We start from the raw sequence: 115,343 nt of genomic DNA on the forward strand, positions 1-115,343 counted from the left end.
GAAATCGCCGAAGACAGAGGCTTCGGTAATAAAGCCTTCCTGCACGTTAAGCCGAACATCGAAGGTGCCGGCCGTTAACCGTTTGACCTGCCGCACATTGAATGCCGGCGAGCGTCCATAATTCCAATCCCAGCTGCGGTAGCGTTCGTCTGCGAGCTGCTGCACGGCGGCGAGATCCGCATCGGTCAGCTTGTACTCCGGAATTTCGGTGCTGCTGCCGAAGATGGACGCCAACAGGAACTGGCGGAATTGCTCCATCGTAAGCGGCTCCCGCAGAAATTCCGTAATGTTCGCGACACGGCTGCGGACGGACTTGGTCGCTTTGGACTCGAACTTGGCCGGGTTGACGTTTAGCGCCGAAACGATGGAATCGACTTCGGAGTTGAATAGCAGCGTACCGTGGCTGAACATCCGCCCTTTGGAGGCGAACTGCGCGTTGCCGGAGATTTTGCGCTCACCGACCTGCAAATCATTTCGTCCGCTCAGTTCCGCTTCAACACCAAGCTTACGAAGCGCTTCAACGACAGGCTCGGTAAACTTGCGGAAATTATGAAAGGAGCGTCCATCATCCGAAGTGATAAAGCTGAAATTGAGATTGCCGAGATCATGGTAGACCGCGCCGCCGCCGGATAAACGACGCACGACATGAATGCCATGCTCCTCCACATAAGAGCCGTTTACCTCTTCGGCGGTGTTTTGATTTTTGCCGATGATAATGGATGGTTCATTAATATAGAAGAGAAGATAATCGTCTCCGTCGCTGCCAAGGTTACGAAGCGCGTACTCTTCTAGTGCAAGATTCCACGAGGGATCATTGTTGTTGCCGTTATCGATAAATCGCATCGTATGTCCTCCAAGTTAGTTCGTCGTTCCCCACGCGGCTTTGCGAATTTCTGAAGGTGTGCTGCCTGTTTGTTCCTTCACGAGCCGCGAGAGATGAAACGCAGTCTTGAATCCGCATCTTGCCGCTATTTCTCCCATGGAAAGACCGGATTGAGAGAGCAATTCGGTTGCCTTGAGCACGCGGTATTGCCACAGATAGCGGATCGGTGTCAGGTGGTGATGAACGTGAAACAGACGGACCAGGTGCTCCGGCGATACGCCGGCAGCGCCGGCCAGATCAGGAAGCGAAATCTCCTCCGTATAGTGCTGCTGAATATAGGTTAATGCTGCAATGATGCTGGGATGGAGCTCCTGCTGCTGCTTGGTTTGCGCAATTCTGGCTGTAAACAGCCGAAAGGCGGAATATCCCAGACTTATCATGAGCTCGTCCTGCTTTAAATAATCATTTTGCAAAGAAAGCAGCATATCGGTCACCGAATTGAGCGCTTCCGGAATTGGCATGCTAAAGGGAAGACTGTCCAAATAATGGAGTTCAGCATCCGTAAGAGCCGAAACGGATAAGGTAACCCAGCGGTGCCAAGACTCTTGCGATTCGGCAAAAGCAAAATATTCGTGATGCTGCGGTTTCAGCAAAACGACTTGTCCGGCTTTGACAGAATAGCGAGTATCATCAATGGTCAGATCGAGCTCACCGGTATGAAGCAGTACAAGCTGTATATCTTGCTGCACCCGAGGTCCATACGTACCTTTTGGCGGGTAGACGATGGTGCCGGCGTAGGCGGAAGTGATTTTGTCGTAAGGGAGTCCTGAACTCATGCCAATCGTTCCTCCTTCCTTATATTATAGCGCTCGAATTGCAAAACAGGAACATGGCGCCGCTCAAAAAAAGAACAGCCCGGCGTGGCCGCCAAGCTGTCTGCATGAATCTAATAAACTCTTCTCGCGCCCGCGAAACGAGGCCCCCAATAGGTGTTCTCCAGCTGCTGCACGTAGATTCCCTTTGAGGATAATGCCGAAATGAACGAACCGTTGCCCATATAGAAGCCGACATGATCGACTTCCCCTGTCGATGGACTATTATGGAAGAAAACAAGATCTCCCGGCTGCAGCATCGACTTGTTTACCGCGAAGCCTTGGCTGAACAAGTTCGAGGAGGTTGTTCGCGATTGCGAAACGCCGAATTTCGTGAACATATAATAGATAAAACCGGAGCAGTCAAAGCCGCTTGCCGGACTCGTACCACCCCATGTATAAGGAATGCCGAGGTAGGAGGACGTATCTGCGATGAGCTTTTGCTTCAGGATCGCATGACTAACCGCTTCGAGCGTCAATGGGCCGGTTATGCCGTCTGCGCTAAGTCCATATTTACTTTGAAAGGCGACGACAGCATCTCGAGTAACGGTGCCATAATAGCCGGTTGCCTTAGGATAGTTGAAATAGCCAAGCTTCTTCAAATCAGTTTGCAACGCCGTAACAACGCTGCCGGAAGCACCGATCGAATAAGTGACAGCGCTTGCATGAGTTTCTCTGACAAAAGTCGTCGCTTGCACGGCGCCTGACAGAAGCATAAAGCTAATGGCCGCCAGTATGGTTTTCTTTCTCATGATTGTCCTCCATCTCTGTTTATGTATAGACCACCACTTCAGCATACCAGCATCTCATGCGAGGGATAACCTGTGTTTTGCTGGAAAAACAGAAAAAGCCCGGCATCGACAGCCGGGCTTTTCTCGCATTAATAGAGCGGAAACTTCTTCTGCAAATCGCTGCGTGAAGTCGTCGCATCCTCGCGGATATAGTGGCATACATAAGAACGGCGCCAGCGGTCGGTGCTCCGATTGCGAGTGGAGGAATGAATAAGCAGCTCGTGGAAGAAAAGGATATCGCCTTTCTCCATGATGACCGGGACCTGCTGCTTGAGATCAATCCCTTCCGTTTCATCCGTCCACGGCTCATGCTCGTCAAGATTCTTAACGGCGCCATGCGGCAGAAGGCCAAGGCGATGCGACTTCGGAATGACCCAGAGACAGCCATTCTCCTCGTCCACGCTCTCTTCCATAGCGATCCAAGCCGCGATCATCGTCATCGGATCGTTCTTAATGTAATAGAAATCCTGATGTGCCGCTTGTCCCGGGGAACCCGGCTCTTTGTAGAAAAACATGCTTTGCACGCAAACGGCTTCACGGCCCATTAGCTGGGCGAGCGTTCCGCGCACGATGGGCAGCTTCATCATTTGACGGGCGAATCCGTCATGCAGGTGCGGATTGAACAAGCGGACCGAATATTTCTTGCTCTCTTCGCAAGCGGCCCACTCCGGCATCGGCTTCTCGTCGCGCAAATCATAGATATGTCCGTTAAAGGCATCGATCAGGTCGGCTGAGCAGCCATTCTTAATCAGCAAGAAGCCCTCATCGTTAAATTGATCGATTTGGGCTTGTGTAATTGGCGTTGTTAAGCGTGGGATTACTTTGTTCATCGCTCTCATCCTCTCGCATCGGTTAGCTCAAGCTTACTGCGAAGACGAGTCGACGACAATGGCTGACATTATCACAAATATATCTGGAATTGATATTAGATGTGGTAATCGACGACGACAACACTTTCAAGCAGACCGTCCAACGATTTCACGAACGCTTGATGAACAGGATGCGGGCCGTAAGCGCGAAGGGCATCTTGGTTCTCGAAGGTTACGCGAAGTCCTAGGGAATAACCGTGGATATTGCCGGTTTCTTCCGTAATGTTTTGGCCGGCAGTGAGATCAACGATACCCGGAATAGCGCCTTTGAATGCGAGCAGGCTGCTTACCAGCTCTTGTTCCTTCTCGGGTGTGACGGTGGCGTTCATTTTGAAAATAACGATATGCTCAAACATGGGATTCGCTCCTTTAATAGTTGAATGTATGCAGGTGTTTCGTCGGTGATTGTCCAATACAAAATTATAACAGAATCGTTCGCGATAATGGAGAGCGGCAGTCGAATGTTCGAGTCCAAAATAAAAGGGCACCGGCAGCCCGGCACCCTTGCTTGTTAACCCATCATCATTTTGCTGCCGGACGCTGCGGCATCTTCTTCTTCGAAGGCTTTCGCATCGGTCATCCACGGCGTTACGCCGAGCAGCATTTTGCGCATATTCGATGTTGCACCGGCCTTGAGCTCTTCGGAAGGCTCGTAACCCGGCCATGTGCGCAGGCAGGATTGGGCGTAGTTATAGATGAGTGAGCGGCGAGTCACATCTGAGAAATTGTTCAGCGCCGAGTGATACGTGTAGCCGTTGAAGATAACCGCCGTACCGGCTTTGACGTTCATTCTGACATGGCCCGGCAAATCCTCTTGCTTCTCCACTTTAGGCAAATCCTCATCCTTCATGTGGATGCTGCCGGGCAAGAACGCAAGGCAGCCGCCGTCGTAAGGCACATCGGAGAGGAAGTAGAACACCTTCACCATGAATGGGGCTTGCTTATCGCCAAAGAAGATCCTCGTAGTCGTGTCACGGTGCCAGTTGGTATGCGAGATTTTGCCCGGTGGTTTGAGTAGAGCGTCGTTATCGATCATAACGAATTGATTGCCGATCATATCTCGCAAAATGTTCATCATTCGTTTATGCTCCAAAAGCCCGGCGAAGGTCTCGCCATACTCAATAATGCCGCAAATCTGCTTCACATGGTTCAGCTGGCCGGTAGCCGGGTTGACGCGATTATTGACTTCGAATTCATGAAAGGCCCGATCCATGTCTTCGTTAATGGAATCGACCTCTTGGCTGCTCAGAAAATCCTCAATCACTAGAAAACCGTCACGTTCCCACATCAATTGCTGTTCACTCGTTAATCCGTATAGGCTCATTCTTAGACCCTCCTAGTCAGTAAACGCTTTAATTAACTTTAGTTTACGACATAGAGAGATGCGATTGAAGCTAGCGAATTGCCGAATACACTCAATAAATTGCTGTTTGCAAGAATGGGGCTGACGCGATTAGAGGCGACGTAAGCTTCGGCGGAAATCCCGCGGTGAATCATGCTGCACTTTCAGAAAAGCATGCAGAAAGGCGTTATAGCTCGCAAATCCGCTTTGCACGCTGACCTCGCCGATCGAGAGCGATGTGCTGATGAGCAAACGCTTCGCATGGTGCACCTTCTTGAGCAGGACGTATTCCTTCGGCGTGACGCCGTATTGCTTCTTAAATTGACGGATAAAATGATATAGGCTGAGATTGGCGATTTGGGCCAGCTGCGAGACGTCTTCGACCTCCAGATAGTTCGCATCCATGAATGCCCGCGCTCGCTGCAGCGGCTCCGGTTCGGAGCCGTGGTTTGTCAGCCAAGAACCTCCTAAGTCGCGCTGCTTTCGGAAAATCTCCATAAGCAGCTGATAGATATGCGCAGACAGAGGCATTTCATAAGCCGGATGCTGCTCTCTCATCAGTTCTACAATCTGTTCGAGCAGAGTGTGGATTTCATTGACAGCCGGGAGATTTTGCACGATGGAGTAGGAAGGTTCGCCGAACAGCTTCGGCCAGAAATGCTCCATGTCGATGCTGTCGAACACCAAATAGTACATTTCGAACGCATTCTTCGCTTCCGTTTTATAGGCATGAGGCAGCCGCATGTCATGCACGACACAGTCGCCTTCCACGATCTCGATCCACTGGTTCGCATGCTTGAAGGCGCCTTTGCCTTTCGTAATGAACAGAATTTCATAGGCCGGATAATAGTCGCGTGTATAGAGAAAATCCGATCGGGGCGCATCATAACCACCGATTAAACCAAAGAACAAGTGGCTCCGCGCAAACTCGCTTGGGGTGCCGACAATTTCGAACGAATTCATAATGCCACCGTTCCTTTCGGACGAGCCTTTGATAGGTTGCTTTCATTATAGCTCGATCATGTGGAATGCTGCATGCTAAACTGGAAGGGGGTTGATAGAAATGGAGAAACAGGAAGCAGCCGCACTCGCGGCATGGATCGAGCGATCCAGTGCCCAGCCGGTCGGCGCCTATGATGTAACGCGAATCAGCACGGACGGATTGCCGCTTTCGAACTTTCATCAATGGTCCAATGGCAAACCGATGGTGAATGCGTATCATATTGCGCGTACAATCGGCGGCGCGTTATATGTGTTGTTTATCGATTGGCATCGGAATGACAACTATTATGTGGTCATATATGCAGGGGACAAATCGACGACGCATGCCGAGATTCAGAAGCTTGTTTATGATCGTGAAGAGAAACCGTCTTATCTGCGCTGGACGTACAATCCGATGAAACGGGATGGCGGCAACGCCATTCGCAAAGCGTATTTCAAGCAGCAATGGGGCGAGCTCACCGCAACAATTCCGGTTCTGGGAACGCTGCGGGAGAACGAGGCGGATGTTTTCTACGATGCGCTCTTTGATTTGGTGGAGAGGCGGCTTCGAGCGGACAGGGCACCTGAACTTTTTGACGAAATATAGAACTGTTTATGAATTTGCCTGTAATGGAATAGGAATTCAGGGCAATAAACGGTATAATACCGATTAGGGATTTATTCTTACCGGCGTTCTTATGGTCGCCAGCACCCAATAAACAGCGAATAAGGAGTATGAAGATGTCAAAAACATTGATTTTCGGACACAAAAACCCGGACACCGACACAATCTGTTCGGCAATTGCTTACGCAGACTTGAAAACAAAGCTTGGCCAAGAGGTTGAAGCGGTTCGTCTTGGTGAAGTGAACGGCGAAACGCAATACGCGCTGAATCAATTTAAAGCGGCTGCGCCACGTTTGGTGGAAACCGTTTCGAACGAAACAAGCAACGTTATTCTTGTTGACCACAATGAGCGTCAGCAAAGCGCTAGCGACATCGATAAAGTGCGCGTCCTTGAAGTTATCGATCACCACCGTATCGCTAATTTCGAGACTGCTCATCCGCTCTACTACCGCTGCGAGCCTGTAGGCTGCACGGCGACCATCCTTAATAAAATGTACAAAGAAAACGGCATCGCGATTGAAAGCAACATTGCAGGTCTGATGCTTTCGGCAATCATCTCCGATTCCTTGCTGTTCAAGTCGCCGACTTGCACGCCGGAGGACGTTGCAGCCGCTCGCGAGCTGGCAGCAATCGCAGGCGTAACGCCTGAGACTTACGGCCTTGAAATGCTTAAAGCCGGCGCTGATCTCAGCGACAAAACAATCGCGCAATTGATTTCGCTTGATGCGAAAGAATTCTCGATGGGCAGCTACAAAGTGGAAATCGCGCAAGTAAACGCGGTTGACGTTAACGATGTTCTTTCCCGCCAAGCAGAAGTTGAAGCGGCATTGAACACCATCATCGCTGACAAAGGTCTTGATCTGTTCGTATTCGTCGTCACTGACATCTTGAACAACGATTCCGTTGCGCTGGCACTTGGTAAACAAGCGGCAGCAGTTGAGCAAGCCTACAGCGTGAAGCTTGACGACAACAAAGCGGTTCTGAAGGGCGTAGTTTCCCGTAAATCGCAAATCGTTCCTGTTCTGACTGAAACACTTAGCAACCTGTAGGATATAGATGAACTAGGACATTGGAAAGAGGCTGATGAGTAATCATCGGCCTCTTTCTTTGTTTGTCTCTGGTAGCTGAGAGTCACCAAATCGAACTCTCAGCGTCCAAACTAACCTCATATCTCCCGTCCCGGCAGCTGAGAGTCGCGAAATGGAACTCTCAGGGCCAAAACCAACCGATAGAGAAGCTGAGAGTCGCCAAATGGAACTCTCAGCGTCCAAACTAACCTCATATCTCCCGTCCCGGCAGCTGAGAGTCGCCAAATGGAACTCTCAGCGCCAAAACCAACCGATAAAGAAGCTGAGAGTACGAAAATCGAACTCTCAGCGTCCAAACTAACCCCATCTCTCCCGTCCCGGCAGCTGAGAGTCGCGAAATGGAACTCTCTGCATCGGCCTCTTTCTTGCTCTAACGAATCGTACAGGGCTTATTTTCCTCAAAATACCACTGAAAATATTCTAACGAATCGTAGCGGTCTTATTTAGCGGTTTATTTGTATTTAAGAGCCGATTTACTACAAATAAGGTCTCTACGATTCGTTAGAATCTCATTAGACCACAAACCGGCCCAATAAGGTCACTACGATTCGTTAGAATTTCGGACACCTCAAATTCAGTCAATAACGCCACAACAAGAGGCAGTTCAGGATGCTTGCATCCCAGACTGCCTTTCTAGTTTCACATCCTATTCCTTAGTGCTCATCCCGATGCTGATGATCTTGTACCCTTCAACCGGCACGGTAGCAGAGCCATCAGTCCCTAAGTCGTCGGCTGCATTCGTGTCTTCGAGCACCGTGCTCTCGTAGAGTCGGCCATGTGACTGTGAGCTGACCGTCAGCTCAGCCGGTTCACCGGAGAGGTTATACCAGCGAGCAATCAGATCGCCGCGCTCTTCGTTGATCTTCACGCTGGAGAGGGCGAGGCCCGATCCCGCAGCGCTCCAATCGAGCAGGCTTTGCCGTGCAGGCAGCTGCCCTTCGTGTACGCCTGTTTGGCTGGCCTGCATCGGCACCTGGAAACCATAAGCTTGCTGATAAGCCGCGAACCGCGAATCTCCGCCTCCGTGAGGGAGGATCATCCATTCCGCATGATTGGAGCCAAGGCACTGCGCATCCGGCGTTAGGAATACACCCCAATCACCGAGCTCGCCGGTTGATCGCAAGATCGTCACCGCAATCGTTCCGCTTTCGTCACGCAGCACTTCATATTCGTTGAGACCTTTATTGGCAATGGTCAAACCGCGCCCGTTCTCATGCACATCGACAAAAGCGCTCTGATGCTGGCAGTTGCTCGGATTAACCCATTCCTCAGCCGGGATCGTAGCTCGTTCAGCGACTTCAAAGATGGAATCGGCGTAGTGTTTCGCCGCTGTAACGCCGGAGGGGAACAGGACGCGCAGACGCTGATCCTTCGCAGGATTATCGAAGGCAGCGTGGACGCGAACGCCTTCCTCGGAACGGCTGAGACTAACGCGTGTCACAATGGTGATCGGCACTCGCTTAGCAGAACGCTGTGCTTTCCGGTCAAGGAAATTTACCATTGTGGCGATTTCCTGCTCCAGACGCTCATCTGCTTGCTCCGGAATATCGAACGTATGTGTTATTTCATACGTTGCCCGGTATGATGTATCTTCGACAAGCTCTACCTGTGCCGCAAGTCCTCTGGTTGTAATGGCCGTATCGCCAACCGGCTGTTTGAAAATATATTCGTTGCCGATATCGCCGACATTCTCGTAAACGCCTAGCCCTGCATAGGTCTCGCCGTTTCGTTTGTCCGTAATCGTCAGGCTGCCGTCACCGGCGATCGTAACGTGGAGGTAGGCATTCTCCATCGTGTTTTCCTCACCGACCAACGACGATGGCTGCACCAAGGCCGCCGATTGTGTCGCCGGAATCCATGCGAAGCTGGAATATCCCATCGCAGGCAGAGCTTCGGTCTCGAACGTTACCGTAATGACGCGGGCAAAATACGGTTGTCTAAACTTATCATCCGGCAAATCATAGCCGAATCTTACGCCATGGTCCGCGCTTGTGAAATCCAGCTTCTCACCCAGATGGTTCACGAGATAGCCCTCAGCTGTTGTATGCGCTGAGACATATTTCGAATTATTCGCCGGGCTTTCGTTTGGCTTGAAGTAGCGGCGGCCGAGCTCCAGCTCTACTGTTACGACACCACTCTGCGCATATCCGCTCGTGCTATATACGACGAATGGTGCGCTGTCCGAGCTAATCGAAGCGAAGCTCGCTGTATCGATTTGTGCGCTCAAATGAGCCAAGCTATCTGCAATAACGGCAGCCGCAACGCCTTTGCTCTTCTCGAAACGTGTTTTCATTTCATGGTACACTTCATCCACGCTGCAGCCGCAAATGCTGTCATGCGGGTGATTTTGCATCAAGGTCTTCCATGCATAATTAAGCAGACCGTGTGGATATTGGCGGCCGTTCACATGGGCAAAAGCAGCCAAAGGCTCGGCGATCTTCTCCAGCATGGTCTGATTCTCTTGGTTGAGCTGCTTAATATAGATACGCGATGAAGCTGTATTGACGAGGGAGTACCAGCCGTCAGTACGTTGACCGCGAAGCTCGCCCCTGATGGTGCTTAACGACTCAGGCAAAGTAGACTGCACGGCTGCAACGTAATCATCGTAATTCGAGTGAATGAATTCATAGTCCGGGTACAGCTCGCGCGCCGTCCGCAGTGCAGCGGATAAATTCGCCTGAGCGGGCTGGTGATCGCAGCCGTTCATAAGAAGCAGATGCGGCGTTGAAGCATACTTCGACGCATTAGCGATGGCATTGTCCCAGAACTTGCGCGCCGCAGCCGGCTCCTCAGGGATCTCCATTCCGTTGTTGTACCAATTAGCGAACAAGATGCCGAGCACCCGCGAGCCATCCGGTGATTCCCAGTGCAGCTCCGAGAATGGCGATTCGAGGTCCAAAGCTTCCGACACGCTATTATTGAAGCCGGTAGCTTTCACGCCGCGGCCGAATACAGCTGTGGTGATACCGGCTTGCTGTAGAATTTGAGCAGCCTGCCCCATGTTGCCGAAGGAGTCGGGGAAGTAGCCGAGTTTAGAAACTGGGCCATACGCTTTAGCGTCACGATGTCCGATCTGCATGTTGCGAATATTGGCTTCGCTGCTGGTCAGAAACTCATCCTGCAGAATGTACCAAGGGCCGGCAGAGAGCTTCCCTTCTTGGACAAGCGCAATGAGCTTCTCGCGTTTCTCGGGATACACTTGCAAATAATCCTCGAGCACGATCGTCTGACCGTCGAGGTAGAAGCTGCGAAACTCCGGATCTTGATCCATAATTTCGAGCAAGCCATCCATCGTTTGAATGAGCTTGGCATGATGTGCCTCGTAAGGCATATACCACTCACGATCCCAGTGGGTGTGCGAAATGACATGTATAATTGCTTTTGGCGTCGACATAAAGAGGGCAGACCTCATTTCAATGGAATATTAAAATATACTTTAATCATAAAGCGATCCCTAATTATTGTAAATCCGTATTTATTAAAATATATATAAAAAAATCCCATGACCGCTCAAGCGTCATGGGAGGCAGGTTTACCGGTCGATTGCCGTACAATCAGCTTCGTACCAAGCACGAGCTTGGAGCGGCTGCGTTCTTGTGCCGGAGCTACGACGAGCTTCGCCGCATCGCGGCCGATACTGTAGAAATCCTGCTCCACAGTTGTGAGAGGCACCTCTAGATGCTCGGTGAAGGAATGGTTGTCGAAGCCGGTAACAGACAGCTGCTCCGGCACCGCAATTCCTCGCTGGAGCGCAGCCTTGAGCAGCCCTGTCGCCATATAATCATTCACGGCTACAGCGGCTGTAGGCGTTGGCGTAATGGCAAGCAGATGGTCGAGCAGCACATCATACGAATTGCCGGCAGCGTTGTTTACCTTTAGCTCCTCCAGGTTAATTAACCATTCGGGCCGAGGCGGAATGCCTGCTTCAATGAGTGCGTTGCAATATCCTTTGTAACGGTCGCTGACGGATACCGCTTCTTTCCACGATTGGCATACGAAGGCAAGCCGTGTATGACCAAGCTGGAGGAGATGCGAAGCAAGGCTGTAGCCTGCTTCAATATTGTTCGACACAACGAGCGGCGCATCCAGCCCTTCGATGTTCCGATCAATAAGTGTAAATGGAATGCCCTCGATGGCAAGATGGCTGAAGACGTCGATGTTCTTGTAACTGGATACCGGATAAACGATGATGCCGCTGACGCGATCTTTGGCCAGCTTCTGAATGATACTCCGCTCGACGGCGTCATCATATTTGGAATTGTGGAATGTGACGTATAGTCCTTGCGCAGCGCACTCTTCCTCTACGCCGCGGAAGATCTCATATCCGATCGTTTCGCTAAACGGCATCACGAGGGAAATGACGGGGATGGACAGTGTTGAAGCTTGGGGTGTCGAGCCTGCCGCGTCTCCTAAGTCGGTTAGATGGCCAGCCATCAGTTGCGGCGTTCTATCCGTTACGAAGGTCCCTTTTTTCTTAATTCGCTTAATCAAACCATCGGTTTCCAGCTGCCTCATCGCATGGGTAACGGTAATGGCGCTCACGCCGAACTGCTCCGCGATTTCCGGTCCTGTCGGCAGCTTATCGCCTGCGCGCAATTCCTCCGATACAATCCGGTCCGTATAGTAGTCGATTAAGATTTGATAGCGGGGTCTATGATCTTTCACGCTGATCCTCCAAACCGATCCGTCTCATTAATATATATTTTATTAGTATAATGCAAGTTGGAGGGCCTGTACAATAGAGGTCATATGTAGCACAAGGTACGCACGAAGGGATTGGAAGCCCATTCCAATTTAGGGGTGATGTGTTATGCTTGCTGGGTATGGGGAAAAATGTTCCATAGAGGTTGAAGAACACAATTCTGGAGGGCAATGATGGACGGCAAACCTTACGTAATTGCAATTGCCGCTGTATCCGGTGGCGGGAAGACGACGCTGACCGAGCAGCTGCTTGAACGTTTAACGCATGCACAGGCTTTATATTTTGACGATTATGACTTTGAGGATAGCCCGCAGGACATTTGTGATTGGGTAGAACGAGGAGCCGATTATAATGAATGGAATCTGACTTCGTTAAGGAACGATATTGAGCTCTATTTGCAGGATGCTGAGCTGGAGTATCTTGTGCTCGATTATCCGTTTGCCTATTTGAACAATGACATTCGTGAATTCATTGATCTGACGGTATTTATAGATACACCTCTAGATGTTGCGGCTGCCCGAAGAATATTGCGCGATTATGCTTATCGGTCTATGGATGATTTGCGGCATGAGTTAACGAACTATTTAACCCGCGGCAGGGATGCCTACTTGGAGATGCTGCGAAGCGTCAAACCAAATTCCGACGTCGTCATCGACGGTACGCAGCAAACATCAGAGATGGTGGATCACATTCTACATGCCCTGCAATAAAAGATGGCTGCGCAGAGATGCGCAGCCATTGCTATTTGAATAATACCTTTTGTTAGGCTTCGTCCACGATCAGCTTGCCGACCATATCGCGATGGCCTGAACCGCACATCACGGAGCAGTGGAATTCGAAGGTGCCTGCATTCGCGGCATCGAATTCGCCGTCGCCGTTTCCTTGAATGTCTACATTGTAATCAGCAATTGTAAAGCCGTGACCGCCGTCGTCGCTGTGAAGAGTGATTTTGACATGATCGCCTTTCTTCACATGAATCTCCTTCTGATCATACTCGAAATCTTTGGCCTCAAGTTTAATCTCTACTGTCGATCCGCTGCCTGAATCCGCGGTTGTCGTGTTCGTGGATGCCTCGTTCGTACTCGTGTCAGCATTTGCCCCATTTGTGTTTGTGCTGGCGCTGGTGCTGTTATTGCTGTTGTTGTTCCCGCAGGCGCTGGCTAGTGCTGCGACGAGTAGTAATGACGCTGCAAGTATTGCGAATTTGGCTTTCATGTTTCTATCACTCCTCTACCATTTTGGAATCATTACCCATCGTAGCATAGAAAGATTAAAGGAATATGAAAGGAATCGTATTAGTTTCATTGAGATGTAAGACAGCTTAACAAGAACTACATATCCAGATTACATCCTGTTAACCTAGTCTTTGTAAAATCTAGTAGAAAAGATTACTAGGAGGTAGGAAAATGGTTTCGCAAAAGAAAATCGCATTAAAAAGCACACTTGCTGCAACAGCGGCAGCAGCGCTTGTTGTGACAAGCATCTTGGCTACACCGTCGACTGATAAAGCGGAGGCGGCTTCCTCGCAAACGAAAAATGTCATTCTATTCGTCGGAGACGGAATGGGTACAGCACAGCGCAACGCGATCCGGCTGGCTACTGTCGGTGAGAAGGGCAGCCTGGCGATGGATGCTATGCCGTTCTTGGGACTTATTCATACAAGCTCTACAGTACCCGTAACAGATTCAGCAGCATCTGCTACCGCTTATGCAAGCGGAGTAAAAACGTACAATGGCGCTATCGGAATGGATGCCGATAAGAAGTCGGTCAAAACGATTATGGAATATGCAAAGGATGCAGGTAAATCGACGGGTGTTGTTACAACGAGCCAAGTAACAGATGCTACCGGTGCTGCATTCGGTGCCCATGTTGAAGACCGCGCCAAGCAAAGCGATATCGCGCTGCAATATTTGACGAAGAGCAAGCTTGACGTCATCCTCGGCGGCGGCGAAGATTTCTGGTATCCGGCAGGCGAGCCGGGTAAATTCAAGGACGAGCCGGCAGAAGATCCGTCGGAGAAGAGCAAAGGCACGCAAGGCAATCTCGTGAATAAAGCGAAGCAATTGGGCTACAGCTTTGTTTCGAACAAAACGGATATGCAGAAAGCCAAAGGCGGCAAGCTTCTCGGTCTGTTCGCCAACGAAGAAATGTTCCAACAGCGTGCAGAGGGCGAAGGGGATATCTACAACCCGGTCGTATCGCTTCCGGACATGACGAAGAAGGCAATCGATACGCTGTCTGCCAACAAAAAAGGGTTCTTCCTGATGGTTGAAGAGGAAGGCACGGATGAGTTCGCTCACCAAAACAATGCAAAAATGACGATCAAAGCCGGTCAACAGCTGGATCGTTCCGTACAAATCGCGAAGGATTTTGCTAAGAAAAATCCGGATACGCTCGTACTCGTGCTTGCTGACCATGAAACTGGCGGCTTCTCCATCGAAGAAGTGGATGCTAAAGACGAGACAGGTGATGGCATTTCCAAAGAAGACGGTCCTTTCGCCATCGCGAACTCCAAGCTTAACTTTGTTGTAGACTGGACGACTTCCGGTCATACGGCAGTAGATGTTCCGGTTACGGCAACAGGCAAAAACTCGCAGCTGTTCACTGGCAGCTTCGAGAACACGGAAGTATTCAATAAATTGATGCAGGCATTGGGCTTTAAAGCTGGAAGATAAGCGGATTGTTAGGGGAAAGAAGCTGGCTGCGGGAATCGCGGCTAGCTTCTTTTGTTTGGATTGACAGGCATGTTCAGGGTGATTCAGAATGGGAGTGTATCCTATAAATGAACAGTCCTGGGAGGTAGGAAGCTAGTGCCTAAAATAACGGACTTTGTTTTGACCTCAGACATGATTGAACAATTTTATCGTGAAGGTTACTTTTATGCTCCGGGATTCCTTTCGGCTCATGCGGTGGACGCCATCAATGCCGAGAATGTTGAGTTCGCCAATCAGCAAGGGGATGGCAAGTGGAGGAGTCAAGCCATTATCGATCTGGATAAAGAGAAGGACAGGTTTCCGCACACGACTGATTTTCTGACGGACCCGGACATCGTGAGCATTTTTGAAACCCTACTCGGCGACAAAGTGCGGATTTGGATGGGCATGTACGCCGTCGTAGCACCGCATGGCAGCGGGCTGGAGTGGCATCAAGATAATCAATATACCCATATCCTAGGGCATATGCTGAACGGGTTTATTGCGCTTGATCCGATCACGCAGGATAATGCGGGCTTGTGGCTTGCCCCCAGGTCGCATAGGCTGGGGCGACAGCCGAACTTGAATGCGGAGGGCGGCCATAAACGGGCGGCTGACCCGGAGAACGGCATCCCATGCAAGCCGATGGCGCCGGGGGATGCGGTGTTCTTTCATCGCGAAACGCTGCATCACAGCAAGCAAAATCATACGGATAAACCGCGACGCGCTTATGCTTTCCAAGTGGCGTCTGCGAATTGCCGGTATGCGGAAACCGGCAAGCTGCTCGAGGATCGATTGGTATTGTCCGACTATCGCCGCCGTCAATAGCGGGGGATAAATGAAAGCCGTCTCAACAGGTTGCTTGGCGCAACGGTTGAGGCGGCTTTTTTGGTGCGGGTGCAGCGTTTGGGTAGAATTGGTTTGATGGATGAGCCTTATCGCGGTATCACGATCGATCGGCTTGCTTTTAGCAAAGCATCCATGGATAGGAGCGCAGCGAAGTAGATCAACAGCGCGCAGATGATGGAACCGACGGAACTCCAGAGGAGCGGCAACCCTTGGACGACGGTTAGATAGTCAAAGGACCAGCGACCGCAAATTCCCATCAGCAGCATACAGATGCCAACTTTTAGGTAAGGTTGAATATTCATGTAGATGCCGATTGAGCCCGATATCGAGAAGAAGTTTAGCAGGGTTTGCATGACGATTCCGATTCCGATGCCGAAGGTGACGCCGACAATGCCGAATTGGCTGCCAAACACGAATATCGCGATCGCTTTGAACGCGGTGGACACGACGTAGTTCCAAAGCGTAGCATTGGCGCGACCGAGTCCGAGCAGAATCGCATGCAGAGGAGCGTCGAAGTAATGGAGGAAAAACATCGGCGCTAAAATTTTGAGCAGCAATCCCGCATCAGGTGCGCCATACACAAGCTTCGTCAGCGGAGTTGCCCACTCGAACAAGATGACGGTAGCGGGTGCACCGATCAGCAGTCCTAAATTCAGCGCTTGATTCATCCGTTCATGCATAAGGCGATCATTTTTATTCGCAGCCGCTTCCCCAATCGCCGGTATGAGCGCGGTGGACAAGGATTGCGTAATAAAGCTTGGCATGTAGAGCAGCGGGAAGGCGTAACCGGCCAACATCCCGAACTGCTTCGTGGCTAGTACTGTACTTATGCCGGCAAGCGCGAGGCTGGTTGCAATGAGCAAAGGCTGGAATGCACTATATATCGATTGCACTACGCCTTGCCCGGTTGTCGGCAGGCCGATTTGCAGCAGCTCTGAGAGCGTTTTTCTGCCGTGCTTGAGATGGCCGGTCCACGTCTCGCCCGGCAGTTTGGCTTCGCCGCGCAGCTTATAACTAATGACGAGGAATGAGAGGCTGAATGCTTCGCTTATGACTGAGGCGGCCATCGCGCCTGCAGCAGCGTAGGCTACTCCATAGGGCAGCAGCAAATGTACCATTGCGAGCACGCAAGCAATCTGTACCGAATACTCGAGCACATCCGAAGCGGCGATGACCTTCATGCGCTGAATGCCGCGAAAATAGCCCTTCAGCACAGCAGACACGGCAACAATCGGCGCGATCGGCGTAATGGCGAGCATCGCATAATAGGCGCGCTGGTCACTCAGCAGAATGGATGCGATCCAGTGGGAGCCGAGCAGGGAAAGGGTCGTCAGCGCTAAGCTTAAGAAGCCGGTTACAGCCAGTGAAACATGCAGGATTCGCCTGACCTTCACTTTCTCATCTCGCGCATAGGCTTCTGCAACCAGCTTCGATATCGCAACAGGTAAGCCGAGCTCTGTGATCGTAATGACAAGAGGCACGAGAGGGTGTGCCATCATTAATAAGCCAATTCCTTCCGCTCCCAGTGCGCGAGCGACATACATGCCGCTGATAAAGCCAAGAATTCGGTTGATGAAAGCAGCGACAGATAAGGTCATCGTCCCTCTCATGAACGATTCCTTCTTTTGTGCCATGTTTCGTTCCTCCTGATCCTCGAATACTTAAATGTATTCATCATTCGGAAAAGCATGCGAACGAGCTGGTGGCTGTACTACTTTTCGGAACAATCGCGAACGCGAAAAGAAGCTGGCCGCGGTTATCGCGGCTAGCTTCATTTGCTTATTATTCTGGTTCTAGTCTGTCAGCTTGCGTTTTAGCTGCCAGCCATCGGCAGGGGCATCCGTGATGTACTGCTGCAGGCGGCCATCAGGGTTCTCAATGACCACCAACAGCCCTTCTGATACCGGCAGTATGTTGTGAATTTCACCACCCGGCACAAGCTGCTGGGCAACCGGCTCTAGGATAGGAATGAGCATATTCTCCAGCCAGATTCGTTCCTGATACCAACGAGGCACGGGAATCGAAGCGGGATAACCATTTACCGGTGCATGGAGGGCAAGGGCGAATTGCGGTTGTTCAAGCGGCAGCTCCGTACCCGCTCCGATTGCGGCAACGAATCGAAGGCATAGCTCAATCGTGTGCAGCACTTCGTCAACCTGCACACTGCCATTGGCATAACGAATCTCTACCGTTCCGATATCGAACCAAGAGGCTACATTGATGCCGCAGCGGTGAGACTGCGGACGGCCAGAGTTGTGTACGGCATGGGCGGATGGATCTACCGCGAATCGCTCACGCATAGCTGTCGTTACCGGAGGGCAGAAGAGCAAGCGATGCTCGCTCGTTTGCAGCAAGGCCTTCAGCGTTTCCTGATAGGTTAGTGCCGCATCAAGGAGTGGGAGCACCATTTGTTCTCCCCATGCTTCGATACCGACATGCACATGAAGTCCGCAGCTCCAATTGGCCGTAGCCCCCTGTGCTTGAAGCCGGCTCAGCATGATGCGAATCTGATCCCGCTCCTCCCACAGCATTGGAGGGGGCTTCAGCTCACTGCCGGACTCGATGCCGGTTTCATCTAATTGATGCTCATCCAACGACATTACCCATCCGGGCAGCAGCGCAAGCTCTGCAGGTTTACCGCCTATAAACTCTATTTCAACGCCGAACTTAAGTTGTTTCCAATCTACTGTTTTGGGCCACATTGCGATCTTCCTCTCGTTTGTATGATGAGTCTTACTTGCTCATACTTCCAAAAGGGAAGAGGTGGACCTCGGGCTTACCGGGGGATTTTCAGTTTAGGCATCGCGAGCTCGCCTCCTGATGAATTTGGATATCGCTACAGTATTCGCGCTGGCGGCGATCCATTCCTTTTACCTAGAAGAGCGTACACCGGGGCTGTCCCGAATCGTGTAATTGTCCAAGCTAGTTGGCGCATTCCACATAGATTAATAGATGAGAGGAGCTTATCCATCTCGATGTCAGGCTATTATTTTCTATGGAATAGGAGTGAATGCGATGGCGGATTGCAATCAAAATCCAGTCGGTGAATGCTCAGAGGCGGAAGGTCGTGATACAACCGCGAACGGGATGGCTTCCCACGCTGAAGGGTATCAAACAACCGCAAACGGCGATGCTTCACATTCGGAAGGAAGCGGGACGACGGCAGGGGGAGGAGCTTCCCATGCGGAAGGCTATCAGACGCAAACGGTGGCGGATACAGCCCATGCGGAAGGAACGGCTACTTTTGCGAGCGGAGTAGCCTCCCACGCGGAAGGGAGTTCATCTATTGCCAATGGTGCAGCTTCCCATGCAGAAGGTTATCTGAGTGTATCCAATGGACTTGCTTCGCATGCGGAGGGTATTTCATCCGTATCCAACGGTTCTGCATCCTATGCCGGAGGCAGGCAAACTACTTCTAATGGAGATGCATCCCATACGGAAGGCTTTCAAACGACAGCCAACGCGGATACCTCGCATGCGGAGGGCTATCAATCCACAACCAATGGAGATGCATCCCATGCGGAAGGCTATCAGACCTTAACGGCTGCGGCTGCAGCTCATGCAGAAGGGTCTCAGACCATAGCCGGAGGCGGTGCAGCTCACGCGGAGGGCAGCAATACGCAGGCGCTTGCTTTGAATTCGCATGCGGAAGGGGAAGGAAATACGGCAAGCGGCCGGGCTTCCCACGTGGAAGGCGGAGGCGTGGATCTACTCGGCAATCCTTCGCCTAACCAAGCAATGGGCTCGTCGTCTCACGCTGAAGGGATCGGAACGGAGGCAAGTGGAGCCGGCTCCCATGCCGAAGGCGGAACGGTAGATGTTACGATAGCTCCCGGCCCTCGTGCGACAGCTGCCTTTGCCCATGCGGAGGGACAAACCACTGTCGCCAGCGGAACGGCCGCTCATTCGGAGGGTTTCCAAACTACCGCAAGCGGACCCAGTGCGCATGCGGAAGGTGCCAATACGAATGCCGGAGGGAGTTTCTCCCATGCAGAAGGCATAGGAACAAATGCGAGCGGAGTTTATGCGCATGCCGAAGGCGCGGATTCTATAGCCAGCGGTCAGGCTTCTCATGCCGAGGGAGAGAGTAACACAGCAAGCGGAAGAGCTTCCCATGCAGAAGGCGGCGCCGTGGATTCACTCGGTAATTTTGCTCCAAATGTTGCTTCGGGTGACAGCTCTCATGCAGAAGGCGTAGGTACGATGGCGACGGGATTCGCTGCCCATGCGGAAGGCGGAACGAATGATTTTACCGTTGCGCCTGGGCCAAGGGCCATGGCTGCTTTTTCACACGCAGAGGGTCAAACGACCATGGCCAGCGGAACGGCCGCGCATGCAGAAGGTTTTCAAACGACTTCGAGCGGTCCCGGCACACATGCGGAAGGGGCAAATACCAGTGCGAGCGGGCCGTTCTCTCACGCAGAAGGAATCGGTACCAGCGCGAATGGTCCTTATTCTCATGCAGAAGGAGCCGATACGCTTGCAGGTGGGCAAGCTTCACACGCGGAAGGCTCCTCTACGAAAACGTTCGCTGCGATATCCCATGCAGAAGGTTTAAATACGGTTGTCGATATGTCTCATGTTGGCGCTCACATTATGGGGCAGAATGGGACTACTAGATTTCCGTTTTCTTGGCACTTGGCTAATGGACTCGTGGTGGGGCCAACCTTGAACTCGGCCGTTATTGAAGGACTGACCGGCAATTTGTACCTTGATGGCACAGTCAGCTCACCGAACGCTGCCGATTATGCCGAGATGTTCGAAACGGCAGATGGGCTTGGTATCGATGTTGGATATTTTGTCACGCTTGATGATCAGGACTGTGATAAAATCCGCCGAGCAACGGCCTCAGATAGTTACATCCTCGGCGTTGTCAGCTCTCGTCCTGCCGTCCTAGCGGATTCCAGCGATTTGCGCTGGCACAAGCTGTTCGTTACGGACGAATGGGACCGCATCCAGTACCATGAGGTGGATGTGCCCGAAATGCTTGATAGTGCGGGCAACGTACTGAGACCTGCCGGTATCAAGACAGAGCCTATGCTAAACCCGGATTGGAACGAGGCGTTTGACTATGTGCCGCGTTCGCAGCGTCCGGAGTGGGTGGCTGTCGGCGTGGTCGGCAAGCTGCTCGTTCGGGATGATGGCACTTGTGTGCCAGGGGGCTACTGCATGCCTAATGATGAAGGGATAGCAACTTCAGCTGCTGCGGGTTATCGCGTCATGAAGCGGACTGGGCCGAATCAGGTGCGGATATTTGTGAAGTAAGGTTAAGGAGCTGCAGCTTGTAGAAAGTCCTGCTACTTGAATTGTGGCAGGGCTTTTTGTCGTTATGAGCCATGGCGAACCCAGCTTGCGGGGCGCTGAGAGTCGGGAAATCGAACTCCCAGCAACGCAAATCGCCAAAAAGAGAGCTGAGAGTTCGGAAACTGAACTCTCAGCTCTGAGAACATAACTAAACAGGCGTTACAGCGCTCTGAGAGTAGGCAAACCCACCTAAAGTGGCACCATACCGCCCATAAATCTCGCCGTAAGCGGCTATTCCGCTAACAGCGACCAAACTAATCGATGTTCACCAACATAAGCGACTATTCTGCTTACAGTTCCGCAAATCCACCAAAGGTGGCACCATACCGCCCATAAATCTCGCCGTAAGCGGCTATTCCGCTAACAGCGACCAAACTAATCGATGTTCACCAACATAAGCGACTATTCCGCTTACAGTTCCGCAAATCCACCAAAGGTGGCACCATACCGCCCATAAATCTCGCCGTAAGCGGCTATTCCGCTAACAGCGACCAAACTAACCGATGTTCACCAACATAAGCGGCTATTTCGCTTACAGTTCCGCAAACCTACCAAAGGTGGCGACATACCGCCCATAAATCTCGCCGTAAGCGGCTATTCCGCTTACAGCGACCAAACTAACCGATGTTCACCGTCTTAAGCGGCTATTTCGCTTACAGTTCCGCAAACCCACCAAAGGTGGCGCTATACCGCCCAGCTATCTCGCCAAAAGCGCCTATCCCACTCTTAGCCCCCTCCTCGGAAACTCCTCCAACACAAAAAAAAAGCCCGATAAGATCCGGCAGCGCAATTGCGTGCGCGCCGGTTCTCTCGGGCTCATTCACTTAAGGCAAATTCACGCCGCGCGAAGCGACGTACAGGCGATACCAGTCTTCGCGCGAGAGGCGAAGGGTGGCAGCGTCTTTGCAGGCGCGGATGCGCTGCGGGTTGATGGTGCCGATGACCGGTTGGATGCCGGATGGGTGCGTCATCAGCCAAGCAAGGACGATCGATTCTTTGGTCGTGTTATGCTTCTCGGCAAGCTGAGCCACGAGCGCGGCAGTTTGCACTACGCTTTCGCTTTGGCCTTCCAAGGAGCCGCCGGAGTAGCGGCCTTGCGCAAGCGGTCCCCACGATTGCAGCTGAATGTTCTCCAGGCGGCAATGCTCCATGGTGCCTTCCGGGAACACATTGTTGCGCCAAGCTTCTTGGTTCACGCTGACGGCGGTGTCGCAGAAGCCGATTTTGTGCAGGCTCATTTCGAGCTGGTTTACGATGAACGGCTCGTCGCTGTAAGCTTGCAGCAGACGAATTTGGCCGTGACTCATGTTGGACACGCCGAAGTGGCGAACTTTGCCGGATGCTTTCAGCGCATGGATCGCACTAGCTACATCTTCCGGCTCTACAAGCGGATCAGGGCGGTGCAGCAGCAGAATATCGAGATATTCCGTGCCCAAGCGCTCCAAGATACCATCCACACTGTCCAAAATATAATCCGCCGAGAAATCAAAACGATGCGGATTGCTCTCATCGCCGAAGCGAATGCCGCACTTGGATTGAATGATGATCTCCTCGCGAAGCATCGGGCGTTCCTTCAGCAGCTGCGAGAAAACGCGCTCCGCTTTGCCGGAGGTATAAATATCGGCATGGTCGAACATGTTGATACCAATCTCAAGTGCCGCATCGAGCGCTTCGTTGCCTTCGCGGTAATGCTCGGCGGTAATCGGGCTGTTGGCGTTCCAGTCGCCTCCAAGTCTCATGCATCCGAGAACGAGCTGGCTGGCGTTTATATTACGGCGTTGTAGCGGAATAAGTTTCTGTGTCATAGGTTCCTCCAAAATTTCATATGGAATGGTCAAGCTCCTGTTTCATTATGATGCAGCTACATGCAAAATAAAAGTAGTGAAAATATTGATACGTAATGATACAAGGTATATATAGTAATCAAAAGTATAGCGGTAATCTCGATAGATCTGCACCTAACATCCATAAGAATAGCCATACGCGCGCGCGGCGCAACTTGGTATAGTACCAGTAACGCGAGAAGGAGAGACTGTTCCGATGGCCCATATGACGAACCCGCTCACACGGATGAACGTGAGACAGCAAATTATTTTACTTTTTATTATCATGGTCAGTCCGATTCTACTGCTGCAGTGGTATGGGAACACGAGGGCGGAGCTTATTCTGAAACGCCATGTGACCAATGCCTATGTGGAGCTCAACAAACAAAACATGGCCCTCTTGAGCCGCGATATCGATACCGTCAATAAAATCACCACGACGATCATTCAAAATCCGCTCACCCAGCAGCTCGTCCCGGCACCGGGGGAGACCGTGTTCGAACGGGTACAGGAGTATTCGAAGCTCGATAAGCTTATCGCCGGCTACTCGATCAGCGTGAATGGCGGCGAAGCGGTCTATTACAGCCTCTATGTTTACGACCCGGAGGACTACTACTATTTTGCACCCAAAATCCCCATGACGCAGACAGGGGTGTATTTCTTCTCCGATCGCGACAAGCCGGAATGGTTTGACGAGGCCGTGAAGAAGAAAGGCGAAGGCTATATGAAGCTGATTCGCAACAACATCGGCTTCTCCACGCAGACAACGTTGGCTTACGTGCGTTCCGTGAACAACATCTCAAACGGACACGGCGTTATCGGCGTATTGGTCGCAACAAAGATGGATAAGAAGATTGGAGAGTCGTTTCAGAGTGTGACGCTGCCCGACGGCGAGATCTATTTTACCGATTCCGCGAATCGGGTGCTGACGGCGACCACGCCGGGCATGATTGGCACGACCTTGCAGCTTCCGCCTGAAGCGGCGGGAATCAAACTCGATGAAGCGGATGGCATGAGCAACATCATCACGCCGGAATTTATCTACGTCATTAACGACAATCATCTGCTGCAGCAGAAGCTGGTTTATAAGATCCCTGTCAATTCCCTGCTCCAGCAGCAAAATGAACTCAAACGCGTCATCCAGCTCATTTCAATCGTGTACACCATCTTCGGCATCATCGTCATCCTATATTTCTGGCGCTCGCTTATGACACCGCTTCAGCGACTGGCGTATTTCGTCCGCTCCTACGAGCCGGGCAGGCGGGTGCCGGAGACACCGGGCAAAGGGCGTAAAGACGAAGTGGGCGTACTCATCTCTTCCTTATATGACATGGCGCGGCGGCTGAATGTGCTGATTCATTACAAGTACCAGATGGAAATCAAGGAGAAGGAGTCACAGCTCCAGCTGTTATATCAACAGATCAATCCGCATCTCCTGTACAACACGCTTGAGAGTATTTATTGGAAAAGCACGCTGGAAGGCAATTCCGAATCCGCGGAAATGATCAAGGAGCTGTCCAAGCTGATGAAGATCAGCTTAAGCCGCGGTCGGGAGCTCATCTCGCTCGAAGACGAGATGGAGCATGCCAAGGCGTACATCAAGCTGCAGCAGAAGCGCTATGAATATACCTTTAACGTCATCTGGAACATTCCGGATGAGCTGCTGCACAACCTGATTCCGAAAATCACCTTGCAGCCGCTAATCGAGAATTCCATCATTCACGGCGTCCGCAACATGGGCGAAGACGGCGAAATTATTATAACGGGCGCGCTTCTGGAACCTGACAAAATCATTATCCGCGTCGAGGATAACGGCTACAAGAAGGTCGATTTCGAAGCCATTCACAGGCTGCTGAACGAAGAGAAGGGCGATCCGGCCATCGGATACGGCATCCGGAACTTGGATCAGCGCATTCGGCTTCATTTTGGCAAAAGCTTCGGGATTAGTTATGAGGAGCGGGAAGAACGGGGAACGCGCGTTGTCATTATACTGCCGCGCAGCCATGACGAAAGCGGCGAAGCGGCCGCGGGTCCGACGATATAAGCAAGAGCAAGGAGGGAATCGCACGAGATGTATTCCATATTGGTTGTAGACGACGAACCGTTAATTTGTAAAGGACTGAGCAGTCTGCTCATGTCATCAGGTCTGGCCATATCCCAGCTGTACGTCGCGCATAACGGCTACGAAGCGATGGATTATTTGAGGCTGGAAGACATTGATTTGCTCGTGACCGATATTCAGATGGGCGAAATGAACGGCATCGAACTGATGCATCAAGCCAAAATGATCAAGCCCTGGGTGCAGACGATCATCATCTCCGCCCATGAGACGTTCCAATATGCACAGCTGGCCATTCGGCTAGGTGCGAAGGATTACCTCATTAAACCGCTGAACAGCGACCAGTTCCTCGATTCGGTGCGCAACGTGCTGCTCAACACGAACAAAACAAGCCCATCGCAGGATGAGCTGCTGGCAGGCTTTCGCGAGCAGTTCCACATGGAGCAGCCTTCGCCCCAAAGAATGGCGCTGCTGAACAAACTGCTCACCGATACGACGGAGTCCGAGGCGCTCGCAACCGCAGTGCTGTTGAAGTACGAACATGCCACCGTTCTCACGGGGCCGTATTTCTCCGTGCTGCGCGTGAAGCTAAGCCGCTCCTCGGAGCTGCTGCAATATGCGGCGCTCAATATTGCGATGGAGCTGCTCGATCAAGCATGGAATCCGGTCGCCTTCTATTCGCCGGAGGATGAGGTCAGCATCATTATTCAGTGGGACGATAAGCGGTTCGAGGATAGCGGCACATCGCGGATCAACCAGCTTGACATGCTGGGCCGCAGTTTGCAGTTCAACATTACGAAGTATCTTGGCATGAGCTGCGTCATCGGCATCAGCCAAGTGCTAAGAGGCCTTCAATTCTTAAACGAGCTCGGTGAACAGGCGGAGAAGGCGATCAGGTGGAACCGCGACCAGAAGGAGCTGAGCGTCTTCTATTATGGCGACTTCAACTGGAGCCGTTATGACGCGAAGCAGGATCCGACGGTTGAGGAGCTGGATGCGCAGAACAACATCATCGTCGAGAAAGCGAAGAACTATATCGATGAACACTACGCCCAGAAGGGGCTTACGTTACATGAGGTGGCGCAGAAGAACCATGTCAGCCCGAATTACCTCAGCTATCTGTTCAAGAAGAACACCGGCCATAATTTATGGGAATATGTCATCAAGCTGCGCATGGAAGAGAGCCGGAAGCTGATCCTCACGACGGATCTTCGCAGGTACGAGATTGCGGAGCGAGTGGGCTATGAATCGCCGGAGCATTTCAGTAAAATTTTCAAAAAATATTTCGGCGTAAGCCCAACGGAGCTGAAGAAGTAATATCGCCTATAATCCCCATAGAACTGCACATGTTCAGCCATCACCCGCTTCTCTAGAATAAAAGTAGGCAAGTAGAAACGGCGTGCTTCCAAGCGAAGCAGCCGTTTCTTCAAGGCTACAACATGAAAGAGGGGACCATATGGGAACGTCCGCGCGGTTTAAAAAACATATTTGGGGTTATTTGTTCGTCGTACCGGCAGCTGTCATCTTCATTCTGTTCTTATGGATGCCGATCGTGAAAGGATTTGTGTACAGCTTCTATCAGGTCGATTTCGTCAAAGGCAATACGTTTGTCGGCTTCGATAATTTCCGGACCGTGCTGCATGATCAAGATGTATGGACAGCGGTGAAGAACACGCTGTATTATATGATGCTCTGCCTATTGATCGGCTTCTGGGTACCGATCGTGTTCTCGATTGCGATTTCAGAGCTGAAGCGGTTCCAGGGTTTCGTGCGCGTTGCGGCGTATTTGCCGAACGTCATCCCGGTCGTGGTTTTGTACGGGCTATGGCGCTGGATGTACGATCCTGTAGGTCCGATCAACGCGACCATTACGCAAGCCGGCTTTGAGCCGATTTCCTTCATGACCGATACGAAATGGTCGATGATTTCACTCGTCTTTATGGAAACGTGGCAGCAATTCGGTGCTGCGATGCTGATTTATCTTGCAGCGGTGCTGAGTATTCCGCGTGATCTGTACGAGGCGGCAGAGATTGACGGCGCCGGCGTATGGAACCGAATTCGGCATATTACGCTGCCTTTTATTCGCAACCTGGTTGTACTCCTGCTTATTTTGCAGCTTATCGCCACCTCTCAAGGCTTCCAGTCGCAGTTCGCTATGCTTGACGGCGGACCGAACAATGCCACGCTGACCTATGCGCTGCTCATCGTCAAATACGCCTTTACGAGGCTTGATTACGGTGCGGCATCCGCGCTTGGTGTGCTCATGTTCCTCGTGCTCGGCGGACTTGCCGTCCTTCAGCACCGACTTTCCAGCAGAGAGGTGAACTAAGATGAAGAGCTATGACCGCGGTATACTATCCCGTTATGATTTGCAGAAAACATCCAATAAGCTGGTTTATGGCCTCATGCTGCTCGTCATCGCAGCGATGGTCTGCTCGATGCTTTATCCGATATTAGTTACGCTGCTGAACAGCTTTAAATCCAATGTGGAGGTCAACTCGTTCCCGCCGCATTTTATTCCTCAGACCTGGCAGGCGGATACGTACTCCAAAGGGTGGAACTATATTAAGCTGCCGCTCTTCTTCCGGAATACGATGATTATTTTTGGCGGCAATATGTTTGTTACGGTTCTTGTGCTCGGCTTGGCTTCCTTTAGCTTGTCGCGGCTCAATATCCCGTACAATCGGGCGATTAACTTCTTCTTCCTGGCGGCACTGTTCATCCCGCCAACGACGTACATCATCCCAAACTTCGTCAACCTGAAGGATTTGGGACTGCTTAATACGTTCCAAGCGTTCTGGCTGCCGGCCGGAGCGAACGCCTTCTTCCTGCTGCTGCTCAAGAACTTCTTCGATGGCATCAGCCATGAGCTGTTCGAAGCGGGCCGCATCGACGGGGCATCGGATTTCAGATTGTTCGTATCGATTGCGATTCCGCTGTCGGTGCCGATCTTCTCGACACTTGCGATCTTCGTCTTCTCCACGGCATGGAACGACTGGTTCTGGCCATCGCTCGTGATGCATACCGACCAGAAACGCCCGCTCGCTACGGCGATCTATAATTACGTCATTAACGTGCGCAGGCTGGATACGAACGTGAAATTTGCGATGCTGACCATGGTCATGCTGCCGCCGATTGCCGTGTTCCTGATTTTCCAACGGTTTATCATTCGCGGGCTGCATATGGGCGGCGTCAAAGGATAGAAAGGATTACATCGTAATCGTAGACCTGCACATGATCGACATAGGAATACACATTCTGCTTTCTCGGCGCCTCTATTATGATGAGCGTGTAAGGTAAATAAACGTGAGAAGGGGATATAATATGCGTAAGATGCGTAAGGTTTCATTCATTCTGGCGAGCATGTTTCTAATGACAGGCGTCCTGTCGGCATGCGGAAGCTCGAACGACAACAACACCAGCGAGAACAGCGGAAAGACGAACAATGCGGCCTCATCGAATACCAGCACGAATACGGCGGCTAACTCGGGCGATAACACAGCTGCGGAAGAAACACCTGCTGCTAAAGTAACGATCAGCATCTACTATCCAACACCGGATTTGGTGGAGAAGAGAGCGCTTGAAGACGACAAAATCAAACGTTTCACAGAGAAATATCCAAACGTTGAGATCGTGAAGAGCGAATGGCAGTACAACCCGAACGAAATCGGGATCAAAATGGGTGCGAACGAAGCGCCTACACTGTTCAATACTTACGCTACAGAAGGTAAATTCCTTGCCGAGCGCGGCTGGGCAGCAGATATCACAGAGCTGTTCAACAACTATGAGTTCAAAGATCAAATGAACCCGATTCTGCAAAATCAATTCATTATCGGCGACAAAGTGTACGGTATTGCGCAGCAAGGTTATGTAACCGGCACAGTCGTGAATAAGAAAATGCTGACGGACAAAGGCGTTGCTGTTCCATCCTTCGACTGGACTTGGGACGACATGCTGAATACGGCGAAAGCGGTTGCCGAGCCGAAGAAAGGGATTTCCGGTATCGCTCCAATGGGTAAAGGTAATGAAGCAGGCTGGAACTGGACCAACTTCCTGTTCGAAGCAGGCGGTGAAATTCAAACGGTTGACGGCGGCAAAGTAACGGCAGCCTTCAACTCCGAAGCAGGTCTTAAAGCGCTTGAGTTCTACCACAAGCTTGCATGGGAAGCCAGCGCAATTCCGAAGGACTTCGCACTTGGCTGGGGCGATGCGGTAGGTGCATTCGCACAAGGCAGAACAGCTATGGTTATTGCGGGTCCGGACGGTCCGGTTGACCAAGGCTTGAACCAAGGCGGCATGAAGCCGGAAGACATCCTCGTGTACCCGATGCCTGCAGCGGAAAAAGGCGGCAAGCACACAGGCGTACTCGGCGGCGACTTCCTTGTTATCAACCCGAATGCTTCCAAAGAAGAGCAAGAAATGGCGTTCAACTACGCAACCTTCGACTACTTCTCCGATAAAGGCTTGGAGTCCGTGGAAGAAAGCATCAAACAACGTAAAACCGACAACAAATTCTTCATTCCGCCGGTTATCCAGTACTACAACGATAACTCCGAATACGGTCAGAAGGTAAAAGCGGTTTACGACAAATACGACAACGTGTACCAATACAGCCCGGAAATCATGAGCTTGCTTGACGGTAAACCGGAAGCACAGTTCAACACGCAAGATTACTACGCGGCAATGACCAATGTCGTGCAAGAAATCTTCTCGAAGAAAGATGTCGACATGAAAGCAGAGCTGGATGCAGCAGCGAAAAACATGCAAGAAAAGTTCTACAACACAATCAAGGTTGAATAGGTCCCGTTCTATGGCGGCCTGGAAACCGGAATCTCGAACAAGAATCTTCCTCGCAGCAGCGCTACTTATGGTAGCGCTGCTGTCCCTTATCTCCCTCCGACAAGATCTGTTTACCTCGCAACCGGTAAGCTTCAAGGAAACCGGCAGCCTGCTCGTGCTTGCCAATGACAGCTATGAAATCGGTTTTCAGCGGGACGCCGGCGGAATCGCCTATATCAAGGACCGAAGCACAGGCAGCAAGGTGATGCAAGGCAACCGTAAAGGAGCGCTGTGGTGGGCATTTCTGAAAGATAATTCTTCCATTAACAGTCTAGGTGCTGCAAAATTTGACTACGAGTGGAAGAGTGGACATTCGGAGCTGCTGCTGCATTATGGCGGCAAGCTTGCAGTGGATGTGACCGCGAGCTTCGATAAGAGCAATCGCATCCAGCTTCAAGCCGAGGTAAAGAACGGCACGAATAACACGCTGCAGTCGTTTCGGTTTCCTTACGAGCTGAAATTCGAGGCGGATTCCGTGGTTGACGGACTGCTTCCGATGCTGCCGGGCGTGAAGCTGAAGCCTTCTTTCTTCACGGATAACAATGCCTATGAAGGGCAATATCCCGGTGTGATGTTCGCTTCCTATACAGCGCTGCGCACAGCAGGCGGCAATGTGGCACTGTATGATTTGAACTCGAATGCCAAGCCCGTCGTGACGACAGAACTTGGATTCAAGAATCAAGCGGACGATGCAGGCAAGAGCGCATTCGTGCATCAATATAACGTGTGGACGGAATCGGGAGCGAGCTGGCAAAGTCCAACGGTAGTGCTTGAAATCGGCGGAGATTATACCGACTCCATTGCGAGCTATCGGACGCTAAACGGGATTGGCCAGTATCAGTCGCTAGGTAGTAAACTCGGCAATGCGAAGGCGCACACCGCTGAACTTCCGCTCTTGAAGCTGGATATTTCGGCCTTGGGCAAAGAAAAGTGGAGCACGCTGACGAGCAGCTATGTGGATCAATTGCCTTACAACGGAATGCTTCATCTTGTTGGCTTCCAGAGTGGCGGCCATGATGAGAACTATCCGGATTTCTTGCCTGCCGATCCGAAGTGGGGCGACGAGGATGCGCTTGAAGCTTTCATTACAGATGCGAAGGCGAAAGGCAATCAGGTTGTGCCGTATACGAACTTTTCTTGGTGGGGCGTACATTCTCCTACACTAGCGGGACTGCCGGAAGGTGTGAAGCTGGAAGACATCGTGGTGGAGCAGCAAAATGGCACCTTGCTTAAGGAAGACTACGGCGAGCATAGCGGCTATGTGATGAATCTCAATCATCCCTTCGTGACGAAGCGGATTGCAGTAGAACATCAGAAGCTGATCGATGCCGGCGTGGATGGTATTTTCGAAGATCAATGGGGAATTCGCAACGCACCGTTCGCAGCAGGCGAGCAGCAGCCTGAGGATACGGATGCTTGGTCCGCTTATTTTGAAGGAGTTCAGCATTATTTTGCCTCCTCCAAGCATCGGATGTATACCGAAGACGGCATTGATGTACTCGCCGATAACAGCATCGGATTCATGGGAACGAACTACTTGTGGGATATGCTTGGGTACAGGAAGAATACCGCTTCTTATACCGACTATTATCCGCTTGCCAGCATGCTGCTGCGCGATAAGGTGCTGCTCTATCAGCATGATCTTGCTGCGGAGACGATGACGGACAATAAGGATATGCTTCGCTGGAATGCGGCGATGGGTTACAACTTAAGCGGCGATTTATATACCGGTACGACGAATCCATGGATCAGTCTGATCGGTGTATTCCAGAAGTACGTGCTTGCCGATTATGCCGATGCTCTTGTACAGCGTTATGATGCGGTGGATGCGACTACGACGAGGACGGATTTCGGGACTCATATTGTGACGGCGAACTGGGATACCCAGAAGCCTTATGCGATGGATGAACAGACGACGCTCACAGCAGGCGGATTCGATATTGCTTCGGTATCCGGAGAAGTACGGGCAGGAAGCTATGCGAGATATAACGGATACGAGCTTGATCCGGGTGAGCATTATTTGGCCGAGGTTCGCGGCGACAAGGAAATTCGTGTCTATCAGCCCATCGGTTCCGACACAACGCTGCGGATCAGGCCGATGAAAGGCTGGAAACATGCCCATGCCGCAGCTTATGAGGCAGACGGCAAGAAGATCGCCGATTTGCCCGTTTCTGAATCAGGCGAGTGGCTGATGGTAGACTATATTGCCAACATGGGCGGCAAAATGACGGCCTATGTATCGTTTACTCCTTCAGATGATGTAAGCCCGATAAAGGATTCGCCGTTCAAGAAGGTAAGGGTACTGGAGAATCTGGCTCAGGGGCATGAGCTTCAGACGAGTACGAACACGAACGCGGAACTGATCGCGAAGCTGGCCGGAGACGGCGATCCATTCACGTATTGGGAGAGTGTCTCGAATAAGTTCCCGCAATCGCTGTCCGTTGATCTCGGCGAGAAGAAACAAGTTAAGCGAATTGTATTGAAACTGCCGCCGCTTGACGCATGGTCAGCACGCGATCAGACGATTGCCGTGCAAGGCAGTGAAGACGGCGAGCACTTTACTGAAATCAAAGCGCTAAGCACGTACACCTTCGATCCGTCGAATGCGAATACGGTTGAAATTGCGATGGAAGCAGCGAACATTCGTTATGTTAGGCTCATCGTAGAGGGCAACACAGGCTGGCCGGCGGCCCAAATTTCCGAATTTGAAGTGTATGGACCGTGATTTCGTCAGATATCGTCACAAAAACGCATGCTTTTACAGATGCGTTTCTTCTTTTTCCTGTTATAATAAGAGATAAGACGGATGACGGGTGGCAAAGGAGAATTGCCGTGAATGAAGCGCAATTAGTGATGTTATCGAGGCAAGGCGATGAAACGGCCTTTAACAAATTGGTCGAGCTCTACAAGGATAAACTATCCCGTATGGCACATCGAATACTTCGCAGCAAGACGGATACCGAGGATGTCGTTCAGGAAACGTTTCTGAAGGTGTATTTGAACCTGAACCGCTTTGATGAGAATAAACGATTCTCGACGTGGATTTTCCATATTGGGAAGAACATTTGCTTGGATCTTCTTCGCCGCCGCAAAACCCCTCCCCTGCCTCTGGACCAGCCTGTCTTAGCCCAGTCCGATCAAGCGCTCTCGCTCCATGATGTCATTCCGCATGCCTCGCTCTCTCCGGAAGGCGAAGTGATCGAACGCGAGCTTTCGTCGAAGATGGCGGAGCTGATCGATAAGCTGCCTGATAAATATAGAAGTGTTGTCTATCAGCGTTATGTACTGGAGATGTCGATGGAGGATATCGGCCTGGCGAACAATATACCGGTTAATACAGTGAAGTCGCGCATCCACCGCGGGAAAGATTTTATGAAGAAACGCTGGGGCAAGACGTTACTCATCTATTCTCTGCTGTTGTTTAGCTTCTTCTAAACGATAAAGCGTGTTTGAATGGAACGACTCATTCACACGCTTTTTTTTGTGCCGTTTAGCCCGTTTCGGTGTGATCTTGAGCGATTTGTATAGGTAGTTTCCAGTTCTGGGATACTATGGGGTGGTTTGAGCCTGAATTACGTAATATTTACATATCGGATTGCCGTATTTATGGATAGCCAATTCTGGTACATAGCGGTATAATATCCATACAGATTGCGCGAAAATTGTCGATTTATGATGGGGTTTGAGCAATTTAGAGAGAGACTACACATAAGACTAGGAGAGAAACAGATGAAAAAAGGGATTCTGCTTGCTGTAGTACTTATTTTAATGTCTTCATTGTTCGTCGCATGCGGTAAGAAAGAGAACAACACGGCCGATAACTCGACTAACGCGAGCAACTCGGGCAATGCAAGTGAACAAGCTCCTACTAAGAAAGTCGCACTTGTTCTTCCAGAGAAAATCGGCGTTAACGCCTTCTTCGTACAAATGGACGAGGGCTTCAAGAAAGCAGGCAAAGAGTTTAATGTTGAAGTAAAAACGATCGAATCGACTGACCCTGCCGCATTCGAGCAGAACCTTCGTTCGACCGTTGCCGAGAACTACGATATGATCATTACCGCTACTTTCCAAGCGGAAGATGCACTGAAGAAAGTGGCTGCCGAGAATCCGGATAAGCCATTCGCAATCATCGATACCGTAGTAGACCTTCCGAATGTACGCAGCGTTGTATTCCGTGAGTATGAAGCATCGTACCTCTTGGGCGCAGCTGCAGGTCTTTCCACGAAAACAAATAAAGTCGGCATGGTCGTTGCAATCGACGCGCCGCTTCTGAAGAAATATACAGAAGGCTTTGCTCAAGGCTTGAAATACACGAACCCTAATGCAGAAATGCTTGTAAACTACGTAGGCGGATTTACAGATCCGGCGAAAGCGAAAGAGCTTGCCTTGCTTCAATTCTCCAAAGGCGCTGACTTCATCGCAGGCGCATCGGCTGTAGGCGACCTTGGCGTGTTCGAAGCCGCGAAAGAGAAAGGCTTCTACACTTCCGGCCAAGACATCGACAACACTGGCGTTGACCCAGAGCACGTTGTCCTTGCTCAGCTGAAAGGGACTGACACAGTTGCATATGAAACGGTTAAATCTTTTGCAGAAGGTAACTTTGCTTACGGCGCAGTTGATTACGGCTTGAAAGAAGATGGCGTTGGTCTTACTTACGTAACAAGAGACAGCCAATCTCCTCTGAATCCGTTTATCGGACAAGCAACCGTCGATAAAGTGAAAGCAATCAAAGATGATATCGTATCCGGCAAACTGGTTGTTAAGAACCCGCTGAACCCATAATGTTACCCTGCCGGCTGTATGAACATACAGCCGGTTTCTTCCTATTTAGACGGTATGAGAGGAGAAGAACGGCCGAATGTTGCTTAGCATGGAGAATATAACGAAGGCTTACGGTCCTGTTAAAGCCAATACCGAGATCCATTTTACGCTGAACAAAGGTGAAATTCATGCGTTAGTCGGCGAGAATGGCGCTGGCAAAACAACGCTTATGCGCATTCTGTACGGCATGGAGAAGCCGACCAGCGGCTCTATTAGGATTAACGGCGTCGAGCAATCTTTCACTACACCTTCGGATGCCATTCGCAGCGGAATCGGCATGGTGCATCAGCATTTCATGCTGTTTCCCTCCTTCACGGTAGCCGAGAATATCGTTATCGGCCGAGAGCCGAGCTCAGGTATCGGCTTTAACCGAAAGGGTGCGATTGCAGAGGTAGAAGAGCTGTCACGTTTGTATGGGATGCCTGTTGACCCGCGCAAGAAAACTTCGGCTTGTTCGCTTGGCGTGCAGCAGCGCGTTGAAATCTTGAAGGTGCTTCATCAAGGTGCGGACATTATTATTCTGGATGAACCGACAGGCGTACTGACGCCGCTTGAAGTGAAGGAACTTCTTATCTCGATTAAGCGTCTCGCTGCGCAAGGGAAAAGCTTCATTATCATCAGCCACAAGCTGCAAGAGATCATGGATGTTGCGGACCGGATTACGGTGCTTCGCGATGGACGAGTGACCGGCGTGGTGGATGCCAAGCATACCAGTGTTGATCAAATCTCAAGGCTGATGGTGGGCCGCGATTTGATGGAAATGACGCGTACAGCACCTGATCTAGGCGCGGCAGTACTTGAAGTGAAGTCGCTTACGGTGAATGGCGATAAAGGGAAGCCGCTAGTGAACGATGTCAACCTATCGGTCAGAGCCGGGGAAATCGTCGGCATTGCCGGGATTTCCGGCAATGGACAATCGGAGCTGATTGGCGCGATCGCGGGTCTTGTCGATATCGGCAGCGGCCAAGTGATGCTTGCAGGCAAGGAGATTACTGGAGCTCCGGTTCGGAAGATTCGGGAGCTTGGGCTTGCGCATATTCCAGAGGACCGCTATCAATGGGGAGCCGCTAAGGATGCTACCGTTGTAGAGAACGGCGTAATGGGACATGCCCGCAGAGAGCAGCGTTACGGCATTCTGCGTGGACGGAGCATTCGTTCCATGGTAGAAGGCTGGATTAAACAATTTGAGATCAAGACCGGTTCGCCGGATACGAAAGCGCAGTTTCTCTCCGGTGGTAATCTGCAGAAGCTGATCGTAGCCAGAGAGCTGGCACAAGGGACACCGTTTCTTATTGCGGCTGAGCCAACGCGCGGCGTCGATGTCGGGGCGATGGAGATCATCCATGGCGAGCTGATCAAGAAACGGAATGAGAAAGGCGCTATTCTGCTCGTTTCTTCGGAGCTGACGGAGATTTTGAAGCTGTCTGATCGTATCCTGGTCATGAATGAAGGCCGGATCGTGGGCGAGCTGCGTGCAGAAGAAGCGACTGAAGAATTGATTAGTTTATTGATGGCAGGAGGTAAGCAGGCTTGAAAAGTAAACTCACCCAATTTGCAGGCTCGCTCTTCCAGCCGGTTATTGCTGTCATACTTGGCTTGCTGATTGGTGCAATTGCCATCTCACTGGTTGGTGGATCCATTATGGAAACCTACACCGAGATGTGGAAGGGTGCATTCGGCAGCTTCTACTTTGTCACGAATACGCTGTCCCGAGCAACGCCGATTATTCTAGTCGGACTAGGCGCGACGCTTGCCTTCCGAGCGGGATTCTTTAATCTCGGCGCAGAAGGACAAATGATCCTTGGCGGGCTGAGCGCGGCATTGACCGCCCTTTACGTTCCGGGTCCCGGTTGGTACAAGCTCATACTGGCACTGGTTGCCGGTATTCTGGCAGGCGGAGTTTGGTCTGCTTTTGCCGGTTGGATGGATGCGAAATTCCGCATGAATTTGCTTATTACGACGCTGCTGCTCAACTACATTGCTTCCTTGTTTGCCGGTTATTTGGTTGCTTATCCGCTGAAGGATACGTCCGGTTCGGCGGCAATGTCGCAAACGAAGATGATCGATCAGAGCGTCTGGCTTCCTAAATTGTTTCATGGCATGAGTCTTCATGCCGGTTTTATTATTGCGATTGTAGGCGCAGTGCTGCTGTATCTGTACATGAAATACACGGTGAGCGGCTATGAAACACGCATGCTTGGCAACAATCCGCTGTTCGCCGCTTACGGCGGCGTGCAGCGCGGCAAGCTGATGCTGTATAGCATGATCGCAAGCGGCGGTTTTGCGGGTTTGGCCGGCGCAGTAGAAGTACTCGGCACGCAGTACCGCTATTTGGATGGCTCGCTGTCCACGCCGGGTTATGCTTGGTCGGGGATTATGGCGACATTGCTCGCAGGTTCGCATCCGCTTGGCACGGCATTCGCTTCCTTGTTGCTGGCTGCCTTGCAAACCGGCGGCATGGGCGTAGAGCGTAATACGGAGGTGCCGCTTGAGATTGCGAGCGTCATTCAGGCTACGCTGATCCTTTTCGTCTCGGCAAAATTAAGCTACGGCTTCTTAAAACGCAGGAAAGCGAGGGCTCAAGGTGGAACAATTACTTGATGCTTCACTGTTTAACTCTGCCCTACGAATGGTGACACCCATTCTGCTTGCCGCACTCGGCGGCGCGATTTGTTCGCGCGTCGGACTGTTTAATGTAGGCTTGGAAGGGCTTGTACTGTTCGGCGCTTTCTTCGCAATCGTCGGCAATTACCTCATGGGCAATGTGTGGCTGGCTGTCGCGTTTGCGGTCGTTTGCGTCATGCTGTTCTCGATGATCTTTGCTTATCTGAGCATCCAGCTTAAGGCGAACGTTATCATAGTCGGGATATCGCTTAACTTCTTGGCGCTCGGCTTAACCTCGTTTAGTCTGCGAGCGATCTTCAATGTTAAAGGCGCGTACTACGATAAGAACATGCAAGGGTTGCCGGGATGGGATATCCCTCTGATCAAGGATATTCCGTGGCTCGGCGAGGTTCTATCCGGGCATTCGCCGCTTGTGTATGCCGCATTCCTGCTCGTCTTCGTGTTTCAATATTTCTTGTTCCGAACCGTGTCCGGCTTCCGGCTGCTGGCTGTCGGCGAGAATCCGGTTGCCGCGCGCAGCATCGGTATCAAGTCCAAACGCATTCAATACGGTGCTGTACTGATCTGCGGCGTATTATGCGGATTGGCCGGCGCGCAGCTGTCGCTTGGACAAGTGACGATGTTCACGGAAAATATGACCGCAGGCCGGGGGTTTATCGCCCTCGTTGCGACGATGCTCGGCCAATCGAATCCGATTGGCGTTGGCGCATCCAGCCTATTGTTCGGATTCATGGATGCGATTAGTATTCGGCTGCAGGGATTGGCGCTGCCGACCCATTTTACAATGATGCTGCCTTATGTGGTGACGCTTGTGATGATGTTCTTCTTCAAGGATAAGAGCTATCTTGCGGAAGCGCGCAAAGCGAACGAAAGCTCCCGTTAATGAAATTGAAATTGAATTGAATTGCTCAAGCTCAAGGAGGTAATCGAGGTGAACAATAAAGCAGAACGCTTGAAGAAAGCGAAGCCGATCACGCAAGTAGTTGTGGATCCTTCGCTAGCGCATCGTCTGCCGCCGGGCCAAGCTTTAACAGAACGCTTCCCGATTCTGCATGAAGGGGAAGTGCCGAATTATTCGCTGCCGGACTGGAGGCTTCGCATCTTCGGCGAAGTGGAGAAGGAAATGGAATTCTCGCTGGAGCAGCTGCAAGCGATGAAACAATCCGAGGTGCTGTGCGATATTCACTGCGTGACGCGCTGGTCGAAGTTCGATACGACATGGGATGGCATTCTGTTCAAAGACCTGCTGCCTTTGCTCGGCGTGAAACCGGAAGCGCGCTATGTCATGATCCATGCGGATAATGACTATGAGACGAACCTGCCGATCGAAGATATGCTCAATGATAATGTGCTGCTCGCCTTCTTGTTTGACGGTGAGCCGCTGACGCCTAAGCACGGTTACCCGCTCCGCCTTGTTGTTCCTCATTTGTACTTCTGGAAGAGTGCGAAGTGGATCACGGGGATTGAGTTTATGAAAGAAGATCGTCCAGGCTTTTGGGAGCGTAACGGCTTCCATAACGTGGCTGATCCCTTCCGTGAGGAGCGGTTCTCCGGGGAAGATTTAGGTCTCCCGGAAGATTTGTGGAAAGATGTGGACTTCGACTAATGACACTTATGCCTATCCTGCAAATACACAGCGAGGATGCGGCGGATTACGCGATCGTATGCGGCGATCCGAAGCGCGCCGAGCTGATTTCGAAGAAGCTGGACAATGCCAGAGAGCTGGCGTTCAGCCGCGAATATCGGACGTTCACCGGTGAAATCGAAGGTGTACGTATCTTGGTTACCAGCCATGGCGTCGGCTCAGCCGGAGCAGCGGTCTGCTTCGAGGAGCTGATCCGCGCAGGCGTGAAGACGCTGATCCGCGTGGGCACGGCCGGTTCGTATTCGGCTGACCATCCTGCGGGCAGCCTCATCGTCAGTACCGCTGCGGTGCGTGCAGAGGGACTGACTCGCCAGCTCGTGCCGGACGGTTTCCCGGCCGTCGGCGACAGCGATGTCGTCGGCGCTCTGTACGCCGCGGCGCAGGAGAGCGAAGGCATTGTGAAGAAAGGCATCACCGTTTCACTGGATGCGTTCTTCACCGGGGTGGAAGAGATTCCGCACCGCAAGTATAAACAAGCGGGCGCACTCGCCGTGGAGATGGAGATCGCGGCGCTGTATGTCGTCGCGACCCTTCGCGGTGCGCGTGCCGGCGCGATCGTCGCACTGGACGGCTACGCCGACAGCGACCTTGCCGAAGTGTACGACCCGCACACGAACGTGGTATCGGACGCCGTCGAGCGTGAGATCGCTTCGGCGCTGCGCGCTGTTGTGATGCTGGCGGGAGAAGCACGATAGCAGAAGGAAAGCCGTCTCAAAAGTTGCTTTGCGACTTTTGGGACGGCTTTTTTGTTGCGCTCAGAGGGGGAGGACCGATCATCCAGCAGGCATTTTTATTCGTGCATGGAGGGGATGACCGGTACCCCAGTAGTTTTTTTGATGCATGTATGTGGAGTTGAGAACCGATCTCCCAGTAGATTTTTTGAGCAGGTGTGGAGTGAAGTTGAGCACCGATCCCCAGTAGGCTTTTTCTACGCGAGTTTGGAGGTTGAGTTTGACTCTAACGAACCACAGAGGTCTTATATTAGCCAAATGACTCGTTTTAAAAATCTAACGAACCCTACAGGTCTTATTTGAGCTCTAATCGCGCTTTTTTGCTTCAATTCCACCAAATAAGGCCTCCACAGTTCGTTAGAATTTAAAAGGGGCTATTTCCCCCTAAATAAGGCCCCCACGGTTCGTTAGAATTTTACAGTGGCCATTTTTGCGTAAATGTGGCCTTCAGCGTCCATTAGTGATTAGTGTGGAAACACGGCATCAGATTTCAGGTACTGCGTGCAAAGGCTGGTTAGTTGGTTGGCTAAGCTCGTCAAAGGTTGGTTAGCTAAGCTCGTCAAAGGTTGGTTAGCATGAGCTCGTCTGAGGTTGGTTAGCGTCAAAAGTTGGTTAGCGTGAGCTCGTTGAAGGTTAGTTTAGCATGAGTTTATCAAAGGTTGGTTTGCATGAATTTTGCATTGAGTTCGTCTGAGGTTGGTCAGCATGAAATCGCCTAAGATGAGTTAGCATCAGTTCATCAAAGGTGTGTGCCAGCAAGGTCAGGCAGGGCAGAAATGAATGTTTGTCCGCTTCTGCCCCTCTCTGGTATATTGAGTGAGGTGGTGCATCAAGATGTGAAGCAGAAGGAGCGTTCAGCGCATATATGAATCCCATTAGGCGGTTCTCACAACTATTCTCCGCATTTAGCGATATGCCGATGGAGCGCAAGCTGCTGCTTGTTTTCCTGGTGCTGATTACTTTGCCGCTTACGTTTATTGGGGCGGTTTCCTTCCGCAATTATTCCGATTCGATTGAGCAGAACACCATCGCCTATTCCACTACGATGCTGGGCAATATGATGGACCGCGTGGATGATTATATCGACGATATGAGCCGGATATCTTCCATTCCCGCGTATCAGGATGATATTAAGCAAAACCTGATCAAGTCGGGCAAATACCACGAACAGCGCGCGCAATATTCTTCGGATGAGAACAGCGGCACGCCGCCGATGGATTTTGATTTGCTGCTGGCGATTCAGCGCGGCATTGAAGGGAATATTTCGTTTATCAATACGATCAAGCGCGGCGCTACGTCGGTCTATATTTTCGATCAATATGGAAACGGTTACTATTCGACGAAGTCCGGCGGCATCCGCATGAACATTAAGGAAAGCTACCAGTACTGGATGGAGCGCGCAGCGGATTCCAAAGGGGAAGCGCTGCTGATCAGCACGCAGAAATATACGAGTAATTTGAAAAGCACCCGCTATGCGTTTACCGTGGTCCGCAAGATCATCGACAAATCCTTGCATGATATCGGCTTAATCGCGGTGGATGCCAACATCAACGTAATCGAGGACCAAATCGTCAAATTCGATGGGGTTACGCACGGCAAATCGTTCATATTCGATGCGCTCGGCAATGTGATTTACGATAGCGATAAGAAGCTGCTGGCCACGAACATTAGCGACATGCCGATGGTGAAGATGGCGCAAGGAGATAAGGGTAGTTTCTATTTGGAAGAAAATGGTGAGCGGCACCTCTATATCTTCACCACTTCCCCGCATACGGATTGGAAAGTGATTACGTCCATCCCGGCGAAGGAGCTGACGCGCAACACGGCGGTCATTCGCAATGTGACGTGGATTCTCACCTTCTTAACGATTGGCATCGCGCTGCTTATCTCGATCTTCTTCTCATTCGCGCTGACGAAGCCGCTGCGGAAGATGATGAAGCTGATGAGGAAGGTGCAGGAGGGCGACTTCAGCGTGCAATTCCAAGTCAAACACCGCGATGAAATCGGACAGCTTGGCCATCAATTCAACCGGATGATTCTGCGTATTGACGATCTCATTCGAGACATCTACTTGATGGAAACGAAGAAGAAGGAAGCGGAGCTGCATGCGCTGCAAAGCCAAATCAATCCGCATTTCATGTATAACACGCTAGAGTCGATTCGGATGGCTGCAGAGCTTAATGATGATACGGATGCAGCGGATATGCTGGCGATTCTCGGGAAGCTGCTGCGTTACAGCATAAGTGATCTCAATGAAGAAGTCATTCTTGGCAGTGAGATTAACCATATCCGGTACTATGTGGACATTTTGAATTACCGTTACCCAGGCCGTTTCGAGCTGCGGGTGAATGCGCCTGACGAGCTGCTGAACTACTCGCTGATTAAGCTGGTGCTTCAGCCGATTGTTGAGAATGCGATCTATCACGGCATGGACGATAACAAACCGAAGATGGTCATTGAGGCGTCAGCATGGAAGACGGAGCAAGCTGTCTTCGTTCAGCTTACCGACGACGGAATCGGGATGGACGAGCAGACGCTGGAGCGTTTGAACGGTACTTTAAACGGAGTGCTGACGCATGAGGGCGGATATTCGGATTCGCATCGAACCGGAATTGGACTGCGGAATGTGAATGAACGGATCAAATTGCATTATGGCGCAAACTACGGCATTCAGGTCACGAGTCAGCCCGGCATGGGGACACAAGTGATGCTGCAGCTGCCGATCGTGGGAGGAGAAATGGAATGAAGATGCCGGTTCTAACAGCCAAGCGTATTCTATACACTTTGGCAGCTGCTGCGCTCTGCAGCTCTATGCTGACAAGCTGCGCATCCCATCAAACCGCAGACAATACCCCGCCGCCTTCGCCGAGCCAGAATGAGGAGAGCAGTGTGGACCAGAAGCAAATTACAGTACTGACGAATCGGATTGACCTAGTGGAGAATGGCGTCTTCCAGAAGTACGCGGACAAATTCGAAGCGAAGCATCCCGGTGCACATGTCGAGTTCGAAGGTCTGACCAATTATGCGAGCGACATTATCGTCAGACTGTCGACGCGGAGCTTGGGCGATGTGCTGCTGCTGCCGAACAACCTGCCAAATGAGGATTTGATTAATTACTTTGAGCCGCTGAATGACAGTCTCTTCGAGCATACGCGGTTTGCCGATTTCAAATCCTATCGCGGTGAACGGTACGGAATTGCGACCGGTGCATCAACGGACGGTATTGTGTACAATAAAACGGCTTTTCTGAGAGCCGGCATTACGAAGGTGCCTGCGACACTAGAGGAGTTCTATGCGGCATGCGCCAAGCTGAAGCGTGTGGGTATCGTACCGATCTATTTGAACTATGGCGCGCAGTGGCCAATGTCGTCCTGGGGTGAGAATTTAGTCAGCTACATGACAGGGAATGCGAATTACTTGAACCAGATGACGGCGTCCGATCAGCCGTTCACCAAGGATAATCCATGGGGGCAGACGATTACGATTGTCAAAACACTAATCAATAAAGGCTACGTCGAGAAGGACCTGTTTACGAACAGCTGGGAGATGTCCAAAGGCGAGGTGGCCAAAGGAAATGCGGGCATGTATTTCCTGGGCAATTGGGTCATCAATCAAGTGATCGCAGCAGGCGGGAGTTCCGAAGATCTTGGTTTCTTCCCATTCCCGTATGATAATACGACGAAGCGGTATGCGCCGCTCAGCCCGGATTGGTTTCTGGGGGTCAGCAAATTCAGCGAAAATAAAGAGCTTGCCGAAGCGTGGGTGAACTTCTTCGTGAAGGAGTCTGGGTATGTCGACGACTCCGGGTTCCTGCCGGTGGATACGACAAAGACGTCCCAGCTGCCGCAAGTCCAGCAGTTTCTAACCTTTGATCCAACCTTCGTCGAGAGGCAGCCGCCGAGCGATGATTTCTTGAATATTTCGGCAAAGGCGCAGATGGCGTTCTGGTCCGGTGATTACATTCAGGAGTGGATCGCAGCGCCGGATTTGAAGACATCCTTCCAGAGCTACAATGTGAGATGGGCGGAAGCGCGGAAGCTTGTTCTAGGTCTAGAGACGTCAAGTAAGGGGCAGTCGACGGAGCAATCCGTGAACAATGAAGCTGCTACAGAGGATGACAAGAAGAAGTAGCAGTAGTATCAGTAGCAGTAGCAGTAGCAGTAGCAGATGTCTTACCCATAAATAAATTGTAATATTTTCCCTCGTTAACTATAATAGGTGTAACTTAAAGGATTGGTGGGATTAGAGCGTTGTTGATGGCATAGGTTCCAAGGCAGCAGTTATCGCTTCATAGCGAACTGAATAACCATGAACGAGAGCGGCGGCAACCTCCTGCAGAGTGAGGTTAGCTTAGCTATGCGGTCGTTCGCGGTTGTCTGAATCGAACCTATTGATCATCATCGCTCCTTGTAGATCGTTCTAGCGAGAGACGTTATTGCGTCTGGTTAGGGCTGTCTTTATTCGAGAAGCCGTGAATGAGCAATATTCATTCACGGCTTTTTGTCGTTCCTGTTCTGCACTTGACGTTGCCTAGACTAGATTTCATAACTCGGGGGGATTTGCATGAACGATTGGTCCGACGAAATACGAAGATTCAATTTAGACGAAAACTACTGTCTAGAGCAGGCGGATTCGAAGGATTGGGGAATCTATTATTCCGTTTATTATAATATGGAATATAATGGATTTTTTAAAGATCAAGGCTTGACGATGAACAACGGTCGAAGAAAGTTCTGGATTAAGAAAGGGGATACGAAGGTTGGCGGTGTCGTGATTGCGCCTAACGTTATTTTTGGCCTATTCTTCATGCCGCCGTTCACTAATGAGACGAAGGTGCTCCAATTACTCAAGCAAGCACTGCTATCCTGGTCAGATCGATCGAAACCGATAACGGCATACGAAATTTTGCCGAATCAAATCGACCTCTTTGCAAAAGCAGGCTTCTGGCCAGGTGAATTCAGATGCCGCTGGATGCAGCGTCCGACCGAGATCTTGACGACGGAATGGGACGACGAAACGCTGGAGGTATCGTCGCCTGAATTAAACAGGGACGCGGAAGCGATAAATGAGCTCTCCTATAGAACCTACAGGGAAACAATAGACGGGGTGAGAAGAAAGCAGACATTGCGCCAAGATTATGATTCATGGATGGCGTATTATCCCGGGCAAACGAATGAACGATTGCTGCAGGCTTCAAGCCTTGTCTATGATCGCGCAGCTTCACAATTAATCGGTATCTGTCTGATTTCATCTCAGGATGAGTTGCCGGCGGTTTATAACATCGCAGTTGCTCCATCGCATCAAGGCAAAGGGATTGCAACGAAAATGCTTCGGCGGGCACTAAGTGTATTAAAGCAGCATCATTATCCGATTCTTCGCCTGTATGTGATGCAAGGTAACGATGCGGAGTCCGTGTATCATAAGGTTGGTTTCATAGCAGGGCCTCTAGAGGTTCAAACTTGTCACATCCCTGCTCTTCCTGAACAGGTACAATCCAAACCATAACGAAGGAGGCTATACCATGCTCAATGTATTCGACGTTGCACAATCGCTGGTCAAACATATAAGCGAGCGTTACGCAGAGGATGTTGCTCTTATTGCCTATTACGGATCGTATGCGCAAGGGACGGCAACGAGCCGATCGGACTTGGATTTCTTCTTCATCCCTACTACCGGCAAAGGCTACGGTGCCAGCATTCAGTTTGTGCTGCATGATATCAGCTTTGATTTCTGGCCAATTAGCTGGGAACGCGCGGAGCGAATGGCGAAATTCGAAGAGCAGAACACAACGATCATCGCCGATTGCGAAATCTTATATGTTCGTTCCGAGGAGGACCGAGCGCGTTTTCTACGACTGCGCGAGACCATCGCCGAGCTACCTCAGCAGGCACAGGCGTTCATCGAGAAGGCAGAGTTTCAACTGCGAGAAGTCTATGTGCATCTCTACAGAATGAGCCGGCTTCATGAGGAAGATATTTCGGCCTGCCGCACGGAGGCACAAGGTGTACTGAATAAGCTGGTCTATACGTTGGCTCTATGCAATCGAACGTATATGACTAGGGGCTGGGGGAAGAATCGCGAGCAGCTGCTGCAATTCCCGCTGCGACCGGCTCGATTGGAGGAACAGATCGAAACGATATTGAGGGCAAACTCATGCAGCGAAATTCGGGAAACCTGCGAGCAGCTTACAGCGGCTATTGTTGCCATATGGAAGGAGCAGAGAGATATCCTTGGAAGCGCCCCTTCCTATCCGGATCGGGCGAAGGGATTCTATGAAGAGGTCAAAGGGATCTTCGATAAAATCCAAACGGCATGCGAGAACAACGATTATACGACAGCCTCCTATTGGTCAATTGGCGTGCAGGATGAAGTCGCTCGGTTTCTCTACTACTTCGAGAAGGGAATCTGGCCCGATTCATTGGCGATTGGTTTAGCCTATCAATCCTACTATAACGAAGCGGGCTTCCCCGATTTACTGACGGTTCTAGACCCTCTTAACCTAGTCCCGCTTCATGATGCTGTCATCCGTTTGGATCAGCTTCTCGAGCAATATCTCCTGTCCCAAGGGGTAGCGATTAATCGGTTCAACAATCTCGGCCAGTTTGAACAGTTTCTGAATGAGCGCGTATAGGGAACTCGCCGAGCTAAACGATAAGCATGCCACAATTGGCATGCTTTATTGCTTTACAGGAATGCATCGGGAGCATAGAATATAGCTTAAAGTTGTACCGGGGCATATTCTACACTAGAGGGCAGGGGTCCATTTGTACGGAGTCATGATCGTCGAGGATGAGATGTTAGTCAGAATGGGACTGAAAAACGCGATCGACTGGAGCAGCTTCGGCATGTGTGTCGTTGCAGATGTGGCTGACGGGGAGTCTGCACTCGAGATCTATGAGAAAGAGAAACCCGACTTGATCATTACGGATTTGAAAATGCCCGGCATGAGCGGCATGGATCTGATCGCCCGGATCAGGGAGAAGGACAAAACCACGAAAATCGTCATCCTAACCTGCATGGAGGAGTTTGACCTTGTTAGGCAAGCGCTCCAGCTGGGTGTGTCCGATTATATTCTTAAGCTCACCATGACGATCGAACAAATCAATGTGATTCTGAGCAAAATGCAGCAAGAGCTGTCGTCGGACGGGAGCCGGCAGCCGTCGCTCCCCAAAATCAGCGATGCGAACCGACACGTAATCAAAGAAAAAATTATGAAAGACTATATTCTCTATAACGGCTATTCGGAACGTGAATTCGAAACGTTGGTTGCACAATATGACTTCCATCTGGAGTCGGAACGCATGATCATGTGCGTGCTCGAGATGGACCATTTTGCGAAAATCAAAAAGCTGTTCAAAGATACAAACGGCCAGTTGGTTAAGCATACGATGCTGAACGTACTGGACGAGATGTTCCTCCATTTCCGCAATGGCGAGGCCTTCTGCGATGACGGTGCCAAATACATCCTCATCTTCAGCTATAGCAAGACGACCGAAGAGCTCGTCATACGCGAAGAAGTCCTGCAAATGCTGAAGGAAATTGAAACCCCTTTCAAAACCTATTTCAATGCTACCGTCTCCTTTGGTGTTAGCGAAATTCGATCCGGATACGCCTCCCTTCGGAGCATGTATGACCAAGCCCTGTCGGCGCTAGAAGACAAGTTCCTCGGCGGTACCGGGATCTACGGTCGTTATGTTGATTTTGACAGGCGCACGGTAACGCATCAGAAAACAGAAGAAATACTGAATATGTCCGAACAGGTTGCGGGCATGACACCGGCTTTCCTTCAAGAATATGGCGAGCGTTTCCGCTCTATTATGAATGAGCTGTCTCATTCTAAGGCGGAGGTGCTGGAGAAGTTCTGCCACCTTGTCCAGTGGACGGTGAACAGCTTGAAATTCCAAGAGGAAGGCAGCGAGCAGGTTATTCTGGCTGTCATTCAATCGATTCGGCAAAGTGAGACGCTGGATGAAATCCATCGAAGCTTATATGATTTCTTGTCGCGCATTGCAGCGGCTAAGAGAAAGAAAAGAGTCGTCAGCAAGGAAGTTAGGCTGGCCCTGGACTATATGGAGGCCAATTACAGCAGCGATCTGTCCCTTCAGCAAGCCTCTGCTTACGTGAATTTAAGCCCGAGTTATCTGAGCAGCTTGTTCAAGAAAGAGATGAATATTAATTTCGTCGATTACTTAAACGAGATTCGAATCGAGAAAGCCAAGGAGCTGCTGCTGGACTCCTACTTAAAGTCCTACGAGATTGCCGAAAGCGTCGGGTTCAAAGAAAACACGTATTTCTGCAAGATTTTCAAGAAGGTAACCGGCATGACGACAGGCGAATATCGAAAACAATGGCTTGTGGAGCAGGCGGAGGAACCGGAGAGTGAAACTATCGATCAGTAAGACCAGGAGGGGCTTCTTTCGCAGTATCGGGTTTGAGCTTCTAGTCTACTTCGTTGCGATCTGGATGATTGTCATGCTGCTCGGTTCTTATCTCGTCTACAATTCTTCGATTCACATTCTGCAGAAGCGCAGCGAGAAGTACATCTTCGAGCAGTTCAAGCAATCCGAATACAATATACAGACGCTGCAAAACGAGGTCGAGAAGATCTATCGTATTTTCTTGGTGGATTCGGAGGTTCAGGAGTTTCTGAAAGCGGACAATATCGAGTCCACCTACGAGTCGATCGAAATGCAGCAAAATGTGTTCAAGAAAATCAGCGATTTTACAAACAGCTATAATAACAGTCTTAATTCCATCTACGTCTTTACGAAAAACAGCATCATCGGCAGCAGCAAAACGAGAAGTGTCGTCAACAGCCATGGCAACGAGCACAAGCTCATCACATCCGGTCTGTACGATCAAGCGCTGCAAAAGTACCCGAATCCGGTGTGGTACGGCGGTATTAAGGAGAATTGGTACTACGATATTGTCGAAGATACGAAGGACCCCGGCTATGTTGTCAGCTTCGTGATGGGAGCGAGGGCGCTGCTGGAATCCAAGCTGTCCTCCGTCGTTGTGTTCAATATCGACGAAAGGGAGCTGCGCTCGACTTACTCCAAGTTCATCAGCTCGCCCGACGATTATATGTATATCATGGATGCCGGCGGAATGATCATCTCCAGCACGCGGAATAAGGATCTCGGCCAGAAAGCGTTATTCAAGCCGGAGCCCGGCGTCGATTTCAAGAGCATTAACATTACGGAAGGGCAGACCAAGAAGATGGTGGTCTACTATCGCATCCAAGAGACAGGCTGGTATGTGATTAGGGAGTTCCCACTGGAGCTGCTGCAAAGCGACGTGATCGAACTGCAGCAAGTCGTAATCTTCGTGTTTGTCATTAGCTTGATTCTGATCGTTGTCGTCTTTGTATTCTCCATGCGAAGAATTACGAACCCGCTCAGCAGTCTGGCGCGGAAGATGAAGGATATGGGCAAAGGGAATCTGGGGATCACGCTGCCGAACATTCCGAAGAATGAGCTTGGACTTGTTATTATGCGATTCAACGAGATGTCGCTTAACATCCAGGAGCTCGTGACGAAGAATACCGAGGTGGAACGCGAGAAGAAGGAACTGGAGATTGAAGCGCTGCAAAATCAGATCAATCCTCATTTTCTGTACAACACGCTGAATATGATCAAGTGGATGGCGATGATTAACAAAGCGGACAATATCGTCGACAGCGTCGTTGCTTTAGGGAACATTCTGCATCCGCTCTACAGCAGCAATGAGCCGATGTGCACCGTCAGAGAAGAAATGAGCTACCTTGAGAATTACATGAAAATCATGAACTGGCGGTTTAATAACAAAATCAGCTATCGGTTCGATATTCCGGAGCATCTGATGGATTATCGAATCATCAAGTTTATTTTGCAGCCGATCATCGAGAACTCGGTTGTGCATGGATTAAGCAAGCAGGTCAGCCGAATCGATATCGTCATTCAGATGGAAGAGGTCAGAGATGAGCTGATCGTCCATGTTTCGGACAATGGAATAGGGATTGCGCCGGACAAGCTGGCCGGGATCAAGAACGGTCTGCATCAGCCGATTTTCAATCGAGAGAAAGAGAAGGTTGCGGGGATCGGGCTGCGTAACGTGAACCGAAGGATCATGCTCAACTTTGGCGAGAAGTACGGAATTACGCTAGACAGCAGCGAGGGAGTAGGGACAGAGGTCATCATCAGACTTCCAAAGTGGATGGAAGGATAGTCGAATCCTATAAACAGCGGCCCGGATACTTCCCGAACCGCTGTTTTTTTAATGCATAGGGGGGAATGCTCTAACGAATCGTACAGAGCTTATTTGCATTAAAATAGCCCCGAAAAAATTCTAACGAATCGTAGGAGCCCTATTTAATGGCTTTTCGGTATTTGGGAGCCGATTATTCCGAAATAAGTCCTCTACGATTCGTTAGAAGCTCGGAAACTCTGAAATCCGGGCAATAAGTCCTCTACGATTCGTTAGAATTTTTAAACTTACGAAATGGGCTGCCCGGAAAGAAGTCTGCGGTAGATACATGCGGTATGCGAACGTTCAGCCCCATGATCGATATAGAATCATATTTGCTGTGAGTGAGCTGATGGCGTCGGGGATAATCCCACTTGCCATCTTTTTTAATATGACAAGGGATCATGACAGTCCATTTTCCTATTGCGATCTAACAATTATGCAATTTTATCGTAAAAATGTTCAATGCCTCGCGGCTGCCTCGCAATGCGGATCAAATATTACCATAAATCCGTTAAATCCGCTATTCAAGCTCGATTCCTGCCCTTGTATAGTTAATTTATCAAATGAGTAAGGAGAACCAACACATGAAAACAGAGGTCAGAGTATCGTACGCGGCTTCCTTTAGGAAGAAGGTTTTATCCGACCGGACGAAGCTGTTTTTGCTTGGATTGCCGATCATTTTGTTAGTCCTCATCTTTCAATATATACCGCTGGCCGGCTGGATATTGGCCTTCTTCGATTACAAACCGGGCATCCCGCTGGCGAAGACACCGTTCGTTGGATTGAAGTTCTTCGAACTGATCACGACAAGCGGAAACGATCTGCTGAATGCGCTGAAGAACACGCTGGCGTTCTACTTCTTGAATCTCCTTACAAGTCCGTTGCCGGTCATCTTCGCAATTCTGCTATCTGAAGTGAAGCATACCAGCTTTCAGCGGATTGTGCAGACGATCATCACGCTTCCTCACTTTGTAAGCTGGGTTATCGTTTTCTCGCTGGCCTTCTCGATCTTCTCCAATGATGGTTTGCTCAACGAGCTGCTGATGAACCTGCACCTGATTAAAGAGCCGACCAATCTGCTCGGTAACGGTGACGCCGTTTGGATCTTCCAAACGATGCTGGGGATTTGGAAGTCGCTCGGCTGGGGAACGATTATCTACTTGGCAGCCATTATCGGAATCGATCAAGAGCTGTACGATGCCGCACATGTGGATGGAGCAGGGCGGTTCCGCAGAATCTGGCATATCACGGTACCCGGTGTAGCACCGACATTTATCGTATTGATGATTCTGGGCATGTCCAATTTACTCTCGGTTGGGATGGAACAATATCTGGTCTTCTATAACGGACTGGTGGCCGACAAAATAACGGTGCTCGATCTGTACCTGTACCGGACCGGCATATTGAATGCCGATTATTCGTACTCGACGGCGCTCGGGATGTCGAAGACCTTCATCAGTATTATCCTGCTCTTCTTTGCCAACGGCCTAGCCAAACGGATCAGAGGGTACGGAATTGTATAGCTTGGAACAAGGAGAGAGAGCATGAAAACGTTGACCACAATTAAATCATCATCGGGCATGTCCAATATCGGCTTTCAAATTGTGAATTATACGATCCTCACTCTGTTTATGCTTCTGTGTATCTATCCGTTCTACTATATTTTCATCTACTCCATCAGCGGCTCGCAAGAGGCGATGACCGGGATCACCTGGTTTCCCAAAGGTTTTACGCTAGTGTCCTATAGCAAGGTGTTCGAGTTTGACGGCATCTTGAGTGCAACGTTCATATCGGTTTCAAGGACTGTTCTCGGCACGCTCCTGACTACGTTCCTGTGCTCGCTGTTTGCTTACTTAATGACGATCGAGCAGTTCCCGATGCGGAAGTTCTTCTACCGATTTCTGGTTATCACGCTCTATTTCAACGCGGGGCTGATTCCTTGGTATTTGCTCATGAAGAACCTGCACCTCAATGACAACTTTCTGCTCTATATCGTGCCTGGTGCGATCAATGTGTTTTATATCATTCTGATCAAAACCTACATCGAACAGCTGCCTAAGTCGCTGGAGGAATCCGCTAAGATTGACGGCGCCGGCTACTTCACGATTTATTGGAAAATCATTATGCCGATCTCCACGTCCATATTGGCTACGATCGCAGTATTTACCGCAGTCGATCAGTGGAACAACTGGTTCGATAACTACATCCTCGTCAGCGATAAACACCTGCAGACGCTGCAATATGAGCTCTATAAGTACATTACTCAAGCATCCTCTCTATCGCGGCAATCCGGGATGGAGATTAATAGAGGCGGTGCAAACGCGGTCTATATGACGCCTCAAACGGTTCGCATGACGATAACGATGGTGGTCACATTGCCGATACTTTGTGTGTATCCGTTTATGCAGCGGTATTTTGTGAAAGGCATAATGATGGGCGCTATTAAAGGCTAAAGGCTAGGCAGGACTAAGGACGGATTACCCGGTACGATGCGTACTGATAATCAATATTGAATTAGGAGGAAACGAAGTGAGGAGAAGAAAGGGTATCAGGGGTACTTTGATGGCAATGCTCGCTTTGTTGTTCTTGTTCTCAGCGGCTGCATGCTCGGGGTCAAACAATGCCAATTCGAACACTGCAGATTCGACGAATGCGGGAACAACCAATTCAGATTCGAAGGAAGAGCCGAAGGAAGCGGCTGCGCCGGAGCCGGTTACGATTACGATGCTGGTCAACCAAGCGCCTGCGGTTCCGTTTGCTGAAACAGAAGTCGGCAAAGAGATTCAGAAGAAACTGGGCATCACAGTGGAGTGGGTAGTCGCCGAAGACGAGAAAATTAAGGTGCTGCTTGCTTCGGGAGATCTCCCGGACATCATCATGCTCAAGCCTGAGGATCAAGCGCGTGTTATCGAGGGCGGGCAAGTTATTGCCATGGATGACATGATCGAAACAAAAGGTCAAAATATGCTAAATAACGTACCTGAAGTCGTAGATTTCATGAGAAAGTTCCGCAGTAACGGCTCTAACAAGCTGTACTTCATGCCGGTCAACTCCGGGCCCGATATGATGGGTTTTGAAGCCAGCCTTGGCGTGGTTACGAGATGGGACTATTATAAAGAGCTGGGCTATCCTGCGATTACAAGTGAAGATGAACTGCTTAACATTCTTAAACAAATGCAGGATAAGCATCCGAAGACGCCGGAAGGCTACAAAACCTACGGTGTGGCAGCGTGGAACGACTGGGGATTGTGGAGCTACTACATGCCAATGGCGATTTTGTACGGGTACGCCGATTGGGGCAATAACGGCTACGTCGTGAAATCCGATACGAATGAGCTCGTCAACAACTTTACAGATACAGAAGGACCACTTTGGAAAACGGTAAACTTCTACTACAAAGCCAGAAAAATGGGGCTGCTTGATCCGGACTCCTTAACGATGCAATCCGGCGACTTCAGCGCCAAAATGGCAAACGGCTCGATTCTCTACTCTCCTGCGAGCTGGTTTAACGGCGGTTTCAACGGCAAGAACAATGCAAACGCAGTCGGCTATGCTACAATCCCGCTGGAATGGGGTCATCAATGGAATGGCGCCAACCAATTGGGTTGGTTCGACAAGTCGCTCGGTATAACGAAGAACTCCAAACATCCGGACCGCGCGATGGATCTGCTGAACTATCTGTGGTCCTATGAAGGCTCGCGCCTGGCTTACAGCGGTGTCAAAGGAACGGATTGGGATTTGGTATCAGGCGTTCCGACGATCAGCGATGCGATGAACAAAGCGAAGATCGAGAACGGCGATGCGTTCAGAAACACGGGCGTTCGTGCCGCGCAAACCGGGATTTATAACGGGTTGGGCAACTTTGTTATCAATCCGGAAGATAAGACGGAAGTGGATTTGTTCAGCTCTGCGAAATCGTTTAACGGTCTGCTTGATCCGCTTACGAAGGATTTCAGCGATCATTACGGCGTATCCTTCCCGGCGGAAATCTTCCTCAAGAACGTGGAAGCCGGCAAGTCGATCAACCAGCAAAACATGGATACTCGCATTCCTGCCGCGCTTCCCAGCACACCGGATGATATTGCGAGAATCGATGCCAAACTGAAAGAATTGATGATCAAAGCCGTTGCAAAAGCGATTATGGCGGATTCCGATGCTGACTTTGATGCGATCAAACAAAAAACATTGGATGATCTGAAATCTAACGGCGTCGAAACCTCCAACACTTGGTGGGTGAAGGCTTGGGATGACACGAAAGCAGCAGTCAATCAATAATTAGCCGCACATGGGGCACATCGCTAAGCATGACGCGGCGATGTGCCCCGTTTGATGAAAGGGAGAGAAGGGAATCGGAATGGATACATTGACGAAAGATCAGCGTTTGCAGCAGTGGTACCGCGATGCGCGTATTGGCTTGTTTTTGCACTGGGGCATGCACACGGGAGAGCATAAGACAGATCCGTTCGGACCGGATTTTCGCTATATTTATGAAACGGTTGAGGCCTTCGATCAGGCTGTGGAAGAAGCGGGTTGGAACGCGCAGCGGTGGGTCAGTACGGCTGTTAAGCTGCGTGCCAAGTATATAACGCTGGCTACCTTTCACTGTCAGCAGGGTTATTTGAAAATATGGCAATCGGATGTGGCGGGGAGCCAGAGCACGGGGCGCGACTATTTGCAGGAGATGCTGGATGCGGCTGAGGCCGAAGGCATCCGAATTATCGTGTATATTAACCGAGATTCGAAGAACGCCATTCACGGCGGCATCGAATGGTTGGATAAGGATGCTTATCAGTCCTATAAGAAGGATGAAACGGTTGATATTACGGCTCGTGACGGCTATTTGGCTTACAGCATCGAGGTTATGGAAGAGTTACTGGATCGTTATCCGCGCGTGGCCGGCTTCTGGTTCGACGGCTATCATGACAAGATCGAAGCGCAGGAGGTGTTTGCCAGACTCCATCGGAAGCGGGAGGACATCATTCTCATCAACAATGATTTCAGCAAAGGGCCAGTTGAGGATGAGGATGCCATGGCGCTGGAGGATTTCGGCAAGGTATGCCACCCGGACTATGATTGGGCAAGCGGCACATGGGTTGGACCGGGGGATAAGGAGTTTGCCTTCAAGGCCAAATGGGATTGGTGGTACTTGGGGGAAGGGAACGCGTCTTGGGGCGGCTTCGAGGAGAACTATGCGAATGTTCCGGACAATGCAACGCTTGTGAAGAAGATCGTTACGGTTGCAGGTACGTCATGGAATGCGCATCTCGGCTACGGTCCGAAGATTGGCGGGGAATTTCCGGAGGTGCTGGACAGCTTCACGGATCATTTTGACCGTTTCATGACTTGGGCTGAGGCGTCGATCTACGGTACGGTTGGAGGCGGCTATGATCAAGGCGGATTCCCGCCTGGGCATTGGAATGATGGCGCGTATGGGGTGACAACGGTCGTTCCCGGAGGGGAAACGCATTATCTGCATGTCCTTACCCCGCCTAGAGGTGAGGTTCTGGCCTTGCATGATGCGGGCTATGATGTGCTTGCAGCCGAAGATTTGAGAACAGGGGAGCTGCTGTCGTTTGAGCAAAAGAATGGATATCTGATGATTGACGTTCCATCATGGGAAACAGTGCATCTTGAGGGAGATCTGGTGATCAAAGTGTCGACAGCCCCTCATGTTCGCCTTGTCCCAACAGCGCTTCTTGATGCGAAGGCCAGCTCGGAGCTTCCGTATGCCTCGGCTGTTAATGTGCTGAATGATAACTATCAATCCTACTTCAGGGGGCCGGCAATGCGGGCATGGCCGCAATCGTTGACCTTGCATGTGACTTCAGGTGAGGCTGAATACGAATGGATGGGGCTTTGTATTACGCAGCCCGAGACCGGTGCTGTCCTTGAAGGGGGCTACGCGGCTCCGATTGGCGAACGGCTCAAGGGTTATGAGCTCCACGTTAGCCGGGATGGCGTAAACTGGGGCGAACCGATTGCATCCGGCGAGCTGCGCAATCAGCGCGGCATGCAGATGATTGCCTTCAAGCCGGTCAGCGGGGCGACGCATATCAGACTGACCGCGCTGAGCAATCACGGCGGCACGGAAACGTTCCAGCTGATTAGTTTGCGGCTGGTGCATGTTTGATTTTTTGTAGAGAGAGTAGCAGGAGCAGAGCGGGAAAAGCGAGAACCGAGACGCGTGGAAGACGCGCTCGGTTTCTTGCTGTATAGGATCAATTTGAGCGACTCCGCACGCGTGACGCGAGTTGCGAAATGCTCTAACGAACCGTACGGGGCTTATTTGCCCCGAAATAGCGCCCGAAATATTCTAACGAATCGTGGAGGTCCTATTCGGCGGATTACGGGTGAATTGGAGCCGGTTTTGCCATAATAAGGCCTCTATCGTTCGTTAGATTCTCGGAGGCGAGAAATCCGGACATATAAGGCCTCTGTGGTTCGTTAGCTTTTCGTGGAAAACTCTAACGAACCATACGGGGCTTATTTGCCCCGAAATAGCGCTCGAAATATTCTAACGAATCGTGGAGGTCCTATTCGGCGGATTACGGGTGAATTGGAGCCGGTTTTGCCATAATAAGGCCTTTACCGTTCGTTAGATTCTCGGAGGCGAGAAATCCGGACATATAAGGCCTCTGTGGTTCGTTAGCTTTTCGCGGCACACGGGATGTGAGTTGCGGAACGCTGAATTAGGAATGAGAATTCGCAGCATCGTTGTGACACGCAAGATTCGATTTGCCAAGATTAAGATTCTGGCGCAGGCCATTTTTTTAGATCCTGCTCCTTCAACGATCCTGCCCCTGCAATCATCCTGATTTTTCAAAAAAAGGCTTGCCCCATCCACAATTCATAGTTGACTTATCGGATTAATGTGTTTATTATAAAACCAACAACAAATAGTAAGAAGCCTACCGGACAACCGGAGGTTTCCCGACCGATACTCCTTCTTGGAGATTGGATTGGGAAACCTCCGGTTTTTCGTTTGGAATCCAAGAAAAAAGGGGTTTTGAAAGATGACAACTACCGCTAAATCGTTTCGAGCCATCACTCTGCTAACGATCTCACTTCTAAGCTTCGTCCTTATCCTATCTGCTTGCGGCAACAACAATTCCAACGGGGCTGCGGAAGGGAACAAATCCACGACGGCGTCCACCGAGACCACAACGGATGCCCCCAAAGCCTCCAAAGAAATTCGGATCGGCTATCAGAAATACGGCACGGTTAATATTCTCAAAGCTAAAGGGACGCTCGAGAAACGATTTGAGTCTGAAGGCTATAAAGTGACGTGGACGGAGTTCCCGGGCGGACCGCAATTGCTTGAAGCACTCAACGTGGGCAGCATCGACATCGGGCATACCGGAGAAGCGCCGCCGATCTTCGCGCAGGCAGCTGACACGCCGCTCGTCTATCTATCGCATGAACCTGTGAGCCCGAAGAGCGAGGGCATTATCGTACCCAAGGATTCCAAGATTGCTACACTTGCTGACCTGAAAGGGAAGAAAATCGCCCTGAACAAAGGCTCCAATGTTCACTATCTGCTAGTTAAAGCACTTGAGAAAGCTGGCGTCGACTACAAGGATATTACGACGGTCTTCTTGAAGCCCGGCGATGCTAGGGTTGCTTTCGAGAATGGAAGCGTAGATGCCTGGGTCATCTGGGATCCGTTCCTGGCTGCTGCTCAGACGGCTACCGGGGCGAAGCTTCTGACAGATGGAGAGGGTCTTGTATCGAATATCGAATTCTATCTGGCTTCGCGTTCGTTCGCGGAAGCGAATAAACCGGCGATCGATTCGTTCATCGACGAGTTGAACAAGGTTGACGAGTGGTCCAAAGCCAATCAGAAGGAAGTGGCAGCACTCCTATCGCCGCAGCTCGGCATCGACATTCCATCGCTTGAGCTCGCATCTGGCCGTAGAGATTATGGCATATCGCCGATCGACGATGCCATTATCGAAGCGCAGCAGAAGATTGCCGATACATTCTTCAACCTGCAGCTGATCCCGAAAGAAATTAATGTTAAGGATGCCACACTGAAATAATCGAACATTTGAATGTAGATGAAAGGGTGATTGAAATGGAAGTATTCTGGTTTATTCCGACACATGGAGATGGGCGTTATCTGGGTTCTGCTGAAGGAGCGCGCGCCGTTGATGCAACGTATATGAGGCAAATCGCGCAAGCAGCGGATCGACTTGGCTACGGCGGTGTGCTGCTGCCGACAGGGAGCTCATGCGAGGATGCATGGGTAGTGGCTTCTTCGCTCATTTCGGCTACGGAGAAACTTAAGTTTCTCGTCGCCTTGAGACCGGGCTTGATGTCACCGACCTTATCGGCCAGAATGGCTGCTACTTTCGATCGGCTTTCAGGAGGAAGACTGCTCGTCAATGTCGTCACTGGGGGAGACCCGGTAGAGCTGGCGGCAGACGGTTTGTTCCTCGGACATGATGAACGCTACGATCTGACATCGGAGTTTCTTGAGGTGTGGCGTAGGGAGCTTGCGGGAGAGACGGTCGATTACGAAGGAACCCACCTTAAGGTGGAAGGCGGCAAAGTGCTCTACCCTCCGGTCCAAAAGCCTTATCCACCGCTCTATTTCGGCGGATCATCACCGGCTGCGCAGGAAGTGGCAGCTGACCATATCGATGTCTACCTGACGTGGGGCGAGCCCCCGCAAGAAGTAGCTGAGAAGCTGGATCGTGTTCGTAAGTTGGCAGCTGAGCGTGGCCGCGAGGTTCGTTTTGGCATTCGCCTTCATGTCATCGTTCGTGAAACGTCTGAAGAAGCTTGGAAGGAAGCCGATCGCCTCATCAGCAAGGTTGACGAAGAAGCGATTGCAGCTGCCAAGAAGGTGTTTGCCCGTTATGATTCGGAAGGGCAGCAGCGGATGACGCGCCTTCATGGCGGAGATCGAAGCCATCTTGAAATTTATCCGAACCTGTGGGCAGGTGTTGGTCTTGTCCGAGGCGGAGCGGGTACAGCACTAGTAGGCAATCCCGCTGAAGTGGCCGCGCTCATGCAGGAGTATGCAAATCTCGGTATTGATACATTCATTCTGTCGGGTTACCCGCATCTGGAAGAAGCGTACCAGTTCGCTGACCTGGTATTCCCACTGCTACCCTTGAACCGGGCGGCAACGGTGCAAGGCCCGTCTTCGACCAGTCCGTTCGGCGAGCTTATCGCGAACTCGATCAAGCCGTCGGAACGAGCGCCGGTTAGCTAGGAGGGGAAGCAAATGAAGAGTCCAGCAGATAACAAGTGGAAAACCAGAACGCTATCCGTAGGACTTGAATGGGTCATTCCGATCCTGGTCGTGGTGCTGTGGCAGTGGCTAGGCAGCGTGGGCTGGATATCCTCCCGCATCTTGCCGACACCGCTATCCGTACTTGAAGCAGGCGCTAAGCTCGTGCGAAGCGGAGATTTGTTCATTTATATTGGGGACAGCACACGGCGTGCACTTATAGGTTTTGCGATTGGCGGCGGCATCGGATTTGTCCTGGCCATTCTGAACGGCTTGCTTCCATTGTCGGAAAAGCTTACGGATTCCAGTATCCAGATGATCCGCACGATCCCGCATCTATCTCTTATTCCGCTGATCATCGCTTGGTTTGGCATTGGCGAACAAGGTAAAATTTTTCTAGTCGCACTGGGAGTGGCTTTTCCGATTTATCTGAATACGCTCCACGGCATAAGGTCGATCGATCCCGGCTTAATCGAGATGGGGCGGACCTATGGTTTAAAAGGGTACTCCTTGTTCCGTACGATTATTTTTCCGGGCGCGCTTCCGTCTATCTTAGTGGGGCTGCGATTCGCGCTCGGCATTATGTGGATTACGCTGATCGTATCCGAAACGATATCCTCGAACAGTGGCATTGGCTATATGGCCATGAATGCCCGTGAATTTTTCCAGATGGATGTCGTCGTGCTCAGCATCGTCATCTACGCTTTGCTAGGCAAGCTGTCGGATTGGATGGCAAAGCTTATGGAGAGGAGTTGGCTGAAATGGCATTCGCACTTCCGTCCAGGAAAATAAGCGAGGAACCCGAAGCGAAGACGCCGCTGATTGTACACGAGGCGAATCGTGGACTTCAGGTGGACGTCCGTGGCGCGAGCGTTCACTTCGGCGATCTCGCCGTTCTGAGAGAATTGGTATTGTCCATTCCATCCGGGCAATTCTTGGCCGTTGTGGGCAGAAGCGGCTGTGGCAAGAGCACGCTGCTGCGGCTGCTCGGCGGCTTGGAAGTCGCATCGCAAGGATCGGTCACGTTCGGCGGTACAGGAACAGCCTCTTCCGGACTCCGATCGGATGTGCGCGTAATGTTCCAAGACGCAAGGCTGCTGCCTTGGAAATCTGTGCTCGATAACGTTCGGATTGGCGTGCCGGGCGGCGATCGCCGCAAAGCGATGGATGCGCTTGAACTCGTTGGACTCGCTGATCGTGCGAAAGAGTGGCCGTCTGTGCTTTCAGGTGGTCAAAAGCAGCGCGTTTCGCTGGCTAGAGCGCTCGTCGGAGATCCGAGTCTGCTGCTGCTTGATGAACCGCTTGGCGCGCTCGATGCGCTCACTCGAATCGAGATGCAGCAGCTGATCGAGCGGCTGTGGAGGGAGAGACGGTTCACGGCCGTTCTCGTAACCCATGACGTCAGTGAGGCCGTCGCTCTCGCCGATCGAGTGGTACTGGTGGAGAACGGCACCATTGCACAGGATGTCCCCATTGCCTTGGCACGCCCGCGCGAGAAGGACAGTGGGTTTACCCACTATGAGAACACCATATTAAATCGCGTACTTGCGAGGCGGCCGCCGGATGGCGATCGCAACGGATTCTCGATCTAACCCTACAACGAACTGACCAATGATGGAGCGCAAACTCCCTTGGTCAGTTTTTTTATTGTCTGGAGGGGATGGCTGTCATGGGGGTGCCTAGTCCTTTTATCCCCTGCGAGCATATCATGATCTCATTACTTGCTAAATGGAGATGAAGCGATGTCAGCCCCTATCAAGAGCAGAGCTAGCAACGCCCGAATAGATGTCCTGATCCCGGCAATCGAGAAGGATTTATCGACGCTGCCCTACGTGATTGATGCTGTGCGTAAACAGGTAAAGCATCCCATTGGCCGCTTTATGATCGTAGCTCCGAACCGGGAACGAATGCGGAATCTGTGCAAACGCAAGAGATGCACGTTCGTCAACGAGAATACGGTCCTCCCGATCACGAAACGAAACATCAACTATCGCTCCAAGAAGTGGGAACGGTCAGGATGGATGTTTCAGCAATTATTGAAAATGGGCGGGGACAGATTATGTACCTCGAAGTACTTCCTGGTTATCGACGCAGACACCATCTTAATCCGGCCTCATGTGTTCCGAACGGGCAAGAAGACACTGTTCTATACCCGCAGTTGGAGTCAGCCTGAATATTTCCGAACCTATCGCAAGCTTATGGGAAAGCGTGCTGCTTCACCGACTTCCTTCGTTGCCCACTATATGCTGTTTGAGAAAACAAAGCTGCGGCAATTGAAACGGACCATTGCAGCGAAACACGGGATGAGCTGGTACTCGGCGATACTCCGGAAGATGGACAAAACAAAACAGTTTGCCTTCTCTGAATTCGAAACCTACGGCAACTTCCTGTATGCTCAGAACCCGGGCGGGATTGCTCGCAGGAAGGCGCTGAACAAGAGTTTATCGACGAGTATTGCGCGAATGACACCTAAACAAATGAAGAGGCTGGCAAAGAGCTATCGCTCGCTCTCTTTTCATAAACGGAAAGGCTATTCGAGGAAAGCAGCCGGGAAGCGAAGATGACTCCTTATCAGGTCATTTGGAAAGGACCTGTAAAGAGAGCTTCGGGTCTAGGGATTGCAAGCAGAGAGTATATTCGAGCATTGAGACGGCAAGGGGTTTCTGTCTCCGTTGGGACAGCGAGGAAGGGATCGCGCAAACGCCCCAGAGTCCTCATCTATCATCACGCCCCGAATTCACTTCACGTGAAGAAGGAAAGAAAGAATTACAACGTAATTATCATGAATACAGTCTGGGAGACGACTCGTATCCCTGTTCAATGGCGGGCGCCTCTTAATAAAGCCGATGCGGTGTGCGTCCCTTCGCTCCAGAACAAGCGGGCTTTAATTGCTAGTGGCGTGAAGGTGCCTATATTCATTGTTCCTCATGGCGTGAATGCTCGAATATTCAATCCGGGGAATAAGAAGCTGCCCCTGCCAAACGCAAAAGGGACATTTGTATTTGTTTCCGTATTCGGCTTTCAGCATCGTAAAAATCCAGAGGCACTGTTGAGGGCTTATTGGGAGGAGTTCTCCTCCGCAGACAAAGTACTGCTAATCATCAAAACAAACGGTTATGCACGCTATGAGAACGAGAGATGGATCCGGGGCCGTATACAAACCTACAAAAAAAGGCTTGGCATCCGCAAGAAAACAGCACCGGTTAAGCTCATAGCGAGGCATCTGAGCCCGATGAAACTGAGAGGGATTTATACGCGCGGTGATGCTTTTGTGCTTCCTACCCGAGGAGAAGGTGTCGGTTTGCCGTTCTTAGAAGCATTAGCCAGCGGTATTCCCGTAATCGCAACCGGCTGGGGCGGACATATGGACTTCTTAACCAGAGGGAACTCCTATTTCATTACTTATAAACTGCGGCATCCGACCAGCAGCATGAATCGGAAGTCATCCATAGCCCGTTCGTTTCGTAAGCTGTTTGCGGGGAAGGGGCAGAGCTGGGCGGAAGTCGATATCGGCAGCTTGAGAAGACAGATGAGAGCAGCGTACCGTCATCCTGGACTATGTAAGAAGAAAGGGCGGCGTGCGCGGCAGGATGTGCTTAAGCAATCTTGGGATCGTGCAGGCCGTACGATGAAGAGAGTGGTTGAACAGGTTATCCGGAAGAAAAGAAAATGATCGCGGCTTCTACTAATTCGAGGGGGAGGAATAGACGTGCGGATTGTTCTGCTTGGCGGCGGTTCCGGTAAAAGACTCTGGCCGTTATCGAATGAGATTCGTTCGAAAATATTTCTAAAGCTTCTGCCCTCGAAGGATGGCGGCATGGAATCGATGATTCAGCGAATTTGCCGGCAATTGGAGGAAGCGGGTTTACTTCCTCAAACCTCGATTGTCGCGCATCAGAGCCAAGCGGAAATTATGAATAATCATATCGGTGATGAAGTCCCATTCATCGCTGAGCCTCATCGGAGGGGCACCTTCACGGCAGTTGCTTTAGCCGTGAGTTATTTGCATGCCAAGCAGCAGGCGGCTCCGGATGAAACGATCTGCGTAATACCGGCGGATTTATTTGCCGAGTCGGATTTCTTCCACTTGCTGAGCCGGTTTCCTGAGATCCTCAAGCAGTCGGGTTCGGAGCTGGCTCTGCTTGGAACAACTCCGAATCATCCCTCCAGCCAATTCGGCTACATTGTGCCTGTGCCGCAGCAAGAGTCAACGCAGAAGGACTACTTGGAAGTCGCCCATTTCGTGGAGAAACCGGATGAAGAGAACGCGCTGCGCCTCATCAGCAGCCATGCCATGTGGAACTGCGGCGTGTTCGCTTTTCCATTGTCATTTATGCTTTCCAGTCTGCAGAGCAGAGGCTTGCCGATCGATTACGACGAGCTGCTGGGCTGCTACGAGCAACTGCCCGAAGCGAGCTTCGATGTCGAGATCGTGGAGAAAACGCAGCCGGTCGTCGCCCTCCAATACGGGAACATGTGGAAGGACTTAGGTGATTGGAGCGTGCTGCCGAACTATTTTGGAAGCAGTGTACTTGGTCTGGGGGAGATCTCCAGCGATTGCGAGCATACGCATTTGGTCAACGAGCTTACCTATCCGATTCATGTTGTGGGTGTTTCGAATATTATCGTAGCCGCCAGCGCAGATGGGATTCTCGTCGCCAATAAGGACAAATCCAACCAAATTAAGAAGCTGCGGAGCAGCCGGCAGCAGCCGATGTACGGGGAGAAAAGATGGGGAACCTATCGCGTATTGGATCAGTCGAAGAAGGACGGCAGTCTGCTGGAAACGTTAACGAAGAAAGTAGAGTTGCTGCCCGGGAAACATACAAGCTATCATTCGCATCAGAAGCGGCAAGAGATCTGGACGATTATTTCCGGTCATGGAGAGTTCATCTTGGAAGGCGTAAGTACGCCTATTCAGACCGGGGATGTACTGCAAATTGCTGCCGGGGCCAAACATGCCATCAAAGCAGCTACGGCGCTGGAATATATTGAAATCCAGATCGGGACGGAGCTCGTTGATACAGACATCCTGCGGCTCGCCGTGACCTGGGAAGAGATAGTTCAGTATTGCAAGAAGGGATGAGTGAGAGCAACTGGTTGGCGCGGTAGGCGACTAGCAAGGTGGGGCACTGACTTAGAAACGAGATTGCTATGCTTAAGTAAGGCTGCTCCGTTGCTGTGGTTATCCTCTAACGAATCGTAGGGGCCTTATTCGGGCGAAAATAGCAGGTTTTCGGATCTAACGAACCGTGGAGGTCTTATTGCGAGGAATCGGAGTAATAATGGGGGATTTGCCGCCCAATAAGGCCCGTATGGTTCGTTAAAATTTCAAAACCGGTTATTTTAATGAAATAAGACCTGTACGGTTCGTTAGCGTGAAATCGCCGCTGTGGCATCGCCAATCACCACTAGACTCATGAAGCAAAAGGGAGCCACAAGTGGCCCCCCATTCACATCAGCTAAATATAGCCGTCTTCGCACTATAGTAGTCCCGGACGATAGCCTCGGCCTTCTTGCCGTACATACAGTAGTCCTTATTAGCCGCTGCGTCCTCCGGCATGTACAGCTTAGCCGGCCAATCCCATAGCATGAAGCCCTCGACCCAGTCCCGCTTGCCGCAGTGGCTGAACATAGCTTCGTAATAGCACGCTTGAACATCCTCGCTTGCTTCGCCCGGCAAGCCCCAATCGTTCGGCAGATGCTGCGAGCCTTCGCGGCTTGGACAGCCTGCTTCCATGAACATAAACGGCTTGCCGTGCTTCTTCACGACACCTTCGATCCGATCAAGCTGCTCCTCCCAAGTGTCGATCGGATAGTAGCCGCTGGACGAAATAACATCCACCGCATCCCACCAGCTCACTTGATTCTCTTGGTATTTGTCGCAGTTGTACGTAATGACGCCGGAGTAGACACGTCTTACCTCCGCTATCAATGCGCGCCACTCCGCAGCCCGCCGATCCGTTTGCACCATTTCGCATCCGACGCAGAGCATCTCGCAGCCGGTTTCTTCTGCGATCTGCGCGTAATGGAGCATGAAACGGGTATACGAAGCGAACCACTCCGACCACTTCGGCTCGCATGGGACATCCACATCGAAGAAGTTAATATGTGCGCGCCAAGTGCCGTTCGCGCAATTGACGACCGGCTTCAGGCAGACTTGCAGACCAAGCGATTTTGCTTTCTCGATGGCCCAGCGAACTTCTTCATCCGTCACGGTAGGCGCATCCCCATACTTAATTTCCGTTGCCTGCGGATGTGCCTGCAGCGCCGCGAAAGTGATTGCCGTCCAGTTGACGGCCAGCCCTTCTTGCATCAGCTCCATCGAGCGTTCCGCCTGCTCAGTCTTCCATGTTCCTCTAATTCCGGTCCAGCCCCAAGTCATGCCACCATAGTAGTTCGTCGATTTCTGCACGCCGTCTCAGCCCCCATCTCATTACGCAGGATGATCGTTCCTGCTTCATTGCTCCAGTAAAACAAATGCGGGGGAGTGCAGTCAATAGCCATTTATGGGCGCAAACCATAAAGTCAATTGAAGACTACAAATCACAATTGAAACCATTTTACCCCCTTCGCGATTGGCTTATAGTTACACATGTAAGCGATATCATAATCGAAACAGGGGGAACAACAAATGAAAAAAACGATCTCGTACACGATGATTTCACTTCTTCTCGTCACCTCACTGGCTGCTTGCGGCAGCAATAATGAAAGCGCAAACACGAACGCGAATGCGGCAGCGGACACGGCAAACGCAGACACTACGAATAACGCGGCGGCTACAAACGATGCAATCACGGACAATGCGGCAGCGACGAACGAAGGCGGAGAAACGAAAGAGCTGAGCGGTAAAGTCGTGTTCCTAACGAACCGTACAGATATGGTAGACAAGGAGTACAACGATTACGAGAAACGGTTCGAAGCGAAGTACCCTGGCGTAGACCTGCAATTCGAAGCCATTACCGACTATGAGAAAAACGAGAAAATCCGCATCGCTTCCGGTACTTACCCGGATGTAGTGCTGCTCGGCGGATTGATTCCAAACTCCGATTATCCGAAATATTTTGCACCGCTGGATGATATCAAGTTCTCCGGCGACATCTACTTCAAAGACTTCAAATCCTTCGAAGGCAAATCATACGGGATTTCCTCCGGCAACAGCACGGTGGGGATTGTGTACAACAAGAAAGCTTTTGAGAAAGCAGGCGTTACGGCCATTCCGAAAACATACGATGAATTCCTGGCAGCCTGCCAAAAGCTGAAGGATGCCGGCATCGTGCCGCTCGCATCGAACTTCAAGGATAAATGGCCGCTTGGCGCTTGGTCCGGCGATGTACCGACCATTATCGGCGGAGCTGCAGATCACCAGAACAAACGTAAAGACACGGATACGCCATTCACAATGGACAACGTTTACGGCAAATCGTGGAGCATCATCCGCGAGCTGAAAGAGAAAGGATTCCTGGAGAAGGACGTGAACTCCACGAACTGGGAGCAGTCCAAGAAGGATGTAGCCCAAGGCAACTTTGCCATGTACCTGCTGGGTAACTGGGTGATTAACCAAGTGATCGATGCCGGCGCACCGGCGTCTGATGTAGGGTTCTTCCCATTCCCTGCCGACAACTCCGGTCAAGCAAAAGCACCGCTTAACCCGGATTGGTTCTATGGCGTCAATAAAGACGGCAACGTGGAAGCAGCCAAAGCGTTCGTGCAATGGATGATCGAGGAGTCCGGCTACGATGAATTCGCAGGCTTCATTCCGACTTTGAAGGACAAACAACCGAAGCTTGCGCAGCTGGCAGAATTCAACACGTACAACCCGACTTATTTTGAAGCTGTAGCCGGTGACGACGTAGCGACGCAAATTCTGAATAAAGCGCAAATCGATCAAGATGCCATTCTTCAAGAGTTCGTTCTCTCCAAAAACCCGCAGGCTGTACTGGATAAAGTGAACGCAGAGTGGGCGAAAGCGAAGAAACAAATCGTGAAATAATCGATAAGCTAGGGCGATTTTACCAAGGTGGAACGGCTCTCTCGGGTTCGAGGGGAGGGCTTCCCTCCACAAGGTGAAATGCAGAAAGGAATGATCGCATCATGCTAAGCAACCTATCCTTTAAGAAACAGCGCATCATTATCATTACCTCCTTCACGATCATACCGCTGCTGCTGCTGCTGACCTTCTCCTATTATCCGACCTTGGAGCTGTTTCATCTTAGCTTCACGAGCTGGGACGGACTGAGCCCGGATAAAGAATGGATCGGCTGGGACAATTACAAGGAAGTTTTCACCGACCCCGATATCTTCGGCGTGTTTAAGCACAATTTTGCCTATTTCGCTGTAGGGATCGTGCAGAATATCGCAGCCATTTACTTTGCAATCGTCTTGAACGGCAAGCTGAAGGGACGATATTTCTTCAGACTGCTGCTCTTTTTACCATATATCCTAAACGGCGTTGCGGTGGCATACCTGTTTGGTTATGTGTTTGACACGACGCAAGGCTCGCTTAATACGCTGCTTGCTGCGATTGGCCTAAGTGGTGAAACCAGCTGGCTCGGCAGTGAATCCTTCGTCAACTACACGCTGGCTTCGATCGGCTTCTGGCGGTTTATGGGCTTTAACATGGTCATCTATTTGGCGGCGCTGCAGTCCATTCCATCGGATCTGTACGAAGCGGCTCAAATCGACGGAGCGAACTCTTGGAAGCAATTTCTCTTCATTACCTTGCCTAATATTTATAAAATCATCGAGCTTAACCTCTTCCTCACCGTCACCGGAGCACTTGAGGTATTTGACCTTCCGTTTGTGCTAACGAACGGCGGGCCGGCAGGCGCGAGCGAGACCTATGTGTTCAAAATCATTGCAACGGCGTTCCAATTCAATAATTACGGCTTGGCATCGGCGATGAGCGTCGTGCTTCTATTAATAGTAGTGCTTGTCCTATCGATTCAGCGTCTGCTCTTCAGCAAAGGAGGGGACTAGACATGCGCACGCAGAATCCTATTGCATCGACAGTGAAATATTTGACGCTGCTGTTCGCGGCTTTCATGATCGTATTCCCGCCTTACGTCATTATCGTAAATGCCTTCAAGACGAAGGAAGAGTTCCAAACGAAGTCGACGATGTCCTTGCCGGATTCGTTCTTCCATTTCGGCAATTTCGTGCATGCGTTCCAGCAGGCGAATATGACGAAGGCTTTTGGCAATACACTGGTTATTGTTGCGGTTACGCTGATTCTGAACATCGTGCTCGGCTCGGCGTTCTGTTACGCGGTTGGGCGGTTTACGTTCAAGTTCAAAGGGTTCCTCGTCGGTCTGTTTCTGATGGCGACGGTCATTCCTTCGATTACGACGCAGGTCGTGAACTTCAAGACGATCCAATCGATGCATCTGACGAACAACCTGATGGGTCCGATGCTGATCTATATTGGCGCTGATATTTTGCAAATCTACATCTATCTGCAGTTCATTCGCAATGTGCCGTATGAGCTGGATGAGAGTGCGATGATCGAAGGCGCTTCGTTGTTCAAAATCTATACGACGATTATTTTCCCGCTGCTGGCACCTGCGACGGCGACGATCGTGATTCTGAAGACGATCAGCATTTATAACGATATATACACGCCATTCTTATATATGCCGACGCCTGAGCTGGTCGTTGTATCGACCTCGTTAATGCGATTCTTCGGCGTAAATAGCGGAGATTGGCAGAGCATCTCGGCGGCTATCATCATCATCATGATTCCGACTTCGCTGCTTTACTTGTTCCTGCAGAAATATATTTTTGCCGGCGTGACGAGCGGTGCGGTAAAATAAGGCTACTTTCGCTTGGGCGGTGAGGAAAAGACATGAAAATCATGATCGTGGACGACGAGCAGTTCATCCGTCTTGGCCTCGAGAAAATCATTTCGAAGAGCGATGAAACGCATGATGTGATCGGTTCCTTCAGCAACGGTCAGGAGGCATGGAATTTCCTGCTGGGGCATGAGAGCCAAGAGCCGGATGTGCTCATTACGGATATTAAGATGCCGATGATGGACGGGCTGAAGCTGAGCGAGCTTGTGCGGGAGAAATATAAGAACATCACCATCATTATTCTGAGTGGCTTCAGCGATTTTGAATATGCGCGGTCTGCGCTGCGGTTTGGGGTTAGAGACTACTTGCTGAAGCCGGTGGATAAGAGTGCATTGTTCGACTTGCTCGGCAAAATCCGCTTGGAGAAGAGCGCTGTCAGCGAGGCTTCGGTGGAAGACGGTGCGCAGCTGGAAAGCGACCATTATATTATTGAACAGATGAAGGATATTCTGGATCGGGAATATGATAAGAACTTCGAGCTGGAGCGGCTGGCTGACAGTGTTGGCATGAACGCGAGCTACATTAGCAGGCTGTTCAAGCACAAGACGTCGATGACGATTACGGACTACTTGATTCAGCTCCGAATTGAGAAGGCGAAGCAGTTTCTGGCCGATCATCCGCATTTGAAGAATTACGAGATTTCGCATCTGGTCGGCTATAGCGACCCGGTTTACTTCAATAAACTGTTTAAGAAAATGGTCGGCGTGACGCCGAAGGATTATAAAGATAAACATCGCTGGCCTTAGGGGGCGATGGTAGTAGAGTTGAGGCTAGCCGGACGATTGAGTTCGGCTAGCCTTCTTTAGTCATGGGAGCGCGAGTCATCGCGGAATTTGGCCGGTGTGACATGCATGAGCGAGTGGAAGGTGCGCGTGAAGTAATGGACGGAGCCGAAGCCGGTGCGCTCAGCGATTTCCTTAATTGTAAGCTCCGAGTATCGTAACAGCTCGGCCGCCCTGCGAACGCGTTGTTGGCGGACGTAATTGGTGTAGGATTCATTGACACCGGAAGAGAATAGGCGGGACAGGTGGCGCGGCGATAGATTGATCTGGGCTGCGACCTTGTCGAGCGACAGCTCATCATCGTTTAAATTATCCGTGATGAAGAGCTTCGCTTGCTTCAGCAGTGCAGCCCAGCTCCGGCGCGGCATCGCCGGCATATTGCTCGGCTGCATCAACGGCTTGCAGAACACGCCGGGGAAGGCAAGCAGAAGCGACGCTGCTAGCTGAGGGAGCACGGAATCCGGCAAAGAGGGCGAATCTCCGGGGCGTCTCAGCAGCGACCGCCACAGCTCGGCGGCAGGCATATCGTCGGTGTTTTGGACGACGCAGGTTTCCGTTTCCGCCAGCGCTTGGAAGGCGCCGCGTATCGCATCAGAGCTTCCTTTCTCGTCGAGCTCGAAGGCGACGAAGAGCAGGCTGTTCTCCGGCTCCCCTTGGATGAAGTGCGTGATGCCGGGGCGTGAGCAGAACATCGTCCCCTTTTGCAAAGGGTAGGTGATGCCATCGTCGAGATAGGAGCCTTTACCGCCAAGTACATAGCAAATTTCGAAGAAGGAATGCTTATGCAGAAAATTGGAAGTGTGGCGCTCGTGCACGCCCCAGTAATGAACGGTAAATACCGCATCGGCTGTTTTAAGCCGCAAGGCGTATTGATTCAGCCAAGTGTCGCTTTCTTCCCACAGATACATGACAAACAGGCACCTCCGTGCAGATTGATATTGGAATGGCGTGAAAAGACAAAAAGCTGGCTTCAACGGCTAAAGACCGAAACCCCTTGATTCTACTACAATAAGGTCATAGGAAAGCGAATACACTCTTAGGGGGATTGTAGCATGATTACAGCTCAGGATGTAGAATTTTACAAAGAAAATGGTTACTTGCTTGTGAAAGGCGTATTCAACAAAGAAGAAATCGTACAGATGCGTAAAGCGGTGGACGGTATTATCGATCGCGCAGCAAGAGCGAATATGGATCACAATGCACAATGGCAAGGTGACTTCCTGCCGGCAGAAGAATTGAAGAAGCTCGTTCTGAAAGGGTTCCATGATGTGCATTACCATGATGCTTCCTTCCTTCGCGCTTTGTCGCACCCGAACATGACGGATGTGCTGTCGCAAATTATTGGACCAAACGTTCAACTGCACCATTCCAAAATGCTGGTGAAGCCGCCGGAAAACGGTGCCGCGTTCCCTATGCACCAGGATCACCCGTACTTCCCGCATGAGCAGCATACGATGCTGGCTGCAAGCGTTCATCTCGACGATGCAGACTTGGAAAACGGCTGCTTGCACGTTATGCCAGGTTCGCACAAATGGGGCGAGCTGCCGCATATGGGCAGACATTACCTGAACGCGAAGGAATATCCGGTATCCGATGGTGTGCCATGTGTAGCAGAAGCAGGCGATGTGCTGTTCTTCAACTACTTGACCATCCACGGCTCACCGGCAAACCGCAGCGAGCGCACTCGCCGCAACGTGCTGTTCCAGTACCGCAGCGCAACCGACTTCCCATCCAAACAAGAGCATATCAACTGGGGCATGGGCCTCATGGTATGCGGCGAGAATCCAAACTTCAATAAAGCTAGACCGGAATACTCGGTTATCTCCATCTAAAAAGTAGCCGGACAGGGGCGATCCTGTCCGGCTTTTTGTTTTTGTTTTAGCTCGTTTGAATTTCGAGCGTTGCAAGCCGCGAACCCTTGGTTATGCGCAAACCGTGCAACCCCCGCAAACCCAGCGAACCCAGCGAACCCCTGCGAACCCCTGCGAACCCCCACAAACCCCCCCGCGAACCCTGTGAACCTCGCGAACCCCCACAACCCTGCTAACCGCCCCTATAAACCGTTCAGCCCCGCGCCCCCGGCCACTCATCCAACCCTGTCTACTTGCTAATCCACGAACCCACGAACCCAACTACCTCATATCGCATAAGCGGATATGTCACTAAATTGCGAACAACCAGCATGATTTATGCTCGAAAGCGGATATGCCGCTTAAAGTAGCGCATACCCGCCAAATTCACTCCAGCGTCGCGTGGTTTTCTGAGCAACAGCGGATATACCGCTTATTGCGATCAAACTAACCCGTTTTTAAGCTCGAAAGCGGATATGCCGCTAACAGTCCCTCAATCCCGCCGGATTCGCTCGATTCCACTTTGTACGAGAGTCGGGAAACCCAACTCTCGACGACCAAACTAAACTAAGCCGTGTATGCCCGATATTGAGAGTTCAAAAACCGAACTCTCAATATCATAAACGCTTGAAACAGAAGCCGAGAGTCTCAAAATAAGACTCTCAGCGATCAAACTAATCAAATTCCGTGCATGCCGGGGGCTGAGAGTTCGAATATTGAACTCTCAGCAGCAAAAACGCTTGAAACACAAGCTGAGAGTCTCAAAATAAGACTCTCAGCGACTAAATTAACCGAATCCTGTCCGCGCCGGAGGTTGAGAGTCGGGAAATCCGACTCTCAACGGCAAAACCGCAAGAAAAAGAAGCTGAGAGTAGGAAAATCCGACTCTCAGCCTCCAAACTAACCAAATTCTGTCCGCGCCGGAGCGCGAGAGTCGGGAAGCCCGACTCTCACTCTCATCTCCCACCAAGCGATTACTCATCGTCCTCGCCACCCGTTCACCTCTCTTCATATGGACTTCATTTATGCGTGCTATTGTGAATAGCGGAGAACAAATAGAGAGGTGGAATCCTAACCTTATGGATCGTTCCAGTTTGAAATTAATGGCCGCGGCGATGCTGCTGACGGCGATGCTGACGGGATGCGGCGCGCAAAACGACGAGCAGCAGCCGACTAATAACGGACAAGCGGCTGTTGGCGGTTTTAAAGGCGCCGGTTTGAATCAGCCGGATCGGACAGCGGACTTTTTGGCTAAAGTGGTGAAGGTGTCCGGCGATGCGATTATTGTGCAGAAGTCAACGTTAAATCCGGCGGATATGCCGCGCGGAGGCGGATTCGGTGGAGGCGGTGGCGGGCGTCCGAATCGGGACGGACAGGGCAAAGCCGGCAACGGCGCCGCTCCAGAGGGCGATGCTTCCCAAGCTGGCAACGGCACCGCCCCGCAAGGCGACGCGCCATCAGCTGATGGCGCAGCTGCAAACGCCCCACAAGGCAGCGAAGGCGGCAAGCGCCAGGGTGGCAGATTCGGCGGAGGCGCCGGCTTCATGGATCAGATGAAGTTTGAAGATGCGCAGACAACCGTGGGGGTTGACGCCGACACGGAAATCGAGACGATTAGCCGCGGTCAGGACGGAATGAGCACGAAAACGCTCCAAACCACGGATTTGAAAGAGGGCGACATCCTCACCGTATGGTTGGCCTCCGACAACAAGACGGCGCAATATATTTCGCTCCGGTTCAATCCGGGATCCCTAGGAAAGGCAGGAAACGGGCAATGAGAAAATGGTGGCTGCTCGGAATCGGTGTGCTGCTAGTTGCGGCCGCGGTTGTGGTTTATATGAGAATGGGAGACAAGAAGGAGCCGCTGGCACAGGTACAATCTACAACCCAGGTGGTAAAAGGCACGATTGAGGTACATGTAAGTGGAACCGGCAGCTTGGCCCCGCTCGACAAACAAACGGTTAAAGCAACCGAGCAAGGTACTGTTGAGAAGGTAAACGTGAAAGAAGGCGACATCGTCAAGAAGGGCGATGTATTGCTGACGATCGAAGGCGTGGACAACTCCGACAAAATCAAATCGGAAAAGCTCAACCTCGAAAGCAAGCTGCTAGACTTGGAGGATACGCAGTCCAAGCTGAAAACAGCGACGGAGGAAGGCGACATTTCCAACATTAAACTAAGCTTGAAGAAACAACAGCTCGCGATCGAGCAATCCAGAACATCGATTGCCGACTTGGAAGAAAGCGAAGAAGGAAGCACGGTTACGGCGCCAATCGATGGCACAGTTACAACGTTATCGATTGTCGCAGGGGACTCCTTGAATCCGTCCACTGAAATTCTGACAATCGCAAACTATGCCTCATTGCAAATGGTCGTTGGCATCGACGAGCTCGATATTGCCAAGGTTAAAGAAGGCCAGCGTGCAACGATCTCCGTGGAAGCCTTGGCTGATCAGACCTTCACAGGCAAAGTTGTCAAAATCGCGGACGAAGGTACAGCGAGCAACGGAGTAGCATCATTCGATGTTACAGTGGCCTTAGATAAAGCGCAAAATCTCAAGAGCGGTATGTCCGCGGAAGCGAGCATCGAGATCGAGAAGAAAGAAAATACGCTCATGCTTCCGATTGATGCGGTTCAATCGTTAGGCAAACGCTACATGGTTATGCTCCCAGCGGGCACGCAAACGGCAGGTGCCAATGCTGCAGGAGGACAAAACACAACAGGCGGCAGCAAAACAGATGCAACGACCGATAAAGCGGGATCCGGCGATCAGCAAACGCAAAGCCAAGGCCAATCCAGAGGCCAAGGCCAACAAGGTCAAGGCAGAGGACAATTCACTGGCCAAACCGGCTCAGGCGGCGGTCAATTCGCAGGTCGTGCAGGCGCCAGAAACGGTGCAAGCAGCCGCTTCGGCAATGGCATTCCGACAATGATTCAGGTCGGCATTCATAATGAAGACTTCATTGAGATTCTGTCAGGACTTAAGGAAGGCGACAAGGTTGTAGTGCCGACGATTGTGGCTTCATCTCCTACATCCGGAGCACAAGCCGGCTTCGCAGGCGCAGCTGGCGGCTTCGGCGGATTTGGCGGAGCAGGCGGCTTCGGCGGCGGCGGCGGATTCCAACGTACCGGTGCAACACAACGTACCGGAGGTACTCAAGGTGGAGGCGGTGGAGGCACCGGCGGCGGAGGAACACGCTAATGGAAGCCAAACGCGAAGCACTCATTCATATCGAGAACCTATCCAAATTGTATAAAATGGGCGGGGAAACCGTCCACGCACTTAGCGATATTTCGCTGAAGGTCGATTACGGTGATTTTATCGCCATTATCGGTCCGTCGGGTTCCGGCAAGTCGACGCTGATGAATGTCATCGGCTGTCTGGACGCGCCGACCGATGGCAAATATTGGCTGGATGGCGAGGAAGTGAGCCGACTTCGGGAGAACCGGCTCGCTGAGATCCGCAACAGCAAGATTGGATTTATTTTTCAAGGCTTCAATTTGCTCAATAAGCTGTCTGCCCTTGAAAATGTTGAGCTTCCGCTCATCTACCGAGGTGTCCCTGCCAAGCAGCGCAAGGAGCAGGCCATTGAAGCGCTCACCAAGGTTGGGCTGGAAGAGCGCGTCAAGCATAAGCCCAGCGAGCTGTCCGGCGGACAACAGCAGCGCGTAGCCATCGCAAGAGCTTTAGCGGGTAATCCGCCGATACTGCTCGCCGATGAGCCGACCGGAGCACTCGATACGCGCACCGGGATTGAGGTTATGGGGCTAATGAAGGAATTGAACAAGCAAGGGCATACCATTGTCCTCATCACGCATGATACGGCGATTTCGCAGCAAGCGCGGCGGGTTGTACGTATACAAGATGGTCAAATCAGTGAAGAAGGCGGTGAGAGACGTGAACGTCAGTCAAGCCTTCAAAATGGCGGCTAAAAGCATCCTTTCCAACAAAATGAGATCGCTGCTCACGATGCTGGGCATCATTATCGGGGTAGCGGCCGTCATTGCTTTGGTCGGTGTCGGCCAAGGGACAACGAAGCAGGTCACCGATCAGGTGCAGAGCTTGGGCACGAATCTGCTCACCGTCAATATTACGGGGCGCGGCTCCAAGACGACCGTGGACTATAAGGAAGCGGAAGAAATTACGGCGAAGGACGACATCGCTTTCGCCGCTCCAATCAATCAATCGAACGCGACCGTGAAGAACGGAAGCGAGAGTACGTCAGTCAGCGTAGTAGGGACGACGGAAGACTACCTTGACGTGAAGGAATATAATGTAGCGGCAGGGCGGTTCGTAGCGCAAATCGACCTCGATTACTATCAGAAGATTGCGGTGCTCGGATCGACGACGGCGACGGATCTGTTCGGCACATCAAACGCGGTCGGGCAAACGTTTCTGATAAACGGGGTCAGGTACAAAGTGGTTGGCGTGCTGGCTTCTAAGGGAAGCTCGCTGACCGGCTCTAACGATGAAGTGGTGGTCATTCCGATCACGACGGCGGAGCGATTGTTTAAATCCAAAGGGGTCAAAACAATCAACGTCCAAGTGGCGGATGCCGACAAAATGGATGCCGTCGTAACAGAGCTTGAGACGGCGCTCACGAAGAAGTTCCGCGGCGATACGGACAGCTTCCGCGTCTTCAACCAGCAGGATCTGCTGGATTCCTTCAGCAGCATCTCGGATACGTTGTCGCTGGCACTTGGCGGCGTTGCGGCGATTTCCCTGCTCGTTGGAGGTATCGGCATCATGAACATTATGCTCGTGTCCGTCACCGAACGGACGCGGGAGATCGGAATTCGCAAAGCGATTGGCGCGAAGAAGCGGGATATTCTAACCCAGTTTCTGATTGAGGCCATCGCCTTAAGCGGTCTGGGCGGTTTGCTCGGCGTCGGCATCGGCGTCGGGGCCGCGCAGCTGTTATCCAAGACGATGAGCATGACGGTCGTCTTGTCACTGCCGATTATCGGCTTGGCATTCGGATTCTCGGTTTTCATCGGTGTTGTGTTCGGCCTGTTCCCGGCGAACAAAGCATCCAATTTGCGGCCTATCGAGGCCTTGCGATTTGAATAGCTCTTTAGAGGAGTACGTAAGCGAGGGGGAGGCCTTCTCGTTTACTCTCCTCTTTTTTATATCCCAGCTGTCCTATTTATTATATTTACGATAGGGATTCAACTCCGATAAAGTAGCCTTATGGATGTCTACTACTAGAAAGAGGTGCTCGCGTTGAAATCGAAATTCACTTATACACCGCCGGCGAACGGTTATCCGGAATGGAACAATAACCCAGAGATTTTTGAATTGAACCGAATGAAGGCGCATGCGACTTTAATGCCCTTCGATTCTATAGAAGAAGCGCTCAAAGGCGACCGCAACGCATCCCGCAGCAGCTTATCGCTGAACGGGAAGTGGAAATTCGCTTTTGCCGAAACACCGTCCAAACGAATTGCCAATTTCTATGAGGATCATTACGATGCAAGCAGCTGGGACGAAATCGCCGTACCGGGCCATTGGCAGCTGCAAGGCTACGATTACCCGCAATATACGAATATCCGTTATCCGTGGGAAGTATCGGAGCCGGACCTGAAGCCTCCTTTTGCACCGACAAAATACAATCCGGTTGGTTCCTATGTGCGCAGTTTTACAGTGCCTGACGAATGGCAAGGCCAGCCTGTATTTATCAGCTTCCAAGGGGTAGAATCCGCTTTCTACGTCTGGGTGAACGGTGAGTTGGTCGGTTACAGCGAGGATACATTTACGCCTGCCGAGTTTGATCTGACTCCATATCTGCGTGCGGGTGACAATAAGCTTGCCGTGGAAGTGTACCGCTGGTGTGATGCAAGCTGGCTGGAGGATCAGGATTTCTGGCGGATGAGCGGCATTTTCCGCGACGTGTATTTGTATACGGCGCCGAAAGCGCATATCTACGACTTCTTCGTAACGACGGAGCTTGACGATGCGTACCGCGATGCCGAGCTTAAACTGAAAGCAACCATTATGAACTACTGGGAAGCCGATCTCGGGACGGTAACGGTTGAAGCGCAGCTGTACGACAGCAAGCACCAGCCGGTTCTGGCACAGCCTATAGTTGTAACTACAACGCTTGGCAGCAGCGAGGCGGAAGTTGAGATCGAAGCCTCCGTGCAAGTAGCCAATCCGCTAAAATGGAGCGCAGAACAGCCGAACCTCTATACGCTTGTCATTAGCTTAAGGGATGCTGAGCAGAAGCAGTTGGAGACGATCAGTACGCAAACGGGCTTCCGTAAGTTCGAAATCAAGAATGGGCTCATGCTCATCAACGGACAGCGCATTGTGTTTAAAGGAACCAACCGTCATGAATTCTCCTGTCATACCGGCCGTGCGCTCGGGCTGGAGGATATGATTACAGACGTAAAATTGATGAAATCTCATAATATCAACTCCGTTCGGACTTCGCATTACCCGAACCATCCGCTCTGGTATGAACTGTGCAACCAGTATGGTTTGTACGTTATCGACGAGACGAATCTTGAAACGCACGGCAGCTGGGCATACGATCAAATGGAGCTGCTGCCGCATAACGTGCCGGCAAGTAACCCGGCTTGGACTGCGAACGTGCTGGATCGGGCTAACTCGATGATGCAGCGGGATAAGAACCATCCGTCCATCATCATTTGGTCGCTCGGAAACGAATCTTTTGGCGGCGATAACTTTGTCAAAATGCATGATTTCCTTCGCGAAGCAGATCCGTCGCGTCTCGTTCATTATGAAGGCGTCACGATGTGGAGAGAATCGGCTGCCGCGACGGATATCGAGAGCTTCATGTACGCGAAGCCGCATAAGCTGGCCGAGTATGCTCACGATCACCGTCCGAAGAAACCATATATCTTGTGCGAATATAGTCATGCCATGGGCAACTCCTGCGGCGGATTGCATATTTACACGGAGCTGTTCGACAAGTATCCGGTGCTGCAGGGCGGATTTATTTGGGATTGGGTAGACCAAGCGATCTGGACAACCGGCGAAGACGGTGTCTCCTATATGGCCTATGGCGGCGACTTCGGAGAACAGCCGCATGACGGCAACTTCTGCGGAAACGGGCTGATTTTCGCGGATCGTTCCATCTCGCCTAAACTGCTGGAAGTCAAGAAATGCTATCAGAATATCGGGATTACCGAAGTGGACGGCAAACAAGGTCTATACCGGATTCACAATAAGAACTTGTTTACGAATTTGGATGCTTATAAGCTGCATTGGTCGATCGCGCTTGATGGCGTGCTGTCGGCTGAGGGCAGCCTGACCGTTTCTGTGGCACCGGGTGAAGCTCAAGAAATTACACTTCCGCTGCCGGCTCGCGAGGAACAAGCAGGGGAAGCGGTATTGACCATCAGCTTCGTCACGACAGAGGCTGCAGAATGGGCTCCTGCCGGACATGAAGTCGCGTTCGAACAATTCGTCCTTGCTGCTTCTACGCCAGCGCTTGTAGGCGCTGTGCGCGTGGAGAGCGGCGCTGCTGTGGAAGTGACCGAGCTTGCTGATTTGCTGGCTGTGCAAGGAACAGGTTTCTCAGCCGGCTTCGATAAAACAACCGGCAGTCTCGTGTCCTACAAGGTTGGTGGAACAGAGCTGCTGAAGAGCGCGGTTGCGCCTAATTTCTGGCGCGCGTACACCGACAATGATCGCGGCAACAAACACCACGAACGCTGCGCAACCTGGCGGAGTGCCGGCGAAGAACGCGTACTGCGCGCTCTCCGGTGGGAAGCGCTGGCTGACCGGGCAATCGTGCACGCGGACTACCTGCTGCCGACAACCGTGGAATCGGTTTGCTCCATTACGTACACGGTAATGGGCAATGGTGCGATCCAAGTGCTGCAACAGCTGGCACCGGGAGAAGGATTGCCGGAAATTCCGGAAATCGGCATGATGCTCGTCATGGAGGGTTCCTTCGAGAACCTGGAGTGGTATGGCAAAGGGCCGCATGAATCGTATTGGGATCGCCAAGGCAGTGCGAAGCTTGGGTTGTACCAAGGTAAACCTGCTGAGCAACTCGTTCCGTATCTGCGTCCGCAAGAGTGCGGAAACAAGATGGGCGTACGCCATGCCACTATTGGCAATGGTTCCGGAGCGGCGCTCCATATTACGGGTGCACCGTCATTTGAACTGAACGTGCTGCCTTATACACCGTTTGAGCTTGAGGCGCATGACCATGTTTATAAGCTGCCTGCCAGCGATAAAACGGTTGTACGGATCAACTATAAGCAAATGGGCGTAGGCGGGGATGACAGCTGGGGCGCGCTGCCGCATCCGCAATATTTGCTGCAAGCGAACAAGACTTATGCGTTCACCTTCACGCTGCAAGGCAAATAAGTAAAAAAAACGTCCCGTGCTGCATGGTGTATGAAGTTCATACACCAAGCGCACGGGACGCTTCTGTTATTAGTTATCGACGATGACCTTCTGACCTTCGTCGATCCCTTTCTTAATTTCAACTTCGGCACTTGTCTTAAGGCCGACGTCAACGTCAACTTCTTTAATCCGATCATTCTCGATGATCTTCACGTAATTGCGTCCAAACATGCTGTTTAAGCTGCCGCGCGGAATAATGAGGACATTGCTTCGTTTCTCGATAAACAGCTTAATGTCAGCGAGCTTACCGATCTCAATCTGCGGCTTCGGTGCATCAAGCGAGATGATGAGCGCTCTGGCATTGCGCCGTTTAATGGCATCGACATCGCTCTTAGGTGCAGTTGCCGGCGTTTGAATAACGGTCCCCTTGTAGGTCTTCTTATCGACGGTAACGTCCACCTCAATGCCATTCTTCACGGCGGCGATCTTGGAAGCGTCTGTTGCCTCGTAGATGAAGTTAACTTTATTCGGGTTGGAGATAATCGCCATCGTTTGCAGCGCTTCTACGGTTTCACCGGGCTTAATCTCGTTCAAGTACGTAATTAATCCGTCAGCCGGAGAGACAAGGAGCGACTTCTGGTACTGCTTGCGCAGGGCATCCAGTTGAAGCTGTTCTTTCTCCAGGTCGATGTGAGCGAGACGTTCTACTTCCTTATCGCCGCTCTTTACGGCATCGGAGTAACTAAGTATACGCTGTTCGACGGTTAGCTCCTGCAGCTTAATTTGGAGCGGCAAATCACCGGTATCGAGCTCGGCAATCGGTGCGCCGGCCTTCACGGTGTCCCCGGGCTGCACGTACAGCTTCTTCAAGCGCGCACCGGATTCCGGAAACGAGACGGATTGGTTGGTATCGGAGGAAGCGGTTGCAGTTGAGGATAAGTATAATTCCATATTGCCGCGTTTAACGGCTTCTGTTTCATGAATTTCTTCTTTCTTGCTTAGAATAGGAGGCTGAAGCGACTCTTCTTCAGCAGGCAGCAAGGAGCAGCTGCTAAGCATTAGAGCGGCTAGCGATCCTATGAGTGACATGCGCAGCAACGAAATGGAAGTACGATGAATACGAAACTTCGGCACGAGATAATCTCCCCTCATAATGGGCACTTATTGGAAGGACAAGCGTCACTACTATAAAAAGAATAACGGCCCAGTATAGCGATGTCAACGATTACATTTCCAAATATTAGTTGGGAATTTTGCTTAAGAATGGATAATTGTCACTCCATAGCGATTATGCTAAGGTTTGCAGGTAGACTAAGATTCAACTTATCGCATCGTGATCAGGTTGTTTTTGAGAAAGGTGGTTGGCAAGTTTGGCTACGGCTTCATCACGCACAGCTGTTTTGCAAACCGGTACGCTGTACATTATCTTGTTTGCAATCAGTGCTGTGCATTTATTGAATGATACGATGCAGGCTGTCGTATCCGCACTGTTTCCTGTCTTTGAAAAATCACTTCATCTAAGCTATGGGCAAATGGGCTGGATTGCCTTTACGCTGAATATGACTTCATCCGTCATGCAGCCTGTGGTGGGCTATTTCTCGGACAAGCGGCCGATGCCATGGATGCTGCCGATTGGAATGGGACTTAGCCTGCTCGGGATGGCCGGTCTTGCTTATGCGCCGAATTTCCTTTCCGTAATAGGAGCGGTTGTGTTTATCGGCTTGGGCTCAGCGGTATTCCACCCGGAAGGCTCGCGTGTCGTCTATTTTGCGGCTGGTGGACGCCGAGGCTTGGCGCAATCCATCTATCAAGTTGGCGGCAATGCGGGGAGCTCGCTGGCTCCGCTGATGACGATCTTTATCTTCTTGCCGCTCGGACAGCCCGGCGCAATCTGGGGAACACTGCTGGCTGCTGCGGCTATAGCAATTCTATTGCGTGTCGTCCCCTGGTACAAAGGGCAACTGGATCAGCATGGGAAGCCGGTTAAGAAATCAGCTAGAGCGGCAGCTCAGAATGGTGCGGCAGGGAGGAGCCGCGGCGTCATCATTTTCGCCATGACGATATTGATACTGCTCGTATTCTCGCGATCGTGGTATGTCAGCGGCATCTCGAACTTCTATAACTTCTTTGCCGTAGAGAAATACGGACTATCGGTTAAAGCAGCTCAAGTGCCGATCTTCATCTTTATGGCTGCCGGTGTGCTTGGCACCTTCTTCGGCGGCGTACTGGCGGATAAGATCGGCCGCAAGCGGATGATTATATTCTCGATCGGCGGTGCTTCACCGTTCGCGCTGCTTCTACCGCATGTGTCTATCGGATGGGTGTATCCGGTGAGCTTCGTGCTTGGCTTCATCCTGCTGTCCGGTTTCTCGGTCAGCGTCGTTTACGCGCAGGAGCTCGTTCCGAACAACGTCGGAATGGCGTCAGGGCTCATTACAGGATTCGCATTCGGAATGGGAGCGCTCGGCGCCATCATTCTGGGGCATGCCGCTGAAGCTTGGGGGCTGACCAATGTGATGAACTATTCCAGCGTACTCCCGATGATCGGCTTACTTGCGATCTTGCTGCCGCCCGATCGGCGCGAGGCGGCGTAGGTAACCGCAAGTTCGGCAGCTTTTCGCGCTTACGAACCCAAGGGGCCTTATTCGATTGATAATAGCCATTAACGAACGCGCTATTGCGATGAAATGGAGCGAAACAGAACCTTTTGGCACCCAATAAGACCTGAAGGGTTCGTTAGAAATTCAAACCGCACATTTTTGCTGAAATAATTCCCCTACAGTTCGTTAGCGTGCTGCCTGCAATCCATACATCCGCCCCTTGAAACGAAGTGCATGAATCGTATAAGCTAGAGAAGAGCTTCCGGTGGCTATAACAGCGGCGGCAGTCCCAAACTTAGATGAGGAGCGTGCATAACGCATGGCGAAGAGTACGGCGCGTAAGCAGCGGGAGAAGAAGCTGCAGCAAGGCGGAATGGACCTGAGAATGCAAAGAGGAAGTTGGAACGGTGTGAAGCCGGTGACGAAGGTGAAGCCGGACAAACGGAAATATGCGTATCCGAAGAATGACGATGATCGAGGCTTTAAGCTCGCTGCAGCAGCTTAAAGATTGGATCATCGTCATTCTTTTTTATATCGGAACTTCACTCGCCACCAGGACTGAGACAACCGCTTCATCTTGTTACCATACAAACGTTTATTGAAATAAACTAAACAAAATGATATATTATCTAGGTAATTATCAAACGAATGATGGAGTTGTTTGTTATGGATATTTCGGAATCCTTTTATACCGCATCGCTCTCCGAGCTGAAGCAAGGTTATGTATATCATGGGGAATCAGATAGCTATTACTGCTTAGTTTGCGGGGAACAATTTGAAGAGGGCATCATCTATTCCATTGATAATCGCCTGATGGAAGCACATAAGGCGGTTGCCAAGCATCTCGCCAGCGCACATGGATCCATGCTTCACTATCTTCTGGAACTAGATAAGAAGGCAACCGGTCTAACCGATTTACAGAAACAACTCATCAGCGCGTTCGCATCGGGCTCGTCCGATGCAGATATTGTGAAGCAGACCGGCAGCGGCAGTGCGTCGACAATCCGAAATCACCGTTTTGCGCTGAAAGAGAAAGCGAAGCAGGCAAAGCTCTTCCTAGCCATCATGGAGTTGATGGACGGCGGTCTGGCGCAAGGCGCTAAGTTTGTGCCGGTGCACCGTACCGCACCTCTTGTTGATGAGCGTTTCGCGATCACGCATGATGAGTACAAAGCGCTGTTAAACAAATATTTGCCGCAAGGGCTAGCCGGGCCGCTTACGGGTCTGCCGCGTAAGGAGAAACGGAAGGTAGCGCTGCTTAGACACATTGCAACGAGCTTCAAGAAAGGCCGCAAGTATAAGGAAGTTGAAGTCAATGAGCTGCTCAAGCGGTTCATGGAGGAAGATTATGTGACGTTAAGAAGGTACTTGGTCGATTATGGTTTTCTAGACCGCGAGAGTGACGGAAGCGTATATTGGCTTAACGCGTAAGCCGGCTTATAGCATGAATGGGAATGACTGAAGGAGGAATTTACAATGATGAACAGACGTAAGGAATTACAGAATGAATATGGGATGAAACAGCGCGCGATGGGCGTATTTCAAATTATCAATGAACGGAATGGCAAACGATATATCGCCTCATCACCGACGCTTGATTCCGCATGGACGCGCCAGAAGTTCTCGCTCGACATGAACGGTCATATGAACTCTGCGCTTCAAGAGGAGTACAGAGCGCAGGCAGGCGCGGACTTCCGATATGAGGTGTTAGAGCAGCTCAATCTTGGCGAAGAAGTACGCAATGATTACAAAGATACGCTCATTCCCGGCACGGAAATCGTAGATCGCAATGCGTTAATGAACTATCGTGACTCCCTCAAGCGACTGGAGAAGAAGTGGCTTGATGAATTACAGCCGTACGAACCGAACGGTTACAACCGTCCGCCCAAATAGAACCGAATAAGGAGTTCGAACGAAATGAATAGAAACCAAGCAGCAGCTGTAACAACAGCCCAAACTCCACTGCTGCGGAACCGCTTTTTTCAAACGATACTCATGTCGAATATTATGCTGCAAATTGGAATATGGGTGCGAAATTTCGCCATCCTATTATATGTGACGGATCAAACCAACAACGATCCTATTGCGGTGTCTCTGATCTCCGTTGCGGAGTTTTCACCGATTTTCTTATTCGCTTTTATTGGGGGCACCTTCGCGGACCGCTGGCTTCCGAAACGAACGATGATTTGGTGCGATCTCATGTCGGCTGCATCCGTTGTGCTGGTGCTGATCGCGCTTGTTTATGAATCATGGGCGGCCGTATATTTTGCCACGTTCTTATCTGCGACGCTGTCTCAATTCTCGGCACCTTCATCCATGAAGCTGTTCAAACAGCATGTACCGCAAGAGCAGCTGCAAAGCGCGATGGGGATTTTCCAAACGCTTATGGCGGTGTTCTTAATTGCCGGACCCTCTGTAGGAACTATCGTTTACCAAAACTTCGGCATTCATGTCTCCATAGGTGTCATGGGAGCTGCCAGTTTCTTATCGGCGCTTATCCTGTTCCGACTCCCGCAAGATAAAGCATTGATTCGTGATCCGCAAGCAAAGCCAACCTCCGTCATGACGGAAATGGTGGAAGGACTACGCTATGTGTGGAGCAGCCGCGTACTTCGGACCATGTGCATCACCTTTGCTCTGGCAGGTTTGTCGGGCGGGATTGCTCAAACGCTGGGACTGTTTGTCGTAACGGAACGACTCGGCCAACCGAAGGAATTTCTGCAATATGTACTTATGCTGAGCGGGATTGGCATGTTGATCGGCGGTGCATTTATTACGGTTATTTCGAAGAAAATGTCACCGGTTAAGATGCTGGCGCTCGCCTTAGGCGTAAGCGCGGCCGGTACAGTCGGTGTTGGTTTCTCTATGAGCGTACCTTTCACACTGACGCTGCAATTAATTATGGGTATGATTTTCCCAATGGTTCATATCTCGATCAATACGATTATGCTAAAATGGTCGGCGCCTGAATTTATCGGACGCGTGAGCGGCACACTAGGTCCAATGTACATGGGAGCCATGGTGCTGATGATGGCATTGGCGGGACCGCTCAAGACGCTCCTTCCGCTGACCGCGATTTACAGCATGTCCGGATTATTAATGCTAGCCGGAGTACTGTCGCTGGTACCGCTCTTTAAACAGAAGTCGCCTGAACCGGCGGCAACGAGTGTATCCGCTTAAAGAAAAATTTACCAAGTACCTGTTGACACCGAAAGGGCCAGCAGGTATTATTTTGTATAAATCATAGTAAGTCGATAGGAAAATAATAGTTTAATCCACCGGATTACCGGAGAGAGACCAACCATCGAGAGATGAGTGCGTCTCTTTTTTTTATCACTTTTTCCTGTCATCGAATCCAAAACAATTCCAAGGAGGCAATAACATGAGCCAAGTAGAACAAAACGAAATCATTGGTCAATCGTTCGAGGTACGTCCGGTAGCAGGTAGAATCGGTGCGGAAATTAGAGGGGTTACACTCTCTTCCGATCTGAATGAGGAAACGGTTAGCTTCATTAGAGAAGCGCTGCTGAAGCATAAGGTTATTTTCTTCCGCGGGCAGCATCAGCTGGATGATGCGGGGCAGGAAGCTTTTGCCCAATTGCTTGGCGATCCTGTTGCTCACCCGACGGTGCCGATCAAGCAGGGAACCGATTATGTATTGGAGCTCAACTCCAACCACGGCGGACGTGCCGATTCGTGGCATACGGACGTTACTTTCGTTGACGCTTATCCGCAAGCCTCCATACTACGGGCAGTCGTTGTTCCGGAGTTCGGTGGCGATACGGTCTGGGCGAATACGGCAGCAGCTTATACCAATTTGCCTGAAGAGCTGCAGAAGCTGGTCGATGGTTTATGGGCGGTGCACTCCAATGAATATGACTATGCTGCGTATCGGAGCAGACCTATAGATGAAGAGGCGGAGACGAGATACCGCGAAGTATTCGTGTCCACTTTATATGAAACGGAGCATCCGCTTGTACGCGTACATCCGGAGACAGGGGAGCGGACGCTGGTTTTGGGACATTTTGTGAAGCGTATCCTTGGGTTATCTTCAACTGACTCCGCTCAATTGTTCTCCTTGCTGCAAAATCATGTTACTAAACTCGAGAACACCGTTCGCTGGCGCTGGGCAGAAGGGGATGTCGTCATCTGGGATAATCGGGCGACGCAGCATTATGCAGTCAACGACTATGGCGATCAGCACCGTGTTGTGCGGCGCGTCACGGTTGATGGCGATGTACCGGTAAGCGTTGATGGTCGGAAGAGTGTTACCCGCAAGAAGGTGGGACCGGCGGAACAAGTGGGAGAGTCTGCGTAAGACCGGTAGCGATTAGCATCCTGGAAGCATAGAGCCTGGAAGCCTCGGGTGGCGAGAAGCTGGAAACAGCTCTTGCTGCCGGGGCTTCTTTCGCTTTGCAGAAAATATACTCTACTTGCCGCTCCTACGTGTGTATAATGTGGTGGTACTTTATACCAATTGTGAACGAAATCATAGTTTTATATTTTCCGGATTGAATAGGGAACCATTCCGGCATTCTATCGTCTACTTGATGAGGTGAACGACTTGCAGTTTGATTACTTGAAGCATGTAACAGGCAGCTTAGACCGGCATGCGGTGCTGAATGAGCTTATGGCGGCGTACGGTAAAGACGTTTGGAATTTCGCTTTCTTCTACACACGTTCCAGAGAGCTGGCCGATGATATTTCCCAAGATGTATTCGTGAAGGTGTTTCAACAGCTCTACGAATTCCGCGGGCAATCGTCGATCAAAACTTGGCTGCTGGCCATTACCCGCAACACGGCGCGCGACGTGCTGCGGTCGGCATGGATCAGGCGTGTGACCTTCTTCGGAGGGATCGTCCGTCCGCAAGAGAAAACTTCGCCATCGGCGGAGCGGGAAAGCTTCGATAAGCTGATGACCGAGGAACTATGGGCGGTTGTCTTGAAGCTGCCGCAGAAGCTGAGGGAAGTGCTGCTGATGAGCAGTCATTATGGACTTTCGATGCAAGAAATGGCGGACATGCTCCACGTATCAGTCGGTACGGTGAAGTCCAGACTCCATCGTGCACGAGCTGCGGTTAATCGCAGTCTTACCCAAGAAGCGAAGTGGACTGGGGAGGAAGAATGGACATGAAGGAACCGTTAAACAGCTGGGAGCATAAGCTTGCAGGGAAACCTCCCGTGAAGAATGGGTTCACCCCAGAACTTGAGCACAAGGTGAGGGAGCGCATTCATATGCAAAATGAGAAAAGAAGGACACCCTATCGCGCGGTTGCAGCTATAATGAGCCTCGTACTCCTACTCGGATGCGGCTGGTGGTTCCGCGATGATGTGAAGCAGCTGCTGAAACCGGATACGACCGAGAACATTCCGGCCGCACTTCTTGGCGATCCGCTGGGAGACCGGGAATATACGCTTAAGATTCATCAGTTTGCGCAGGATGGCAGCATCGAATATCAGATCAAGCGGCCGTTCATTATTCGTCACCCATCCGTGAAGCTGAGTATGGTCGATGCTCCCAGAGATTTATATAATGATCCCGATCTGTTTCAAACTTGGATGGATAAGGAGCAGCCGGACATGCTGCAGCTTCCTTTGAAGCTGTTTAAGGAGCTGGCGGCAGACGGAAAGCTCAAGTCATTGGATACGATTGTGAAGGAACGAAAATTTGAGCTGGGTGCCCTCTATGCGCCATTAGTTGAACTGCTGCGGCAGCTTGGCGGAGGCGGGGAGTTATATGGACTGCCGGCAGATTTTAATACCACGGCGCTCTATATTAATGAAGATGCTTTTGCCAAGCAAGGAATTCCACTGCCTGAAGGTGAGGTTTCGCCGGAGGAGATTCTCCAGCTTGCCAAACGGTTCCAAGGTACGGGGATTAGCGGACTCGGAGCATTCGACCGTGACAATAAATTTGCGCTGACCGAATTCTTCGGACAAGTATCAGGGCTGCAGACCTTTGGTAAAGGCAGTGATGGTAAAACGGAGGCTACTGTAAATTCCGACGCATGGAAGCAAATTTGGCAGTCAGTCGCAGCCGGATTTCAGGAAGGCTGGATCACGCAGCAGAAGCCTATCAATTACGGCAAGAACGGCATCACGATGAAGGATATGGGCAAGAATGATGCGTTTGCTCAAGGCAAAATAGCGATGATGATTGCACCGAGCTACTTCTATTCGAACTTGGAGAATTTCAAGTATGAGGGAGTCATGAAAGTGAATTGGTCGACAGTTCCGCTTCGGGTGGACTCATCCGCCACGAACCAATTGTCGTTCTTGGGCACGAATACCGTGTATGCGATCAATGCTGCTTCAACCCAAGAGGATGCGGTCTGGGAGCTGATTTCGTTTATTATTGGCGGCTCTTGGCGTAGTGGACTTGAGAATGCGCAGTTATTCAGCACTTTATTGGCAGATAAGTCGGTCATGGATGAGAAGGAAAGCAAGCACTGGAAAGCATTCTATGAGAATAAGGTTGATCCGGCAAAAGCAGCTGAGGGTTACAGAATGGCTTACGATAATCGAGCGAAGGGCGAGCTGGATGCTGCCTTGTATACGCTTGGCGGTGAACAGATGGAAGCCGTTGTGAAAGGATCGAAGTCCGTTGCTGCAGCGCTTGATGAATTGCAAAGCACGCTCGAAGCGAGGCTGGGCGGAAAGGGTGATCAGACACATGAGTAGTCGGATACATCGCGCTTCATTTGTGTGCCTCATCTGCTTGCTGGCGATTAGTTTCATGCTAAGCGGCTGCATGGCGGATGAACGGCAGTCCGGTCATGAGAAAGAAGTCATTCGTATTGCGCTGCCTACCAAGAGCAGCTATTCCTTTACGATTGGGGATTTTGTAGCCGCTGCTTTCCCGAATTTCCAGGTTGAGCTCATCGAGATGGAGCCGAATTATAAACCCATAACGGCGGAGCAGTACGAGAAGAAGCTGAAGGAAGAGAAACCGGACCTTGTGCTGCTTGGCTACTCAGGCAAGTATCCCGGATTGGCTGCACATGGCTTACTGGAGGATCTATCGGTACGGCTGCATGCGAGCGGCATGAAAGCAGAAGATTTCTATCCAGGGATGATCGATAAAATCAAGCGCGAGGGGGGCGGGAATTTATTCGCGTTAGCCGCTTCCTTCCAAGCTTCCGTTCTCTATTACAATGCTGACTTATTTCACAAATACATGGTAGATTTGCCCCGAAACGGCATGACGATCATGGATGTGATGCAGCTGGCCAGCCAATTTGCTAGAGCAGGAAGCCGAAAGGACGGAATTGTCGGCTATCACCAGCCGTTCAGCAGTATGCCGAATAGCTTACTCCTCAGTCTGTCTAGCTCGGAAGGGCTCCAGTCTTACAGCTACAAAACGGGTAAAGTGACGATAGACACACCTGCTTGGCGGAATATATTCGCAACCGTCGTGAATCTCTATAAGAATGGCACCTTCATGATGCAGGATGTCAAAGGGGATATGGTCGATGGTACGCTGATGTTCGATGAGGATGCCGTGAATGAGGCAGATCTGTTTAAGCAAGGCAAATCTGCGATGACGATCGACAGCTATAACAGTATCAAAGGCATGAAGTTTGAAACGGGTATGGTTACGCCGCCGGTGAGCTCCATCGATACGAGCAGATCCGTCCATTTAGGCGTTTATGATTACTTGGCGATACCGGCAGGCGCTCGGAATGCCGATGCCGCATGGCAAATCATCGAGTTCATGCTGAGTGATTATGTGGCGAAGGCCAAATCAGGCATTCAGGACCAGTATAGCATGCCAACGCGCAGGTCCTATATGAAATACGATCATGATCCCGTGCTGGCAGAGCTATATGAGACTCTTCCGAACATTGATCAAAGCTATTCGCTCGAAGGTTATGATCCCAAGCTTACGGAGCTGTTTCAACAGCTGGAAGATCGCGAAGTAAAGGCGGCCGTGAATGGCGAGAAGAGTGTAGACGAATGTATTGCGGCTGTGCAGAAGGAAGGCCAAGCGCTGATGGATGCGGCGAAGCCGAAATCATAGTTTGGAGCTCTTAGCGATACTGGTAAGTTTAGTCAAGACAAATTCAGCCTGCTCAATTAAGGGGCTTCATTTACGAAATGCATATGTTCAACTCCTGAGCAAATATGGTATTATATTGGCAAAGAAACGTAGCAGGCAAAGAGAGTCGGCGGCAACCGACTCCCGGCGCGATTAACCGCTTTTAAGGGCGGAAGGCTGTATCAGGATATGAGATTATAGAGTAGACCGCATTCCTTCGCGAGAGGGCGGTCTATTTTTTTTTGAGGTAAGTGAGCAGCGCGAGAATAAACATGCCGAACGTGAACATCAGCGTCATCGCGTCTTGTACCTCCATGGCGTCACCTCCCTTCCGGGAGACTAGCCGACCGCCCTTGCAAGCCATTCATCGCTTCTTTATTATAAGCGAACGCTTGTTCGTGTGTCTATGCTTATTTTGGTACAAGCTGGGAGTAGGATAGTCCTACTATACTACTATACTACTACCGCCCGTTAGGAAGGCTTGCATGCTGCCAAAAATTATTGTTCGAAAATTTTCCAGTACCGGAAGCAAAAAAAACAAGTGGCATTTAGTTGCCGCTTGCTTTTTTTCTTGTGTCTCACTCTCACGATTCCTTACATTTGCTTCGTCTTAAACAGTGTATTTATCGATCCGCCATTATTAATAATTTGGAGCGCAGTTGCGAGAAGCTCCGCCATTGGAAGTACAACGAACTTATCCGAATGGTTCGGGTCAATTGCAATGGTATCCGTTATAACGACCTTTTTAATGTAGGGATGAGACAGTTTCTCGAGCGCGTTATCTGAGAACAACCCATGTGTTGCGCAAATATAGGCGTCATTCGCACCTCTTTTATGCAGCGCCTCGACAACATTCACAATCGTACCACCTGTATCGATTAAATCTTCTATAATAATCGGAGTCATGCCTTCGACTTCACCGATAATATGAGTGATTTTCGTCTTATTGTGAGCAGGGCGGTTCTTAATCATAATTGCAAACGGACAGTCCATATAGTTGGCGAGCTTCTCAGCGGTTGTTGCCCGACCAGCGTCAGGTGAAACAACTACCGGATTCTTAATGTTCATTGACTTCAAATAATCCGTGATGAGATCCAAAGCGGTAATATGATCAACAGGGATATCGAAAAAACCTTGAATCGGATCGGCATGAAGATCAACAGTAATTAAGCGGTCAGCGCCAACAGTTGTCAGCACATCAGCTACGAGTTTCGCGGAAATTGGTTCGCGCGGGGCTGCTTTCCGTTCCTGACGAGCATAGCCATAATACGGCATAACGATATTAATCGTTTTGGCTGAAGCCCGTTTTGCAGCATCAATCATAATCATGAGTTCGACTAAATGCTCATTTACGGGATGAGACAAGGATTGAACGATGTAGACATGAGCAGAGCGAATCGATTCGAGATAACGTAAGCTGATTTCACCGCTTTGCAACCTGGAAATCTCAATGTCTCCAAGAGGAACATTAAGCTGCCTGCATAGCTCTTCCGCGAGCGGGAGGTTCGATGAACCGGAAAATATTTTTACATTTTGCATCCGCTGGACTCCTCCTAATAGAATTGCTATGCAATTTATGCATTGTAAGCATAGGTTTTTATTTTCTTGCAACATATAGTTAGTTCCATTATATCCTTTCCCTTTGTAAACTCAAAAAAACCTTAGCTGTAAAATAGAACGGTCTTGAAAAGTCTTTGTAGACTTCACTGCCAACAGCACCGCTCGTATTATATGTGTCAGGGCTGCGCGAATTGGCGGAAGAAGTTGAAAGTGTGAAAAAATAGCCTCACTCATTCGATATGAATGAGTGAGGCGTTTTTTTGATCGTATTCATTGACATTTCTACATACGAGAAGTCATTCAAATGACAAAGGATGTTACGGCAGATGACAATGTTATCATACGAGCCATGGTTCATTAAACAATAAATAGTGACAAAACAAGTTACAGCGGACATAGTGTGATTTTTCAGCATTAGCTGTAAGTGTTTCAAAATAAGTTGTAGTTTTTTTTTAGGGATATGTGCTTCCTGAACTGCCTGGTGCGTCCACGACGATTCTTCCGAATTATTTTGACGAGTATCGAGTGAGATAGTCGGACTATAATAAGCAGATCAAGCGAATGCCCCTGTCAATCAAGCGGCATTTTTGTTAATAAATATCAACTAGGAAGCCAGCGTCTGGCTTAAACTAATTTGCAATTTTACACGGTGAATGGCAACTACCAACTTTCTCCTGAGAGTCGTAAAATCCCATGACTGTGAAAATCTGCCCTTTCTAGCGGGAAAATGATCTGACAAGTCTCAATAATTTTGAAAACGGCCCTTGATAAATCAATGTTTTTGAATTTCGGTTTCTCAGTAATTCTGACACCACACATATACTTACATATACTTCTACTATGTGAAACAGAAACATGTCACCGCGTTAATATAGTATCATTATATCAAATAAGAACGGATGGTCTCGGTTTTAAGGAGATGTCTGTGCGCTTAAGCACCTCTGCATTTCAAGGTGGCGTTCAACTAATGAGGCGTCCCATTGAATTCGACTCCGCAGGGTCCAGGGCTTTCATTTCTCTGCACGCTGACTATTTCACCATACCGGTTATGCAGATTATCATGGATATGATGGCCAAGCCGAAGCGTGGATTCGCCTATATAGTGGCATATGAAAGAACGGCGGAATCGGTCTGCAGAATGATTGGGATAGGAGCCGTGAATGGTACTCCCGTTGAAGAACAGTACATCGCCTGCTTCCATGTTCGCCGGGACGACGTGACTACCTTTGGGCAGATCGACCTCGTCTCGGAAAAAAGACACGGAAGAGTCAGCTTCGTGCGGGCATTGGATGTCGAGGCTCTGCGTTTGTGGTACTACGACAAGTCCGCCATTCTCCTGGTCGCAAGTGTCGATTGCGGTCCAAGCGGCGATGCAGGTACCTGGTTCCACGCGCAAATAATAGTTATCTTGGTGCAGGGCTTGGCCCCGTGAGCCTGGCGGTTTGAAGTAGAACATGCTTTGGGCAGCTAGCGGCTCTTCTCCAAGCAATTCGGCGATGATATCAACGACGCGCGGATCGAGCATATACTTTTTTGCTAGTTCTATAATTCGGTGTGGATAGAGGATCCGCGGATATAACAGCAGAGGATCGCCTTTTGCCTCTTCTGGTGAAGCAGGTTCAAAATAGCCCGGGAGAACACCCTTTGCCTGTATATCCATGAACGTTTCCCGGATTGCCCGCACATCCTCACTATTGAACAATCCTCGCATAATCAAGTAGCCCTGTTTACTGAATTGTCTTCTTTGTTCCAATGTAAGACAGCTGGAATGAAACTTAGCTTGCATACCAAGTCATCCTTTCGCATTGAGATTGGTCATATCCAGCATAAAATACTCGGTATACAATAGGAATGAATTCGTTTGCTAAAATGATATACGATTCTGCTGTCTTTAGAAGGGTGGCGAAGTGTCATTGAATGAGCATTTGTTTCAATTCGATACGGAGACGGAATCACCAGAGGTTGGCGTGTTGCTCGCTGATCACTTTCGCCGGCCATTTGGCTTCCAGGGACATCGTTCTTAGGGGACCCGGGACTGGCTCATCGTCTACACGATTAATGGAAGCGGTTCCTTTAGGGTGGACCGGGAGGTGCATGTCTGCAGGCGGGGGGATATCGTTATCCTATCACCTGGTGTTCCGCATCATTATGCTTCCAATGAAACAGGCGAATGGGACATCTTGTGGACGCATTTTGTACCGTTGCCGGATTGGCTGCCTTTGCTGGAGCTGCCGCGAACCGGTGAAAGGCTAATTTGTCTCCAACTTCGTGGTGACGAACTGCGGGGCAGAATAGAGCAAACCTTCTTTCGGCTGATTCGTGATTCTTCAATGAGGGCACCGGTAAATCGCGATCTTGCAAAGCTTGCGCTTGCAGAAATTCTGGTGCTGCTCTATCACTACAATAGTGAGCAAGAGAACGAACGCATCATTGACGAACGGATCCATATAGTTATTCGTTATTTGTCCGAGCATCTTAACCGAAAGCACCGACTCTCTGACCTTGCCGCAATGGTAGGCTTGTCAGAGTCCCGCTTCAGTCATCTGATGAAGGAGCAAACCGGTGATACGCTTACCGTAAGACTGAACAAGATGAGGCTCGCAAAAGCAGCCAGGATGTTGGAATTATCATCGCTCCGAATTAACGAAATCGCTTTTGATGTGGGGTTTGATTCCGCCTATTACTTTAGTAGGCTCTTTACCGGCCACTTCGGCGTAAGCCCTACGGATTACCGGCAGCGTATTTGGCAGAGGGAGAAGACATCACTCTGAGGGAGGCCGAATGGTATGACACAGCTCAGGCATTTGCTACTGCGCAGTATTCAAGCCCGTTTGATGATGTTTATGTTTGTGGTGATCATTCTGCCATTGCTCTTTCTAGGTTTCATGATGTTCCGCGCTTCTTCTGGGATCATCGAGAAAAGCGTCACTTTGAATACATCGGAAACGATGGATCAGGTGCTCGACAATATCGAATTTCATCTGAGAGATATGGAAAGTGTCGCAACCGACATCATATTCAATTACGAGATCAACAGCAGCCTGCGCAAGGTAGAAGGGAGATATGATGAAGAGGAGATCCTGGCCGTAAATGAAATCAAAGCCGTGTTAACCAAGCAGCTAAGTGTCCAGGACAGCATTGAGTCGGTATTCTTGATCGGCGACAATTACTTCCTTGTCAGCAGCAGTAACACGAACTCGGCTTCACCGCTTGACCATGTTCCGGAAATAATGAAGAAGCAGCAATGGTACCGGGAAACCTATGAGCGGGGAGGCAAGAGCTACTTTACGATTGTTCCGGACACGAGCAAGCAAGATAACGGGATAGGACGACGAGGTCAGGAAGAGCTGACAAAGGTTGCTTCGGAGCCCAATAGACCGATTCGGTTAGCCCGGCTGCTTCGAGACATCCAGACGGGTAGCCCGCTTGGCCTGCTGGGCGTTGATATGGACTACCGAGTCATTGACGGGATTGTGTCACGACTCCACAGCGGGTATAACAGCTCACTGATCCTGATCGATGATGACAGCAACACCATTTACAAACGAGATCCTGGGCAGCGCTTTGCTGCGCAATCATCCATGGTCATCAAGGATTTGAACGGACTTAGCAGTGGTGTCGATAAAGTAACGGTGGACGGTGAACGGATGATGCGTATATATCGGACCTCCCATCTCGGTGGATGGAAGGTCATTCAGCTAATTCCCTACTCTGAAATTTTGGCGCCCGTCCAGTTCATTAAGAGGCTGACCCTTCTGCTTGTACTGATTTGCTTGGCAGCCGCGCTCATAATGTCCGCATTTATTTCCAGCAGGCTGATGAAACCGCTCAAGAATCTTGTTGGGCTTATGAAAAAGGTGCAGCTCGGCGATCTCAATGTAAGACTTGATCAGATCCGCAATGACGAAATCGGTTATCTGGGCAAAAACTTCAATATGATGACGTCGCGTTTAAAAGAAATGCGTAGTGAAATTTACCGAGAGCAGGAATTGAAGCGGCAAGCGGAGCTATCCACTTTGCAAGCCCAGATCCAGCCTCACTTCTTGTACAACACACTTGATTCTATCAAATGGATGGCAGTGATCCGCGGCGAGCAGCAGATCAGTGACATGATATCGGCGCTCGTGAACCTGCTGCGCAACAGTGTGAATCTCGGTAGTGAGACGATCCCAGTCCGGAAGGAAATCGAGAATCTCAAGCATTATATCCACATCCAACAGATGCGCTATTATCATACCTTCGAGATGGAGTACAAGGTCGCCGAGGAGTCGCTGGAATACGGGATCCCCAAGCTCATTTTGCAGCCACTGGTTGAAAATGCCCTGTTTCATGGGCTCGAGGCGATGGAAAACAATAGTTTAATTACACTGGAGGTAAAGGTGGAGGAAGGTCATCTCGTATGCCGGATCACTGACAACGGCAAGGGAATGGCCCGTGATCTTCTGAAGGATATAACGGAGGGGCGAATCAAATCCCGGTTCTCGGGAATCAGCGTCAAGAACGTGCATGAACGGCTGCAGCTGCATTATGGACCACAGTACGGCTTGGAATTCCAAAGCGTTGTCGGCAAAGGAACGACCGTAACCGTTCGTTTGCCTGCAGTGCCCTTGAAGGAGGGAATCCGGATTGCATAAAGTATTGTTTGTTGACGATGATATTCTCGTTCGGTTAGGGTTGCGCGTATTGATCGACTGGGTGGACAAGGGCTGGGAAATTGCAGGTGAGGCCGCCAATGGCGTCCAGGCACTGGAAATGATCGAGTCGATGAAGCCCGATTTGCTTATTATGGACATGAAGATGCCACAGATGGATGGTGCAGAGCTGCTCCAGCAACTGCGGGAGCGAAGCCGCAAGCTCAAGATTATCGTTTTAAGTTGTTATGACGACTTTAACTACATGCGTGAAGCGCTAGCTGCCGGAGCCAACGAATATATCCTAAAGCCGGAGTTAACGGCTACTACACTAGAGGGTGCGCTCCACCGCATCAGTGCGCAGATTGATGAGAAGGAACAACGAGACAAGGAGTATTATGAGCTGAAGAAGCAAGCCGCTCTGCATACCTATTATGCATTGGATAATTTCTACCGGGAACTGCTGCGAAGAAATTATGCCTCGCGGGAGGAGCTGGATGCTGCAGCGGCGCAGTATGCGATCGAGCTTCATGATCACGAATATGCGGTATTGTTATTTTCGGCCGAACAGCATAGAGGCGTGCTGGAGCAACATGGGCGGCAGAAGTGGGAAGCCGTAGAGAATTCACTGTTTAACATCATTCAGGGACTGCTGCAAACCCTCCCCACCTCCAGTATGATCCGGGATGTTGACAGTAGTGACTACATCGCAGTAGTCAGCAGTCCTGCCGGAAGCCTCCTGCTGCAAGAAGTGGAGAACGTTGCGAACCAAGCGGTAAAGGCAGTGGCAGCGTATATGCGGTTAAAGCTCACCGTTGGAATCAGCGGGACTACCCGAGATCCGCTGCAGCTTCACAGGGAGCTCGGACGTGCTAGGGAAGCATTGCGCTGCAGGCTCTTATACGACGAACGGATGGTATTCACTTATGCGGAGTCTACGGAAACCGAGGGACATCTTCGCGAATTGCTGAAGAAGCTGCAGGCTAGGTTACAGGAACTATTTATGGCAATCATCGGTGGAGAATCAGGCCAAAACTATGAGCTTCTGAAGGGTCTCGTGGACGAGACATGCAGCAGCGGAAGCAGAAGCCTTCTTAATGTCCTTTGCACAGAATTGGTTGGTTGGTACAACCGGCAATTGGGATATACGGTTTTTGAAGGCAGGCCTGCCTTGGAAGCGGACTATTTAAGTGTGGAAGTATTGCTTAATGCTCGTGATTCTTCGGAATTGGTGCGGTTGTTTCTGTCCGGAACAGAGAATCTGCGCGATACCGCCATATCGACGCCGTCAGTCACTATGACGCCTTCTATTCGCAGGGCGATTGAATTCATACAGGTGCATTATGAAAATCCAATCACGCTAACGGACCTTTCCGCGCATGTAGGGATTAGCAAAAGTCACCTGAGTGTCGTGTTCCGTCAGCAGATCGGCATCACTTTCGTGGACTTCCTAACCAATTACCGCATTGAGCAGGCGAAGCGGCTGCTGCGGCTGGACTCCGGAAGAATCCATGAAATTGCGACGAGGGTCGGATTCGAGAGCGAGAAGTATTTCAGTCAAGTGTTTCGCAGCAAGGTCGGAGTCACACCATCCGAATATAAAAAGACGATGGCATAGACAATGTCAGGATCATAATATTTTGTACCAGATCGAAAGAATTCGGAGCTTTATGATCTGTTTAGGTCCACATCTGATCGGTGACAAAAAAGCTAATAAGAATTTGGAGTAAATCAAAAGGATACCGCATTGTGCCAATCTGCGCTCAAGGCTAACATAGAAGTAACAGTGGTAAGCGCTTACACAAGTTATTGTTGCAGCTCTGCTGTAAATTAACTTTGGGGGGATTATGATTGCTAACCGGTAAAAAGAAGCTGATTTTCTCGATGCTGATGATTCTTACATTGGTGAGCGCTTGTGGAAGTGGAGGTAACAACAGCGGAGATGCTGACAACAGCGCAGCAAAGTCCAATAATGGCGCAGCGGCTAACACTAGCGAATCGGATAAGACGGATACAGCCTCAACCACAAGTGAACCCGTTACGCTTCGTATACTGGGTAGCTCTGGTTTCACCGAGGATATCATCAAATCCATCGCACCTGAACTCGAAGCAAAAGGGATCAAACTAGAACCGGAATTTTACGATTGGGTGACCTATGATGGCAAGCAGAAACTGGCTATGACAAGCCAGGGTGGGGATTATGATATTGTTTTTCTCCCCGGTATTTACACCGTGCTTTGGGCAAACTCGAAGGCAGCGCAGCCGATGGATGATTTCTTCTCGAAATTCGGCTACGACGAGAACGATTATTACGACTCCGTCAAAAACTACGGAAAAGTGGACGGCAAATGGTATATGACCCCTTTCTCCGCAGAAGCGATGGTGTATTTCTACCGGAAGGACCTCTATGACGCTGCCGGCCTGCAGCCACCCAAAACGATGGATGAAATGTTAGATACAGCGAAGAAGCTGACAAAGGACGGAATTTACGGGATTGCTTATCCAGGTGGACCGGATGAAGGATCCTCGAGCTTCTGGAGTTATTTCTTCTGGTCGTATGGCGGCAAGTACTACGACGAGGGCATGAAGCCGATGCTGAATACGCCGGAAGCGGTCCAATCTGCTGAAATGTTCGCTAAGATCCTCAAGGAAACTGCGCCTAAAGGTGTTGCAACCTGGCAGAACGAAGAGACGGTTGCCGCCTTCAACTCAGGTAACGTGGCCGCAACGATTATGTGGCCTGGCTATCTCGGCACCTTCACGGATCAGAGCAAGAGTAAGATATTCGACAAGTTCGCTGTAGCCCCAGTTCCTGCCGGTCCGAGCGGCAATTCTGTTCCACGCTTCGGAGCTTGGGGGATCTCAGTTACATCTAACGCAAAGAACAAGGATGCGGCCTATGAATTCATTCACGCATTCACGAAGCCTGAGACAATGAGGGAAATTGCGAAACAAACCTCTACTGCAAGCAAATCCGTCAATAGCGATCCGGAGCTTCGCAAATTGAACCCGACACTCGCTGCATCTGCGGATGTGCTGAATACGGCACAAGAACGTCCTTCCTTCGCCGAATCGGCTCAGATTAATACACAGGTGGGCAATGCAATTAACTCGATTGTTGCAGGCAAACCGGCCAAGGAAACGCTGGATGCCCTCCAGAAAACAGTTGAAGATATTCTCGACGATGCGGGTTATTACAAGTAGGATGGTTACTTAAATGCAGGAGCCGAACGGCTTACTACCGCTCGGCTTCCTTTTTAGTTGAAACGAAAGGAGAGGGCTATGCGAAAAAATGCAGCTCCCTACGTGTTTCTAGCACCTACCCTGCTATTGTTTATCTCCATCTTTATGTTTCCAATCGGTTATGTCATCTGGACGAGCATGTTTCGATGGAACCTGATGAAACCGCAAGCAGGCAAAGAATTTATTGGTTTCGATAACTTTAGGAAAATGCTTACCAATGATCAGTTTCACGACTCGTTAATGGTAACGCTGAAATTTGTCCTACTCTCGGCGCCGACAGGGATTTTGTTAGGTCTGGGCTTAGCACTGTTGCTTAACCGACCGTTCCGGTGGAAACGGCCCATACAGGGGATTGTTCTGACACCCATGATGATCGCACCGGTCGCCGTATATCTGTCTTGGAAATTCCTGCTTGAACCCACTTTTGGCATTGTAAATTATATGCTAAGCTGGTTCGGCATTGAGGGCCCGGGCTGGTTCTCGGATACCCGCACAGCTTTGATTTCCGTAGCGATGGTAGATATCTGGAGTACGATTCCCTTTGTCTTTCTTGTCATGTACGCCGCACTCCAGGCAGTGCCGCAAGATCCTGTGGAGTCGGCGCAGGTGGACGGCGCAAACCGTTGGCAGATTTTCTGGCATGTAACGTTGCCTGCGATTAAGCCGGTACTGCTTGTGATTCTCATCATCCGAATTATGGATACCATCCGTGTCTTTGACAACATCTACGTTCTGACAAAGGGGGGGCCAGCCAATTCGACGCGGACGGTTCAGTTCCTCGACTATGAGCTCGCCTTCAACGCATTCGATATCGGAAAAGGCTCTGCCCTGGCTCTTATCATCGTCGCAATCATTTTGATAATTGGATCACTACTGATCCGCGAGATGAACCGGACGAACGAGGAGTTGAGATTTTGATATGAGTGAGATGTTGACAGGCAAGGAGCGGGTAATGCCCCGCACCAAGTTAGGAGCAGCGGGTATGTCATTTACTGGTATTCGCAGAAGAAGCAGAGTGGAAGCTGTCCTGTTTGTACCGCTTGTTGCGCTGATGCTCCTGTTTCTACTACTGCCGATCGTCTGGATGGTTGTGACGGCTTTCAAGTCAAACACCGAAGCGATGTCCCTGCCGCCCAAGCTGCTGTTTGCTCCTACTCTGGAAAATTTCACAACCGTACTTAGCAATCCTGATTTCCTTAAGTCGTTTCTCAATAGTGCCGTCATTGCCTGTTTAACTACGATACTGACCTTGTTCTGCAGTGCAACGAGCTCCTATGCCTTAACCAGATTTCGACTAGTAGGTGCCAATACGCTTTCAACACTGATTCTTATAACAAGGATGATTCCGGCAATCGTGCTTGGCCTTCCGCTCTATATTATCGCGAGGAAGTTCGAGCTGCTTGATTCCTATTTCATCATGGTAATTGCGATTACGACATTTGCTCTCCCATTCCAAATTTGGCTGCTGCTCGGTTTCTTTGCGCAAATCCCGAAAGCACTGGACGAGTCAGCACTAATCGACGGATGCAGTTGGTATAGTGCGTTTCTGAGAGTTATTCTCCCGATTGCGTCCCCTGGGCTTGCGGCAACGGCGATTATGACCTTCTTATTCAGCTATAACGATTTCTTCTTCTCACTGATCTTGACGGGGAAAAACATCAAGACTGCACCACTCGCCGTCATGGAATATATGGGCCTGCGTACATTCGACTGGGGCGCGATCATGGCGACCGGCGTGCTGCTGGCCATTCCGACGTTGTTCATTGGCATCGTCTTCCAACGTTTCATGATCCAGGGCATGACTGCCGGCGCGGTCAAAGGGTAGTCTCGAGCATCAACCCTATCCATTTTTTTTATCAGGTAGTTTAGTTGGAGTCCTCGAAAAAAATGGCGTAACAGGATGCGATTTTCGAGAAGTCAACCTAGTTTATTTTTTAACTTTGTAGACCTTGGGGTATCAATCCCCAAGGTCTTTCTTTACCCCTACCCAGTGCCGAAAGAATCTGGATGACTAAAGGAATAAAAGGCTACTGGTAGAACCGTCAATGCCGAATTGAGGGCCAGCAAGTCCGCGCTGAGTCGGTAACGATGATCCTCCGTGCGCTGAACGTGATTCTTGATCTTGGTTTGGATTTGTAAGAGCATTAAACGGTACGAAAGCCCCCGACAATTCGGGGGCTTTTTATGGGATATTTCCTTGCTCAATGGCTCATATCGTAAAGGCCAGGGCTATGTTCATTCGGCATGTCAGGCATCTGAGGTACCGGGAAGCCTTTAGGAGGTTCAGTGACCGATAGTTGCCCTCCATTACGGCTTGGGGTAGTGCCTGAGAAAATTTCACCGATTCGAGTAGGGTCAAGTCTAAAATTAAACTGGACATTGTGATAGCCCATATCTACATATTTTCGGCACTCGGGGTATTTGTTAATGTCGTAATTCGGAACAGGGAAGACTTTGCCCCAATCGACGCCAAGCGTTTCCAATGCTTTTGCAAACGCATTTTGATGGGCATTGTCTCGTACAATCAGAAATCCAAGTGTCTCACGGAACGTTTTGTTGGAGCTCATCTCGTAGATCCTTGTTTTCTGGAGGACGCCGGTCGATTCCAAGACAACGTTGTTCAGCATGTCGGCAATTAAGTTGCCGTGGCTGTAAACCCATGATCCGTTCCAAGGGTTACCGCCAGCGTCAACGGGTAATGAGGCTTTGGCACCCATAATAAAATGATGCGGATTCGCATGTTTGATGGCCTCATCAATTGGGGCCGCATCCGTTCCGGCATTGCCTGGAACAGAGAGCCCGGCTCCGTTCAACAATTGATTAATCGTGTTCTGCACGAGCTCGACATGAGCAATTTCTTCTAAGAAAACGCCGCGAAGCAAGTCCCGGAATTGTGTTTCCTTCCCCCTGAAGTTCGAGCTCTGGAAGGAGTATTGCATCATGGTTCTCATTTCGCCAAACTGGCCGCCTAACGCTTCTTGCAATACTTTAGCAGCTGCCGGATCCGGTTGGTCCGGTTCGATTATATTAATTAATTCTTCCTTATAGTAGTACATGGTGAGCTTCACTCCCTTGAATTCGGAAATTTGGAACTACTGATACAATTTCCTGCCGTGAAGATTAATATCCAACTCCGCTCTTGAAGATGGAGTTAACCTTTGGCGGATACGCAGGCGGACAAGCGGAACTGTTGCCACGTGTTTAATCCGACCGATATTATTAGCCATCAAGATTATTTTGAAACCGTAAGGTTTTCTGATTTAATCAGGTGGACACAAGTCCGCCGATATAAGGATTCGGATAAAATATTACATCGAGGATAAACTTTGTATAGCAGTAAAATCTAAGTCAAAGGTGTGATGGTAAATGAGAAAAACACTTTCTACATTTGTAATTATTGGTTGCTTTGCTTTGATGTTTGGAATGGGGGTAGTAAGTGCGACAGGAACAACAACAAATGGAAACGGAATTTCATCAACTGGGGTTCGAGCCAATAATGACAATTACAATACGACATCCTTAAATAATGGAGGAAATTACAGAGCCACAGCATTATCTGATAACGATAATGATTTTGACTGGGGATGGTTAGGGCTTCTTGGATTAATTGGCTTAGCAGGAATGAGAAGCCGCAATCGTGAACGCGACGGAGCACGTTAAGCACTAAACTTGCATTTCCTAATGCAATGAAATTGGCCGCTCTTTATTGAGCGGCTTTTTATATGCAATAAGAAAGGACCATCGAGGGCTTTGAAGGAATCATTTTATTAGTAATTTTTTCCTGTATTGTCTCATCTATAACCGCTTCGACTGTCAAAGTTTGAATTATAGGGTTTATGGAGATATTAGGTGGTAATCTGTTAATAATTGGGTGGTTAACCTTGCAGTATATATATGAGGACATGGCTAAGCATGAATTGAACACGGAGCTTGAAGTCACCTTGAGCGTCATCCGGTCCCTGCTTGGCAACAGTACCGATCTTGTCATTCGCAATTTTAAAATCATGACGAAGCTGCAGCCGCATTCGGCCGCAATCGTATACGTCGACGGGCTTGCCAACCCGAAGGACCTGCTGGAGTCGCTGCTTGCCGACAGCGGCGAGACGCAGGCGTTTCACCAGCTCTCAGACGTGACCGAACCCTTGGAACTGATCCGATTGTATATGCTCAAGATCGGCGATATCAAGGCTGCGTTCAAATTTGAAGCACTCTGTCACGGCGTTTTATCTGGCGAAACCGCGGTGCTCGTGGAAGGTTATTCAGAAGGAATCATTGCCAGTACGAATGAGTGGAGAGACAGGGGCGTGACCGAGCCTAGCTCCCAGTCGGTCGTCAGGGGTCCGCGGGAAGGGTTCTCCGAAACTCTTCGTACGAATACCGCTTTGATCCGGCGCAAAATCAAAGATCCCCGATTGTGGCTGGAGACGAGACAGGTCGGCTCCGTGACGCATACGGACGTTGCCATCATGTACATAAAAGGGATCGTGGACGACAAGATCGTGGAAGAAGTCCGCTTCCGGTTGAATCGGATCGACATTGATGCGATTCTGGAGAGCGGCTACATCGAAGAGTTGATTCAAGATGAGACATATACGCCGTTTCCGACGATCTACAATACAGAGCGTCCAGATACGGTCGCTGGCGGCCTGTTAGAGGGGCGGGTGGCCATTATCGTCGACGGAACGCCTTTCGTGCTGCTCGTGCCGGCCTTATTCACGCATTTCATGCAAACGGCTGAAGATTATTATCAACGTGCGGACATCGGCACGCTGCTTCGGATGCTCCGGTACGTTTGCACGTTCATAGCATTGTTCGGACCGGCAGCATACATCGCGATCACAACCTTTCATCAAGAAATGATTCCGACTCCGCTCCTCATCAGCATCGTGGCTCAGCGGGAAGGGATCCCGTTCCCTGCGTTCGTCGAAGCCATTCTGATGGAAGTGACCTTCGAAATTCTCAGGGAAGCCGGCGTTCGCATGCCACGAACGGTAGGGCAGGCCGTATCGATCGTCGGGGCGCTCGTCATCGGCCAAGCAGCGGTGGAAGCGGGCTTGGTCGGCCCGGCGATGGTCATCGTCGTGTCCATCACGGCGATCTCGAATTTCGTCATTCCTTCGTACAACATGGGCATTTCGATCCGGATGTCTCGCTTTGTATTGATGATGCTCGCCGCTTCCTTCGGGTTGTACGGCATTCTGATAGGCGTCATTATCATGGTACTGCACCTTTGCAGCCTGCGTTCGTTCGGCGTACCCTATCTGGCGCCGTTCGCGCCGTTAATCTTGGAGGATCAGAAGGACAATATTTTCCGATTGCCACAATGGACGTTCATAACGCGTCAGCACATGATTAGTCCGAATAACCGGAAACGGCAAAAGAAGCGTCCTCCGCAAAAACCTGCGCCATAGCGGCACCTTTACAGATTCTGAAAGGCGATGATTCAAGCCATGCTACTGCGCAAATTGCTGTTGTCTGCGCTTCTGCTCCTGATGTCTTCGGCGTTGACCGGATGCTGGAATCGAAAAGAGCTCAGCGAGATCTCCATTGCGACGGCCTTCGGATTCGATAAGTACCGCGAAAATTACAACGTATCGGTTCAGTTAATCAACGCTACGGAAATCGCCGCTTCGAAGGGCGGGGGTGGACGGGTTCCCGTGATTACGGTGCAGTTGTCCCAAGGGCACACGATCTTTGAATCGATTCGCGCTATGACCACGACGACGCCGCGAAAGATTTATTCGTCCCATTTGCGCATTCTCGTCATCGGGGAGAAGCTAGCCAGGGAAGGCATCGCGAAAGTGCTGGACGCCCTCTCCCGTGACCATGAATTACGGACGGATTTCTACATCGTCGTAGCAAAGGGAGGTCCCGCGAACGACGTGCTGAAAATTTTGACGCCGCTGGAAAAAATTCCGACCGATAAACTGTTCTCCTCGCTCGAGGCTTCCGAGCGAAGCTGGGGAGTGACGTCCACAGTCGACCTGCACCAGCTGATCTATGAATTAGTTGACCCAGGCAAGGATCCCGTCCTGCCCGGCGTCCGCATCATTGGCGACATTAAGCAAGGAGAATCCAAATCCAACTTGGATAACGTGAGTCCGCAAACACTACTGAAATACGAGAATCTCGCCGTGTTCCGCAAGGATAAGCTCGTGGGATGGCTGAGCGATAAACAAAGCAAAGGCTATAACTACATTCGAGGAAACATCCAAAGCACAATCGTCCGGCTTCCGTGTCCGAAAGGCGACGATCTGGCGATTGAATTGATTCATGCGACTCACAAGATCAAAGGGAAAATTGTGAACGGACATCCGGAAATCCAAGTGACCGTCAGGGCGGAAGGCAATATAGGAGAGGTGGAGTGCAACATGGATTTGGGCACGAACGAGGCCATCGCGTTGCTCGAGAAGGAATTAAGCGATGAAATCAAGGCGAGCATGGCATCCTCCGTCAAGCGGGCTAAAGCTTATAAAGCGGACATATTCGGTTTCGGATCCGCAATTCATCGGGCCGATTACAGAGTATGGCACCGTCTGGAGGACCACTGGGAAGACGAGTTCGTCCATCTGCCTGTGCATCTGACGGTAGACGCGAAAATCCGCCGCACCGGTTCTGTTGTGCAGTCCTTCCTTAAGAGAATGGAGGAGGAATGAGTTGTTATGGATCATCTTGATCATCCTCACGAGCGTCGCGGTCTACGAGTACCCGCGGCTCAAACGCGCCGGACAATTCAAGGAGCTTTGGCTCTTTACGTTCTTGCTGTTGTTCGGCATGCTGCTCAGCGTTGCCGAAAACCTACATATGCCCATCCCGAACCCGCTTGATTGGATCACAGCGCTGTACAAGCCGATGAGCAGGGCCATTCTGTCCACCCTTGAATAACACCCGGAAAGAAGGTCTCGGTGAAATGATCGAGAAAGGCAAAATCAACCCGCGACAATTTTCGATCCTTACGCTTTTGTTCTGTTTAGGCAGCACCATTCTAATCGTGCCATCCGCGCTGACTTCTGTCGCCAAGCAGGATGGATGGCTCGCCGCCATTGCCGGGGTTGTCGGCGGCATGGCGGTCATTGTGCTCTACAGCATATTGGGTTCGAGATACCCTGACCAATCTTTAATGCAATATACCGAAACCATTCTAGGCAAATGGCTGGGCAAGATCGCCTGCGCGCTCTTACTAACCTATTTTTTTATCCTGTCGGCATTGGTGCTTCGGAACGTGGGCGACTTCATTACGACCATCGTCATGCCCGAGACGCCGATTCAAGTCGTGCATGCCCTGTTCCTGCTTGCCACCGTCATGGGCGTGAGCTTGGGCTTGGAAGTCATTGCGCGTTCGTCGGAAATTTTCCTGCCGTGGATCGTCTTGATGATCGTCGTGTTGATCGTGTTCCTGATTCCTCAAGTCCAAATTGACCGCATACAGCCGTTGTTTGAAACCGGAGCCAAAGGGATTATCCACGGAAGCTTGTCGGTCCTGAGCATTCCCTACTTGGAACTCGTCGTCTTACTGATGGTCTATCCGTACGTCAATAAACCGAAGAAAATCCGCTCAGCCTTTATGAGGGGAGGACTCCTCGGCGGTTTGATCATCATCACCGTGACGATCCTATGCGTGTTCGTCCTCGGGTGGGACTTCACGGCCCGCCATACCTTTCCCAGCTATACATTGGCTAAAAAAATTCAAGTCGGGGAGTTTCTCCAGCGCATCGAGGTATTGGTGGCGATTATTTGGTTTCTGACAATCTTCTTCAAGTTAGCCGTCTGCTTCTATGCCTCGATGCTCGGCATGGCCCAACTGTTCCGATTACGAACCTACCGTCCCCTTCTCGTGCCTTGTAGCATCGTGCTCGGCGTGTTATCGATCATCGTCTATCCGAATATTGTGTATTTCCGCGTGTTCGCGGCTGAAATCTGGCCGTTCTACGCGCTTACGTTCGGCTTGTTCATGCCAATCCTGCTACTGATTGTTTCCGTATTGAAGCCGAAGCGTGCGCAGACGCCACTTCCGCCGAGGGTAGGAGAAAGCTCATAAAAAGAGGCTAACTTGCATTTCCTAAAGAAAACCCCAACCATCTACAATTTGAAAGATGAAAATGTGAAAATATAGCTTCACTCATTGTTGTTATGTATGAGTGAAGTTTTTTGATTGTATTATTAAATGACATTAGCTACTACTAAACTTCTACCTACTAAAAATATCATGGAGTTAGCCAAACCTTTATTTCATCGAAAGCCATAAATGATCCTATTAAGGCCCGTTCCGAATTGGAATGGGCCTTTTTCTGCACAATAGGCATGCTATTTAAATTATTATGACTAATAATAAATGATTAATGTTAACTATTGCATTATATATGAGTCATACATATAATTGTGACATACAATACAAAAAAGGTGGCTGGGCAGGTGAAAATTGGTTTGAGCGGTACCGGACGTATTGGCCGGTTGTGTTTACGTAAAGCTTTAGCACGCAATGGGGGCATTTGGAGGATTGGACTTATCAATACGTTGGCCACTATTGAAACGTTAGCTCATTTGCTTCAGTACGATTCCGTTCACGGTAAATGGGACGCTGAAATCCAGGTTGAAGATCCGTTCTTGATTATCAATGGTTATCGAATCCCCGTTGTCTCGCACTCGGAACCGGACCTCATTCCTTGGCGGCAATATGGTGTGGATTTCGTCATTGATGCAACCGGAAAGTTTACGGATCGTCATGCGATGGAGAGGCATTTATCGGCAGGGGCTAAGAGAGTGCTTATTACATCGCCTGGCAAAGATATAGATTTCACCATCGTGATGGGCGTCAATGAAGATGGTTACGATCCGGTCCATCATCGACTCATTTCCGCAGCCTCCTGTACGACCAATTGTCTGGCTCCTGTCCTTCATATTTTAGACAAAGCCTTCGGCGTGAAGAGTGGATGGATGACAACGGTTCATGCATTCACAAGCGATCAGAACCATCTCGACAACGGACACAAGGATTTGCGGCGCGCGCGCGCTTGCACCAACTCGATTATTCCAACATCAACGGGAATCAGCAAAGCATTGACGGATGTTCTTCCTGCTCTCGCTCCTCATATGAAAGGAATTTCTGTACGGGTACCAACTCAAGATGTTTCATTGCTCGATCTTCAGGTTCGACTAAGTAGATCGGTTACGGAAGAGGAAGTGAAAGAAGCGATTAGAATCGCAATAGCGGGCAGAATGGGTACTTATGTCGATTATAACGAACTGCCGCTCGTATCTGCCGACTACATCGGTAATGAGAAGTCGGCCATTATTGACGGACTCAGCATGATGACGCAGGAGGACCAGGTGAAATTATTGGCCTGGTACGACAACGAATGGGCCTATGCAAGCCGTGTGATCGATGTGGTCTGTATGGTCGCGGGGAAAGAAAGCAACTATGACGAGGAGGGGGAAGTATGGATAACCAGTGTAATATAACGCCGAAGAACGAGCTGGGAATTATACTATGCAAAATTTGTAACGAGGTAATAGCTACGCTGCCGACCAACCGCTATAGAAAATTCTATTCGGTTTGTGGCAAGGAGCCATGCACCTTAAATAAACAAGGCGAGCAACCACTAATGTCGACATCGAAAATGGTGTATGGATTCTCAGAAGGAAATGCGAAAATGAAAGCAATGCTCGGCGGCAAAGGCGCGAATCTGGCGGAGATGACACGTTCCGGCTTACCAGTTCCACAGGGCTTTACGATTACCACCGAAGCCAGCCATGCTTTCTTTCAATCGGGAAACCGAATGACGGACGATCTCCTAGCGCAAATACAATCTGCACTTACTGGACTTGAAGCCGATACCGGTCAAAAATTTGGCGATCCCGTCCATGCTCTGCTTGTTTCAGTTCGATCAGGCTCTGTTACCTCTATGCCGGGTATGATGGATACCATTCTGAATTTGGGATTGAACGATGAAACCGTGCAAGGCTTGGCTGTATTAACCGGTAATGAACGATTTGCCTACGACTGCTACCGGCGATTAATCCAAATGTTTGGCAGCGTCGTGCTCGGAATGGAGTCCTATCACTTTGAAAGTCTCCTCCATCGATTGAAGAGAAATGCCGGTGTCGAGCTGGATCAAGATGTGACGCCTGAAGGTTGGCGCGGTCTGGTAGATGAATACAAGTCGTGCATAAAGAGGAAGACAGGCCGAGAGTTCCCCCAGCAAGTACACGAGCAATTGAAAATGGCCGTGGAAGCTGTTTTCAAATCGTGGAACAACAACAGGGCGCAAATATATCGCAAAATCAACCAGATCCCCGATGATCAAGGGACGGCCGTCAATGTGCAGAGCATGGTTTTCGGCAATAAAGGCGATGACTGCGGCACCGGTGTAGTGTTCACTCGCAATCCTTCGACCGGGGACAATGAGCTGTTCGGCGAATACCTCGTCAATGCACAGGGAGAAGACGTGGTTGCCGGCGTCAGAACGCCTTATCCCATCGAGACACTGAAGGTCGCGATGCCGGAAATCTATGAACAGCTGGCTCAGGTATGCATGCAATTGGAGCAGCACTACAAGGATATGCAGGATATTGAATTCACCGTTGAGAACGGGAAACTGTATGTGCTGCAAACGAGAAATGGCAAGCGAAATGCTCAGGCGGCAATGAAGCTGGCAGTTGATTTTGTGAAGGAAGGCTTAATTAGCCGCGAGGAGGCGCTGCAAAGAATCGAAGTTTCCCACCTCGATCAGCTGCTTCACAGGGGAATCGATGAAAGCAAGGTGCTTGATATATTGGCGACAGGATTGCCGGCTTCGCCCGGTGCCGCGATCGGAGTCGTGGCATTCGATGCAGATACAGCAGCCGAATGGAGTGGCTATGGTAAGCAAGTGATCTTAATTCGACCGGAGACAACGCCGGAAGACATTCATGGGGTATTGGCGGCGGAAGGCGTCCTCACCGGCCGCGGTGGGATGACCAGTCATGCCGCGGTTGTAGCGCGAGGGATGGGCAAGCCGTGCGTATGCGGTTGCGAAGGCGTGCGAATTGACTTGGAGACACGGCGAATGTTTGCTGGCGATCGTATTGTTGAAGAGGGAGAATGGATCACCTTAGATGGTGCAAGCGGCAGAGTAATCTTAGGCGCTATTCCGCTTCAAGACGCAGCTGCGACGTCAGAGCTGCTTCAAATTCTCGAGTGGGCGGATGAAATCCGCAAATTACGCGTCTATGCCAATGCCGATAATCCGGAAGATGCCCAGACGGCTCGCGGCTTTGGCGCTGAGGGCATCGGCTTGTGCCGGACGGAGCATATGTTCTTTGCTCCTTCTCGTCTGACGGCCATGCAAAGGATGATCATGGCGGATACAACGGATGAACGTAAAGCAGCTCTGACTCAGCTGCTGCCGATGCAGCAATCCGATTTCGAGGGCATCTTTCAAGCCATGGACGGACTTTCCGTCACGATACGACTTCTTGATCCGCCGCTGCACGAGTTTCTTCCCAAAGTAAGCGAGCTGCAGCGCAAGCTGGATGACTCCGTTTCATTAGAAGAACAGGCCTTGTTGGCACAAATGATCCGTAAAGTGCACTCGCTTCATGAATCCAATCCGATGCTTGGCCAAAGGGGATGTCGATTAGGCATTATTTATCCGGAGATCTATGACATGCAAATTGAAGCCATTTTCAATGCGGCATCTGCCTGCATGGACAGAGGGGTGTCTGTCATTCCTGAAATCATGATTCCGCTTGTGGGTCACGCTTCCGAATTAGAACGATTGCGCAAACGGGTGGATCAGGTTGCGGAACGGGTTATGCAAGCTAGAGCTTGCAACTACAAGGTAGGTACGATGATCGAAGTGCCTCGTGCCGCTCTGACCGCCCGCCGGATCGCCGCTCACGCAGACTTTTTCTCGTTCGGCACCAACGATTTGACGCAGATGACCTTCGGCTACAGCCGCGATGACGCGGAAGGGAAATTTCTGACGCATTATTTGGATCAGAAGATCCTGCAGCATAACCCGTTCCAGTCGCTGGATACAGAAGGAGTCGGCCAATTGATTGAAATGGCGGTCACTGCGGGACGTTCCTTGAAACCTTTGCTCAAGACCGGTATATGCGGCGAACATGGTGGCGAAAAAGCGTCGATCGCATTTTGCCATGAAATCGGACTGGATTACGTCAGTTGCTCGCCATACCGGATTCCGATGGCCCGAATTGCGGCGGCCCAAGCAGAGATCGAACAAAAGGAGCGGACAGAACGATTAAAGGCAGTTACAGCGGTGTGATCTGGGTACCAGATCGGTTACAATAGGGAGAATAGAATGTTTATGCGGGAGGGAACTACCATCGAATTGTCACCTCGTCAATTGGAAATTATGGAGTTGATTCAGAAACGGGCTCCGATTACCGGAGAGCAAATCGCCGAATATCTCGGAGTTACCCGTCCCTCCATTAGATCCGATCTCGTGCTGCTCAGTATGCTGGGGGTTATCGACGCCAAGCCTAAAGTCGGTTATTTTATAGGAAGTACGTTGTTAAAGCCGGAGTCAGGGATGTCCGACATCACGCATCGGCCGGTCAAAGAAGTAATGGGTATTCCAATCGTTCTTCGTGGAAACGCAACCGTGAATGATGCCGTTGTAACGCTGTTTCTCGAGAATGTCGGCAGTCTCACTATCGTTGATAGCTCCGGTGCGCTGGAGGGAATTGTGTCGCGCAAAGATCTATTGAAGGTGACAGTGGGCAATCCACAAGCATCGAATGTTCTGCTCGGTATGGTTATGACCCGCTATCCGAACATCGTCACGGTGTCGCCGGAGGATTCTGTCCGCGAAGCCATGCGCAAAATGATCATGCACGAAGTGGACGGCCTGCCTGTCGTATTGCCGATCCAATCTTCTGAAGGACCGCCCAAAGTTGAGGTGGTTGGTAGAATTACGAAGACGACCGTGATGAAATTGCTGTACGACGTCATTGCGGACCAAACTTAAGGGGCGGATTCAAATTGAATCAACTAGGCAATAAGATCTTCGTCGTCTCGGATTCTATCGGGGATACTGCGGATGGTGTTGTACGCGCGATGCTCAGCCAATTTGATGCCGAGAATGTCACCATCAAACGCTTTGCCCATATTAAATCAGAAGATGAGATTCACCCTATCATGGAAGAGGCTGCCCGAATCGGGAGCTTCGTCGTATATACACTCGTTCTTCCCGAATTGAGAGAGATGATCCGGCTTGAGTCGCTGCGCCTGAAGGTATTTGCCGTGGACATCATGGGACCGGTTATGGAGGCGTTTGTCCATACGTTTCATTCGGCACCGAAAGAGAAACCCGGACTTCTTCATCAATTGGATAAAGCATATTTCAAGAGAGTGGAAGCGATCGAGTACACCGTAAAGTGCGATGACGGTCAGGCTTCGACAATCTGGGAGCAGGCAGATATTATACTGCTCGGCGTATCTAGAACGTCTAAGACACCGCTGAGTATTTTCCTCGCACATAAAGGCTACAAAGTGGCGAACTACCCGATCGTACCGGAATTGAAGCCTCCGCAATTGCTGTTTGAATTGCGGAATTGTAAATTCATCGGGTTAACCATGAAACCGGAGAGTCTGGTAAAGATTCGCGAGGAACGGCTGAAAGCATTGGGGCTGCCCGAAGGTGCAGCGTACACTTCGCTTAAACGAGTGAACGATGAACTGGAGTATGCGGAAGCTGCATTCCGTAGATTGGGGTGCACCGTTCTGGACGTGACGGAGCGGGCAATTGAAGAGACAGCCGGGAAGATTGTGGATGAGATTTTGGCATTTTAATACGAAAAATCTTAGGCGCTGTTGCGAATGCAACGGCGCTTTTTTATTGGGCATAGTCCCAATACGATAGTTCTTGAGGCTTGAACAAATAGGCATCAATCGCATCCACCACAGTTTAATTGCTGCGTCTTCCGCCCGGAGACATAAATTCAGAGGAATAGGTTGGGGGAATTTGGTTGTCTTTCTAACCTAATTTGTTCGTTTTATAGGGAGTTCCACTAATGGAGCCGTTACGGTGAAGCATAATTGGGGGATTTTTATTCGACATAACGCGGCACTTTTCTACAATACGTCTACTGTATACTAACGGTGAAGTCTATTTCATATAACTAGGGGGTAATAGAATTGCCCAAAACAGGATGGAAATTGCTTTCCGGTATCTCCGCCAGTGCCATTGTGGCGAGCACTTTATTAAACGTCGGTACTCCTGCGGATAAACAGGTAGCGAATGCAGCAATTCAGGAATGGACAACGACCGATTTAGGAGTGGCCAATGACGAAAGACTGATTGAGATGTTAAAAAAGCAAGGGAAAATCGGAAAGGATGCAAGTCCTGCGGAAGCCGAGATAGCGTTGACGGCTTTTTTGAAAGCGAAAAATCATGCAGCGAAACCAAAAGGATTCGACTCCGATGTTCTGGAAGTGCTGAAAGACAAATCGAATTCAAACGCTAATGGATTGGTGAACGGCAAAGGGAATAAATTAGGGCAAGCCAAAAAAACGACGGTCGACTCCGTTGAAGCAGAAGTCTATAACGGCGGTGTCCGTACGGATAAAGTACTCGTTCTAGCGATCGATTTCCCGAATTACCCGAAAAGCTCCATTACGAAAGAAGAAACGGATATGTTTTATGAAGATTATACGCATGAACATTTCCAAACTATGATTTTCGGACCAAATGGCTATACAGGGCCAAATGGCGAACATATGATTTCCATGAAGCAATACTATGAAGCCCAATCGGGTGGAAGCTACACCGTAGAAGGAACGGTAGCGGGCTGGTACACAGCCGATTATCCGGCTGCCTACTACGGAGCGAACTATCCAACGCCAAACGGCGACGACATTAACGCCAGAGGCCTGGTGAAAGAAGCGTTGAAAAAAGCCGCTCAAGATCCTTCCATCAACTTAGCCGATTACGATGCATGGGATCGCGACGATTACAACGGAAACGGCATCTACAATGAGCCGGACGGCATCATAGACCATTTAATGGTCATTCACTCCGGAGTAGGTGAAGAAGCGGGTGGCGGAAGCTTAAGCTTGGATGCGATTTGGTCACACCGCTCGAAACTTGCTGCGGGTCCAGTCGCGGTTCCCGGTGGAAAATCCAACAGCAATCGCTTTGGAGGATTGTTAGGTGCCTGGGATTACACGATTGAACCGGAAGACGGAGCTGCAGGTGTTTTCTCTCATGAATTCGGTCACGATTTAGGCCTTCCGGATGAATATGACACGCAATACACCGGTGCTGGCGAGCCAGTCGCGTATTGGTCCATCATGTCTGCAGGAAGCTGGGCGGGAGCCGTTCCAGGTACAGAACCATCGGGATTTAGTCCGTATGATAAAGAACTATTACAGAATTTACATGGTGGAAACTGGCTTAGCGGAACCACTATTCACGCGAATGATGTAACGAGCGCGGGAACCACGGTTCTCTTGGATGAAGCCTCCACTAAAGGAACCAACCATGACGCGGTACGCGTGAACTTACCGGATAAAG

At 50.6% G+C, this 115,343-nt stretch carries 91 protein-coding genes (2 of these 91 running past the window's edge); 71 read left to right on the top strand and 20 right to left on the bottom strand.

All coding sequences use genetic code 11. The features are described from left to right. The 7 genes from lplA to AC50Y3_RS06775 all read right to left on the bottom strand — a co-directional run. On the bottom strand, positions 1-843 hold the 5' portion of the coding sequence (gene lplA, locus AC50Y3_RS06745; RefSeq protein WP_494818008.1) for a lipoate--protein ligase. Its footprint begins 150 nt before the window's first position; only the first 843 of its 993 coding nucleotides appear in the window; it begins with the start codon at positions 841-843; its stop codon lies beyond the left edge, outside the window. Between the two features lie 15 nt (positions 844-858). Then, positions 859-1,659 carry a helix-turn-helix domain-containing protein gene (locus AC50Y3_RS06750; RefSeq protein WP_494818009.1) on the bottom strand — a complete coding sequence of 267 codons (801 nt, stop codon included), beginning with the start codon at positions 1,657-1,659 and terminating at the stop codon, positions 859-861. Between the two features lie 110 nt (positions 1,660-1,769). After that, positions 1,770-2,447, bottom strand: coding sequence for a C40 family peptidase (locus AC50Y3_RS06755; RefSeq protein ID WP_494818010.1), 678 nt, complete (start codon positions 2,445-2,447; stop codon positions 1,770-1,772). Between the two features lie 128 nt (positions 2,448-2,575). Further along, entirely contained in the window at positions 2,576-3,316 is a 741-nt protein-coding gene (locus AC50Y3_RS06760; protein WP_494818011.1) for a phytanoyl-CoA dioxygenase family protein, read from the bottom strand. Between the two features lie 95 nt (positions 3,317-3,411). Continuing rightward, positions 3,412-3,711 (bottom strand): Dabb family protein, encoded by a 300-nt coding sequence (locus AC50Y3_RS06765; RefSeq protein WP_494818012.1) that lies wholly within the window; start codon positions 3,709-3,711, stop codon positions 3,412-3,414. A 155-nt stretch (positions 3,712-3,866) separates the two neighbouring features. Next, complete coding sequence (locus tag AC50Y3_RS06770; RefSeq protein ID WP_494818013.1) at positions 3,867-4,679, bottom strand: phytanoyl-CoA dioxygenase family protein; 813 nt, start codon at positions 4,677-4,679, stop codon at positions 3,867-3,869. Between the two features lie 129 nt (positions 4,680-4,808). Next, positions 4,809-5,660 carry a helix-turn-helix domain-containing protein gene (locus AC50Y3_RS06775; RefSeq protein WP_494818014.1) on the bottom strand — a complete coding sequence of 284 codons (852 nt, stop codon included), beginning with the start codon at positions 5,658-5,660 and terminating at the stop codon, positions 4,809-4,811. A gap of 100 nt (positions 5,661-5,760) precedes the next feature. On the opposite strand from AC50Y3_RS06775, the gene AC50Y3_RS06780 reads away from it, so the two are divergent. Both AC50Y3_RS06780 and AC50Y3_RS06785 read left to right on the top strand, forming a co-directional pair. Beyond that, positions 5,761-6,285 (top strand): hypothetical protein, encoded by a 525-nt coding sequence (locus AC50Y3_RS06780; protein ID WP_494818015.1) that lies wholly within the window; start codon positions 5,761-5,763, stop codon positions 6,283-6,285. A gap of 134 nt (positions 6,286-6,419) precedes the next feature. Continuing rightward, positions 6,420-7,352 (top strand): manganese-dependent inorganic pyrophosphatase, encoded by a 933-nt coding sequence (locus AC50Y3_RS06785; protein ID WP_494818016.1) that lies wholly within the window; start codon positions 6,420-6,422, stop codon positions 7,350-7,352. 685 nt (positions 7,353-8,037) lie between these two features. On the opposite strand, the gene AC50Y3_RS06790 is transcribed toward AC50Y3_RS06785, so the two are convergent. Then, on the bottom strand, positions 8,038-10,785 hold the full coding sequence (locus tag AC50Y3_RS06790) for an alpha-mannosidase (protein WP_494818017.1): 2,748 nt from the start codon (positions 10,783-10,785) through the stop codon (positions 8,038-8,040). A gap of 116 nt (positions 10,786-10,901) precedes the next feature. Beyond that, positions 10,902-12,056, bottom strand: a complete 1,155-nt coding sequence (locus AC50Y3_RS06795) for a LacI family DNA-binding transcriptional regulator (RefSeq protein WP_494818018.1) — start codon at positions 12,054-12,056, stop codon at positions 10,902-10,904. A 210-nt stretch (positions 12,057-12,266) separates the two neighbouring features. Between AC50Y3_RS06795 and AC50Y3_RS06800 the strand changes: the two genes are divergently transcribed. Next, positions 12,267-12,803, top strand: a complete 537-nt coding sequence (locus tag AC50Y3_RS06800; RefSeq protein WP_494818599.1) for a nucleoside/nucleotide kinase family protein — start codon at positions 12,267-12,269, stop codon at positions 12,801-12,803. 52 nt (positions 12,804-12,855) lie between these two features. On the opposite strand, the gene AC50Y3_RS06805 is transcribed toward AC50Y3_RS06800, so the two are convergent. After that, positions 12,856-13,308: a cupredoxin domain-containing protein gene (locus AC50Y3_RS06805; RefSeq protein ID WP_494818019.1), complete on the bottom strand. Its 453-nt coding sequence runs from the start codon at positions 13,306-13,308 to the stop codon at positions 12,856-12,858. A gap of 191 nt (positions 13,309-13,499) precedes the next feature. Here AC50Y3_RS06805 and AC50Y3_RS06810 point away from each other — a divergent pair, with 191 nt between their 5' ends. Next, entirely contained in the window at positions 13,500-14,768 is a 1,269-nt protein-coding gene (locus tag AC50Y3_RS06810; protein ID WP_494818020.1) for an alkaline phosphatase, read from the top strand. Between the two features lie 135 nt (positions 14,769-14,903). Further along, positions 14,904-15,614 carry a phytanoyl-CoA dioxygenase family protein gene (locus AC50Y3_RS06815; RefSeq protein ID WP_494818021.1) on the top strand — a complete coding sequence of 237 codons (711 nt, stop codon included), beginning with the start codon at positions 14,904-14,906 and terminating at the stop codon, positions 15,612-15,614. 107 nt (positions 15,615-15,721) lie between these two features. On the opposite strand, the gene spoVB is transcribed toward AC50Y3_RS06815, so the two are convergent. Further along, positions 15,722-17,269, bottom strand: a complete 1,548-nt coding sequence (spoVB, locus tag AC50Y3_RS06820; protein WP_494818022.1) for a stage V sporulation protein B — start codon at positions 17,267-17,269, stop codon at positions 15,722-15,724. Positions 17,270-17,428: 159 nt separating this feature from the next. Continuing rightward, on the bottom strand, positions 17,429-18,337 hold the full coding sequence (locus AC50Y3_RS06825) for an amidoligase family protein (protein ID WP_494818023.1): 909 nt from the start codon (positions 18,335-18,337) through the stop codon (positions 17,429-17,431). 313 nt (positions 18,338-18,650) lie between these two features. Between AC50Y3_RS06825 and AC50Y3_RS06830 the strand changes: the two genes are divergently transcribed. Next, entirely contained in the window at positions 18,651-20,900 is a 2,250-nt protein-coding gene (locus tag AC50Y3_RS06830; protein ID WP_494818024.1) for a peptidase G2 autoproteolytic cleavage domain-containing protein, read from the top strand. An 863-nt stretch (positions 20,901-21,763) separates the two neighbouring features. On the opposite strand, the gene AC50Y3_RS06835 is transcribed toward AC50Y3_RS06830, so the two are convergent. Further along, positions 21,764-22,744 (bottom strand): aldo/keto reductase, encoded by a 981-nt coding sequence (locus AC50Y3_RS06835; RefSeq protein WP_494818025.1) that lies wholly within the window; start codon positions 22,742-22,744, stop codon positions 21,764-21,766. A 235-nt stretch (positions 22,745-22,979) separates the two neighbouring features. Between AC50Y3_RS06835 and AC50Y3_RS06840 the strand changes: the two genes are divergently transcribed. The 30 genes from AC50Y3_RS06840 to AC50Y3_RS06985 all read left to right on the top strand — a co-directional run bounded on the left by AC50Y3_RS06840 (position 22,980) and on the right by AC50Y3_RS06985 (position 64,033). After that, the gene (locus AC50Y3_RS06840; protein ID WP_494818026.1) at positions 22,980-24,806 is read left to right on the top strand and encodes a sensor histidine kinase; all 1,827 of its coding nucleotides are present in this window, start codon (positions 22,980-22,982) and stop codon (positions 24,804-24,806) included. A gap of 27 nt (positions 24,807-24,833) precedes the next feature. After that, complete coding sequence (locus AC50Y3_RS06845; protein WP_494818027.1) at positions 24,834-26,138, top strand: response regulator; 1,305 nt, start codon at positions 24,834-24,836, stop codon at positions 26,136-26,138. Between the two features lie 139 nt (positions 26,139-26,277). Further along, complete coding sequence (locus AC50Y3_RS06850; protein WP_494818028.1) at positions 26,278-27,150, top strand: carbohydrate ABC transporter permease; 873 nt, start codon at positions 26,278-26,280, stop codon at positions 27,148-27,150. Position 27,151: 1 nt separating this feature from the next. Further along, the gene (locus AC50Y3_RS06855) at positions 27,152-28,024 is read left to right on the top strand and encodes a carbohydrate ABC transporter permease (protein ID WP_494818029.1); all 873 of its coding nucleotides are present in this window, start codon (positions 27,152-27,154) and stop codon (positions 28,022-28,024) included. A 130-nt stretch (positions 28,025-28,154) separates the two neighbouring features. Next, positions 28,155-29,621, top strand: coding sequence for an ABC transporter substrate-binding protein (locus AC50Y3_RS06860; protein ID WP_494818600.1), 1,467 nt, complete (start codon positions 28,155-28,157; stop codon positions 29,619-29,621). A gap of 10 nt (positions 29,622-29,631) precedes the next feature. Then, complete coding sequence (locus AC50Y3_RS06865) at positions 29,632-32,385, top strand: discoidin domain-containing protein (protein WP_494818030.1); 2,754 nt, start codon at positions 29,632-29,634, stop codon at positions 32,383-32,385. Between the two features lie 107 nt (positions 32,386-32,492). Further along, positions 32,493-33,095: a sigma-70 family RNA polymerase sigma factor gene (locus AC50Y3_RS06870; protein ID WP_494818031.1), complete on the top strand. Its 603-nt coding sequence runs from the start codon at positions 32,493-32,495 to the stop codon at positions 33,093-33,095. 294 nt (positions 33,096-33,389) lie between these two features. Then, entirely contained in the window at positions 33,390-34,442 is a 1,053-nt protein-coding gene (locus AC50Y3_RS06875) for a BMP family lipoprotein (protein ID WP_494818032.1), read from the top strand. Positions 34,443-34,518: 76 nt separating this feature from the next. Then, positions 34,519-36,015 (top strand): ABC transporter ATP-binding protein, encoded by a 1,497-nt coding sequence (locus AC50Y3_RS06880; RefSeq protein WP_494818033.1) that lies wholly within the window; start codon positions 34,519-34,521, stop codon positions 36,013-36,015. After that, entirely contained in the window at positions 36,012-37,082 is a 1,071-nt protein-coding gene (locus AC50Y3_RS06885) for an ABC transporter permease (RefSeq protein WP_494818034.1), read from the top strand. Before AC50Y3_RS06880 ends, AC50Y3_RS06885 begins: the two co-directional genes overlap by 4 nt. Further along, on the top strand, positions 37,066-37,989 hold the full coding sequence (locus tag AC50Y3_RS06890) for an ABC transporter permease (protein ID WP_494818035.1): 924 nt from the start codon (positions 37,066-37,068) through the stop codon (positions 37,987-37,989). Before AC50Y3_RS06885 ends, AC50Y3_RS06890 begins: the two co-directional genes overlap by 17 nt. A 48-nt stretch (positions 37,990-38,037) precedes the next feature. After that, positions 38,038-38,712 carry a sulfite oxidase-like oxidoreductase gene (locus AC50Y3_RS06895; RefSeq protein ID WP_494818036.1) on the top strand — a complete coding sequence of 225 codons (675 nt, stop codon included), beginning with the start codon at positions 38,038-38,040 and terminating at the stop codon, positions 38,710-38,712. Continuing rightward, entirely contained in the window at positions 38,712-39,446 is a 735-nt protein-coding gene (locus tag AC50Y3_RS06900; protein WP_494818037.1) for a nucleoside phosphorylase, read from the top strand. Before AC50Y3_RS06895 ends, AC50Y3_RS06900 begins: the two co-directional genes overlap by 1 nt. A gap of 901 nt (positions 39,447-40,347) precedes the next feature. Continuing rightward, entirely contained in the window at positions 40,348-42,228 is a 1,881-nt protein-coding gene (locus AC50Y3_RS06905; RefSeq protein WP_494818038.1) for a cache domain-containing sensor histidine kinase, read from the top strand. Between the two features lie 65 nt (positions 42,229-42,293). Further along, positions 42,294-43,613 carry an ABC transporter substrate-binding protein gene (locus tag AC50Y3_RS06910; protein ID WP_494818601.1) on the top strand — a complete coding sequence of 440 codons (1,320 nt, stop codon included), beginning with the start codon at positions 42,294-42,296 and terminating at the stop codon, positions 43,611-43,613. A 432-nt stretch (positions 43,614-44,045) separates the two neighbouring features. Beyond that, the gene (locus AC50Y3_RS06915; protein ID WP_494818039.1) at positions 44,046-44,987 is read left to right on the top strand and encodes a GNAT family N-acetyltransferase; all 942 of its coding nucleotides are present in this window, start codon (positions 44,046-44,048) and stop codon (positions 44,985-44,987) included. A 16-nt stretch (positions 44,988-45,003) separates the two neighbouring features. Next, positions 45,004-46,113, top strand: a complete 1,110-nt coding sequence (locus AC50Y3_RS06920) for a kanamycin nucleotidyltransferase C-terminal domain-containing protein (protein ID WP_494818040.1) — start codon at positions 45,004-45,006, stop codon at positions 46,111-46,113. A gap of 133 nt (positions 46,114-46,246) precedes the next feature. Further along, a complete protein-coding gene (locus AC50Y3_RS06925) occupies positions 46,247-47,881 on the top strand; it encodes a response regulator (protein WP_494818041.1) in 1,635 nt (544 codons plus the stop codon). Continuing rightward, positions 47,862-49,688 carry a cache domain-containing sensor histidine kinase gene (locus tag AC50Y3_RS06930; protein WP_494818042.1) on the top strand — a complete coding sequence of 609 codons (1,827 nt, stop codon included), beginning with the start codon at positions 47,862-47,864 and terminating at the stop codon, positions 49,686-49,688. Before AC50Y3_RS06925 ends, AC50Y3_RS06930 begins: the two co-directional genes overlap by 20 nt. 605 nt (positions 49,689-50,293) lie before the next feature. After that, entirely contained in the window at positions 50,294-51,232 is a 939-nt protein-coding gene (locus AC50Y3_RS06935; RefSeq protein WP_494818043.1) for an ABC transporter permease, read from the top strand. A 21-nt stretch (positions 51,233-51,253) separates the two neighbouring features. Then, complete coding sequence (locus tag AC50Y3_RS06940; RefSeq protein WP_494818044.1) at positions 51,254-52,162, top strand: carbohydrate ABC transporter permease; 909 nt, start codon at positions 51,254-51,256, stop codon at positions 52,160-52,162. Between the two features lie 76 nt (positions 52,163-52,238). Continuing rightward, positions 52,239-53,984 carry a type 2 periplasmic-binding domain-containing protein gene (locus tag AC50Y3_RS06945; RefSeq protein WP_494818045.1) on the top strand — a complete coding sequence of 582 codons (1,746 nt, stop codon included), beginning with the start codon at positions 52,239-52,241 and terminating at the stop codon, positions 53,982-53,984. 79 nt (positions 53,985-54,063) lie between these two features. Continuing rightward, entirely contained in the window at positions 54,064-55,839 is a 1,776-nt protein-coding gene (locus AC50Y3_RS06950) for an alpha-L-fucosidase (RefSeq protein ID WP_494818046.1), read from the top strand. 883 nt (positions 55,840-56,722) lie between these two features. Next, positions 56,723-57,748 (top strand): sulfonate ABC transporter substrate-binding protein, encoded by a 1,026-nt coding sequence (locus tag AC50Y3_RS06955; protein ID WP_494818047.1) that lies wholly within the window; start codon positions 56,723-56,725, stop codon positions 57,746-57,748. A 35-nt stretch (positions 57,749-57,783) separates the two neighbouring features. After that, positions 57,784-58,929, top strand: a complete 1,146-nt coding sequence (gene ssuD / locus AC50Y3_RS06960) for an FMNH2-dependent alkanesulfonate monooxygenase (protein ID WP_494818048.1) — start codon at positions 57,784-57,786, stop codon at positions 58,927-58,929. A gap of 12 nt (positions 58,930-58,941) precedes the next feature. Then, positions 58,942-59,739, top strand: coding sequence for an ABC transporter permease subunit (locus tag AC50Y3_RS06965; protein WP_494818049.1), 798 nt, complete (start codon positions 58,942-58,944; stop codon positions 59,737-59,739). Then, the gene (locus tag AC50Y3_RS06970) at positions 59,709-60,539 is read left to right on the top strand and encodes an ATP-binding cassette domain-containing protein (protein ID WP_494818050.1); all 831 of its coding nucleotides are present in this window, start codon (positions 59,709-59,711) and stop codon (positions 60,537-60,539) included. The genes AC50Y3_RS06965 and AC50Y3_RS06970 overlap by 31 nt, the downstream gene beginning before the upstream one ends. A 150-nt stretch (positions 60,540-60,689) precedes the next feature. Continuing rightward, positions 60,690-61,511, top strand: a complete 822-nt coding sequence (locus AC50Y3_RS06975; RefSeq protein WP_494818051.1) for a DUF6492 family protein — start codon at positions 60,690-60,692, stop codon at positions 61,509-61,511. A gap of 182 nt (positions 61,512-61,693) precedes the next feature. Continuing rightward, complete coding sequence (locus AC50Y3_RS06980) at positions 61,694-62,620, top strand: glycosyltransferase family 4 protein (RefSeq protein ID WP_494818052.1); 927 nt, start codon at positions 61,694-61,696, stop codon at positions 62,618-62,620. Between the two features lie 36 nt (positions 62,621-62,656). Further along, entirely contained in the window at positions 62,657-64,033 is a 1,377-nt protein-coding gene (locus AC50Y3_RS06985; protein WP_494818053.1) for a sugar phosphate nucleotidyltransferase, read from the top strand. Between the two features lie 372 nt (positions 64,034-64,405). Here AC50Y3_RS06985 and AC50Y3_RS06990 read toward each other — a convergent pair whose 3' ends face one another. Next, positions 64,406-65,332, bottom strand: coding sequence for a glycoside hydrolase family 113 (locus AC50Y3_RS06990; RefSeq protein ID WP_494818602.1), 927 nt, complete (start codon positions 65,330-65,332; stop codon positions 64,406-64,408). Between the two features lie 249 nt (positions 65,333-65,581). On the opposite strand from AC50Y3_RS06990, the gene AC50Y3_RS06995 reads away from it, so the two are divergent. The 4 genes from AC50Y3_RS06995 (at position 65,582) to AC50Y3_RS07010 (ending at position 69,544) form a co-directional block, all read left to right on the top strand. Next, on the top strand, positions 65,582-66,940 hold the full coding sequence (locus AC50Y3_RS06995) for an ABC transporter substrate-binding protein (RefSeq protein ID WP_494818054.1): 1,359 nt from the start codon (positions 65,582-65,584) through the stop codon (positions 66,938-66,940). Between the two features lie 101 nt (positions 66,941-67,041). Then, positions 67,042-67,926, top strand: coding sequence for a carbohydrate ABC transporter permease (locus tag AC50Y3_RS07000; RefSeq protein WP_494818055.1), 885 nt, complete (start codon positions 67,042-67,044; stop codon positions 67,924-67,926). A 2-nt stretch (positions 67,927-67,928) separates the two neighbouring features. After that, a complete protein-coding gene (locus tag AC50Y3_RS07005; RefSeq protein ID WP_494818056.1) occupies positions 67,929-68,759 on the top strand; it encodes a carbohydrate ABC transporter permease in 831 nt (276 codons plus the stop codon). Positions 68,760-68,791: 32 nt separating this feature from the next. Beyond that, positions 68,792-69,544, top strand: coding sequence for a response regulator transcription factor (locus AC50Y3_RS07010; RefSeq protein WP_494818057.1), 753 nt, complete (start codon positions 68,792-68,794; stop codon positions 69,542-69,544). Between the two features lie 56 nt (positions 69,545-69,600). Here the strand turns inward: AC50Y3_RS07010 and AC50Y3_RS07015 are convergent, their stop codons facing one another. Further along, the gene (locus AC50Y3_RS07015; protein WP_494818058.1) at positions 69,601-70,488 is read right to left on the bottom strand and encodes an AraC family transcriptional regulator; all 888 of its coding nucleotides are present in this window, start codon (positions 70,486-70,488) and stop codon (positions 69,601-69,603) included. A 144-nt stretch (positions 70,489-70,632) separates the two neighbouring features. Here AC50Y3_RS07015 and AC50Y3_RS07020 point away from each other — a divergent pair, with 144 nt between their 5' ends. The 6 genes from AC50Y3_RS07020 (at position 70,633) to lacZ (ending at position 79,774) form a co-directional block, all read left to right on the top strand. Then, positions 70,633-71,412, top strand: a complete 780-nt coding sequence (locus AC50Y3_RS07020) for a phytanoyl-CoA dioxygenase family protein (protein WP_091222056.1) — start codon at positions 70,633-70,635, stop codon at positions 71,410-71,412. A 1,097-nt stretch (positions 71,413-72,509) separates the two neighbouring features. After that, on the top strand, positions 72,510-73,208 hold the full coding sequence (locus tag AC50Y3_RS07025; protein ID WP_494818059.1) for a hypothetical protein: 699 nt from the start codon (positions 72,510-72,512) through the stop codon (positions 73,206-73,208). Continuing rightward, on the top strand, positions 73,205-74,632 hold the full coding sequence (locus AC50Y3_RS07030) for an efflux RND transporter periplasmic adaptor subunit (RefSeq protein WP_494818060.1): 1,428 nt from the start codon (positions 73,205-73,207) through the stop codon (positions 74,630-74,632). The genes AC50Y3_RS07025 and AC50Y3_RS07030 overlap by 4 nt, the downstream gene beginning before the upstream one ends. Continuing rightward, complete coding sequence (locus tag AC50Y3_RS07035) at positions 74,632-75,363, top strand: ABC transporter ATP-binding protein (protein ID WP_494818061.1); 732 nt, start codon at positions 74,632-74,634, stop codon at positions 75,361-75,363. Before AC50Y3_RS07030 ends, AC50Y3_RS07035 begins: the two co-directional genes overlap by 1 nt. Further along, positions 75,329-76,501 (top strand): ABC transporter permease, encoded by a 1,173-nt coding sequence (locus tag AC50Y3_RS07040; protein WP_494818062.1) that lies wholly within the window; start codon positions 75,329-75,331, stop codon positions 76,499-76,501. The genes AC50Y3_RS07035 and AC50Y3_RS07040 overlap by 35 nt, the downstream gene beginning before the upstream one ends. A 153-nt stretch (positions 76,502-76,654) precedes the next feature. Beyond that, on the top strand, positions 76,655-79,774 hold the full coding sequence (lacZ, locus tag AC50Y3_RS07045) for a beta-galactosidase, LacZ type (RefSeq protein WP_494818063.1): 3,120 nt from the start codon (positions 76,655-76,657) through the stop codon (positions 79,772-79,774). Between the two features lie 69 nt (positions 79,775-79,843). Here the strand turns inward: lacZ and AC50Y3_RS07050 are convergent, their stop codons facing one another. Further along, positions 79,844-80,887: an efflux RND transporter periplasmic adaptor subunit gene (locus AC50Y3_RS07050; RefSeq protein ID WP_494818064.1), complete on the bottom strand. Its 1,044-nt coding sequence runs from the start codon at positions 80,885-80,887 to the stop codon at positions 79,844-79,846. Between the two features lie 236 nt (positions 80,888-81,123). Between AC50Y3_RS07050 and AC50Y3_RS07055 the strand changes: the two genes are divergently transcribed. From AC50Y3_RS07055 to AC50Y3_RS07095, 9 genes are all read left to right on the top strand, one after another. Then, positions 81,124-82,347: an MFS transporter gene (locus AC50Y3_RS07055; RefSeq protein WP_494818065.1), complete on the top strand. Its 1,224-nt coding sequence runs from the start codon at positions 81,124-81,126 to the stop codon at positions 82,345-82,347. A 325-nt stretch (positions 82,348-82,672) separates the two neighbouring features. After that, positions 82,673-82,858 (top strand): ribosome rescue factor BrfA, encoded by a 186-nt coding sequence (brfA, locus tag AC50Y3_RS07060; protein WP_494818066.1) that lies wholly within the window; start codon positions 82,673-82,675, stop codon positions 82,856-82,858. Positions 82,859-83,019: 161 nt separating this feature from the next. Beyond that, positions 83,020-83,784, top strand: a complete 765-nt coding sequence (locus AC50Y3_RS07065) for a DUF2087 domain-containing protein (protein WP_494818067.1) — start codon at positions 83,020-83,022, stop codon at positions 83,782-83,784. Positions 83,785-83,829: 45 nt separating this feature from the next. After that, positions 83,830-84,246: a GIY-YIG nuclease family protein gene (locus AC50Y3_RS07070; RefSeq protein ID WP_494818068.1), complete on the top strand. Its 417-nt coding sequence runs from the start codon at positions 83,830-83,832 to the stop codon at positions 84,244-84,246. A gap of 24 nt (positions 84,247-84,270) precedes the next feature. Beyond that, complete coding sequence (locus AC50Y3_RS07075) at positions 84,271-85,533, top strand: MFS transporter (RefSeq protein ID WP_494818069.1); 1,263 nt, start codon at positions 84,271-84,273, stop codon at positions 85,531-85,533. Positions 85,534-85,735: 202 nt separating this feature from the next. Next, the gene (locus AC50Y3_RS07080) at positions 85,736-86,671 is read left to right on the top strand and encodes a TauD/TfdA dioxygenase family protein (protein ID WP_494818070.1); all 936 of its coding nucleotides are present in this window, start codon (positions 85,736-85,738) and stop codon (positions 86,669-86,671) included. A gap of 237 nt (positions 86,672-86,908) precedes the next feature. Next, a complete protein-coding gene (locus AC50Y3_RS07085; RefSeq protein ID WP_494818071.1) occupies positions 86,909-87,487 on the top strand; it encodes an RNA polymerase sigma factor in 579 nt (192 codons plus the stop codon). Beyond that, the gene (locus AC50Y3_RS07090; RefSeq protein ID WP_494818072.1) at positions 87,484-89,034 is read left to right on the top strand and encodes an ABC transporter substrate-binding protein; all 1,551 of its coding nucleotides are present in this window, start codon (positions 87,484-87,486) and stop codon (positions 89,032-89,034) included. The genes AC50Y3_RS07085 and AC50Y3_RS07090 overlap by 4 nt, the downstream gene beginning before the upstream one ends. Beyond that, positions 89,027-90,373, top strand: a complete 1,347-nt coding sequence (locus AC50Y3_RS07095; RefSeq protein ID WP_494818073.1) for an ABC transporter substrate-binding protein — start codon at positions 89,027-89,029, stop codon at positions 90,371-90,373. The genes AC50Y3_RS07090 and AC50Y3_RS07095 overlap by 8 nt, the downstream gene beginning before the upstream one ends. Positions 90,374-90,623: 250 nt before the next feature. Here AC50Y3_RS07095 and AC50Y3_RS07100 read toward each other — a convergent pair whose 3' ends face one another. The 3 genes from AC50Y3_RS07100 to AC50Y3_RS07110 form a co-directional block, all read right to left on the bottom strand. Further along, a complete protein-coding gene (locus AC50Y3_RS07100) occupies positions 90,624-90,755 on the bottom strand; it encodes a putative holin-like toxin (protein ID WP_494818074.1) in 132 nt (43 codons plus the stop codon). A 230-nt stretch (positions 90,756-90,985) separates the two neighbouring features. Then, positions 90,986-91,930, bottom strand: coding sequence for a ribose-phosphate diphosphokinase (locus tag AC50Y3_RS07105; protein WP_494818075.1), 945 nt, complete (start codon positions 91,928-91,930; stop codon positions 90,986-90,988). Between the two features lie 985 nt (positions 91,931-92,915). Beyond that, entirely contained in the window at positions 92,916-93,737 is an 822-nt protein-coding gene (locus AC50Y3_RS07110) for a phytanoyl-CoA dioxygenase family protein (protein ID WP_494818076.1), read from the bottom strand. Positions 93,738-93,993: 256 nt separating this feature from the next. Between AC50Y3_RS07110 and AC50Y3_RS07115 the strand changes: the two genes are divergently transcribed. From AC50Y3_RS07115 to AC50Y3_RS07140, 6 genes are all read left to right on the top strand, one after another. Continuing rightward, a complete protein-coding gene (locus AC50Y3_RS07115) occupies positions 93,994-94,722 on the top strand; it encodes a helix-turn-helix domain-containing protein (RefSeq protein WP_494818603.1) in 729 nt (242 codons plus the stop codon). Positions 94,723-94,737: 15 nt separating this feature from the next. Then, a complete protein-coding gene (locus tag AC50Y3_RS07120) occupies positions 94,738-96,585 on the top strand; it encodes a cache domain-containing sensor histidine kinase (RefSeq protein ID WP_494818077.1) in 1,848 nt (615 codons plus the stop codon). After that, positions 96,578-98,200 carry a response regulator gene (locus tag AC50Y3_RS07125; protein WP_494818078.1) on the top strand — a complete coding sequence of 541 codons (1,623 nt, stop codon included), beginning with the start codon at positions 96,578-96,580 and terminating at the stop codon, positions 98,198-98,200. The genes AC50Y3_RS07120 and AC50Y3_RS07125 overlap by 8 nt, the downstream gene beginning before the upstream one ends. Positions 98,201-98,433: 233 nt before the next feature. Then, positions 98,434-99,786, top strand: a complete 1,353-nt coding sequence (locus AC50Y3_RS07130; RefSeq protein WP_494818079.1) for an ABC transporter substrate-binding protein — start codon at positions 98,434-98,436, stop codon at positions 99,784-99,786. Between the two features lie 78 nt (positions 99,787-99,864). Beyond that, on the top strand, positions 99,865-100,743 hold the full coding sequence (locus AC50Y3_RS07135; RefSeq protein ID WP_494818080.1) for a carbohydrate ABC transporter permease: 879 nt from the start codon (positions 99,865-99,867) through the stop codon (positions 100,741-100,743). A 1-nt stretch (position 100,744) separates the two neighbouring features. After that, positions 100,745-101,650, top strand: a complete 906-nt coding sequence (locus AC50Y3_RS07140; protein WP_494818081.1) for a carbohydrate ABC transporter permease — start codon at positions 100,745-100,747, stop codon at positions 101,648-101,650. A gap of 376 nt (positions 101,651-102,026) precedes the next feature. Here the strand turns inward: AC50Y3_RS07140 and AC50Y3_RS07145 are convergent, their stop codons facing one another. After that, positions 102,027-102,881: a manganese catalase family protein gene (locus AC50Y3_RS07145; RefSeq protein ID WP_494818082.1), complete on the bottom strand. Its 855-nt coding sequence runs from the start codon at positions 102,879-102,881 to the stop codon at positions 102,027-102,029. Positions 102,882-103,191: 310 nt separating this feature from the next. Here AC50Y3_RS07145 and AC50Y3_RS07150 point away from each other — a divergent pair, with 310 nt between their 5' ends. The 10 genes from AC50Y3_RS07150 to AC50Y3_RS07195 form a co-directional block, all read left to right on the top strand. Then, entirely contained in the window at positions 103,192-103,485 is a 294-nt protein-coding gene (locus tag AC50Y3_RS07150) for a WGxxGxxG family protein (protein WP_494818083.1), read from the top strand. 242 nt (positions 103,486-103,727) lie between these two features. Beyond that, complete coding sequence (locus AC50Y3_RS07155) at positions 103,728-105,236, top strand: spore germination protein (protein WP_494818604.1); 1,509 nt, start codon at positions 103,728-103,730, stop codon at positions 105,234-105,236. A 39-nt stretch (positions 105,237-105,275) separates the two neighbouring features. After that, on the top strand, positions 105,276-106,481 hold the full coding sequence (locus tag AC50Y3_RS07160) for a Ger(x)C family spore germination protein (protein WP_494818084.1): 1,206 nt from the start codon (positions 105,276-105,278) through the stop codon (positions 106,479-106,481). Between the two features lies 1 nt (position 106,482). Beyond that, positions 106,483-106,710, top strand: a complete 228-nt coding sequence (locus AC50Y3_RS07165; RefSeq protein WP_494818085.1) for a hypothetical protein — start codon at positions 106,483-106,485, stop codon at positions 106,708-106,710. A gap of 25 nt (positions 106,711-106,735) precedes the next feature. Next, the gene (locus tag AC50Y3_RS07170) at positions 106,736-107,863 is read left to right on the top strand and encodes a GerAB/ArcD/ProY family transporter (RefSeq protein WP_494818086.1); all 1,128 of its coding nucleotides are present in this window, start codon (positions 106,736-106,738) and stop codon (positions 107,861-107,863) included. Positions 107,864-108,237: 374 nt separating this feature from the next. After that, entirely contained in the window at positions 108,238-109,284 is a 1,047-nt protein-coding gene (gene gap, locus AC50Y3_RS07175; RefSeq protein ID WP_494818087.1) for a type I glyceraldehyde-3-phosphate dehydrogenase, read from the top strand. Positions 109,285-109,427: 143 nt separating this feature from the next. Then, the gene (ppdK, locus tag AC50Y3_RS07180) at positions 109,428-112,091 is read left to right on the top strand and encodes a pyruvate, phosphate dikinase (RefSeq protein WP_494818088.1); all 2,664 of its coding nucleotides are present in this window, start codon (positions 109,428-109,430) and stop codon (positions 112,089-112,091) included. Positions 112,092-112,133: 42 nt separating this feature from the next. Then, positions 112,134-112,796 (top strand): helix-turn-helix transcriptional regulator, encoded by a 663-nt coding sequence (locus AC50Y3_RS07185; RefSeq protein ID WP_494818089.1) that lies wholly within the window; start codon positions 112,134-112,136, stop codon positions 112,794-112,796. Between the two features lie 14 nt (positions 112,797-112,810). Further along, positions 112,811-113,620 carry a pyruvate, water dikinase regulatory protein gene (locus AC50Y3_RS07190; RefSeq protein ID WP_494818090.1) on the top strand — a complete coding sequence of 270 codons (810 nt, stop codon included), beginning with the start codon at positions 112,811-112,813 and terminating at the stop codon, positions 113,618-113,620. A gap of 345 nt (positions 113,621-113,965) precedes the next feature. Continuing rightward, on the top strand, positions 113,966-115,343 hold the 5' portion of the coding sequence (locus AC50Y3_RS07195; protein ID WP_494818091.1) for an immune inhibitor A domain-containing protein. The gene runs 983 nt beyond the window's last position; 1,378 of the gene's 2,361 nt are visible here — the first part of the coding sequence; its start codon is at positions 113,966-113,968; its stop codon lies beyond the right edge, outside the window.

The sequence above is a fragment of the Paenibacillus sp. J22R98 genome, from assembly GCF_059383835.1.

Bases quoted from the DNA above. Each gene is read 5' to 3' on its own strand.
- AC50Y3_RS06750 (WP_494818009.1), bottom strand. From the start codon at position 1,659: ATGAGTTCAGGACTCCCTTACGACAAAATCACTTCCGCCTACGCCGGC.
- AC50Y3_RS06755 (WP_494818010.1), bottom strand. From the start codon at position 2,447: ATGAGAAAGAAAACCATACTGGCGGCCATTAGCTTTATGCTTCTGTCA.
- AC50Y3_RS06760 (WP_494818011.1), bottom strand. From the start codon at position 3,316: ATGAACAAAGTAATCCCACGCTTAACAACGCCAATTACACAAGCCCAA.
- AC50Y3_RS06765 (WP_494818012.1), bottom strand. From the start codon at position 3,711: ATGTTTGAGCATATCGTTATTTTCAAAATGAACGCCACCGTCACACCC.
- AC50Y3_RS06770 (WP_494818013.1), bottom strand. From the start codon at position 4,679: ATGAGCCTATACGGATTAACGAGTGAACAGCAATTGATGTGGGAACGT.
- AC50Y3_RS06775 (WP_494818014.1), bottom strand. From the start codon at position 5,660: ATGAATTCGTTCGAAATTGTCGGCACCCCAAGCGAGTTTGCGCGGAGC.
- AC50Y3_RS06780 (WP_494818015.1), top strand. From the start codon at position 5,761: ATGGAGAAACAGGAAGCAGCCGCACTCGCGGCATGGATCGAGCGATCC.
- AC50Y3_RS06785 (WP_494818016.1), top strand. From the start codon at position 6,420: ATGTCAAAAACATTGATTTTCGGACACAAAAACCCGGACACCGACACA.
- AC50Y3_RS06790 (WP_494818017.1), bottom strand. From the start codon at position 10,785: ATGTCGACGCCAAAAGCAATTATACATGTCATTTCGCACACCCACTGG.
- AC50Y3_RS06800 (WP_494818599.1), top strand. From the start codon at position 12,267: ATGGACGGCAAACCTTACGTAATTGCAATTGCCGCTGTATCCGGTGGC.
- AC50Y3_RS06805 (WP_494818019.1), bottom strand. From the start codon at position 13,308: ATGAAAGCCAAATTCGCAATACTTGCAGCGTCATTACTACTCGTCGCA.
- AC50Y3_RS06810 (WP_494818020.1), top strand. From the start codon at position 13,500: ATGGTTTCGCAAAAGAAAATCGCATTAAAAAGCACACTTGCTGCAACA.
- spoVB (WP_494818022.1), bottom strand. From the start codon at position 17,269: ATGGCACAAAAGAAGGAATCGTTCATGAGAGGGACGATGACCTTATCT.
- AC50Y3_RS06825 (WP_494818023.1), bottom strand. From the start codon at position 18,337: ATGTGGCCCAAAACAGTAGATTGGAAACAACTTAAGTTCGGCGTTGAA.
- AC50Y3_RS06830 (WP_494818024.1), top strand. From the start codon at position 18,651: ATGGCGGATTGCAATCAAAATCCAGTCGGTGAATGCTCAGAGGCGGAA.
- AC50Y3_RS06835 (WP_494818025.1), bottom strand. From the start codon at position 22,744: ATGACACAGAAACTTATTCCGCTACAACGCCGTAATATAAACGCCAGC.
- AC50Y3_RS06840 (WP_494818026.1), top strand. From the start codon at position 22,980: ATGGCCCATATGACGAACCCGCTCACACGGATGAACGTGAGACAGCAA.
- AC50Y3_RS06845 (WP_494818027.1), top strand. From the start codon at position 24,834: ATGTATTCCATATTGGTTGTAGACGACGAACCGTTAATTTGTAAAGGA.
- AC50Y3_RS06850 (WP_494818028.1), top strand. From the start codon at position 26,278: ATGGGAACGTCCGCGCGGTTTAAAAAACATATTTGGGGTTATTTGTTC.
- AC50Y3_RS06855 (WP_494818029.1), top strand. From the start codon at position 27,152: ATGAAGAGCTATGACCGCGGTATACTATCCCGTTATGATTTGCAGAAA.
- AC50Y3_RS06860 (WP_494818600.1), top strand. From the start codon at position 28,155: ATGCGTAAGGTTTCATTCATTCTGGCGAGCATGTTTCTAATGACAGGC.
- AC50Y3_RS06865 (WP_494818030.1), top strand. From the start codon at position 29,632: ATGGCGGCCTGGAAACCGGAATCTCGAACAAGAATCTTCCTCGCAGCA.
- AC50Y3_RS06875 (WP_494818032.1), top strand. From the start codon at position 33,390: ATGAAAAAAGGGATTCTGCTTGCTGTAGTACTTATTTTAATGTCTTCA.
- AC50Y3_RS06880 (WP_494818033.1), top strand. From the start codon at position 34,519: ATGTTGCTTAGCATGGAGAATATAACGAAGGCTTACGGTCCTGTTAAA.
- AC50Y3_RS06900 (WP_494818037.1), top strand. From the start codon at position 38,712: ATGACACTTATGCCTATCCTGCAAATACACAGCGAGGATGCGGCGGAT.
- AC50Y3_RS06905 (WP_494818038.1), top strand. From the start codon at position 40,348: ATGAATCCCATTAGGCGGTTCTCACAACTATTCTCCGCATTTAGCGAT.
- AC50Y3_RS06910 (WP_494818601.1), top strand. From the start codon at position 42,294: ATGCTGACAAGCTGCGCATCCCATCAAACCGCAGACAATACCCCGCCG.
- AC50Y3_RS06915 (WP_494818039.1), top strand. From the start codon at position 44,046: ATGAACGATTGGTCCGACGAAATACGAAGATTCAATTTAGACGAAAAC.
- AC50Y3_RS06920 (WP_494818040.1), top strand. From the start codon at position 45,004: ATGCTCAATGTATTCGACGTTGCACAATCGCTGGTCAAACATATAAGC.
- AC50Y3_RS06935 (WP_494818043.1), top strand. From the start codon at position 50,294: ATGAAAACAGAGGTCAGAGTATCGTACGCGGCTTCCTTTAGGAAGAAG.
- AC50Y3_RS06940 (WP_494818044.1), top strand. From the start codon at position 51,254: ATGAAAACGTTGACCACAATTAAATCATCATCGGGCATGTCCAATATC.
- AC50Y3_RS06950 (WP_494818046.1), top strand. From the start codon at position 54,064: ATGGATACATTGACGAAAGATCAGCGTTTGCAGCAGTGGTACCGCGAT.
- AC50Y3_RS06955 (WP_494818047.1), top strand. From the start codon at position 56,723: ATGACAACTACCGCTAAATCGTTTCGAGCCATCACTCTGCTAACGATC.
- ssuD (WP_494818048.1), top strand. From the start codon at position 57,784: ATGGAAGTATTCTGGTTTATTCCGACACATGGAGATGGGCGTTATCTG.
- AC50Y3_RS06965 (WP_494818049.1), top strand. From the start codon at position 58,942: ATGAAGAGTCCAGCAGATAACAAGTGGAAAACCAGAACGCTATCCGTA.
- AC50Y3_RS06970 (WP_494818050.1), top strand. From the start codon at position 59,709: ATGGCATTCGCACTTCCGTCCAGGAAAATAAGCGAGGAACCCGAAGCG.
- AC50Y3_RS06975 (WP_494818051.1), top strand. From the start codon at position 60,690: ATGTCAGCCCCTATCAAGAGCAGAGCTAGCAACGCCCGAATAGATGTC.
- AC50Y3_RS06990 (WP_494818602.1), bottom strand. From the start codon at position 65,332: ATGACTTGGGGCTGGACCGGAATTAGAGGAACATGGAAGACTGAGCAG.
- AC50Y3_RS06995 (WP_494818054.1), top strand. From the start codon at position 65,582: ATGAAAAAAACGATCTCGTACACGATGATTTCACTTCTTCTCGTCACC.
- AC50Y3_RS07000 (WP_494818055.1), top strand. From the start codon at position 67,042: ATGCTAAGCAACCTATCCTTTAAGAAACAGCGCATCATTATCATTACC.
- AC50Y3_RS07005 (WP_494818056.1), top strand. From the start codon at position 67,929: ATGCGCACGCAGAATCCTATTGCATCGACAGTGAAATATTTGACGCTG.
- AC50Y3_RS07010 (WP_494818057.1), top strand. From the start codon at position 68,792: ATGAAAATCATGATCGTGGACGACGAGCAGTTCATCCGTCTTGGCCTC.
- AC50Y3_RS07015 (WP_494818058.1), bottom strand. From the start codon at position 70,488: ATGTATCTGTGGGAAGAAAGCGACACTTGGCTGAATCAATACGCCTTG.
- AC50Y3_RS07020 (WP_091222056.1), top strand. From the start codon at position 70,633: ATGATTACAGCTCAGGATGTAGAATTTTACAAAGAAAATGGTTACTTG.
- AC50Y3_RS07025 (WP_494818059.1), top strand. From the start codon at position 72,510: ATGGATCGTTCCAGTTTGAAATTAATGGCCGCGGCGATGCTGCTGACG.
- AC50Y3_RS07030 (WP_494818060.1), top strand. From the start codon at position 73,205: ATGAGAAAATGGTGGCTGCTCGGAATCGGTGTGCTGCTAGTTGCGGCC.
- AC50Y3_RS07035 (WP_494818061.1), top strand. From the start codon at position 74,632: ATGGAAGCCAAACGCGAAGCACTCATTCATATCGAGAACCTATCCAAA.
- brfA (WP_494818066.1), top strand. From the start codon at position 82,673: ATGGCGAAGAGTACGGCGCGTAAGCAGCGGGAGAAGAAGCTGCAGCAA.
- AC50Y3_RS07065 (WP_494818067.1), top strand. From the start codon at position 83,020: ATGGATATTTCGGAATCCTTTTATACCGCATCGCTCTCCGAGCTGAAG.
- AC50Y3_RS07070 (WP_494818068.1), top strand. From the start codon at position 83,830: ATGATGAACAGACGTAAGGAATTACAGAATGAATATGGGATGAAACAG.
- AC50Y3_RS07075 (WP_494818069.1), top strand. From the start codon at position 84,271: ATGAATAGAAACCAAGCAGCAGCTGTAACAACAGCCCAAACTCCACTG.
- AC50Y3_RS07080 (WP_494818070.1), top strand. From the start codon at position 85,736: ATGAGCCAAGTAGAACAAAACGAAATCATTGGTCAATCGTTCGAGGTA.
- AC50Y3_RS07090 (WP_494818072.1), top strand. From the start codon at position 87,484: ATGAAGGAACCGTTAAACAGCTGGGAGCATAAGCTTGCAGGGAAACCT.
- AC50Y3_RS07095 (WP_494818073.1), top strand. From the start codon at position 89,027: ATGAGTAGTCGGATACATCGCGCTTCATTTGTGTGCCTCATCTGCTTG.
- AC50Y3_RS07100 (WP_494818074.1), bottom strand. From the start codon at position 90,755: ATGGCTTGCAAGGGCGGTCGGCTAGTCTCCCGGAAGGGAGGTGACGCC.
- AC50Y3_RS07105 (WP_494818075.1), bottom strand. From the start codon at position 91,930: ATGCAAAATGTAAAAATATTTTCCGGTTCATCGAACCTCCCGCTCGCG.
- AC50Y3_RS07110 (WP_494818076.1), bottom strand. From the start codon at position 93,737: ATGCAAGCTAAGTTTCATTCCAGCTGTCTTACATTGGAACAAAGAAGA.
- AC50Y3_RS07120 (WP_494818077.1), top strand. From the start codon at position 94,738: ATGACACAGCTCAGGCATTTGCTACTGCGCAGTATTCAAGCCCGTTTG.
- AC50Y3_RS07135 (WP_494818080.1), top strand. From the start codon at position 99,865: ATGCGAAAAAATGCAGCTCCCTACGTGTTTCTAGCACCTACCCTGCTA.
- AC50Y3_RS07140 (WP_494818081.1), top strand. From the start codon at position 100,745: ATGAGTGAGATGTTGACAGGCAAGGAGCGGGTAATGCCCCGCACCAAG.
- AC50Y3_RS07145 (WP_494818082.1), bottom strand. From the start codon at position 102,881: ATGTACTACTATAAGGAAGAATTAATTAATATAATCGAACCGGACCAA.
- AC50Y3_RS07150 (WP_494818083.1), top strand. From the start codon at position 103,192: ATGAGAAAAACACTTTCTACATTTGTAATTATTGGTTGCTTTGCTTTG.
- AC50Y3_RS07155 (WP_494818604.1), top strand. From the start codon at position 103,728: ATGGCTAAGCATGAATTGAACACGGAGCTTGAAGTCACCTTGAGCGTC.
- AC50Y3_RS07160 (WP_494818084.1), top strand. From the start codon at position 105,276: ATGCTACTGCGCAAATTGCTGTTGTCTGCGCTTCTGCTCCTGATGTCT.
- AC50Y3_RS07170 (WP_494818086.1), top strand. From the start codon at position 106,736: ATGATCGAGAAAGGCAAAATCAACCCGCGACAATTTTCGATCCTTACG.
- ppdK (WP_494818088.1), top strand. From the start codon at position 109,428: ATGTCGACATCGAAAATGGTGTATGGATTCTCAGAAGGAAATGCGAAA.
- AC50Y3_RS07185 (WP_494818089.1), top strand. From the start codon at position 112,134: ATGCGGGAGGGAACTACCATCGAATTGTCACCTCGTCAATTGGAAATT.